We start from the raw sequence: 115,343 nt of genomic DNA on the forward strand, positions 1-115,343 counted from the left end.
AGAGGATATACGGGAACATGAACTGATTAAGCAGATTGGTCAGGGCCAGCTTACCAGCGCTGCCGGCAAAGCCATAGCCTATGAGCTTAACCAACCAGGGTGACACCAGAATGCCAAGGATGGTGACGCATGAAAGCACAAGCAGCAAGAGGGTCCAGCAGATACGAACCACCTGTCGTGCTTCTTTTGCCCCTTGATGTTGCAGTACGTCTGTAAAAGTCGGTACAAACGCTGCGGTCAGAGATCCTTCAGCGAAGAATCTACGCAGCAGGTTGGGTATCGTAAAGGCGACAAAAAACGCATCGGTAACCATACCGGCGCCGAACACCGCAGCAACGACCATATCGCGGATCAATCCGGCAACCCGACTGGTCAGTGTTGCAAGAGTAAGGATTCCGGTCGCGCGGCTGATCTGTTTCTTTTCATGCTTGGCTTCAGACACGTCTATTTAACCCGATCGAATGTATTATTTTCTATTAATCCCGTGATTATACTCATAACATACTTGAATTAAACGTTATTTTTTTCAATATTGGAATAATTTTATCTTGACTATGCCTTCTCCGAGTGGTATAAAACTGACGCTTAGACAATAATATATGCAACATACCGTTTCGGAGGAAATAAAAAGTGGCAAATCACAAATCAGCAGAAAAACGTCATCGCCAGAGTAAAATTCGTAACGCTCGTAACACTCATATCCGCTCAACCATGCGTAGCTATGTCAAGAAATTAAGACTTGCTATTGCCGACGGCGATGTGGAGACAGCGAAGAGTCTTCTGGAAAAAACCGTCCCCTACATTGACAAAGCCGCCACGAAAGGCGTTATTCACAAAGCGACTGCAAGCCGTAAGATCGGCCGTTTGACCAAGCTGGTCAGCCAGGCAGAAGCAGCAAAGTAACAAACGCAAACAGTTTTACAACAAAGGGGCAAGCCTGAATCAGGTTGTGCCCCTTTTGTTTGCTAAGACGTCTTTTTTCCCAGAGCCGCTATATCTAGAACCAACTTTTCCATGTGCATCCTCGGCTCACTACCACTTGATTTCAGCGCCAGGTCCGTTTCCAGGAATTGATTAAAAACCTGACGATACTGTTGGTTATCAAATCTGCTCGCCTGTTTCATCAAGCCCTTCAGGAAATAGGGGCTGACACCCACCCTCTTTGGAAATTCGCTCTGCGGTACCCTCTGGGCAACCAATTCGTTAACTTTCCACATCTGGCGGAAATGACGCGTCATCATGGCCAACACCATCAGAGGCGCCTGCCCTTCAGAAAGCAAACGGTCCAGCAAGTGAAACGCTGTGGAGACATCCCCCTCGCCCAGAGCATCAGTCAGGTCGAAAACACTTTCAATGCGTGTATCCGAAACGATCGCCGCAACATCTTTTTCATCTGCGATGTCACGATCACCCAGATACCCCAGTAGCTTCTCAAGCTCACCCTGCACTTCTACAAGGTTGGTTCCAACCCTTTTACAGAAGAGCTTCAAGCCCTCATTGGTCAGAGTGACATTAAAGGATTTTGCCAGGTCACGCACAAAAGCGGGGAGCTGGTTCTCATAGATCTTTTTAAACTCAAAAGCTTTTCCAGACTTCTTGAGAATTTGATAGAACTTGCGGCGGGCATCAATTTTATCCGCTGTGAGCAAAAGCACCGTCTCGGGGACAGGCTCATCAAGATAAGTAAGTAAGCCTTCCAGTTGATCAGCAGATGCATCATGAACATTCTTGATAATGACCAGGCGACGTTCTGAGAAGACCGGGAAAGTCCTTGCCTGCTCAACAACTTCACCCGGCTTGAAGTCCTTGCCATAATACTGGGTCAGGTTAAAATCGCGATTCTCAGGAGAAACAACAGTGTCTCGAATTAACTGCAAACCTTGCTCAACAAAGTAGGACTCAGGGCCGTAAAGCAAAATCAGGCCGGGAAGTGAGCCGGCCTGAATAATATTTTGCAGTTCTCGTATAGACATAATGTTAAGAGGTCAGAAGCTGTTCAGCATGCTGGCGTGGATGTCTTCGGCCAACCTTTGTGAAACCCGGATAGCGGCAAGCCGCTGGCCCTCCAACTGCAAGTTCTTGTTGATAGTCGCCAGATAATCTTCACTACGGGTCAAGTTTTTTTGCCAGACAATCTCGCTGCTATTTTTATGCAGAAGACGGACGGTAATCGCCATCGTTGCACTGTACTCAGTGATCTGATCAGAGTTTCCATAGGAACGCGCACTGTCGGTAAAAGTCTTCACCTCACCGACTAATCGAACATCCGCTTGACCAGGGTCCTCTGTCAGTTCTAACAATCGTGACAAAGAGAGTTCTGCTATCAAAGCGTCGGTCAGATAATTTTCAAGATAGGGCTCTACTGTTTGGTTCTCGAAAAGCTGCACGTAGAGAGTACGTGCTTCGCCACCGACCCAGGTATCGGAAGCCCCAGGTGTATGATAGCCGCATCCTGCAATGACAAGAATGAAGAAAATTGCAATGAAACGCATAAGCTTTATCCTGCGACGACGTTAACAAGGCGGCCAGGAACAACGATCACCTTGCGAAGGGTTTTACCCTCCAGGAAACGAGCAACATTTGGATCAGCCAAGGCAGCGACCTCGACAGCCTCTTTATCGGCGTCAACCGGAACAGTGACCTTACCTCGAACTTTTCCGTTGACCTGAACCACAATCAGGAGCGTTTCAGCAACCAGAGCCTTCTCATCCCAGACCGGCCAACCGAACGTCTCAAGGGGGTCCTCATAGCCAAGGTGCTTCCACAGCTCCTCACAAATATGTGGCACAAAGGGTGACAACAATCGAACAACCGTTTCGACCGCCTCACGCAGTGCCTCTGGTGAAGCCTCTTTGTCTGAATAGGCCGTAATGCCGTTCACCAGCTCCATGACTGAAGCTATCGCAGTATTAAAATGGAAACTGCCGTCAACATCCTCGGTTACTTTTTTAATCGTTCGATGAACCTGGCGTCGCAAATCTTTCGCCGCAGGTTGCAGATTTTCCGCATCCAACTTGCCGGCACAATCGATAATGGACAGGTTCTCACTGACCAGACGCCAGACCCGGTTGAGGAAGCGGAAACAACCTTCCACCCCCTGCTCGTTCCACTCAAGGTCTTTCTCCGGAGGAGACGCAAACAGGGTGAACAGTCTTGCCGTATCTGCCCCATAACGGTTAATCAAACCGTCGGGGTCGATAACATTCTTTTTCGATTTGCTCATCTTCTCATTGCGGCCGGGCACAACCTCAGCATTGCAACGCGAGCAACAACCGTTCTCTATCTCTTCGGGATAGAGCCAGCCATGTTCTGGGCAAGAGGTGGTTTCCTTACAGACCATCCCCTGGGTCAGCAGATTCTCGAAAGGCTCGTCAATGGACACCATACCGAGGTCACGCATGACCTTGGTCCAGAAACGTGCATAGAGAAGGTGCATGACCGCATGCTCAACGCCACCGATATACTGATCGGCAGGAAGCCAGTAATCAACAGCCGCCTTGTCGACGGGCGAGCTTTCACAATGAGGACTGGCATACCGCAGGAAATACCAGGAACTTTCAACAAAGGTGTCAAAAGTGTCCGTTTCCCGTTTTGCAGGATCTCCGCATTTCGGACAGGAGGTGTTGACGAAAGATTCAAGCTTTGCCAAGGGGCTGCCCCCCTCGCCGGAGAACTCAATATCAGTGGGTAAGGTGACCGGCAGGTCCTGTTCAGGGACCGGCACAGCGCCACAACTGTCACAGTAGATCACCGGGATCGGCGTGCCCCAATAGCGCTGCCTGGAAACCAGCCAATCGCGGATCCGGTAATTAACCGATTTCTGGCCCAGCTCTTGTGATTCAAGATATTCAGAAACTTTCTCTTTACCGGCTTGATTATCAAGTCCGTCAAACTGGCCCGAGTTGACCATCGTACCGGGCCCTTCCCAGGCGGCCTCCATCGAAGCAGGTTCGAGCACTTCACCTTCGGGTTGAATCACAACCTGCATCGGCAAGTCATATTTACGGGCAAAGTCGAAATCACGCTGATCGTGAGTCGGCACCGCCATAACAGCCCCCGTGCCATAGCCCATCAAAACAAAATTTGCCAAGAATATCGGCATCTTTGCGCCATTCACAGGGTTAACGCAGTAAGACCCGGTGAAGACACCTTCTTTTTCATAATCATCGCTGGTTCGTTGCGCCTGTTCGACACCCTGCACCTTCTTGATGAAAGCTTCTACATCCTGACGTCGGTCTTCAGCAGTCAGCTCTTGAGCGAGAGGATGCTCCGGGGCAAGGCTCATAAAAGTTGCACCAAAGAGCGTATCCGGACGTGTCGTAAAGACACGTACGGCATGGTCTTGCCCCTCAACGGCAAAGTCAATCTCACAACCTGTGCTCTTGCCGATCCAGTTGCGTTGCATCGTCAGGACGGAGTCGGGCCAGCCAGGCATGCTCTGGGTAGATTCAAGTAGCTCTTCAGCGTAGTTGGTGATGCGGAAGAACCACTGCTCCAGCTCTTTCTCTTCAACCTTATTCTCGCAGCGCCAGCAACAGTCTTCCTCAACCTGCTCATTGGCGAGCACCGTCTCGCATTCAGGGCACCAGTTGACAGCGGCACTTTTCTTGTACGCCAGCCCCTTCTCCATCATCTTCAGAAAGATCAGCTGCTCCCAGCGATAATAGTCAGGCTCGCAGGTCGCCAACTCCCGATCCCAGTCATAGGAAAAGCCCATGCGCTTGAGCTGGGTACGCATGTTGGCGATATTCTCCCGGGTCCATTTCGCAGGATGCGTTCCATGCTGGATGGCCGCGTTTTCAGCAGGCATACCAAAAGCATCCCAACCCATCGGGTGCAGTACGTTATAACCCTGCAACCGTTTGAAACGGGCGACAACATCACCGATCGAGTAATTGCGTACGTGACCCATATGAATACGACCGGAGGGATAAGGGAACATTTCCAGCAGATAGTATTTCGGTTTACTGTCATCCTCGGACACGGCCCAGGGCTTGGTCTCCGCCCACTGCTTCTGCCAGGCGATCTCTAAATCCAAGGGGTTGTAACGTTCCTGCATACTGCCTCCATAGGGGAGTTTTAGACGAGTGTCGTGTCAATGATGAAATGACCTAAAGACAACGCCGTATTTTTTTGTGCCAGCAAGGCATGTCTTGAGTCACATCGTTGCAACGACGTGACTTAAGGCATAACGAAGCAGGCGCGGAAAAGAACAAGCCGGAAGCGTCAGTTTGTCGTTGACGCAGCACTGGTCGTGAGCGGACATGTTGCTCGTCTTCACGACCTTAAACATGAAAACCGGCGTAAGCCGGCTGTTATCATGGGCAAAGGATCGGCCATCATCCAGAGCAACGGCTGCGGCCGTCATTCAGGGGGATTATTTGGCGCGATAGGTGATACGACCACGGCTGAGGTCGTAGGGCGAAAGTTCAACTGTTACACGATCACCGGGCAGGATACGGATGTAGTATTTACGCATTTTTCCGGAAATATGTGCCAGAACAACATGCCCGTTATCAAGCTCGACCTTGAACATTGCATTTGGCAACGGCTCAATAACACTACCTTCAACTTCAATTGCTTCTTCTTTTGACAAACCAGCCTCCGATTTTCCAGGTTAGATGAGGTTCAAACACTCATTAATTTTTTTACCGTTTCCAGGATTTTCATGGTCTGGATCGGCTTGGTGATATATTCATTAGCACCCAGGGCCAAAGCCCTTTCACGATCTTCTATCGCCCCTTCCGTGGTGATGACGATAATAGGGGTCTCTTTGTAGTTTGGATCGTTACGAACCATACTGACAAGCTTCAAGCCATCCATAATAGGCATGTTGATATCTGTCAGGATAAGGTCAAATTTTTCCGCGCTCAGTTTTTTAAGGCCATCCACACCGTCATTTGCTTCAACGATCTGAAAACCACGAATTCGTTTCAGTGCAAACACTATCAACTGCCGCATGGTGGGCGAGTCTTCAACAACAAGAACTTTATAGCCAGTCATAGAACCTCTCCCGTCTACTTGGTTAACAAATCAATAAAACCCTGAATCGTCGACAACTTTCTCTCTGAATCGGAATACATCCGAGACGAGAAAACTGCCGTGGCGGCATGTCCAGCCAACAGGGTGAAAAGTTCATAGTCCACATTGGTAAACTCATCCTTCTGCTCAAACAGCTTGTAGATGGAAATCACACCAATGACATGTTCCTTGATTTTAAGAGGAATACAAACAATAGGCTTGTGGAGATCGACCACATAACCATGCATCGACTCAATAAAATAGTTTTCGCCAGACTCGACAGCCTCACCAATAATGCCAGAGCCTACGGCTATGGAAGGCAGGTCCGAGGTTTCAAGCCCCTCGCTGGCCACAGGCTCAAGAAGGTTCGTCTTCTCATCAAGCAGAAGCACACCAAATTCTTCGGCGCCGATCAGGTTAATGACAATTTCTTGTATAATTTTCAGAACTTCTTTGAAATCGAGGGTTGAATGCAATTGATAGGAAGCAATGTAGAGATTGGCAAGCATATTGTTCTCTTCTTCAATCTCAACATAACGATTTGCGAAATTCTGGTTCTCCTCCTCGACAACCTTGATCTGGCCAAGAATCTCTTCCTTCTCCTGCTCAAGCTCTAAAATTTTCTTTTTCAGCTCCAGTGCTTCCGGACCATCAGCAACAACATCATGGCCCTTTTCCTTGAGGGTTTCCTCTAGTTTGACAACGCGAAAGCGAAGACGTTCGTTCTCCTTGAGAAGATCCTGAGTGAACTCGGCTCCTTTTTTAAAAACCTGCAGAAATTCATCTGCACGCCCTGCAGTGTCATTTTCTTCGTCATGATGACTCATGCACAAACTCCTCGTCTCTTATTCCCAGCCAAAATCATGGAATAATAACAATCCTGCGTAAAAATATCCAGCGTTAATAACGCTATCACAGCGCATAAACACTGTATTTTAGATCATCTGTCGTAACCACACTCTTTAAGGATTTCCCTGCATACCAGAGGCAGGGGAACAATTCGATCGACGAGCCCGGTTGCGATTGCCTCCTTCGGCATACCAAAAACAACACAACTTTCCTCGGCTTCAGCAATCACACGCCCACCATGACTGTTGATGGTGTGAACGCCCATACGGCCATCGTTGCCCATGCCGGTCAGGACCACTCCGAGCAAGCGCTTTTCGTAAATAGATGCGGCGCTCGAAAAAAGAGCATCGACCGAAGGCAGATATCGCTGATGGCCCTTGGGATCAGAAACTTTGGCAATAACATTGGATCCTTTTTGAAAAAGCTCAAGATTTTTGCCACCGGGCGCAATCAGAACCTGACCTGGCCGGACAATGTCACCATTCTCAGCTTCCTTTATGGACAATACACAGAAGCGGTTCAGTCGTTCAGCGAAAGCACGCGTAAAACCTGACGGCATATGTTGAGCGACGGCAAAGGCCACCGGGATTTCATCGGTGATTGCAGAGAAGATATTCTGCAGGGCCGGTGGTCCACCGGTCGACGAACCGATAACAACCATTCGGTAAGACTGTGCGACTTCATCAGAGACAACATCTTGTCGTGGTTGGCGGGTGGTCGTGGGTACGCGCTTCAGTTGACTGACAGCATTACCGTGAGCCATGACATTGCTGAGATTGGCAGAAGTCACTTCACGAACTTTTTCCAGGAGCTCCTCACGGATATCCATAAGGATGGGCGACACCTTCGAGGAAGGCTTGGGAACAAATTCAACAGCACCAAGTTCAAGGGCTTTAAAAACATTGCCATCATCAGAGCGCGAGGAGACAACGATAATCGGCGTGGGCTGTTTTTGCATAACAATACGCAGCAGTGTAAAGCCATCCATGCGAGGCATTTCAAGATCAAGAGTAATCAAATCCGGTTGCAGATCAATCACCTTGCGCAGGCCATCCTCGCCATCGCAGGCGTAGCCGATGACTTCAACATTGGGTAGCGATTCGATCATTTTCACAATGCTGCGACGATTAAATGCCGAGTCATCGATAACCAGCACTCTGACCTTAGCGGAGGTCATAACAATCCCCTGCCACTTTGAATAAAGGTCAGAGGCTTCTGATAAACCATGTCATGCTGAAAATGTCGCAGTTGAAAAGAGGTGCTGAGGTTGATCAGAGATTCTGAATGCCCCAACAGCAAGAAGCCATCAGGAACCAGACGTTGAAAAAAGTTTTCAATGACACTCTTCTTACCGGCCTGATCAAAGTAGATAATAACGTTCCGGCAGAAGATGAGATCCATCTTCCCCAAAAGGGCAATCCGTGACGAATCAAAGAGATTTAAATGACTGATTGAGACCAGACTCCGGACCTCGTCTTTAACACGCCACTTACCTTCATGCTCAGTAAAGAACCGAGCCTTCTGTTGAGGGTCCGTACTACGGAAAGAAGCCTCACCGTAAACTCCCTCCCGGGCCATATGCAGGACCCGTTGGCTTATGTCGGTACCGACCACTTCAACCTTCCATGACTGCAGCCAGGGTTGGCTGAGGAGAAGCATGGCGATCGTGTAGGGTTCCTCTCCTGATGAACAGCCGGCACTCCAGATTCGCAAGGTCTTCTTACCCTCTATCTCCTTGCGTTTACGAACCTCTGGGAGGATATCTTCAACAAAGGTCTTAAGTTGAAAATCTTCTCGAAAAAAATAGGTCTCGTTGGTGGTTAACTGATCAATAACCTCGGTCAGCTCCTGGTCCTTATTCGGATTGTAGCGCAGGAAATAATAATAATCCTTGAAAGTCTTCAGGTTGTGCGTCTGCAAACGCTTGCCGAGACGTTTTTCAAGAAGATACTTGGAATCTTCCGTAAAATTGAGCCCGCAATGCTGGTAAACAAAATCCCGCAAGAGGCGGAATTCATCAGGGTTCATCTTTATGTCAGGTGACAAAAAAAGCATCAGGCAATCAATTCACAGGGAGTTCGGCAAGCAGGTCGGATATCTGCTGACGAACAACTTCTTCCGTTTCAGTGGCAAGACGTGTTTGCAGGAGTGGTCGAGCTTTCGGACCAAGAACTTCAACCGCGCTTCTGGCAATCTGCGCCCGGACGACCCAGAAAGGATGATTGATCAACCTCTCAGCATGATCATTGATCCAGTCCTCGGAGCCGTAATGAGTCAACAGGTTCATAGCAGCCGTCACGACCTCTTCATCGCTGTGGTCCAATGCCGAAACCATATGATTAACGGCACCGGCACCAGCAAGAGTTGAAAGGGTTTCCAGAGCCGCAATACTGACCAGGCCAACCGGGTCTTTCAGGGCAGACTCAACCAGGGCACAACTTCGCGAACCGGCGACTCTGCCCAGGCCACGTACTGCTGAGGCGCGGACCCAGACATCCTCGTCCTGCAAGGCGAGCTGCAGGCCATCGAGAGCGTCTTCGTTGCTGCAGTTGCCAAGGATCTCAATAATCGTACGGCGCACTTCAGCGTCTTCATCGGTCAGAGACAGGAGCAGAGCGCCGATATGATCACTGACATCGAACCGTTCAAAGACTTTCACGGCAGCCCGACGTACTTCGACGGCTGAATCCTTGAGAGCCAGCCCGAGGGTGTCAAGAACCGCAGGATTATCCAACTCCCGCAAAACCATAACAGCAAACATGCGTTGCGTAGGGTCGTTGTCAGTAAGGAGCGGTGCAAGAGCGCTAAAGCTTTCCTCCGGGAAACTTTTTGCCAGAGTGATCAGCGCCTCATTTGCGGCCTCCTGGACTTCGAAAGATTCGCTGCGGAGGCAATCGATCAGGTTCGGCATCATCTGCACGGCGCCGATTTTACCGAGCGCATAAGCAGACATCCGGACAAGCTGGCTATCATCAGATCGGAGTCCGTCCTGAAGCACAGACAACCCTTCTGAGCAACCTGCCTCGCCCAGAATATAGGCAAGGTATGCGCGTTGATTTCCCTCAACCTTGTTCCATGTTGACAGGAGTGCCTGACAATGACCGCGTCCAATATCGACCAGTGCGGCCAGTGCTTCCTGTTGAAGCGATTCGTAGTCGAGCATCTTCAAGAGGGGTAAAACGGAATCCGAATCACCAAGCCAGCCCAGGATCCGCACCGTGGCGCGCTTGAGAGGCTCAGTGTATTCATCATCCAGGTACCCGGACACGGCTACCGCTGTAGGTCCCTTTTCAGATTGTGACAGTTGCTGGGCCACGACATCGGGATAACGACTATGGATTGCCACCAGGGCAAGAATCGCAGCCTCACGCACATTTCTCATGGGGTCCGTAAGCGCAACAACAAGTTCTGCAACGGCAGAGTGATCTCCAGCCTTACCAAGGCAATCAATCAGGGCCTTGCGCAGCAGCTTCTCGTCTTTGTAGGGGAGCAGGTCATTTAACGAAACGGGGGAAGCGATCCGACTCAATGCATCCAGAATGGTAAATTGCAGGAGCAGATCCTGGTGATGCATCGCCTTGAGAAGATTCGGGATGGCCTCAGAGCTCTTCAATTTACCAAGGTTCTCAGCAGCAGCAGCGCGGACGTTGCTGTCTTCATCGTCCAACCCTGCAGTCAGAATCGGAACGGCTTCAGGATCGCCAATATCTCCGAGGATATCGATAATAAACTTACGAACGTCATGATCTGGACAACGGGCCTGCGCCAACAGCATCGGCACAGAATCTCGGCCTAATCTTGTCAGTATCTCTACGGCTGCGTTTCTCAGCCCGGCGTTCTCCTCGGCATGCAACAGCTCAATGATTTCACCAATCAGCTCACGACTGACCGGCAACTTCAGGTAGAGCTCAATGGCTTCCTTGCGGACACGCCAGCTTTCATCACCAAAGGCCTTGAAAATCAGGTCGAGGCCCTCACTGGCATCACAGGATGCAAGATCACGCAAACCCTGCAAACGGACTTCTTCGTCAGGGGAGTTTAACGCTTCGGTAATTTGATCATGTATTGCCACGGTTTGTCCTGTTTGTAAAAGTTCAGGGGCTGGAAGCTGGGGACTGGGGGCTGGAAAACCTCCAGCCTCCTCTTTTAAGCCCCCAACTCCTGACTACGTTTCTCCAGTAGGTCGAGAAATGCGGCTTCAAGAATCTTGCAGTTTTGTATTTCAGGGCTGGGGAAGCGTTCACTGAATAAGCGCCTGGCTTCCCTGATCTGTGCAGCCAGCAAATCCGACCAGTTCCCCCCAAGAATCCCCTCATCGATACGATCCATATAATAAAGGGAGATATCAGAGACGATAATACGTGCCAGACGCTCGGCTCGATCTCGCTCAGGAACATCACTTGAAGAGACTTCATGATCTTCAGCTGATTGAATTTTTTCATTCACCGAGTTGATAAAATCAAGGGACTGGGAGGCGCCTTCCGCAACAGAAAGCTGCTCACCGGATTTCTCCATTTCACCCTTACTGACCGTCTCTGACGTAGGTGCTGCGCCGATCAGAAGACGATTGATCTTCATGATCAGGTCATCAGGGATATGGTGCTTTTCAATGTAATCATCAGCTTCGTAGAGAGAATTTGGTGCACGTTTGTAAGCAGCTTTGTTGTAGACGGAAGAGAGCAGGATAATTTTAACATTCTGCAGCCCCGGACGACGGCGGACCTTTTCGACGACTTCAAAGGCATACAGCCCTTCGAGAGCAACATCGACAATGGCGACCTGAGGGCGCATGGCGTCCATGGCGGCAAGAACTTCGACGCCATTATGCCCAAGTGCAGCCTCATAGCCGGCATCCTCAACGAGACTGCGGATTGTGCCACAAATTTCGCTGTCGCTATGAGCGATCATGACCCTGACCTGCTTTGCTGCTTTAGATCGTTGAGTGTGGGGCAACTCCACCTTGAAGGGGCTACGACAACGAGCACAACGCATAGTAACCCGCTTTCCGGCCAGTTTTTCACGATCAAGACGGAACCGGGCAGCACATGCTGGGCATTTAACAATCATCAAAAAACCTCTATAGGGAGACAGGGCATCTCAGAATCTGCTCTACCTGAGACGCGCCCTGTCAAATATTAATCGTGAGTCAACTTACGCAGTTCTATTTTTTCTTCCGAGGAAAGGACTTTTTCCAGATCAACCAACATTATCAGGTCATCATCACGACGTGCGACACCAAGGAAATAGTCAGCCTGCGCTCCTTGGATGAACTGTGGGGAAGGTGCAATTTCTTTACGGGTAAAGCGTTTCACCTCTTTCACTTCATCAACCAGCAACCCGATATTTCTTTTGGAAAGAGAGCAGATGACGATACGATTCTTGCGGGTATCTTCATCGATGGGCTGGTCGAATCGCTTGCGCATATCTGCGACAGGGATCACGGAACCACGCAGATTGATAACTCCTTCGATAAAGGAAGGCGCTTTTGGAACAGGCGTCAACTTCTGCGGCCGGATGATCTCCTTGATCCTCATGATATCCAGTGCATAGAGTTCGGACCCCACCCTGAAGCAGGCGAGCTGAACCTCTTGAAGCATCTCTTTGCCTTCGTTCTCCGTCAAGGCTTTTTTAGATGTATAGGTAGACATAATATCAGGCAATAAATCTCTGGATCGTCTCGATCACCATCGCCGATTTGAAAGGCTTGGTAATATACCAGTCAGCACCAACCTGCTCACCACGGGCCATATCCTCACGACTCTTTTTTGCCGTCAGCATAACCACCGGAATGTGCTTGGTTTCATCGTCATTCTTAATGCGACGACAAACTTCAAAACCATCAATCTCTGGCAACATGATGTCGAGAAGGATCAAATCAGGTTTGACCTGACCAACGGCGTCCAATGCCGCCTGGCCATCTCCCACACCGTGGACCTCATAGCCCTTGGAGGTCAGCAGGATGCTCTCAAGTTTGAGCAAGCTCTCTTCATCCTCAACAATCAGAATTTTTTTCTTTGTCACAAACAGCTCCTTTCGCCGCGTTAAAGAGACGCAACATCGAGTACACTTTCAATATTGAGCAAAATAATCATACGCCCCTGATATCGGCCAAGGCCGCTCACCATTTCGCGATCGAGGCCGGACAGAACGCCCGGAGGGGGCTCAACCTCGTCATCGATGAGGTTAACCACCTGGTTAATACTGTCGACCAGCAGGCCCACAGAGACATCCTCATGTTGACAAACCACGATACGCGTTGTTGGCATGAACTCCGAGACGCCAAGACTCAGACGACAAAGCAGGTCAAAAACCGGCACAACGACACCACGCAAAGAGATAATTCCGAGGATAAACCCGGGAGACCTTGGAATGTCTGTAAACTCTCTAACTTTGATTATCTCGCTTATTTGCTTGATGTCCAGTGCGTATTCTTCATCACCGAGGTTGAAAGCGAGATACTGACGACTGGCTTGCTCTCTGGCATCAGCGGGAGACTCAATAATATCATCAGAAGGCCCATCTATTGACAGTGCAAACTCTTCAGTCGCAGCGAAGAGCAAGTCCAGGCGGCTCGGCCCGTCAGAAGAGCTATCGGGGGCATCGCCAAACGACAACTCGGTACCGACAGCGTCGGCAACACCTTCACCAGGATCTGACAGATCAAACGCTTCAGCTTCCGGATGAGCCTCTTCCTGTGGAACAGGATCAGCAACGCGCTCATCAGCCTTCTTCTGCGCCTTGGCTTTTTTACGAATCTTTGCAATATCCATAACTTTATCCGCCGCACCTGTTGAGAAAAGTCGGCCATGAGCTCTCTATTCCCAATAATTAACGTTTCCCGGACTACCCTTTATTCCCAGTTGCCAGCGAGCTCCAACATAACCGCGTCGACAACGTTCTGTTCGATGCGCGCTTCTCCGCGGCCGAAGCATTCAAGCAAAGCCAAAGAAGCCGCGTGATTGATCATGCGCGGAGTTCCCTTTGAATAAGAGTAAACCGCAGCCACAGCTTCCTCGCTGAAGAGTCCGGGTCGGCCTCCGGCCTTAACCACTCTGAAATCAAGGTATTCAGAGGTCTCGGCCTGACTGAGGGGCGTCAGCTCAAACTGCATACCTATTCTCTGTCGCAACGGCTCGTAAGCACGATGCCTGAGGCGCTGTTTCAACTCTGGCTGGCCCATGAGAACGATACTGATCAAGTTACGATCATCAAGCTGGAAATTGGTCAGCAGCCTGATCTCGTCAAATGTTTCCTTATGCGGAACCAGCTGTGCCTCGTCAATGACCACGACCGGCGTCATGTCATTTTCATAATACTCAAAGAGGATCTTGCCGATCTGCTCAAGGAGATCGACCTTAAAACGAGCCGGCTCCGTCACTCCAAGGTGGCGGGCCAGGCTGCTCAGAAACTCGAGAGGGGTCAGCCTCGGATTGATCAGACAGACCACTTTGAAAGAATCATCAAGAGCATCCATCAAGGCACGTGACAAGGTCGTCTTGCCACAGCCGATTTCACCGGTCAGCAAGACCAGGTCACGCTCTTCTACCGCATACTGCATGCGGGCCAGAGCTTCGCGGTGGCCCTTACTCAGGAACAGGAAACGCGGATCCGGTGTCTTGCTGAAGGGCCTCTCCTGCAGGCCGAAATAAGCCTCATACATTTAAGGAAGACTCACCCCGCAAGGCTTCAGTCATGAGCCCGGCGACATCAAGAACCAGGATGGTTTTCTGGTTCCCTAGCTCAGCAGCCCCTGCAATACCCTGGACAAAACTCAGCGCTTTACCCAGAGACTTGATGACGACATCCTGTTGCCCCAGCAGCTCATCAACAACAAAGCCCATGCGCTTTTCTGCAAGGCCGACGACAGCCACAAAAAGCCGCTTTTCGTCTGGCCTCTCCTCTGAACCCAGGTCAAACACCTGGTCAAGTCGGAGCAGAGGAACCGTGCTTTTGCGCAACTCGATCACTTCCCGCTTCTCTACCGTCTGGATCACATCGGTGTCAATCATCAGCGTCTCGAGAACCGAGTTGATCGGAATCGCGTAGGTTTTATCGCCCACCTGAACTATCAGCGCCTTGATGATCGCCAGGGTGATCGGCAAGGTGATAATCATGCTGCTGCCCTGCCCCCGGGTGCTCTTGACTTCGATCATGCCGGAAAGCGCCGCAATATTGTTCTTGACGACATCCATACCGACGCCACGACCGGAGAGGTCACTGACCTCGTCACGGGTTGAGAAACCCGGCATGAAGAGAAGATCGTAAATTTCTTCTTCGTTTAAGTTGTGCCCTTCAGTGATCAAGCCTTTTTCAACGGCCTTGCGATGAACGCCCTCGGCATCAATGCCGCGGCCGTCATCATGAACCTCGATGACAACATGGTTACCTTTTTGGGAGGCCCAGAGTTGCACCTGACCTTTCTCAGGTTTGCCGACCTGACGACGCTCCTCAGGTGTTTCGAGGCCATGGTCAATCGCATTGCGAATGATGTGCATGAGCGGATCAGAGACGTCTTCAATAATCAGCTTGTCGAGCTCTGTGTCGGCGCCACGAATCTCCAGATCAACTTTCTTGCCCTGCTCGTTAGAAACGCGACGGACAATCCGGGTCATCTTGTCAAACAACTGTCCAACCGGCACCATGCGAACGTCCATGACACCCTTTTGCAGTTCGTGGAGGCGACGTTCCAGAATGCGTGTCGCTTTGGCAAGCTCCGTTGCAAGCTCCTTATCTGCCGAAACTTTAATACGATCACCGATATTGGAGATCGAGCTCTTGGAGAGGACCAGTTCACCGACGATATTCATCAGCAGGTCAAGCTTGTCGATGTCGACCCTGACAGTTCTGCTGATCGAACGCATGGAACTACCGCCATCAGCTTCTTCGACAGCCGCAGGCAAACGTTCCGCAGAAACAACGACTGCATCATGAGCAGCATCAGGCTCTTCAAGTACAAAGTTTTCCGATTCCATCGTGACTTCAACCTGGCCGTAGGTGCTTATATCAAGCCCTTCTCGACTCAACAGAAGTTCGATGTCAGCACGGTTCAGGTCGCTTCCGAAAAGAATCTGGAAGGCGATTTTCTCGCCGATCTCTCCGGCAGAGGGCAAAGTACTGACGACCTCACCCTGCTGCTTCAGCTGCTCGGTGATTTCGGCCAGCTCCTGATCAAAACTGGACAGATCGAAATCCATGCGCAGAAGATGGACAGCCCGGCCTTTGCGAATATTTTCAAGCAGACGATGCTCTTCGTATTCGGTCAGGACATTCAGTATGCCCGGGTCGATGTCCAGGCCAGCCAGTGGGTCCTCAGCAGAGGGCGCCTCACCTTCAGCAGCCTGGTCGATCTGCGCAAGGATCGGCCCCAGATCGAGAGTGAAGTTTTCATCGTTGCTTTTGCCGTCGATCAGTTGGATCAGGACATCGAGAGAGCTGAACAGAGTATCAACAAGGCGTTGCGTGAAAGGGACCTTGCCTAGACGCAGTCCATCGAGGAGGTTTTCCATCGCATGAGACAACGCCGAAAGGTCATCAAAACCGAACATGCCGGCGAGGCCCTTGATCGAATGAGCTCCGCGAAAGATGCCGTTGAGGACATCAGGGTCACAATCGCCGGTCTCAACCGCATCAGCCAGCTTAACCAGGTCGAAGTTGAGCGCCCCGATGATTTCCTCAGTTTCGCTGATAAAATCTTTAAGCGCCTGTGAAGAGCTTGTATCAGACAAGGCGTTCTCCTCAGGCCAGGTATTCACGGATCAGCTGCTGCAACTGATCCGGGGCGAAAGGTTTGACAAGATAAGCATTCGCACCGAGAGCCATGCCTTTTTCCCGATCACGCTCGCTGCTTTCGGTGCTGATGATAAAGAGAGGGGTTTCCTTGTAATTTTCATTGTTGCGGATGAAACTGACCAGTTCCAGACCGTTGATATCGGGCATATTGATGTCGGTAATGATCAGGTCGACCTTCTCACGAGGCAGAATCCGCAAGGCTTCAAAGCCGTTTGCAGCCTCCACGGTGTCGTAGTCGCCCATCGCCGCGATCGTCGAGACAATCAGCGAACGCATGGTCAGCGAGTCTTCAGCTATCAGAATTTTCTTACTCACCGCAAAAACTCCTTAAATTCAATCCCCAGCTCCCAGCTCTTTGCTTTCAGCCCCCATTCACCAGCCCCCAGCCTCCGCCTCTATCCCTTACTCATGCGTCTCTCAAGGAGAGCCTTCTCCATAGCCAACCCCGCTTGAGAAAGGAAAATCTCCAGGGACTCCGTATCACCGATCGGCTTTTCGTCGGGTAGATTATCACCATACAGCACTGCGACCACCCGACCTTCGCTGACCAGTGGTCCGACAAACACCTCACCAGGCCACTGCCCGCCGAGTTGTTCGAAGAAATAATTGTTCCACTCTGATTTTTTTGCTGCAGTCCGATAAGGAGCAAAGGATTGCAACGCATCTTCAAAAATGTGATCTTCCTCCTTGGGAAGCTTGACATTACGGACCCGGACGTCTGCAGAATTGCCGTTCAGTTCAATCCCAAACTGACCAAGACCGACAACCTCCTCATCCTTGACCAGCAGAATCACGGCTCGATTCATCAGCTCACTGGCAAAGCGCAAAATCAGCAGGATAATGCCGCCGCCGAGAGAAGGATTATTCAATTCCTGCAGCATACCACGCAGAAGATGCAGCCCCGGAGACTGTTGAGAGGTCTGTTCAGGAGCGCCGGTCGCCACCTCACCCATTTCTCTGAGCAGCTCAGCACCAATATTATAAAGACCGTCGGCTTTTTCAGGCTCTTCAGCCGAGGCTTCGCTAAGAGCAATGATCGCATCAACCAAAGCAATCAAGCCAGCGCGGCCACGCTCAGCCAGTACGTCATCTTTCTTCGGCTTGGGGAAAAGAGTCGGCACGCCAAAGTTACGTACGCTCTGTTCCGCCTCACGGTTTGGATGGTCTGACATGACCAGCACCTGAAAATCAGGATACTGGGCACGAACCTCTTCGAGCAACTCCAGGCCACCAAGCACCCCACTGCCGTCTCGACGTGGCATGATCAGATCAATCACCAGGGTTGTCGTTGCGGGATCCGCTTGCGAAACAGCCTCGAGAAAAGAGTTGTAATTGGTAAAGACGTGAACATGCGACTTACGTTCCTGCAGCAGGCTGGCAATCTTCTCAGCAGTTCCATGATCATCATCGACAACGATGAATTTGCGCGGTGGTTTAGTTGCTGTGGCCGCGGCGTCAGGGCCCTCAGCAGAGGCCTTAACTGGCACCTCACCCTTGACTTCTGCCAACAGTTGGTCAATATCGATCAGAGATTCGCCCCGCTCGTCGACATCTTCACCACGATGGCGCTTCTCATCGAGGATTCGGCTACCTTCCATAGCCAGCCATTGCGGGTTGAGCCCGCTGTCCAGCATGAACTGCAAAGGGTTCAGAGTCGTGGAGGCAAGTTCTCCGGGATCACCGAGTTCAAAAGAAAAAGCCCCTTCATCCCAACTGAAGAAGCTATAAACAATCTTTTCAACCTGCTCACGAACAACCGTATCAATCGCCTCGCGATCCACACCAAAATCACTGACAAGGATATCGCCGATACGGCGACCATCATCACGTTCGTGCTGGATGACCAGTGCCTTCTTGAGGGTCCCGATGTCGACCATGCCGGCACGTATGACCAGGTCTCCAATATTCTCAGGAAAGGTGGATGCACTGGCACGTATGACCTGGCCGTCGTGAAAGATAACCCGACCGTCGCGGTCAAGGCTGTTCAACTGCAGCACACCAGACTTACGGCTCAGGCTGACGATCTGGAGGATTTCCCCCAAGCCAAGATCTTCTAGGTTACCAACAAGACTCATAAGCTCTTCACATCAAGATGATTCAGACAGATAAGAACCATCCCGAAGTGAAGCGATAAGGCAACACGGCCACGAGGGAGAGTTCAAGTTTAATCATTCACGTAACAATCGGAAATTAAACAGAAATAAATATACTTCATGAGGGAGGACAAGTAAAGGAGGTTTTGTGCCTGAGGATAGAGACAAATCAAGTAATTATAGGGACATAATGGTTCCACATTGTGTCCCCGGGATTACGCCCATGTCTTCATGAAACCTAACACCAAAACCGGCGGTTCATGTACCGCCAGACGACCAATAATAAAAGGGGACACGCAGGGAAAACTATTATGTTCCCTTTCAATGACCACACTCCGGGCTCCGGGTTTTAGGTTTTGCGCCACACGCCACGAACCACGCGCCGCAAGCTACCGTTCCCGATCCGTAAACTTCAAGCGAATCGGACAGGCAACAAAACCAAACGCCTCGCGGATGCAGTTCATCAGGTAGCGTTCGTAAGAGAAGTGGACGCCTTCAGCCTTGTTAACAAAGACCAGAAAGGTCGGTGGGCGAACGGCGGTCTGGGTCATGTAGAAGAATTTCAGGCGCTGGCCGCGATACATAGGCGGCTGGTGGTTATACTCGGCGTCTTTGAGGACTTTATTCAGCGCCGAGGTGGTCACTTTACGGTTGAACTCGTCATTCACCATCTCAACGTCAGCCATAATCTTGTTGATGCGTTGACCGGTCAAAGCTGAAACGAAGTGAATCGGGCTGTCCGGCAGGAAACGAAAAGCAGCGCGCACATCCTTAATGTACTCGCTCATGGTTTTGTTGTCTTTTTTCAGCAAATCCCACTTATTGACCACGATGATAATGGCCCGACCACGCTCGTGCGCATAGCCGGCAATCGTCAGGTCCTGATCGGTAATACCCTCTTCCGCATCGACAACGATCAGAGCAATGTGGCAGCGGTCCAAGGCCTTGAGAGCCTGGATCACCGAGTACTTTTCAAGCTTTTGCGAGACTCTACCTTTGCGCCGGATGCCGGCGGTATCGATCAGCACATAGCGCCGTTCATTGTAGGCAAAAACCGTGTCAACACTATCGCGGGTCGTGCCTGCCGTCGGGTTGGCGACCACGCGTTCATAGCCGAGCAGACGATTAACAAGAGACGATTTGCCGACATTCGGGCGACCGACGATCGCCATACGGGTTTCAGTCCCTTCATCGTCCTTCTCAGACGGTTCCGGCATCAGGGCAAGAAGCTCCTGAACCAGGTCATTCGTACCGATGCGATGTTCTGCGGCTATCGGGTGAATCGCATCAACCCCCAGAGCATAGAACTCGCCCAGGTAAGCCTCCTGGGCAGGACCATCCATCTTGTTGACGACAAAGAGGACAGGTTTATCCACCTGGCGCAGCATATGCGCGACCTCTTCATCAGCGGGATTCAAACCCTCACGACCATCCATGAGAAAGATGATGATATCGGCCTCTTCGATAGCCAACTGAGACTGCTCGCGCATCTGCGCCAGCAGACGCTCGCTGCTGACCGGCTCAAAGCCACCGGTGTCGATCAAAGTAAAACGTTTCGCAAAGCGATCCACATCCGCATAGTTGCGGTCGCGGGTCACCCCCGGGAAATCCTCGACAATGGCCTGACGCCTGCCAATAATCCGGTTAAAAAGAGTCGACTTACCCACATTGGGACGTCCGACGATTGCAACAAGGGAACTCATGGTTTTATCTCCGCAGACAGGCTGCCGGAAGAAAGTTAACAGTGATTTGCGATATAAATCTATACAACAAAATAAACAATTCAGCCGCAGATAAAATCGGATAACGTCTGATGGTTGCAAACTTCAAACTTTGTACCTTTGAAGCTATCAGATTCTATCAGATTTTATCTGCGGCCAACAACCAGCCTTGGACTTTAACCAAATACGCTTCCTTCAGTTAACCCTGACCCTCCGGGGTAGAAGCTCTTGATTTAAGGATAATATCCTGTATACCACTCGACAAACCTCTCAACCCCCACCTCGATCGGCGTCGCCGGCCGGAAGCCGACATCATGACCCAAGGCGTCAACATCGGCCCAGGTTGCAGGCACATCGCCCGGCTGAATCGGCATAAAGTTCTTGATGGCTTCTTTGCCCAAAGCCTTCTCAAGGGTTTCGATCAGGTGCATCAACTCCACCGGGTTGTTATTGCCGATATTGTACACCCGGTAAGGCGCAGCGCTCGTGCCAGGATCAGGAGTCGCCCCCGACCATGCGGCGTTTGCTTGTGCGGGTTGATCTGTAACACGAATCACACCCTCAACGATATCATCAATGTAGGTAAAATCTCGTTTCATGCGACCATGATTAAAAACATCGATCGGTTCACCGGCAAGGATCGCCTTAGTGAAGAGGAAAAGGGCCATATCCGGTCGACCCCAGGGCCCATATACGGTGAAGAAACGCAAACCGGTACAGGGCAAACCGTAGAGATGCGCATAGGTATGCGCCATCAACTCGTTGGCCTTCTTGCTCGCCGCATAAAGCGATAGGGGATGATCCACATTATCATGCACCGAGAAGGGCATGGTCGTGTTGGCACCGTAAACCGAGGAGGACGAAGCGTAAACCAAGTGCCCGATCTTATGATGACGGCACCCCTCGAGGACATTCATGAAACCAACCAGGTTGGCATCGACATAGGCATGCGGATTCGTCAACGAATAACGCACCCCGGCCTGCGCTCCCAGGTTGACCACCGCATCAAACTCGTACTCAGAAAAAAGCTTTTCCATCGCGGCACGATCAGAGAGATCATACTTAACAAAGGAGAAGTTATCCTGCCCTTCCAGTTGCTTAAGCCGGTTTTCTTTAAGTAAAACCTCATAATAATCATTGAGGTTGTCCAGGCCGATGACCGTGTCGCCACGCTCCAGCAAACGCTGGCAGAGATGGAAGCCAATAAAGCCAGCGGCGCCGGTCACGAGAACAGATGAACTTGATTTTGTCTTTTTTGGCATAAGCTTAGCCTTTTAAAAATACCGTTTCACCACAGAGAACACAGAGTGCACGAAGGAAACCTTAGACTTTAGTTTATTCTCTGTGAACTCTGTGTACTTTAGTGAGCAAAGCGAACGAGTGGTAAACAGCTTTTGACTATCGCTCTTTAAGAAAGCTCAGAAGCTCAGCTGTTTTTTCTTCCATCAGAACATAATCCCCACGCGATTCAACATTTAATCTTACCACCGGCTCAGTATTCGACATACGCAGATTGAACCGCCACTCGGCGAATTCAACAGAAAGTCCGTCCGTATGATCAATATCAAGAGCACCGGCGGAGTATTTTGCCTCAACAGCCGCAATCGCCGCTGCGGGGTCTTTCAACGTCCGGTTGATCTCACCGCTGGCAGGGAACTTCTTCATCCGCTCACCCACCAACTCAGAAAGCAGTTTTTTCTGCCGGCACATCAGCTCGACAACCAGCAACCATGGAATCATACCACTGTCGCAGTAGGCGAAGTCGCGAAAATAGTGATGAGCGCTCATTTCGCCGCCATAAACGGCATCCTCAGCGCGCATCCGCTCCTTGATGAAGGCGTGGCCAGTCTTGCTCATCACCGCCTCGCCACCGGCCTTCTCAACGATATCAACGGTGTTCCAGGTCAGGCGAGGATCATGAATAATCTTTGCATTCGGTCGGGTTGACAGAAAAGCTTCAGCGAGTAGACCAACAATGTAATAACCCTCGATAAACTCACCATGCTCGTTAAAGAGGAAGCAGCGATCAAAGTCACCATCCCAGGCAATACCCAGACCGGCTCCATGTTCGAGCACCGCGTCCCGGGTGATGCCACGATTCTCCGGCAGCAAGGGGTTCGGAATACCGTTAGGGAAAGACCCGTCCGGCTCATGACAAATCTTGATGATCTCCAGCGGCAGCTGCTTCTCCAGAAGATCGAGAAGAGGCCCGGCGCAACCATTGCCAGCGTTTACAACAACCTTCAACGGCCGCAAAGCAGAGGCATCGATGTAACTCAGAAGATGACGGATATAAGCAACCCGGTGCTCATAGGGTGTCACCTGCCCTGTCCGCTCAGGTGTATCAAACTTGCCTGATTCGGCAAGCTGCCGGATCATATCAAGCCCCGTGTCGCCACTGATCGGCCGGCTCTCTTCACGCACCAGCTTCATACCGTTGTAATCAGCCGGGTTGTGGCTTGCCGTCACCATGATGCCGCCATCGGCCTTGGCGTAAGACGTGGCGAAATAGACCTCCTCCGTACCGCACAGGCCAATATCGAGGACATCCGCCCCACCCTCGGTCAAGCCTTTCACCAGGGCCGCCGTCAACGCCGGGCTAGACGGACGCACATCCTGCCCCACCACCACCTGCTTCGGTTTCAGGAACTGCGCAAAAGCACGACCGATGCGATAGGCAACATCTTCGTTGAGTTGGTCGGGTAGACGACCGCGAATATCGTACGCTTTGAAACAGGAGATTTTCATGTGGAAAAAACCCTTCCTCTTTTAAAAGTAAAATCACAAATAAAAAAGTTAATTTACAGGAATGAAGGAGATAGACCAATCTTTAAATCAATTGACTGCCCCCCTTTGATCACTGCTAATAAGACTGTAAGGTCTCAGGATCAGAATTGACTCGTTCTTGCTGAAGACTTTTCACAGTCTACAGAACCTAGAGTGGCTTGGGTTCTAAATCAACCACTAAAACGTTAGAGAACAGGGATATGCAGGATAATTAGGATAACATCCAGGACAAATCTCAGGTTCACTTCTTAACGCCCCCAATCCTATCTATCCTGCGCATCCCTGTTAATAAGTCTTTAAGATCTCATGATTAGAGTTGACACGATCCTTTGCAGAAGACTTTTCACAGCCTTACTAATCTGGAGAGGCTTGGATCCCAAATCTAAAACTAAGACTTTAGATAACAGGGATATGCAGGATAATTTGGATAACATCCAGGACAAACCTCAGATTCACTTCTTAACGCCCTCCCCCTATCCTATCCTATCCTATCCTATCCTATCCTATCCTATCCTATCCTATCCTATCCTATCTATCCTATCTATCCTGCTTACCCTTATAAATGAGCTGATCAGTTTTATTATGGAGTCTTCGATACTCCACTTTCCTGCTGCCAAAATTAACCAACAAAGCCGTTTCCAAACCAGTCGCTTTAAGATAATTGATAACCTGTGCTAAATGTTCGGGGACTAAGGCCTTAACGGCTTTCAACTCAACAATAACTTCATCTTCAACCAACAAATCAGCAAAAAAGCTGCCGACCTGTTGGCCACGGAAAGTTACGGTGACAGGTGCCTGAGTCACAACACTAATATTTTTCTTACGCAAGGCAATGAGAAGCGCTTTTTCGTAAACAGATTCAAGAAACCCCGATCCCAGTTCATTGGCCACCTCAAAACATGCACCGAGAACCTCCTCTGTTAACTTTTCTTGTTTCATTTAACCTCCTTTAATTCATGTTCAAGCCTTTGTTAACAGGGATAGACAGGATGAATAAGATAGTTTAAGGACAAAGGCAAATCATGGTTTCGGTTGTTGAATTTATCCTGCCTTATCCTGCATATCCCTGTTAATAAGCTCTTGATCTCTAAATCTCTCTTTTAAACTAACTTTTCTTGTTTCATTTACCCCCCTTCAAATCTTTGCTAACAGTGATAAGGTAGGATAACGAAGATAGTTTAAGAACAAAGGTAAATCATGGTTTCGGTTGTTGAACTTATCCTGCCGTATCCTGCGTATCCCTGTTAATAAGCTCTTGATCTCTAAATTCTACTTTTAAACTTCAGTTAAAAAATTGGCCCGCCGTTTCAGGCGGGCCATAACATATCTCATAAAAATGAGATCACACAAAATGGGGCAGAAAGATCTCACGTCCCCCCTTCTGACAATTGCATAACATCGCATTCCCCTCCTCGCCACGGGTTCCCCTCAAACCTGGACGTCGGGTGCCGCAAAGTGGCCATTGCATTGCAAATGTGGAGACCTTTCTTTATCGGTACAGCTGTGTATTACCCTACCTCCCCCTTCATAGCTGCCATGCATTTCCCTGGCAGCAAATCAAAAAACTTTGATCTTTACAACACGCTAGTGCCCGGCTCCTGCAACAGTGAATTCATACCCGTTTTCAGCATCACCAATAACTTCGATGCTGGCAACAGGTTCGGCGTTGCTATTTCCTGCGGAGCCTTCCGGGGCAAAGAGATTAATTGAGTAGTCTCTGATAATATCCCCGGCCTGAACCTGAACATGGGCTGTTTCCGGGCCATTACCAGAATAATAATTAACACCAACACCATATCGTCCTGTTGCCAGGTTTTCACAATCAACAATGTAGTAGTGCTCAGGGCCCCAGGAAGTGACATCATCGTAGTCCAGGTAACCGGAGCTGCCCCACATGTTGCCATAATAGACATGGCTGCCATCCGGCTCATTAACGTGCAGATCCACGTCTCTTTCCGCTCCCCAGGTCAGGGTGACGCTGATGGGGCCGCTACCAATTTGCGGGGTTGGCCAGGAGAGAGAGTTGGCTTGACTGAGTGCGCTGCTGACGATCATTGGGCCGGTTTGGTTGCCGTTGAGATAAGAGTCGACGAAGCTGTGGTTCGTCCAGTCGTTAAAATTGGGGATATTGGCAACGTTTGGATTCAGGGTTCCCGGAAAGACAAGGTCGACCGCGGCAATGACAATATCGTTTATCAAGGTGTAATATGGTCCCCCACCCGCTACTCTGCTGGCAGGAGTGGCGACCGAGACGATGCCGAAGGAATTCATCGGAAGCCCCATAGCAGACAAGTTGCTATAGGCCGCATTTGTATAGAGATTGCCTTGGGAGTGAGCCACAACGAGAACCCTGTTGCCTTCCATCATCAGACTCTGGTAACGCTGGACATGGTCCCTCAGATCGGCATCTATAAGCGACTCGGCAGCGTCAAAACTTGCGGCCACGGTCTGGACTGAGGATTGAAACCAGTCAGGTGCAATCTCCATGTTGCCGAGCCAACGCCAATAGGATGAGACTTGATCGCCCATTCTTTGACGAAAGACCTCATAAATTGAACGCGCTCCCTCATTTGTATTTAAGCAATGGCCGAAAACCCATTGTTCATCGATTTGGCCTGAGGCTTTCATCTTAACTTCGAGTGCTTTTACACTAGAGATGACATCACCTTTTGAATTAAACATACCATTGGCAAACAGAACTTGAGTTTTTTGTTCACAATAACTTGCCTCTGAGACATTTGGAGAAAAGCCTCCCACTAAAACACATAAAAGCAACAGAACATGACATAACAATTTCATTTTCACCTCCATCAGTTTTCAAGAATATCAGGATCAAAAGTGCAGCTTTGCTTCCACTCAGAAAATGGTGCAGACATAAAAGTACCACCACCTAAGATACGGCTAGAATCGAGATAGGCGTATACACGGTCTGAAGTATTCACGACTACACTTTCAATTTCTTTAATAAGTGTATGAGCATCAGTTGGATGGAGGTAGTAGAGGCACTCTGTCGCTCGATGGAAGGCGTCCATATCGTTATAAACCGAATCCCGATCACCCTCACGAGCATGGATCATAAAGTTCTGCAATGGATAGTAGTTCTGAATCAGCGCCTGACGGGTTTTCTCAGAATTCGGGTAGGTCAATGCAATCCAGCGCTCGATGTCATCGCGTATGCCATTATCATTGACATCAACACCTTCAATGGTGGCATCGCCCGCAGGTCCTGGATCGGGAGGAAGGTTCAGGGTAGGTTCAGCCAATATTTGAACATTCAGGAAACCGCCGGGGTTGCTGCGAAGTGAAACTGAGAGAGTGTTTTCGAGATCGTTGGGTGAGATGGCGCGATCAATGGCCTGAACCTTCTGGTTGAAATCTGAAGGACCGAGTATTTTTACGCCGTTGAGACTGATGATAGCACTTGAAACCTGGTTCGTGCCGCTCTCATCACCATTTTGAACCTTGAGAATAAAATCTTCGAAGCCTTGTCCGTAGAAACGAAACTCTTCTTTGACAGGTGATCCGGTCACCGAATCAATGCGTTCTTCTAAAACGATTTGCGCTGCGAGTGCTGCCGTGGCTGTCAGACAGACAGCGACCACCATCAGCACAAGCATCATGCTTGTTTTCTTCATAGCTTCCTCCTTTACTGACAACAATTAATAAGTCATTACAATGTGACGCATTCCAGGCTGGCCCTCTCCTTTCTTGCCTGGCGTATATTTATGGCGAACCTTGCTGCAAAGTTTTTTCGTCAACGTGTAAACGAAAAGACACTGCAGAGGTAAGCTGTTTTCAGGGAGGGGGATTGTTCGGAAGAAACCCGAAGACTATTTCTTGATTTTCTGATAGAACAAGTTTGCAGTCCGAAGACCCACCTTCCGTTCTATCTCCCCTCCATTTCAAAAAAAAACAGCCGGACTGCGAAGGTTATAAAATCCTTCAGCAGCCCGGCTGTCTTTAAATAGCAGATAAAGACCCGTGGCTTTCCGACCCATCCTCACGAATGGTTTGGCGTTTTTTAAGTGGCCGTTGATTAACAGTTTCAAACGCGAATTAAGTTAAATTGCCCCAAGCTTATTGTCAAGAAAAAATTTAAATTTGAATAATTTCCGCTCCATTGACTACTCCATAAATCAGTCAAACCAAGTTAAACCCAAGATTTTTAATGCTTTATTTTAATTACAACGAATCACTATAAATATCTATATAACAGTGTTATATTATTAATTCATACAAAGTACAGCAACATACCAGGAGGCAGACCATGCCGATCGCTCCACCGATTGAAACGCTGCTTGATCAACCTCCCATGGAGTTGATGGACCTGTTTGGGCGGATGCGATCTCTGACGAGTGAAGCCCGTTTTGAAGGAACTTTGCCGATCGTCTGGCAGTGTTCGGATGAGAGTCAGAGTATCAAGAAGAGTCTTTTCGGCTACGTGTATGATTGCCCGGCCTTTAACCTGGGACGGGTCGGTGCTCTGATCGACCCGAAGCGACTGATCCCGGCATCACATCACGGTCGCGACCTGGTTATCCTCGGCGGGAGCCACATCGGTGGCAGTGAAGAGACAGGGATCGGCTATGTAGAGCGCGTGCACGGCAAGGTCGCCCCCTGCTGCGGCATGCTGAATCGTCTGATGAACCCCTACATGACTCTTTACCAACGCGCATCAACCTTGATCACACTTTTCCGCGGCCCCGGTGGTTTGAAGGTCGAAATCCCCTACAAATACCTGCTGCGTAAAAGCACCGACACGCATGACCACCCTCACCTGCACCTGAACATCGATCAACTGGTGGATGGTGAACCTTTACGGGATGCCAGCCAGGGCAAGGTCTATCGCCTCAACAAGGACTTCACGAACCGCTACCAGCACCCGCTAAAAGAGATCGCCAACATACCGGTTCCGATTGGCAAGCTCCTTGACCCGACCACCTTCTATTTCACCATGAATCTCAACGAGAGACGACACGATCCCGACTCCATGCTGGAGAATTCGGTCTTCGACTTCATGCCCGACATCGTCACCTCGCCCTACCCGCACCGACGCATGGCCGACGTCAACACCTGGCGGCAATTCCACCGCCTGGCCTCGTACGTCACCGATTCCTTTGAGAGCGGAGACCGCAACATCCTGATCATCGCCGGCCTGACCATCGACCACACGATCAAGCGCAACACGTTTATTCCGCAATTCGGTTTCTGGATGCAGCAGGGCCGTGCGTTGCAGGCGCGTTATTTTAACGCACTGGAGTTAAATGAGTTACTTGGGGAGCAGAAGGTATTTGCGCCATGTAAGACATTTTTGGAGTATGCGGAGATTACTTTGGACAAAAGCACAGGCCTAACAGATTAATTTACAGGGATCTGCAGGATGAACAGGATGGGTCAATCCAATACAAAGTTCTAATAAGCACTAAGAATGAGTTTGGTTTTAAACAATCCTACATATCCTGCATATCCCTGTTAAAAGTTTTTGTTTCATATTCTACCTTTCAAACTATCCTGCACATCCCTGTTAAACATAGGTTTTGATAGGTTCAGCTTTCCACAAAGCCAACCGCTGCAGCAGTCAGCGCGTCCAACTCTTCCACACTCCCCGCCTCAGTATAAACCCGCACAACAGGCTCAGTGCCCGACTTGCGGAAAAGGGCCCAGGAGCCATCTTCGAGGATCATTTTAACACCGTCTGTTGTCACCAACTCCTTAACCGGTTTGCCCGCCAAAGTGTCTGGCGGTGAAGCGAGCTTATCACCAATCTTTTCTGCGAGCTCCGGGGAGAGGCGCAGGTTCTTACGGGACGTATGGAATTCACCAACGCGGCTGTAGAGGTCTTGTAACAGTTGGCCAACCGTCTTGCACTCGACAGCCACCATTTCCGCGACCAGTAGGCAGGCGAGTACACCATCTTTATCGGGGACGTGACCGCGCAGACTCAAACCGGCACTCTCTTCACCGCCGATGACGATCTCGTTATCACGGATAAATTCACCGATATATTTGAAGCCGACCGGTGTTTCGCGCACTTTATAACCGTGATGAGCGGCTACGGCATCGATAAAATGAGAGGTGGCAACAGAGCGCGCGGCGTCACCTGACTCCCCTTTGTGGCGGATCAGGTAGTCATAGAGGAGCGCCAGGATATAGTTAGGTTCGATAAAGGAGCCATCGGCGTCGATAATGCCGTAGCGATCGGCGTCGCCATCGGTCGCCAGGCCCAACATGACATGCTTATCGCCTTTGACACGGGTGATGAGATCATTGAGATGAGCCGGTGCAGGATCCGGGGGCATGCCGCCGAAGTAGGGATCTTTGGAGCTGTTGATCGTCTGCACCAGCAACCCGGCCTCAACCAGAATGCCGTCGACATAGTCACGCCCTGCCCCGTACATCGGGTCAAAGATCACGCTCATACCGGACTTGCCGATCGCCTCAATATCTACCTTTGCGCGGATCACATCAAGGTAATCAGGCATGGGGTCGATCTCCTCGACCAAACCGGCACGCACGGCCTTATCGAGCGGCATATCGCGGTAACAGACTTCGCCGAGCATGGCATTGGCCAGGCGCTCTATTTCTGCGGTGACTTCGGGCAAAGCAGGTCCACCCCAGGCGGTTGAGAACTTGATGCCGTTGTAATCGTAGGGGTTGTGACTTGCTGTGAAGTTGATGGCGCCAGCAGCACCGCGGCGCATGATTTCGTAGGCGATCACCGGTGTTGGCGTATCGTTCTTGCAGATAAAAGACGGCACCTTCGAGCCGGCCAGCACGCGTGCCGTCTCCCTGGCGAATTTTTCGCCCATGAACCGGCTGTCATGACCGACAACAACACCCTTATCAGCGCTTTTGTCGGCGTGCAGAAAATCTGCGATCGCCTGAGTGACAATACGGACATTTTCGAGGGTAAAATCCTCGGCGAGAAGGCCACGCCAACCGGATGTTCCGAACTTTATTTGAGTCATTTTTCTCTCCTGGGGAAAACTAAAAGCGCTATTAATGGCCGCAGATAGAATCTGATAAAACCGGATAATTCAAAAGCTTTATTCTCAATTTAGCCGCAATGAAAATCTATGAAGGTCTATAATGTTTAAACCTTAAAGACAAGAGCTACAGCTTTTATCTTGAATAGATTTTCATAGATTCTGATCGCGGCTAAATAATGACTTAATGTTATCGTTACTAGCTTTTGACCTACCACCTCAGATTTTATGAGATGTTTTCTGCGGCTAAAAAACACAAATAAAATGTATCAGGTTTCCTCGGGATCTCCATCGTCCAGCAGGGTCGGTGCAGGATAATTTTCAATCTCCGAGACATAAGGGCAATCCGCCGGCATGATGCCCTTGGAAAGGATTTCATCGGTCAAGCGTACGCAACCGGGACGTTTGACATCGCGCTCGCTATAGACGCGGCAGAGCTTGGTTTCCGTGTCGAGAAATTCACAGGGCAGTTCGGTGTAATAGATACGACCCTCGAAATCCACTTTTTCGTAGCAGCAGCGTCCGCACCTGCAGCAGATGGATTCCCATTTTTCTGAATCATTTTGGATGTCTTCACTCATCATGCAAAACTACCCCTTCGGGAAAATCCAGTCAATGGCAAGAGGTTGTGGCTTTTATGGTTGACACGCATCGGCAAAAGGGGTTAGAAATCCCGTTCGACTACTAGATCAAGCTTTGAATAAAGGAGTACCCCAATGAAGTGTCAAACAGTTCTTCCCGATACAGAGTGCGTGTTCTGGAGCAAAAAAGGTTGTGTTGCTGAAGGCGGCAGCTGCCAGAACGTTATCGAAATGTGTGAAGGTTGCGATCATATTGTAGACGGCTCCATCGGTCCGGTTTGCGTGAAGGCGCCCGCCCCGATCAAAAAATGGTCTGCCGGCCTCTGCAACTTCGCGACACACCGGAAAGTTGAAGTTAAAATCGAGGAGATCAAGGTTAACCCGATCAAAGCTTCGAAGCGTGCCGGTCGTTAAAGACTTAAGCACCAGATGTTACATTATTCAGGCCGACAACCTTATGGTTGCCGGCCTGTTTTTTTTGTATTCTCTGAAAATCAAAACAATATTTAACAGGGATAGACAGGATGAATAGGATATTTCAACAACAATAACCTTTTATTGGCCGCAGATAACATCTGATGAAATCTGATGGGGTAAGTCAAAAACAATAATCTCCGGGTTTTATTTTAAACAATAGCTTTTAATAGCTTTTGATCGCGGCTAAGAAAAAGGTTCAATGCTTTGGTTCATACCTTCGATTTATCCTGTTTATCCTGCGTATCCCTGTTATCTTTTTAAGCTTTTAACCATCCGATTTCATCAGATGTTATCTGCGGCTAAAGAATGCTTAAGCTTTGCTGTTATTCAGTTTAGCAGCATGTGACAGTTCCCTTAACATCGGGGACAGCCCCTGTTGTCAACGATCTATTCGTCACCAACCTCTTCAACCAACAAAGGCATGCTGGTCATAAACTCCCCACTCTCCTCTTCCGGAACCAGGTCGCTGAATTCACGCAAGGTCGGTAATGACGAAAGATCCGAGAGGCCGAACAGTTCGAGAAACTCCTTGGTCGTGCCGTAGATCATCGGCTTGCCGGGAACATCTTTCTTACCAAGGATTCTGATCAAACGTTTCTCGAGCAGGGTTTTCACCACGCTGCCTGAATCAACGCCGCGCAGGTACTCGATCTCCGAGCGGGTGACCGGCTGTCGGTAGGCAATAATCGAAAGCGACTCCAAGGCAGGACGGGAGAACTTGAAGGGACGACTCTGGCCGAGCTTGCGTAAGTAATCAGCGTATTCCGGACGAGTCCTGAGCTGGTAACCACCTGAAACTTCCTGCATGAAAAAACCACGCGGGTGCTCTTCGTAATCAGCCTCCAGGGCTTCGATAGCGGCACAGATTTCCGCCTGCTCCAAATCGAGGGCCTCGGCCATGCGCTCAACCTTAAGTGGCCCATCGGCGGCAAAGATCAAGGCTTCTACCAGAGGGGTGAGGTCATGAATATCCAAGGGAATCTTCTCCTAGGTCCAGCTCTTCGCTTTCTTCAATAGCCACTGCGGGAAAAACCCAGATACTGCCGTAACGAACATTCTGCATAAAACGAACCATACGCAACTTAACCAATTCCAGCAGTGCCAGGAAAGTTACGATCACTTCGCTACGCTTAAGGCCGCCAGTGAAAAGATCGGTAAAGGCGATACTCTCCTGCCCTTGAAGTTGCGAGAGAATGGCGTTGATTCGATCGGTGACAGAGAGATGCTCCATGTCGACCTGGTGAACGAGCGGTTCCGAACTTTCCTTCATGACCTCTTTCAGCGCTTCCACAAGATCGAAAAGTCCTACCGAAACGAAACCGGCTTCCGCATTTTCAAGAACTTCAGGCTCTGCCGAGACACGGGCAAATAGATCGCGTCCCAACTGGGGTTTGCTCTCAAGAGTCAGGGACACTTCCTTATATTTCTGGTACTCGAGAAGACGCCGCACAAGCTCCGCTCGCGGGTCATCCTCTTCTTCTTCCAGTTCATCCTCAACGATCTTGGGCAAGAGCATCTTCGATTTGATATGAAGAAGCGTTGCTGCCATCAGCAGGAACTCTCCGGCCATGTCAAGATTGAGTGACTTCATGGCATCGAGAATACTCAAATACTGTCTGGTTATTTCCGCCATGGGAATGTCATAGACATCCATCTCATTTTTTTTGATGAGATGAAGCAGCAGGTCGAGCGGCCCTTCGAAATTTTCCAGCTGAATTGCGTAATTGTCCATAGTGCCGCTCATTGGTAGAAAAGCAGGCGCATGGTCTGCTCAACCACGTCCATATGCGCCCCTGCCATCATCGCCACCACGCTATGCACGGCAGGACCAAAGGCCGAACTCCAGATCGACGTGCCGAAGATCAGAAATACAATCAACAGCATACCGAAGGGCTCAATGCGACGCAGTAATTGCGACTGGCTCTCGGGAAGAATCCCCATGAGGACGCGGCCCCCATCGAGAGGCGGGATTGGCAGCAGGTTGAAAAGGCAGAGGATAACATTGATATAGAGACCGAACGCAGCCATCAGACCGACCGGCTCAATCATAGGCAGGAGTTGACTGCCTTCCGGAACAGCGGCAGCAATATAAACAACGACACGGAGTAAAAGCGCGCAGAAAAGAGCCAGCATCAGGTTCGCACTCGGCCCCGCCAGAGAGACCCAGATCATATCTTTTTGGGCTCGACGCAGGTTGTTTGCATTAACCGGCACCGGTCGCGCCCAGCCAAAGCCAAAGACCAACAAAGCGATTGTCCCGATCGGGTCGAGGTGCTTGACCGGGTTCAATGTCAGACGCCCCAACAAACGGGCGGTCGGATCTCCGAGCTTATCAGCAATGAAACCGTGGGCGACCTCGTGCATGGTGACCGCCAACAATGCCGGCACCAGCATGATCGAAATTTTGAGCAGGATATGTTCCATAAAGAAGGGCTTTACCAGTCAATTAAAAATCAATGTTTACTTCTAGCAGATGCACCTGTGCAAGTCAACGCTTCAGAGACAAGCGGATATTTGTAAGTTGTTGATTTTAATAGATACGTTAGTACTGGGTGAATATTTTTTTAAAATTCTGTAATGCTTCGAAATCGGCTGAAAACTTTTAACAGGGATAGACAGGATGGAGAGGATAAGACATAAAGATTTGACTCAAGACATTGAGTCTTTTTATTGGCCGCAGATAAGGCCTGATTAGGTCTGATTTTATAAATCTAAACCGATAAATATGCCCTCCGCCAGGAGCAAAGGCGTTTTTGCTTACTTTTGTCGCCGCATGGGCAAAAGTAAGGCGTCTGGCGGGACGAGACCCGCCGGCTTTGGCTTTCCAGTTAGATGACTATAGAAGTATTACAGAGATAGACAGGATGAAGTGGATAAGACAAACGTGTTGAGTCAAAACAATAACCTTTTTTATTGGCCGCAGATAAGGTCTGATAAGGTCTGATTGTAGGAATCTAAACCTATAAATATGTCTACTTATCCGACTCTCAAGCGACTGACCCACCTAGTTGACGAGGTCCTTGGGAAACTCTACTGCACTGACAGGACGAAGACCGAGCACTCTTACGACAACCCCAGCTTAAAGCACGACCGTTAGGCCCCCTGAAACGGGCCGGAAGGACAAAGCTTCTGTAAATAGAAAGCACAGAAAACTGGCAAAGGAATATGCCCTCCGCCAGGAGCCAGTCTTTTTGCTTACTTTTTTGACGTTATAAAAAGTAAGGCGTCTGGCGGGACGCGACCCGCCGGTTCTAGGCTTATTGTTAGATGACTACAGAGGCGGGAGATGACCACTACTTGTATGGGACAGCCCCCTTAACACCGGGGACAGTCCCTATGGTTATCCGGAAGGGTATTTCTTCTGCACAAAAACCCTCTCATCCTCAACACTCACAACCCGCCCATCCAACCGCGCATAGAGCAAGGCATCAAGGATTTCGCGATACACAGGGCCCGGCTGAAAACCCAGAGCTTCGAGATCATGGCCTGTAAGCAGCGGTTGAGCATCACGCAGGTGAGTGATGTATTGAGAGATCCATTGCCGCACCAGATCCTGGGAAGTTCGGGCCATCATGAAGAGCAGAATCTCTGTCGACAGAGGTTTAAACCACCGGTACAGGCTGCTCGCCTTTGGCGGGCGCATCCCTTCAGGACGGGATTCCAGGCGCTTCAGTATGCCCAGGGCCGTGCTTCGTTGCTGGTTCAGCATGTCACGATAACGGGGAACCAGCTGCAGGCGTTCCGAAAGGCTGGTGATTTCCTCGCGATCAAGAACAGCGGTAAACACCAGGAAATAGCAGAACCAACGCTCGCAGGGCTGACCGGTATAGAGCAGGTCGTACCAGTCGGTGGTACGCCTGGCTTCATCGAAAGACTTGGAATAATCGATTTTGCTGGTTAACTTGGGGTGAATCTGCCTGAGCACATCCAGTCGAGCCAGTCGTGACACCGCTGGCAGCGGACGCGGCTCATTGAGGATCAGGAAGAGTTCGCTAAAGAGTCGATGCCCACTGACCTTTTCCATTAAACCAAGTCGCACGGCGCTGTTGAGCAGGTGTTCGGTTTGCTTGCCAATTTTGAAGCCAAGGCGTTGCTCGAAGCGTACGGCACGAAAAACCCGGGTCGGATCTTCGACAAAGCTTAAGTTATGAAGAACTCGCAGCACCTTGTCATCAATATCGCGCTGTCCGCCATAATAGTCGAACAATGAGCCGTAGGCGTTCTGGTTCAAACTGATCGCCAGGGTATTGATGGTAAAATCGCGGCGACTGAGATCCATCTTCACCGAAGCATGTTCAACATCAGGCAAAGCCCCTGGTCGCAGATAATACTCCATCCGTGCCGAGGCAACATCGATCTTGAAATCATCCGGGAAGATCAGAACCGCGGTGCCGAACTTGTGATGACAGCGCACCCGGCAATCGTTTTGCCGGGCAAAAGCCTCAGCAAAGCCAACGCCATCACCTTCAACCACAAGATCGAGATCCAGGTTGGTTTTATTCATCAGGAGGTCGCGAACAAACCCGCCGACAACAAAGACCTTGAGGTCGAGCCCGTCAGCCACCTGGCCGAGCTGGGTCAGCAAATCCTGAATGCGTTTCGGCAAGCGATTACGGATCAAGCGCTGAATCTGACCGGCCCGGTAACGTCTACCACCGCGATTGACCAGGTTGGTTTCGCCGGAGCGCGTCGGCGTGCCGACGCTGCTGGCAAGGTGGCGCAAGAGGTCCGTGCGGGTGATCGCCCCCACCAGCCGCCCCCCCTCGACGACAGGTGCGAAGCGTTGATTACTTTCGACGAAGAGCGTCTTCAAAACGGCAACGGAGGTCTGTGGTGTCACCTGTTGGAAATCGCTGGTCATGATTTCACTGACCGGTTGGTCCTGCAGGCCGTGATAAACGGCCTTGTCGACAAGTTGCCGTGAGATGATGCCGACGACCTCATCCTTGCTTAAAACCGGAATGGCATTGATGTTATAGCGCGAAAGAATCTGATGCGCTTCGGCCACCGAGTCTTCGGCAACAACTGATTTAACGGGTGTCGACATCAGGTGACGGGCTTGCCATTGCGGCTTGATGTGCTGTTGCAAAACCTTCGGCAACTGTTCCAGAATTTGCAGCAAAGTCTGGTCGCGTACTGAGCAGGAGGCCGCCGAAGCATGTCCTCCCCCGCCGAACTCGTGCAATATATTGCCGACGTGGACGTCTTCCAGACGGGAACGTGCAACGAGGAACACCCGACTCTCCATGCGCACCACCACAAAGAGGACGTCGAGGTTCTCCATGTCTTTAAGCTTGTGGGCCAGGGTAGCGATATCACCAACAAAGTAGTCGATCGAAGCGTGGGCAATGGCGACATTAATGCCGTGAATATTGAGGATGCTTTTACTTGCGAGCAGATCATTGAGCAGGTGGACCTGGTCGGGAGTCATCTCCTGCACGATCAGATCAGCAACCGTATTGAGATTAGCGCCCTGGGTGAGCAGGTAGGCGGCGGCCTCGTAATCCTTAACGGTTGTCGTGTGAAAGGTCAGGCTGCCGGTGTCCTCGTAGAGGCCGAGCATCATCATGGTCGCTTCGTCGGAGGTCAGTTCAAGCCCCTGGTTCATGAAGATATGACTGAACACCGTGACCGTGGAGCCAACCGCTTCGACGTGTTCGAGTGAACCCTTCAGGCTGCGGGCCTTGGCTTCATGATGATCATAAATGTGGATGTCGACCCCGGGGCGTTTAGCGATCGCTCCGAAAGGGCCGATGCGGGACGCCTGACGCACGTCCACCAGAATCAGGCGGCTGACCTCGTCAAGATCAATGTCACGGGCACGCTTGAAGCCGAAGACATATTGAACACTACTCAGGAAGAACTCACGCAGGCTGCGCTCCTGGCCACCGGGGAACACCATCACAGCATCGGGATAAAGACGCTTGGCCGCGATCATCGAACCAAGACAATCGAAATCCGCGTTGATGTGGGTGGTGATGACTTCCATAGGCCCCCGTGGCGCGTGGCTTGTGGCGCGTGGCGTGAAAAGCAACGAGCAACCAACCATATTGAAATTACTTATATTCTACCACTTGAATCTTCAGCAGTCAGCCAAAGAAAGCCTCTTCGCGCCGCACGCCACACGCCACGCGCTACTCAGAATTTAAGGCTTCCTATCAAATCATGAATATCGTCAATACCCTCTGCGACCAGGAACTCCTCGATACCTTCGATGATTGAGATCATGGCCGTCGGGTCGACAAAATTGGCAGTACCCACCTGAACCGCCTTGGCACCGACGATCAGGAACTCGAGGGCGTCCATGGCCTTGACAATGCCGCCGATGCCGATAACCGGAACCGAGACGGTCTGTACGACCTGGTGAACCATACGCACGGCAACGGGTCGGATCGCAGGGCCGGAGAGGCCACCGGTCATATTGGCGATACGGGGTTTGCGAGTATTCACATCCACCGACATGCCGGTGAGCGTGTTGATGCAGGCGATGGCATCGGCACCGGCCTCTTCAACCGCACGGGCAACCACGGTGATATCGGTCACGTTGGGGGTCAACTTGACGATCAGGGGCTTTTGCAGGTTCTTTCGGACCAGGGCAACAACCTCGCTGGCCGCCTTCGGATCGGTACCGAAGACAATGCCCCCCTGCTTGACGTTCGGGCAGGAGATATTCAGCTCCCCGGCTGCAATCTCCGGAATGTCGTTGAGACGCTTGGCGACCTCACCATACTCTTCGAGGGTGTTGCCGAAGAAGTTGGCGATCACCGGGGTGTTGACGGTGCGCAGGAAAGGCATCTTGTGCTGGATAAAAGCATCGATGCCAACATTCTGCAGGCCGATGGCGTTGAGCATGCCGCTGACGGTTTCTGCAATACGGGGGGTCGGGTTGCCGGCCTTCGGCTTAAGGGAAAGTCCCTTGGTGACGATGGCGCCGATCTTCTCCATGTCGATAAAGGGTGTATATTCTTCACCGTAGCCAAAGGTTCCCGATGCGGGCATAACCGGGTTGCGCAGCTTGATGCCGGCAATCTCCACGGACATGTCGGGCCGTCTAACAATATCTTTCTTTAACTCGCTCATCAGGCGCACCCCCCGCAGTCTTTATCAGTTTTGCCAATAGCACTCCAATCCAGGTACTGCGATTTAAAAACCGGCCCGACCTTGCAGGAGCAGAGATAACTCGGTTTTTCTTCGGTATGCCCTGCCCCTTTTACGACGCAGCCCAAGCAGGCACCGACACCGCAGGCCATGGACTCTTCCAGTGAGACCTGTAAAGGCGTCTTGTACTTGACACAGATGTCATGAACCGCAGCGAGCATCGGCATAGGGCCGCAAGTAAAGACCTCTGTCTCTGGATACTTCTGCAGCTTGCGCTCCAGAACCTGGGTTACCAGCCCTGCCTCACCGAGACTTCCGTCATCCGTTGAGATGTAGGTTTCTACGCCGAGACGTTCGAATTCAGTGACCGCCAGGATGTCATCACGGGTCCGGCCGCCCATCAACAGGCGCACCTTGCAGCCATTGTCAACCAGCTCTCCGGCCAGCATGTAAAGCGGGACCAGGCCGATACCGCCGCCCACCAGGATTTTCTCGCCTTTCCGTGAGGTGCAATCGAACCCATTGCCTAAGGGCCCCAACAGCTCAACCTTGTCGCCTTCGTGAAGCTCGGCCATGATACTGGTACCGCTACCGACAACCTTATAAACGATCTCGACGAATTCCTTCGGCGGCAGGCCATCACAATCGGCGGGTAGAAATCCGGTGCGGAAGATGCCGAAAGGTCGCCTCAACAGGGGCGGCAGAGAGCGCTGCACACGAAACATGATAAATTGCCCGGCGTGAGCATTCTCGCCAAAGCCGGGAGCCAGGATCTTCATCCGGAAATAACCGGGCGAAATCTCCTGGTTGGAAATAATCTTGGTCCTGTAATTTTTCATAAAGGCCTATTCTCCTGAAGTTTCAAAATCAACAACTTAAAAAATTATTTAACGCAGAGGCGCAAAGACGCAGAGGAAAACCTCTTAACTTCCTAACAAAGCGCTTCAAACCCATATCTTTACTCTGCTTCTCCGCGCCTTAGCGTTGAGAAAAGTAGACAAGGCATCATAGTCGGTAAGTCATAAGCAGTGCATCTTCACCATCGGGGTAATAAGAGGGGCGAGTCCCGTCAATGGTAAAACCGAAACGCTCGTAAAGCCTTATGGCCGGTTTATTGGTCAGGCGAACCTCAAGGCAGACAGAGGTTAGCCCCTCTTTCTGGCTTCGTTCGATGGCATGAGCTAGCAGCGCGGCCGCGATCCCCCGTCGACGCATCTGCGGCAAGGTCGCCAGATTCTGGATCTGCAATTCTCCGGCAATCAGCCAACTACACAAAAAACCCGCCAACTGCTCCCCGTGCCAGTAGAGATCGATGGTTGCAACCCTGGACTCAAGTTCATCGACAAAATGCCGCTCACTCCAGGGATCAGACTGACTGGCACACTCGAGCTGATGCACGGCAGCCAGATCCTTAAGCTGCATCGTCACGATTCTGTCGCCGATGGGTAAAGTGGTCATTTGATCGATTTGCATGAAGAACCCAAAAAGGCTTTAAGGTTTTAAGGCTATAATGCTTTAAAGATTTTCAACATTACAGCTCTATAGCCCTACAGCTTACAGCGGCCTATGATATGTCACCTCTGTCGGCCTGTAAAGAGGGAGATTACTGCCGTTTTTCAAGGTTTGCAATTGACAACCTGAGGGCAGTGTTTTATTTATTGTGGCTACCCTTCAATATGAGGAGAACAACCTTGTCTGATCGTTCCAGTATGACCTATAAAGGCGCCGGCGTAGATATCGAAGCCGGTAATCGTTTTGTCGACATCATCAAGCCCCTGGTCAAGTCGACCATCCGCCCCGAAGTTCTCACCGACATCGGTGGCTTCGGCGGTCTCTTTGCCTTGAACAAGGACAAATACAAGTCCCCTGTTCTGGTTTCCTCGACAGACGGAGTCGGCACCAAGTTGAAGCTGGCGTTCGAACTTGATCGTCACAACACGGTCGGCATTGACCTGGTCGCCATGTGCGTGAACGACATCATCGTACAGGGCGCTGAGCCGCTGTTCTTCCTCGACTACCTGGGAACAGGCATGTTGGCTCCGGAAAAAGCGGCCGAGGTCGTTGAAGGCATCGCAGAGGGCTGCCGGCAGGCCGGTTGTGCCCTGATCGGTGGCGAGACAGCCGAGATGCCCGGTTTCTACAGCGAAGGCGAATACGATCTGGCTGGCTTTACGGTTGGCGTGGTCGATCGCGACGCAATCATCGACGGTTCGACCATTCAGGATGGTGAAGCGATCATCGGCATTGCCTCAAACGGCTTGCATTCGAACGGCTTCTCACTGGCCCGGCGAATCGCCACGGAGCGTTTGCAAGGAGGTCTCGAGACCGTCCTGCCCGGGATGGACGAATCCCTCGGTGACGCCATGCTGCGCCCGACCAGAATTTACGTTAAATCAATCCTCAACCTGCTGCGTGACTTTGAGATCCACGGCATGGCCCACATCACGGGTGGCGGCTTGCTTGAGAATGTGCCTCGCATCCTGCCTCGCCACTGTAAAGCAGTTATCAAAAAGGACTCCTGGCCCAAGCTGCCCCTTTTCGAGCTGCTGCGTGAAGCCGGCAACATCGAAGAGCAAGAGATGTTCCGTACCTTCAACTACGGTATCGGCATGGTTCTCGTGGTGCCGAAAGATTCCGCTGACGACATTATCTCCCGTCTGAAAGGTCTCAACGAAGAAGCCTATATCATCGGCGAAATTGACACCTGTAAAGGCGAGTGCAATCAGGTGGATCTGGTTTAGGATCGGGGGCTGGGGACTGGGGATCAGGGGCTGGCCTCTGTAAACACATGGAATGCCCAGTGCCCGTAAAAAACAACGAGATCTTTATTTTTCTCAAGTCACTGGTCGCTAGTCACTAGTCACAGTCTTACCCTGGAGAAGCTCCATGTCTAAATTATTGCGTATCGGTGTTCTGGCCTCGGGTGGCGGCACAAACCTGCAAGCGATCATCGATCGTTGCATGGACGGCAGCCTTGCTGCCGAGATCGCTGTTGTCATCGCTAACAATCCCGGCGCCGGCGCCCTGGAACGTGCAAAAAATGCCGGGGTACCAACTCTCTGCATCAATCATCGAGATTTTTCCCGACGTGAGGACTTTGACAGTGCCGTCGTCAAGGCACTGCAGGACGCTGGAGTCGAACTTGTTGTTCTGGCAGGCTTTATGCGCATCATCACCCAGACCTTTATCGATGCCTTCCCGGAGCGTATTATCAACATTCATCCGGCCCTGCTACCGGCTTTTCCGGGCTTACATGTTCAGCAGCAGGCCCTCGATTACGGGGCACGCTTTTCCGGCTGCACAGTGCATCTCGTCGATGGCGGCGTTGATACAGGCCCCATCATCATGCAAGCCGTCGTACCGATTCTTGCCGATGATGATGCCGACACCCTTGCTGCGCGCATTCTTGAACAGGAGCACCGAATTTACCCTCGCGCCATCCAGCTGATCGCCGAAGGTCGTGTCCACATCAATGGCCGGCAGGTAAAGATCGACCTGGATGGCGTTGTTGAGACAACCGCCCTGGTCAACCCTGCCGTCGCAGACTGATTGTTCCAATGGATAAAAAAGAGAGTCCCAAAACAAACGGTGAAACTATCCTGGTCAGCGCCTGCCTGCTCGGATTGCCGACCCGCTATGACGGCAAGTCCAAACGTTCTCAGCAGGTTCTCGAGTACCTGCAAGGTGAAAACTTAACGCCAATTCCGGTCTGCCCGGAGCAACTCGCCGGCATGACAACCCCCAGAGACAAGACATTTTTCCTGTCAGGTGACGGCCGGGCCGTTCTCGCCGGCAAGGGTGAAGCTGTTTCGGAGAATGGCCTGTCTATGAATGCCGTTTTCTGCCATGGCGCAAAACTGACCCTGGAGATTGCCCGTCTAAGCAGCTGCCGCAGGGCGCTACTGAAAGAGGGCAGCCCTTCATGTGGTGTACACAGGGTTTACCTGGGAGAAGACAAGGTTGCCGGCGTGGGTGTCACCAGTGCACTGCTGATAAACTCCGGTTTGGACGTTATCTCGGAAGAAGACCTCAAATAACCGTAGACTGAACATCTATGGGGCCTGCCCCCATCTTAAGCGGTCATACATTAACGCAAAGACGCAAAGTTTAAAGAAAGACGCCAAGAGAACCATAGCTTTTATCACTGGCTTAACCCTTTGCGCCTTTCTTGGTTTTCTTTGCGCCTTTGCGTTACGCTTTTGAATAAAAAAATTGTCTCCACAATAACAATAACGAATCGAACCTTAACAACATCATGAGCAGCAAACACTACGACATAGTCATCATCGGCGGATCCGTTGCCGCCCGTATTGCAGCAGCGCTCCTCGCCAAGCAAGGCAACAGGGTGCTTTTTTTACGCAATCAGGAAGCCAAAGCACCGGCCTGGTTCCATTCCTCGCTCTTTCTGGAGAAACTGCTCGGAGTGCTGGGTGGACGCGCCTGCTTTGTCGCACAGCAGCCGATTCAGGTCATCTCTGAGAAAGCCAGAGTCACCTTGAGCAGCGACGTTCAACTCGAGGATGAATTATGCAGAGAGTTCGGCGCTGACGGGAAAGCCGTCAATCAATGGCTTGAAGAGCTCCGGCTTCAGGGCATTAAGCTGGAGGAGTTTTTCTGGGAGATTGGTGGCTTGCCATGGCCGTCCCTGAAAGCAAAGGGTCGTTTTAAACTCCTCAGCCTGAAACGTCGCATTAACTGGCAAGAGTTGGAAGTACCGGTATCTCAAAGCATGGAGAAGTTTAGCGGGGCGGCAAAATGCTTTTTGACCGACCTCCTTCAAGGTCTCTCCTCCACCAGGATCACGCAGCTTTCTTATTCCAGGGCGGCCATGCTCTGGGCTCAGACATTGCGCCCGGAGAATCTTAAGGAGCCTGATTTCAGCGAAATGCTGAACAAGCGGTTTGAGCAGTTTCATGGAGCAAAGGGTCAAATCGACGACCTGAAGTCGCTTGATTACAACGGTTCCAAATGGACAGGGGGTGTATTCAAGTCGGGCGGGGCCTTTACGGCAGACAACTTCCTGCTTGGCGACAAACGATGGATCGACAAGTTTGCGCCCCTGGAGAGGAGCAGACTTCCCCTGCCTGAGCCTCCTGCTGTGTACCGTACCAGCAACCTGGCTGGTCAGCTATCACCTCTCCTTGCCAGTCGCGTTATCTGCGGTGGAGAACTACCGATGCGCATGGCAATAGAGGAACACGAAGAGGAGTTACGTGGTCTGATTGTTAGTGATGCCAGGTCATCAGAATCCCTGGTTCGTCTTCAGATGGAGACAATTCTGCCTTTTGCAAAATACCGCCTTTCTGAAGGCTCTCTTCCTCTTGAAGCAGAAATAAACGACAAATCAGATTGTGCCGTAAAACCTTTAGCAAGGCTGCCGATCAGAATAGACAAGAATCTTTATTGTGCAGATCGTACCGTGCTTCTGCCGGAGATGGGCGCTGCAGGTGCAGCTTTACTGGGCTGGACGCTCGCCAAAAACCTTGGAGAAAGAAATGACAAGACCAAAGCTTGAGAAAACCCCTTGCAAAACCCCCTTAACCATGCTAGAAGATTCCGTTCAGAACAAATAGGAGGAACAAACAATGGCGAACGTATGTGATGTCTGTGGGAAGAAATCGATGACTGGCTGTAATGTCAGCCATGCGCATAATAAAACCAAGAAGGTCTTCAAGCCGAACCTGCAGAAGGTACGTGCCGTCCAGAATGGTTCCGTGCGCAGCATGAAAGTTTGTACGCGCTGCATTCGATCAGGGGCTATCCAGAAAGCCAGCTGATCTGATTATTGCGAAAAGACAAAGGGGCCTCCTGTTTCAGGGTGCCCCTTTTTTTCGTTTTCACCTTATGAAAAGAACAGCAACGCTCATGCCCTTTATGGATTGATCGGAAGAGTAAAAGTTACTGTCGTCCCCTCACCAAGACAACTTTTGACAACTATTTCACCGCCATGGTCTTCAATAATCTGCTTTACAATGCCCATCCCCAAACCCAGGCCATGGGTCTTGGCATCATCAGCCTCGCCACGATAGAAACGGTCAAAAACATTATCCACCAGCTCAGGTGACATCCCCTGTCCCTGATCAACGATCGCAAAGGAAACGGTTTCCGGAGCTGTCGTGGTCTGAATTTCTATCGCCCCTCCCTGGGGTGAATATTTTATGGCGTTACTCAACAAGTTGTACAAGACCTGGGTTATGCGACCCGGATCAAACCAGCACCTTTCGGGCAAAGGGTTCGTGTGAACAACAGTGATTCCATGCCGTTCGTTTTTCACCCTTAAAGAACCAACAACTTTTTCGATCACCTCATTCAGCTGCGCTTCCTTTAACACGACACCCAATGAACGCCCGATTTGAATACGGCCGACATCGAGCAAATCGTCCACCAATCGATTGAGAATCTCCGCGTTGCTTTGAATGATGGAGAGGTACTCTTGCTTCTGCTCTTCCTCTAGAGGGAGCCCGGCCTTGTTTTCTAGTAATTCAGAGTAACCGACGATGGCAATCAGAGGGGTGCGTAGTTCATGCGCAGCAGTGGAGATAAAAGCGGTCTTGGCCTGGTCAAGCTTGAGCAGCGCAGCTTCGGCTTTTCTCTGTTCTGTGACATCCTGGACGATACTCAGTATCCTCACCTCACCACCGAAAGCGACGGCCCGACTGGAAACCAGACAGGTCATTGGCCGACCGCCCTTACCGTAAAACTGGCTTTCCAGATTATCTATGAAACCAAACGTCTGAATGGCTGAAACCATGCGCTCACGATCCTTGGGTACTTGCCAGAAACCGAGCTCCTGCGCCGTACGGCCAACAACTTCTTCCATTGTGAAATCTGTATGTTCGGTAAATGCCGGGTTGACCATATGGACAACACCATCCGTTGAGGTGATGATCGTTGCAACCGGATTGGTTTGAAAAAAATCACGAAACAGTTTTTCACTTTGCTGAAGGGCCTCTTCCGTCTCTTTACGTTCGGTTATATCCAACCATGAGCCGATGACTTCCAGCGGTTGACCTGATGCATCACGAACCAGTCGAAGCTCATCGAGGACCCAGAGGTACTCACCATCGTCTTTGCGCAAACGGTACTCATGTTTATGAAAACCGTTCGCAGCAATCCTGGCGTAATCGTCAAAAACACATTCAACATCATCGGGGTGGATCAGGTCTCGCCAGAAGTCTGGATTGCGCAGGCAAATCTTTGTGTCGAAGCCAAAGTGTGAAGTGAGGTTTTCGCTGATAAAGGTCAGATAGAAGGGTTCACCAACGCGACCGGCATAGATAATCGCAGGCGAGAGCGAGAGGATATGGCTGATTCTTTGATTCAAAGGATCTTGCATCTAAGCCCCATTGAAAAATGAGCTAAAGGCTAACCAAAACAAGCAATCGTTTCTGACAAGTGCTTTTGTGATGGCAACATAATAACAGGACAAAGCCATTGTGCAGAGCAGCAACAAAAGTTCATGACTACTGAGCGACGATAAAACTGTTCGGATAACCGTTGGCTTCGATCTCAAGAAGCCCCTGGGAAGCCTTGGCCATGGCGTTAAACAGACCAACCCTGACCCGGTAAAACTTCTGCCCGTTCACCCACCCAGCGACAACCGAGGAGCTGCCATATTGGCCTTTGAGCTTTGCAGCCAAACGGTCTGCATTCTCCTTCACGGTGAAAGCTCCGACCTGGACCATAAACGGCCCGACATCATAGCTGTCCGGTTGCGTGTAGTGAGGCGCGCTCCCGGCGGGGCCTTTGTCCTGGTAGCCAAGGGCCTCAATACGTACATTTGCCGTTCCCGGCCCCACCACCCCCAACTCGCTAGCGGCAGAATACGAGAGATCAATAATGCGGCTTTTGACAAAAGGTCCACGATCATTGACCCGCACAACCGTGGAACGACCGTTATCGAGGTTGGTGACTTTCAGGTGCACGTTCATCGGCAAGGTCTTATGAGCGGCCGTCATGGCATACATGTCGTAAGTTTCACCGTTACTGGTTTTGCGACCATGAAACTTCTTGCCATACCAACTGGCAAGACCCTTCTCAACGAAACCATGCGCAGAAGGGATCGGCTGGTATCTCTGGCCATTAACCTCGTAAGCTCTTTGCGTTGGCTTAACCTTACCCGTTGGCGAAGGGGTCGATGAGGGCGTGTCCAGAACCCGGACATGATAAGTCGGTTCACCGCAAGCAGCAAGCATCAGGAGAATTATGAGAAGAGCATATTGATGAATAAATTTAGTCATATAGACATTGATAAAGGAAGCGGGCCGTCAAGTCAACCGATCGCTTCCGGGGTTGGGCGTTCAGCCTGACACGACAGAAAGCTCTCCACTTCCTGCAAGCTCGGGATGGCCGTTCTTCCGCCTAAAGCGCAAGCTTTCAGAGCCGCACAAGCCGCAGCAAAACGAACAGTCCTTTCGAGAGTCCAATCTTGCAATAAAGCGTAAATATAGCCACCATGAAAGACGTCACCACAGCCGGTCGTATCTATGGTCTTAACAGCAAAGGCCGGTTGATGAATGGGGGGCACGCCTTTGCCCATGCTAAGGCTGCCAGAGTGACCCATGGTAACAGTGACCGCGACCGCTCCATAGCTAAGCAGACCTCGGATAGCGGCCTCGGGATCGTCCTTACCAATAAACTGGCGGGCAAATTTTTCACTCACGACAAGGTGATCAATAAATGGTAGAAGGTCCTCGATACCGGGGCGCAGTGTGCCAGCGTCGAGAACTGTCGTAACGACCTGCCGCCGAGCCAGTTTCGCCACAGCAATCGCCGGGTCGAGATGCAATCCATCCAGATGCAGGATACGGACAGAATCAGCCAGCAGGCCCGGCAGCCCTTCCGGAATAACGGGGGAAGCCGTTCCGCGATGCCAGAAGATATTGCGATGACCCTGAGCATCGACAGTCACAAAAGCAACCTGGCTTGAACTTTGTGGTGATTGGAGCAGGTAGGTGCAATCGACGTTTTCCTGAAACAAGCCCTCGCGAATCTGCCCACCGAAGTCGTCATCACCCACAGCACCTACAATCGCAACCGGCACGCCCAGACGTGACAGCGTTACCAGTGCCGTTGCGACGGGGCCACCACCTTGAACCAGCAAAGAGTTCAACTCTGCTTTCTCATCAAGCGCTGGATAGTTGTCAACCTGACCGAGTATGTCGAGGGAACATTGTCCCAATCCGATGACCAATGGCTTCACGTTACTGTCCCAGCTTCCAGATAAAAACTTTCACCACAGAGTCACGTGGGCACAGAGAAAATCTAACCTTTTGTGAATCTCTCTGTGTTCTCTGTGACTCGAGTGAGAGTAACGAACGGGTGGCAAATAGCTTTTTGGTTTAAAAGTTTGCCTCTGCATTGAATGTTTTCAGCAAACAAAAAGGGACAGAAAATCAATTCTGTCCCTCTAAATTATTACTCAAGCACCTGATTCAACGATCTATTCTTCGATGACCGACATGGCACGGAATTTCTGATAACGCTGCTCGACCAATTCCTCCGGAGAAAGCTGCTTAAGTTCTTCCAGGTGTTTTTTCAAGTATTCCTTCACCGTTGCAGCGGCAGCGACATGATCGTTGTGTGCACCACCAAGAGGTTCGGGTATAACATCATCGATAATCACACCGAGGGAATCAATATCCATGGCCGTCAGCTTAAGCGCTTCAGCCGCCTCTGGGCCACGGGCACCGTCGCTCCAGAGTATCGCGGCGCAACCTTCCGGAGATATAACAGCATAAACCGAGTACTGCAACATCTGCACCTTGTTGCCAACAGCAATCGCCAGAGCTCCACCCGAGCCACCCTCACCGGTCACGGTCACGATCACAGGAACAGTCAGTGCGGCCATCTCGCGCAGGTTTCGGGCAATAGCCTCGGCCTGGCCACGCTCCTCGGCACCAATGCCTGGGAAAGCCCCCGGGGTGTCGACAAAAGTAAAGATCGGCAGGCCGAACTGCTCTGCCATCTTCATAACGCGCAAGGCTTTGCGATAACCTTCCGGATTCGGCATGCCGAAATTCCGGTAAACCTTCTCCTTGGTATCGCGACCTTTCTGGTGACCAATGATCGCGCAGGGCTCGCCATCAAGACGGGCAAAGCCACAAACCAGCGCCGGATCATCGCGGAAATTGCGATCACCATGAACTTCAAACCAGTCGGTAAAGATGTGTTGGACATAATCAAGCGTGTAAGGACGGACCTGATGACGGGCCAACTGGGTGCGCTGCCAGCGGGTCAAATTGGAAAAGATTTCATCACGTAACTTCGCGGACTTCTTCTCCAACTTCTTGATATCAGAGGAGAAGTCAACGTTATCGGTGGTGTAGTCACGCAGTTCGCGAATTTTCTGATCGAGTGCTACCAGGGGTTTTTCAAAGTCTAAAAAAAACTGCATTAGCAGGCTCCTGTGATTTTCAGAGACCAATTCAAAGGGTCGAACTTCATTGTAACTGTTCAACGGGGTAAATGCTCAAACCTATTCGAAGGTTACGACATTATAACCGAACAATTTCTCGACGTCATCCATCATTTCATCACTTGGCTGGATACGCAATTCTTCTGGCAATGATATCACTGTTTCGCTACGATTTGGCACAACCAGATGAATAATCGCATCACACTCTCCACGGTAGCGCGTTACGATCTCTTTCAATGAACGCAACTGACGATCATCCAGACCGGGGGTCGTCAAACGGAAGTGAACCCGTCGGGTCATTCGAGTCTGAACCTCCTTCAGGGGCACGACTTCGTTCACCAGAAGCTTACAGGCATCTTCTCCGATATCCAGAGAGCCCTTGACCAACAGTGCCTCTTCACTGTTAAGAAGCTCCGAGTACTGGGTGTAAGTCTCCGGGAAGACAACTAACTCCACAAAGCCACTCAGGTCTTCCAGAGTGACGAAAGCCATGCGATCTCCTTTACGGGTGTTCAACAACTTGATCCCGGTTACGATACCGCAAACACTCACTTCTTCCTTGTCGGTGCGGTCCATCAGGCCGGACGTATCACAAGTGCTGAAACGCTTGATCGCGTCGCTGTGACGCGCCAGCGGGTGACCGGTAATGTAGAAGCCTATCGCTTCCTTTTCATTACTCAGAAGCACATTCTCCGGCCATTCCTCCAACTCTGGGAGTTTGCCGTAGGCGTGGCCACTCTGGGTAACGATCTGATCTGTGCCAAATAGCGATTCCTGACCGGACTCTTTTTCGCGCTGCATTTTCTGCCCGGACTCCATGGCTTCCTCGACCGCCGCCATGAATTGAGAGCGGTGTTTCTCTAGCGAATCAAAGGCACCGCATTTGACCAGCGCTTCAACAACCCTCTTATTGACCCGACGCAGGTCGACGCGCTCGCAAAAATTATGCAGGGACTCGAAAGGGGGGCCTTCCTCACGAGCCTCGACGATCGCCTCAACAGCACCGCCACCAACTCCTTTGACTGCGCCCAGGCCGAAACGAATATCTTTATCGTGTACGGTGAAATCGCAACACGATGCATTGACATCCGGCGGCAGAATCGCAATCTCCATATTGCGAATCTCGTTGATGTTCTTAATGACTTTCTCGGTATTTTCCATATCCTCGGTGAGCAGCGCGGCCATGAACTCGACCGGGTAGTGAGCCTTGAGGTACGCGGTCTGGTAGGCAATGTAGGCGTAGGCCGCCGAGTGCGACTTGTTAAAGCCATATTCGGCGAACTTTTCCATCTGGTCAAAGACTTTTTCGGCCTTCTTGGTGTCCAGTTTGTTCTCTTTGGCGCCATCGAGGAAAAGCTTTTTCTGCTTGGCCATCTCCTCGGCCTTCTTCTTACCCATAGCTCGCCGCAACAGGTCTGCGCCACCAAGGCTGTAGTTACCAAGGACCTGGGCAATCTGCATGACCTGTTCCTGGTAGACGATAACCCCGTAGGTGTCCTTAAGGAGCGGCTCAAGCTGAGGGAAATCATAAGTAAAGGTTTCGACCCCATGCTTACGCTTGATGAACGAGTCGACCATCCCCGAACCGAGCGGGCCCGGACGGTACAGGGCGACCATTGCGATCAGGTCTTCAAAGCAGGAGGGCTTGAGCTTGATCAGGTACTCTTTCATACCCGATGACTCAAGCTGAAAAACACCGGTCGTTTCACCGCGACTGAGGAGTTGAAATGAGACCTCGTCATCATTTGGGATCAGGTTGAGATCAAAGTCCGGGTTCTTGCCTTCCCTGATCAAGCGCACCGCATTATCGATGACGGTGAGTGTTTTCAAACCGAGAAAGTCAAACTTAACCAGGCCGATCTTCTCGACAAAGCCCATATCAAACTGGGTGACCTGGCCATGCGACTTGGGATCGACATAGAGGGGCAAATATTCGGTCAATGGCTTGGGCGTAACCACGACACCGGCAGCGTGAGTGGATGCGTGGCGAGTTAAACCTTCTAGAGAGAGCGCAACCTCAAAGAGTTTTCTAACCCGGCCGTCTTTCTCGATCAGTTCCCGCAAACGTGGTTCCTGCTTCTGTGCATCCTTGAGCGTGACCTTCTTGCCGGTGGGGTTGGGAATCAACTTGGCAATCGTATCGACCTCACCGTATGGCATCCCCATGCCACGGCCAACATCGCGAATAACAGCGCGTGCCAGCATTGACCCGAAGGTGATGATCTGGGCAACGTTCTCCCGGCCATATTTATCCCGCACGTAGTTGATGACATCCTCGCGTCCGTTGATACAGAAATCGACGTCGATATCGGGCATGGAGATACGTTCAGGGTTCAGAAAACGCTCAAAGAGTAGATGGTACGGGATGGGGTCGATATCGGTAATTCTCAGGGCGAAGGCAACCAGACTGCCGGCCGCACTACCTCGGCCCGGACCAACCGGGATGTTATGATCTTTGGCCCAGTTGATAAAATCGGCGACAATCAGGAAGTAATCGGGGAAACCCATCTGGTTGATGATTCCCAGCTCTTCCTTGAGACGTTCCTTGTAGGCTTCGACTTCTTCTTCAGAAAAATCAGGGCGCAGTTTACGAATTTCGACAAACCGCTCTTCGAGACCAGCATACGAATCCTCTTCGAGTGCCAGGCTCGGGGTCTTGTCTGCTCCAAGCTCCAGCGCCGGGAAATGATAATTCTTGCCGCTTACGTCGAGTTCCAGGTTACAACGCTCGGCAATTTCAACAGTGTTACTGATTGCCTCTGGAACGTGCTTGAAAAGCTCCGCCATTTCATCGGGAGTCTTAACGTAAAATTCCTCGTTGGCAAAACGCATCCGGTTCGGATCGTCCATCGTCTTGCCGGTCTGGATGCAGAGGAGGACTTCGTGGGCAAAAGCATCCTCACGGGTCAGGTAATGGCAGTCATTGGTCGCGACCAGAGGCAAACCGAGATCCTTGCCAAGTTCAATCAGCCCCTTATTGGCGACCTCCTGCTCAGGAAGATAGTTCTCCTGTAATTCAAGATAGAGCCGGTTGTTGTCGAAGATCCTGGACATCTCTTCCGCTCGCTGACGAGCATGATCCATACGACCACGGGTGATCAGACTGGGAATTTCACCGCCAAGGCAGGCAGTAAGAGCAATCAAACCCTCGTTATTTTCCCTGAGCAGATTCCAGTCGATACGCGGCTTGTAATAGAAACCATCCTGATAAGCCGTTGAGACCATGTGGCACAGGTTGCGGTAACCTTTACGGTTTTTGCAGAGGAGAATAAAATGACCGGAAGCGTCACTTGAAGAGGCCGCACCGCTCTTCTCATGGCGCGATCCGGAGGCAACATAAACCTCACAGCCGATAATAGGCTTGACGCCGGCAGCTCGAGCCTTGGAGTAAAACTCCAGGGCTCCAAACATGTTGCCATGATCGGTAACAGCCATTGCAGGCATGCGATATTCACTGGCCCGGTTCACCAGATCGCCAACGCGAATGGCACCGTCGAGCAGGCTGTATTGGGTATGGCAATGCAAGTGGACAAAGTTGGCGTGCTGCATGAGTGGCATAACCTAGAGGTCAGGATTTAAAAAAAGAAACTGCGGGCTGACTGATTCAGAATTTAGTGCTAAAGCAGATGCTACAAGAAGATATTAGAATACAGAGTTCTGGTCTTTGATGGAATGTTAAAATGTCGATTTTGGTGACCTGGATTCGATTTCCCGCAGGTTAAAATCCGGAGGGTCTCGTCCGACCGGCACGACCTTTTCCGTTCAATCACTGATAAACGTGGCGCTTCTGAATTTCTCATAAAATTCTTAGGTTAAAGGACCTCTACATCAAACCGACTCAACATATTAACCAGCAAAATCAAAGGCAAACCAATCAAACTTGTATAGTCATTACCAGCCATCTGATCCATCAGAGCTATCCCCAGCCCTTCTATTTTGAAGGAACCCGCGCAATCAATCGGGTTCTCCTTGGTCACATAGTGCTTGATCTGTTCTTCAGTCAGCTTCCGCATTGAAACGGTAAATGTGTCGAACTCCATCAAGCTGTCGCCGCTGGCACTGTCATAGATCGCCAGGCCTGTATAAAACGTATGTTTTCGCCCCTGCATTTCCATCAACTGCTCAATCGCCTTTTCGGCCGTCCCGGGCTTACCAAGGACGCGATGCCGTGCATCCACAAAGACCTGGTCTGAGCCGATGATCAGGGCATTATCATAATTTGCGGCAATACTCTTCGCCTTCTGCAAGGCCTGATGTTTAACCAGCAACTCTGCTGAAACGCTTGCGTCCATCTTTTCCTTGTACAGAGGAGCAGCGACATGAAAGTTGAGTTCCAGTTGACGCATCAACTGCAGGCGATAGGGGCTGGTTGAAGCAAGGACTAAGGTGCGCATGAATACCTTCCGGGAAAAGTGTGTGCCCCTTTTTACCTCAACCGGTCATCGCAATGCAATCATCCGCTGCAGCTCTTCCATAGAGGTAAAGACTCAGCAACACCGTTACCCAGACAAGGGAAAGAGTGACTATGGGGCTGACTCGGTCGCGATTGAAATAATGGCATCTCACGAACCGAATCAAGCAGAGCCCTTTCCAGAACCTCAGCACTGCATCGATCCATAAATTCACTGAAGCCAGAGCCGCCAAGCCAGGCATCTGCGAAGGTCACACAATCGCTACTGCCGATCTCAACGAGGACTTCACCTTCGTACGAGCCATCTCCGAGTGTGCCACAGAAGCGCATTCCACGGCCTTGTCGTTCTGCTGCGTGGATATCAAAATAGATGGCGCTGCCGTTGTCTTGTGTCGTACCTATGTAGATCATATGATCCTCCCTTTGGGTTTGATTTTATCTTAACAGAGGGAACGACAGAATATGTCACAGAGCGTTTGCTGCAGGAATCTGTGGAGTTAATACAAAGAAAGGATTTAACGCATAGACGCAAAGAACGCAGAGAAAAAACTTAAAATTAAAAAATCCAATTCTGATATTTAAACTCAGCGTCTACGAGCCTTTGCGTCAGCAAACCGCTTGAGCTTTCCGATTCATTCTTACAAGCTTTCACTTTGCGTCTTGTCCTGATTCTCTTTGCTCCTTTGCGTTACGTCTTTGCGTTACGCTTTTGCAGCAGTGTCATCACCGAACCACCTGAAAACGCTTGTCCAAAGCAATAAAAATTCCACCCAGGATGACACAAGCAGCTGCCAGCATTAATGGCAAGGCAAAACCCTGCTGCAGATCTGCCAGGATACCGGCAAGGACAGGGCCAAGCACCTGGCCAACACCAAAGCTTGCAGTCAGAAACGCGGCAGCGCGGCCCCCTTCCCCCCGCATGCGCTGATTGCCTTCGGCCAGAGTCATTGCGACGATCCCCATGAAGGTTCCCCCAAAGGAGATGGCGGCAAACACGACTTCGAAGACAGTGTCGGCATGGATACTGACCAGGATACCGGCAGCCTGGAGAGCGTAGGCGGACAGCAGAGCACGCTGACTGCCAATATGGCGGGCAAGGTAAGGCCAGAAGAGTGTTGAAGGGACGGCAGCCAGACCAACCGCAACCCAGCTGTAGGGGGCAAAGCTTTCGAGCCCGGGGGTTACGGTAATAATGGCGACAATAAAGGTGGCCGTGACGATATAGCCAAGACCTTCAAAGAAATAGGCAACAGCGAGCAGACGCACCACACGCAAACTTCCGGAGCGTTCCGACTTATTGATCGTCAGCGACTGAACAAGGTCGCGTCTTCGACCGAGGAGAATACCGAAAACAGCCAAGACCGACGCTATCACGCCCATGCCTATCCAGGAGAAACTCCAACCTCCAATCAGATCAAGTTGCGGAACGATCAAGCCGCTGATCGCGATACCAAAACCGACACCAGCGTATAATGCGCCGACCCAGTGACCGTAGCCGCGCCGGGTCAAAGCTTCACCAACTTCTGCGGAAATAACGATAAAAAGAATCGCGCTGGCCCAACCACCGACCAGGCGCATCGTGCCCCACCAGAAAGCGGAGACGGTCAAGCCCATGAAGAGTGTCGTGACAAGACTCAGCAGCAAAGCACTGCCGGTCACGAATCGAGAGCGCAGGATTTGAGGAGAGATGGAACAAAGAACAGCCCCAGCAAGATAGCCAAGATAATTGAGTCCCGCGAGCCATCCCGCCACGGTGTTGCTCATGGCAAGGTCACGTTGCATCAGCGGCAGAATCGGAGTAAAGGCAAAACGCCCTATCCCCATGGCGACGACCAGGCCAAGCATTCCCCCGACAAGGATATAGAGAACGCTTCTTTCATTCTGCCTGGCTTCGTTATTATTGGGCCGGTCTGACATCCTTGATCCTCAGTTGTACTGATTCACGACCATTATAACGATTGATCTGCGGCGAAACCAACAGGTCAACCGCTCCCTGAAATTCTTCACGACGATCGAGCATGCCGAAAGCAATCGCCGGATGGCTGAAGGCTCCCTGACATGCAGTGAAACGCAAATGTGTATCCCCCACAGGCTTAACCTGCATGGCATGCACGGACTCTACAACCAGAACAGGTTCAGGGTTGCCCATCCCGAAGGGAGCCAGTCCTTCCAGTTGTCGCAGAACGTCCAGATCCATCTCCTCGAGCAGGACAACACCATCGTGATAAAGCTTAGGCTGCAAATCATCTTCAGAAAGAACGGATCGCGCGTGTGCTTCAAATTCGGCCGCGAAAGCCGGCAGCTGATCGGCAACAACACTCAGACCGGCAGCCATTTCGTGACCACCGAAAGCAAGCAGGTAGTCCGCGCAGCTCTGCAAGCCATGGTAGAGGTTGAACCCACGGATCGAACGACATGAGCCTTTGCCTGTTGCGTCATCCAATGCAATCAGAACCGTTGGCCGTGAGTAACGATCGACCAGCCGGCTGGCAACGATGCCAATAACCCCGGAATGCCAGCCCTCGCCACCGAGCACGATAGAGTGCGTGTGAGCAGCGCCAAGTTTTGCAACGGCTCTTTCAGCCTCTTGCAAGGTTTCTTTTTCTATAACCCTGCGTTCTCGATTACATTGATCGAGATACCGCGCGGTATGCAGGCCACGCACCATATCCTTTTCAAGAAGCAGTTCCACACCTAGCCCGGCGTCTTCCATACGCCCGGCAGCATTCAGGCGGGGTGCCATCTGAAAACCGACCACACCGCAGCTAACCTCTTTGACGCCAGCCACCTGTTTGAGAGCCCTGACACCGACGCGTTCACCTTTTTCCAACAAAGCCAAGCCATGCCTGGTTAAAGTCCGGTTGATCCCCTTAAGCGGAACCAGGTCGGCAATGGTTCCCAGCGCCACCAGGTCGAGGGAATTTCGCAGATCTGGCTCAGAGCGTTGCTTGAACCAGCCGGAGTCACGTAATTTTTTACGCAGTGCGACGAGAAGGAAAAATGCGACGCCAACCCCGGCTAAATACGGGAAGGGAAAGCTGGAGTCGCTACGTTGAGGATTAATAACAGAGAAAGCTTCTGGTAGCTCATCGGGAGGCTGGTGGTGATCGGTAATAATCAGATCAATACCGCACTCTTTGGCCAGTGAGGCCTCGGCATGGGCGGTAACGCCGCAATCAACCGAAACGACGACGGTCACGCCTTCATCCGCTGCTTTCTGCATGGCTTCTGCAGAAAGGCCATAACCATCACGCAGCCGCAAGGGGATGTGATATTCAACCTGCTCACAACCCATTGAAGCCAGGCCATCCAGCAGTAAAACGGTTCCGGTAATACCATCAACATCGTAATCACCGTGAATAGCGATTTTCTCACCCTGGGCCAGAGCCAACTGAAGGCGGTCGACCGCAGCAGCCATGTCCGGGAGAAGAAAAGGATCAGGCAAATCAGCGAGACGGGTGTTGAGGAAGTCACGAGCAACATTCAGAGAAGGCTCACGACTGGCAAGGATACGGGCAATCAGCTGTGAGAGCTTGAATTCGACTGCAAAATCGTTGAGCGCATTGAGGTCAGGTTGTTCGTTACGAGGCAGCCAGAGGCGTTCGATTACGGGATCCATGACAGACCCGCCTGGCTGGAAGGAGTTGTCCTTTGCGGCTCAAAGACCACCTTGCCGAGGTAAGGGCTTCGATGACCATCGTAGAAACTATCGACAAGCGTTGAGGGGGTCTCTCTGATCCAGTAGTTACGCAGCAAGCTCACGTCTTCAGGGACTTCTTCGCCGAACACCACATTGTACTCAAAAGGACTTCCAAAGGTGTTGTTCTCTATATGGTAATCACGGGGATGGGAGGTCACAAAAAGGTTGACAGCATTGTCGGCAAATTCGTTCTCACAAATAACCGGCGAGCCAAGATGAAAGCGGACAGCGGTATGATTGTTTCGCAACAGATTGTGCTCGATCAAAATTTCAGAGGCATTGAAACGAATACCGACCAGGTTGTCTTCAAAAATTGACTGCTCAATATAAACCTGAGAGTCCCAGCTATGCACAGCGCTATCGGCCTGCCTGAAAACACAGTATTCAAAGATAGCTTCAGGGCTGCCGACCAGATTGATGGCGCCCCAGAAACCTGCGGCCGCGGAAGAATCAACAGCTTCGAAAAAGATTGGGTTCTCAGCCGTACCCACAGCAAGCACCTGCCCTTTTATGATCAGCTCGTTGCCAGGAAAATGGGGGTGTTCAATCCAGCCGCCGCCATCGGCTTCAGCAGGCAGGAAACGTACCCGGGTGCCGGGAAGAATTGTCAGCCTAACATCCTCTTCAAGGACCACATCTTCGGCAACATAGACCTCTCCCTGCCAGACATGCTCACCGTGCAAAACGCCACGAATCGTCTGATCTTTTCCGGACAGACAACCCACCATAAGAAGGCATAGCCCACCAAGCAGAAGATAACATTTGAGTGTGAGAAAAGAGCAGGACATGAATGACATCCTTAACAAAAACCACGTAAAACGGATGGATCTTGTTGCCATGGGATCAAAACAAAACTTTAACGCAATGACGCCAGGAGAATCCAGACAGGACGCCAAGGAAATTCCAGCAAGAGAATATAGTGTGACCGGAAGTCTCTGCGCCTTTGCGGCTTTGCGTTAAAAAAGAGCTTAAAGCTTCTTGAAAGCCAAAAAGCAGGCTAACAACAGTATGCAAAAAAAATCGGGCCGGTAGCAAGCTCCGGCCCGATGATCATGTTTATTACTTCTCAACCTGTGGATGACTTCTCAAAAACTCAAGATCCTGTCGAACCCGATCTGAGCCAGGCCCGGTCGGACTGATTTCAAGGAACTTCGTCCACGCCTCCTCGGCTTTTGGAAAGTCCTGAAGATCATAGCGATAAACAATGCCAAGGTTATATACGCTCGTAGCGTGAGACGGGTCAACCTGATTGGCTTTGGTGAAGTTGCCAATAGCCCGATCAAACCAGCCCAAACGCTTGAACATAACACCCTGATCAGTGAGAACATTCGGTGAATCCGGTTTGATGGCAAGAGCCTTGTCATAGGCCTCAATCGCATCCATAAACTGGTTGCTATCAAAATATTCGTTGCCAAGTGCAACCCAGGCCTGAAAGTTGGTCGGGTCGTTAGCAACAATATTTTTCAATTCACCGAGTTTCTGTTGCAGATTAACCGTTGGCATAGGACCGGTCGGAGCCCCCGCAGGAGCCAAAGTCTTTGTCCCGGAATCGTTCTGCCCAAACATCAAACCGATAATGAAGCCGGCAACCAAGGTGACAACAACAATAAGCAGAGTTTCTTTTTTCATCGAGCACCCCCTTCTGCAGCAACCTTCTTCTGACCACCAGAACGATAATCATCCCAGAAGATCAAAACCGGGCTGGCAACAAAGATCGAGGAGTAAGTACCGACCAGAATACCGATAAGCAGGGCAAACGCAAAATTGTGAATAACGCCACCGCCGAACACAAAGAGCGCAAGAACAACCAGCATGGTCGTTCCTGAAGTCAGGATGGTTCTCGACAGGGTCTCATTAATGGAGCTGTTAACAACCGCAGTGAAACCCTTCTTCTGGTGCTTGCCATAATTTTCCCGAATCCGGTCATAAACAATGATCGTATCGTTCAGGGAATAACCGATAATCGCCAGGAATGCTGCAATAATAGGCAGGTCAATTTCCCGACCGCTGAGCGAGAAGGCACCCAGGGTAATCAGTACGTCGTGCAACAGAGCGATAATGGCACCGACCGCAAAACGCAGTTCAAAACGCCAGGAGATATAGATCAGAATCCCGATCATCGCATAGAGGATCGACAGCAAACCTTTCTGACGCAAGTCCTTCCCGACCTGGGGACCAACCATTTCAACCCGGCGGATATCGACTTTCCCGGCACCGTAGCTCGACTCCAGGCTTCCGGAGATCAGCTTGGAGAGTTCTTTGTTATTGGCGTTCTCCTGGACACGAACCAGGTACTCATTGGCATCATCGCCAAAATGTTGGACGACGACCGAGCCGAGGTCCAGGGTCGACAAGCTGTCCTTGATCTTGCCCGCATCAGTGTTTTCAGCGAATTTGACCTGAACCAGGGTTCCACCGACAAAATCGATGCCGTAATTCGGGCCACCATTAATGACCAGGGATGCCAGTCCGAGCAGGATAACAACGCCAGAGATGATCATGGCCAGTTTCCGCTTACCGACAAAATCGATATTTATATCATGCTTGATAATCTGCATTGAGAGCTCCTAGATACTCAGGCGATCAACTTTACAGCGCGACAGGTAAAGATCGAAAATCAGTCGCGAAACCACAACTGCGGTAAAGAGTGATGAAATGATGCCGACCGACAAAGTGACGGCAAAACCTTTAACCGGACCGGTGCCGAACTGGAACAGGACCAGTGCAGCAATCAGGGTTGTTACATTGGCATCGATAATCGTCAGCTTCGCTTTTTCGAAACCGGCTTCCAGAGCAGCACGGGGTGTTCTACCCAGACGCAGCTCTTCCCGGATCCGCTCGAAAATAAGGACATTGGCATCAACCGCCATACCGACGGTCAAAACGATACCGGCGATACCGGGCAGCGTCAGGGTTGCACCAAAGATCGACAACATGGCCATGATGAACACAAGATTCAACATCAGGACGGTATTGGCAACGAGACCGGAGAATTTGTAATAAATCAACATGGCGACGACGACCAGCACGAAGCCGATCAGAACCGAGCGCATGCCCTGATCGATTGAATCCTGACCCAAAGACGGTCCGACGGTGCGGTTTTCAAGGATGTCAACCGGCGCAGGCAAGGAGCCTGCGCGCAGAACGATTGCCAGATCCGTGGCTTCCTGCTCGGTGAAGCTGCCGCTGACCTGAGCACTGCCACCGGAAATCCGCTCGCGGATAACTGGCGCGGAATAAACCGTGTCGTCCAGGACGATCGCCATTCGTTTGCCGACATTGGCACCGGTAATCTGATCAAAGCGTTTCGCGCCAACCGAGTTAAAGTCGATAGCAACATAAGGATCGTTGAAGCGGGTGTCGATACGAACCTGGGCATTGGAGAGAAGGTCACCTGTTAGAACCGTTTTGTCCTCGACGACGAGAGGGCTCTCGGAAACCGCTCCAGAGCGGGGATCAACCCGACGCTCATAAAGGAGTTGGCCACCGGAAGGCAGGTTCCCTGCAATAGCGTCCTGCGGGTTGGCATCTTCCATAACCATCTTAAATTCAAGACGCGCCGTTTTACCGAGCAGATCGATGGCGCGTTGAGGGTCCTTGACGCCAGGCAACTGAATCAGGATGCGATTGCCTTCCTGGCGTTGCAGGGTAGGCTCACTCACACCAAACTGGTCAACACGATTGCGTAGCGTTTCAAGGGCCTGGCGAACAGCGTACTCGCGAACCGCCTCGATTTCATTGTCGCTCAAACGATAATTCTTCTGGATATAAGCACCTTCGGCCGTCAGCGTCATCGCTTCGAGATTCGGGAAATTTTCGGCCATGATCGTATCGGCCTGCTCTCCAGCTTCTTCATCGTAAACGGTGACAATGATGCGCTCTCCGGAAGATCGATCGATCCTCTTGAAGATCACGTCCTTTTCACGCAACAGGTCTTCCGACTGATCGACAATCGTATCGAGACGACTTTCAACCGCTTTATCGACATCAACACCGAGAACCAGGTGCATGCCACCTTGCAGGTCAAGACCGAGGTGAATCGGGTCAAAAGTCTTGCGCCACCAGTCCGGCAAATCACTACCGAAGAGCGTCGGTCCGAGCGAGACAAGGGCCAGGATGAGGCAGCCCAGAACCAGGCCGGTCCGAATCTTGAGGCTATTGGACATTCTGTTGCATCTCCTTTCAACCGGTCCGCGAAAAGCAGACCGCCATACGTCTAAATTAGAGTGCCTGGAGAAAGTCTGATCCGAAAATATCGGAATTCGATCCTTCAGACAGACGCTTTATGAATTGACAGCTATTCTTCCAGGCTATCTGTCTTGGTGCCAACGACAGAGCTGCGGTTGATTTTAATACGAACATTGCTGGCAACTTCGAGGGTCACTATATCTTCCTGAACAGCCACAACTTTACCGTGAATACCACCGGCGGAAACAATCTGATCGCCAGCTTTCAAACTTTGTACCAGTTCTTTGTGCTGTTTGGCGCGCTTCTGTTGCGGACGGATCAGCAACAAGTAAAAGATTGCAAACATGATGACCAGCATCACAATCCCTTCCATACCGGACCCTCCAGCTTGTTGTTCAGCGCCACCTGCCATTGCATATGCGTTTGTTGCGAACATGTTTTTCCTCCTGATATTAGTTAGTTATATTTTTTCAAGTAGTCATACTGAACCGGTGCAAGCCTTAAGCTTCACCGGTTGGTATACGTTTTCGATAGAAATCTTCACGAAATATTTTAAAGGTGCCTTCACTGATGGCATCTCTCATCCTCTTCATGAGGTGCAGATAGTAATACAGATTGTGGGTAGTATTCAATACCGATGAGAGGATTTCGTTACTTTGATACAAATGACGTAAATATGCACGACTATAGTTGCGACAGACATAGCAGGAGCATTCCGGATCGATCGGCATTTCATCTTCGATAAAACGGGCCTGTTTGATGCTGAGTTTACCGAAGCTGGTAAAGAGAACACCGTTGCGGGCATTACGTGTCGGCATGACACAATCGAACATGTCAGCGCCACGGGAAACGGCTTCAACAAGATTTTCCGGGGTACCGACACCCATCACGTAGCGGGGATGATCTTTGGGCAGCAAAGGCAATGACCAGTCCATGACCTGATACATGACTTCTGCAGGTTCACCAACGGAAAGCCCGCCAAGGGCATAGCCGTCAAAACCGATTTCAAGTAGCCCTTCAACACTCTTCTGCCGTAAGTCCTCTTCCATCCCACCCTGAACGATACCGAAGAGAGCAGCGCTCTCATCCGTACGAGCGTCTTTACAACGAGCCGCCCAACGCGTTGAGCGGGCTGTCGAAGTACATATATACTCTCGCGTCGACGGGTGCGGAATACATTCATCGAAGACCATCATGATATCTGAACCGAGGGCTTCCTGAATGGCAATCGAGAGCTCGGGAGTCAAGATGTGTTTGCTGCCATCAAGATGGGACTGGAAACGGACCCCGTCCTCATCGATTTTACGTAGATCTCCCAAACTGAAAACCTGAAAACCGCCGCTGTCGGTGAGAATCGGCCGATCCCAGTTCATGAATTTATGCAGGCCACCGAAGCGAGCCATCCGCTCATGACCAGGACGCAGGTAAAGGTGATAGGTGTTGCCCAGGATAATCTGCGAGCCGATCTCCTTAAGCTGCTCGGGCATCATCCCTTTGACTGTACCCTGCGTACCCACCGGCATGAAGGCCGGTGTTTCAACAGCGCCTCTACGCGTATGAATAGTACCGCGGCGAGCCCGGGTCTCCGAACACTCTTTTAAAAGGTCAAAGGTCATCGGCCCTTTATGTAAATTTTTATTTAAAGAACTCATCAATTTCTACTATACGATCCATTTTTAAACAGTATTACGCTTTCCCCGTACCCGCACCTCGTCCCACGCTTTAAACTATTCAATCAACATGCAATCGCCATAGCTGAAGAACCGGTACTCTTGTTCGACAGCTTCCTGATAAGCCTTGAGAATAAAATCCTTACCGGCAAAAGCAGACACCAGTACGAGCAGCGTCGACTTAGGTAGATGAAAGTTGGTTATCAGTGCATCGATCAGGCGGAACTGAAAACCTGGTCTGATAAAAAGAGCCGTTTCACCCTGCCCGGCCTGCAATAACCCGTTATCATCGATCGCGTGCTCCAGTGTTCTCGTCACAGTGGTGCCCAGGGCAATGATCCGTCGCCCGTCTGCGCGCGCCTTGTTTATTTGCTGCGCGGCCTCTTCTGTGACTTCGTAGGCTTCCGAATGCATGCGATGGTCATCCAGATTCTCTGCGCGAACCGGCAGAAAAGTTCCCGGGCCCACATGAAGCGTGATGCTGCAGACATCTATATTGCGCTTGGCAAGAGCAGTAAAAGTCTCTTCAGTAAAATGCAACCCTGCCGTCGGCGCGGCAATGGCTCCCGGTTTGTTTGCAAACACGGTCTGATAACGGTCTTTGTCCTGCTCATGATCCTCGCGGCGGATATAGGGAGGCAACGGCATATGACCGACACGCTCAAGCGTTTCAAAAAAATTGTTGGACGGGGCAAAACGTACTAGGCGGTGACCGTCTTCAACAGCTTCAACGACTTCACCGTAGACGCCCACAGAGAAATCAAGCCTGGCGCCAATCCGGACCGGCTTTGAGCTGCGCGTCATGCAGCGCCAGATGTTCTGCACAGGATCACACTGTTTCACCAGCAAGAGCTCGATCTGCCCTCCACTTTCTTTCTTACCCAGCAATCGCGCCGGTATGACCCGGGTTTCATTACGAACCAGGAGATCACCATCGCGTAAGAGTTCGGGAAGCTCGGTGAAACAACGGTGGCCAATTTGCTGAGAGGACCTGTCCAGGGACAAAAGTCGCGAAGCAGAACGATCGCCAAGAGGGTTTTGAGCTATTAGATGTTGCGGGAGCTCAAAATCGTATTCACTCAGCTGCATAGAAAATTTACGCTTGAACCAATATATTTATTCATATAAATTGATTAGCCTTTAACAAAGTAAACAAGTAACAAACCGGCCAGCATAAAAACCAGGCCGACAACACGCAGAGCTTTATCGTTCAGCTGTGAGAGTTCACTCAGCATACGCTTGGTTCCCTTTGGCGAGAGAAACCACGGCATACCTTCTACGATCAGAACTACACCGAGAACAACGATAAGAGCTTCAGGCAACATGAGAGAAAGATAACATCCTTACACAAGAGTTCTGGTCTGCTTATTGCAAAATAAAATTTCGTTATAAGGCTCGCGAGCCCAGTAACAGAACAGAAATGATGATTTTCAGAAGTGGCAAACCCTGCGATCGTATAGCGATGTGAGAATAGAGTCAAGTCAAGACGTTTTTGACTGTAATTTTAACAGTTGTCTCGCTCCGTACGGTTGCGTCAAATAACGGCCCATTGGCGTTATGACGTATTTTAATTTAGAGGTTAGTACGAAGACAGGCGGCAAATAATTCATTCATGAACTCTCTTAAGATAAAATTCCTCGGCTTGTGTTGTATCATTCTGATGGTCGCCATTGGTCTGACAACCTGGTACAACCTGAAAACGCAGAAAGCCATGCTCAGCAAACTGGCGTCAGAACATGGCCGCATGCTGACAGAAACAATCCGCAACAGTATCATTACGGACATGGCCAACGGTAAGAACGACCAGGTTGGCCACATTCTCGGTAAAATCAACAATGAGCCGGCCATAAATAGCGTACGGATCTTTGATGAATCCGGACGTATCCTGATGGCCGCCCTGCCGGAAGAGATAGGCGAACTGGTTTCAACCTCGGAACTGATGGCCTACCGAACAGGGAACTTCTCTTACGCAAGCACACTCTCCGGCCAGGACCACTTCAACTCCTTGGTCCCTATCTATAATGCGCAGGAGTGCTATGGGTGCCACGACGAGAACCTCAAGGTTCTTGGCATCCTCAACCTGCAACTCTCCCTGAACACTTTGGCAAACATGCAGAGCAGTGGACGAAACGCAACCATGGTCGCCTCCGGCGTCATGTTGGTCATACTGGTTCTGACCATTACTGCGTTTCTCCTGATCTACGTTGACGCCCCGATTCGCAAGCTGGTCACCGCCATGGACCTTGTTGAGCAGGGCGAATTCGAACAGGCACACACTGTCGTCAGCAGTTCCGACGAAATGACGCTACTCTCTTCCAAGTTCAACTACATGGTGCAGCGGCTGAGGGAGCTTGTAGAAAAAACAGTGAATAACGAGCGTGAGCTTGCAGTCAACCAAGAAAAACTGGCTCACAACGAAGAAATCCATGCAATGAACATGACCCTTGAGGATCGCCTCAAGGAGATTGAGTATCTCAACATCAACCTCGAGGAACGTATCGAGGAGATCGAGGAAGCCAACTACAAGATTGCCGACCTCGCCAGCGAACTCGAAGAGAAGAACATTGGACTAACCCAGGCGGTGGAACGTTTACAGGCGCTTTACAAAATGGGCTTGGCCGTTAACGCCACCATGGATCTCGACAAGCTCCTGAACCTTCTCAGCCAGAAGAGCTTGGAGACCATGAAAGCCCAGATCGGCTACATTCTCATGTTGAACGAGAAGAGTGGCAACCTGGTCGTTGGTGGCGGAGCAGGCCTCAGTGACGAGTTCGATCGTCAACTGGAGGTCCCCCTGAAACCTGGTGGTGTCTCCTATTGGGTCATGAACAACAATGAGCCCAAGCTAGTAAAAGATGTTGACAAAGCCCGTGAGTTCAGCAAGATGAGCCGGCTCGGCTTTATCCGAGAGTCCGTTCTTTGCGCGCCATTAAACGATAAAGAGAAAGTCATCGGCACGATCACCATCGCCAACCCGGTTGATGGCACAGAATTCAACAACTCTGACCTCGAACTTCTCTCGACCATTGCAGCCCAGGCCAGTATCGCCATCCGTAACGCCCGACTCTATGAAGAGCAGGAGACCACGTACCTCAATACAGTTCAGGCGCTCGTCTCGGCCATCGAGGCGAGTGACGCTTACACTCGTGGCCATTCCGAGCGCGTCACACGCTTCAGTGTCTCTCTGGCGAAGAAGATGGGGATGGAAGGCGACGCCCTCAAGCAACTCGAGCAAGCTGCGATCCTGCACGATATTGGCAAAATAGGCATCGATGTCAACCTCCTCCACAAGAAGGAGAAGTTGACCCCTGCGGACATCGACGTTCTCAAGTTGCACCCCTCCATCGGCGTGCGCATACTTGAGCCGATCAGCTTCCTTGGTACAGTTCGCGAGATTATTGAGCAGCACCACGAACGCTATGATGGTAACGGTTACCCGAATGGCCTGACTGGTGAGAACTGGCGCCTGGAAGGAAAGATCCTGGCTGTCTGTGACACCTATGACGCCATGACCTCTGACAGACCCTACCGTAAAGCTCTCTCTCACGAGATTGCCATACAGGAGATACGCGACCATTCCGGCACCCAATTTGACCCTGAAGTCGCTACATCCTTTGTTGAGCTATTCAACGACGGGCAACTTCCTCATTAATCAAAGAGTCCTATGAAAGCAGCCTCTCCTTCCACAGCTTCAGAGCAGTCAAGGCGCTTTCGTTCCCTGCGCAGAAAAGTCTTTTTACCGTTCCTGTTCCTTATTGTGGCCTTAACTGCTGCGGCAATCTATGGGTCCATTCATCTGGCAGAGCATTCATTTCAAAATAGCGCCGACGAACGTCTGGCGGCCACCAAGGAAGTGCTGTATCGGGAGTTCAAGAAGCATGAGAGCATCCTGCAGACCTATGCTGTTATCATGCAGCAGTTCCAGTCTCTTTCCGAAAGATTTCACAATGAAGCCGAATTTGGCATCTTGCAGGACCGCCTTTTCAACACACTTGAAAAATCCAACATCGTAACCACCTTTTACCCAGCCGACATCCGGGGGCTCATTCAACAAGAAAGCCTTGTCGCACTCTTCGACCAGGTCCGCCGTAGCGGACAGCCTCGCTTTCGCTACAGCAATGAATTCGGTACAGTCCCTGTTCTCATGGTTGCGGCACCCATCTACACGGGTAACGATCTGAGCAGGATTCTCCTGCTGCAGACGTCCATGGGTGAAACTTTCTTGAGGAGTGTAACGTCTGCTCTAAACGTCACTGCAGCGCTGATGACACCTGAGGGCAAAACCATTGTTAAAAGTAACCCTGCGTTTACCGACGTCGCCCTGAGCCCGGCCCAGATCAACCTGATTGGTAGCGGTCAACCACTTTTCCTCAATCACGACATTGGCACGGAGCCGGAGCGACATCTCTTCGCCATGATCCCTCTGGGCAGAAGTGACAGGATCATTCTTTCCCTCGAAGCCTCCCTGAAATCAACAACCGAGAGGCAGTCAGAAACCATCTTGCGTATGATCCTGGTCATGAGTGCTGTCATCATCCTCGGCACTATTTTTTACTTTAGAAGAATCAGCCAGGTCACAAAGCCGGCAATAGAGTTACTCAACGCGACCGAGGCAATTAGTTGCGGTAATCTGTCCTACCGGATTATGGATGTCGGTGATGATGAGTTAGGGCAGATCGCGACGTCCTTTAATAAGATGGCAGAAGACCTTGAAAGCTCCTACCAGGAACGCGCCAGCCAGGATATTGCCGCCGCCATTGCTCAGGAAGAACAGAAGATGCAGCTGGTTTTGGAAAAGAAACAACGTGAGCGCGACAAAATCAACGATGAGTTAAACATTCTGCAACGCGAAACGAACGCCCTCTACCAGCTGAACCAGGCGATGACAGCATCAATTGAACTGAGCGTTATGTTCGATCGCATTCTACAGGTTCTCAATGAAAAGCTCTCTTGTGACCATATCGTACTGCTGAACCACAACCCCGGTGAAAGTGTCCTTGAAGTTGTACGCACGTCAGGTCTTGAGACGGGCGTTCTAAGTAAGGTGCAGTTCACGTTTAGCCAAGGAATAACTGGAGAAGCAGCTCAAAGTCAACGGATGATTTATGTCAAGGACATCGATGAGGATGACCGGAACCTCAGTTACCATGGGCTGATTGCCACCCGTGGTTCGATGATTTCCGTGCCTCTGGTGATCAAGGGTCGGCTTGTTGGAGTCATCAACCTGCATAAAAAACTGAAGGATGGCTTCTCAGCATCAGAGCAAAGACTGGTACAGGCGATAGCCAACCAGACAGCGATGGCCGTTGACAATGCCCAACTCCAGGAGAAAAGCCGGGATCTGAGCAATACAGACGAGCTGACCGGTCTCTCCAATCGCAGGCATTTCCAGGAGATCCTCAAACGTGAAGTTGCCCAGGCGCGTCGCTTCAGCTCGAACTTCTCTGTCATCATGTGTGACATTGACGAATTCAAACAACATAAATCAACGCTCGGCAACATTCAGTCCGACGCCCTGCTCAGGCAGGTCGGCCAGGCGCTTTTGAAAAGCACCCGCAGTATTGACCTGGTCAGTCGTTTTGGTACCGACCAGTTCATTATCATGTTACCCAAGACCTCCAAGAAAGGCGCCTTTTGTGCAGCGGAAAAACTGCGCAAACACATCCTCGGAGAGGATTTCTCTGCCCACCTCCACTCAGATCTGGACTTCAAGGTGACGGTCTCTTTCGGTGTCACAGAATTTCCCGGTGACAGCAAAAACATATACGAGCTTCTGAATCTTGCAGATCGAGCGCTTTACGCCGCAAAGAAAGACGGCAGCAACTGTACGGTCGTCTGGGAGGGCACTGCTCCCGGACCTGAATAACAATTGACGCAGGACAAACTAAAGGCCACCTCATTGTAGTGAGGTGGCCTTTAGTTTGTTGTGAGCATTCAGTTCTCAGGCAGAGCAAAGACTTGCAAAAGACCTGTCACGATAAGTTCAATTCCGACACTCCTTACGGAAAGACGGGGGGAAGCAACAAGCCCCGCTCCTCAGGCAAAGAAAGCATAAGGTTCATATTTTGAATAGCCTGTCCTGCCGCACCTTTGACCAGGTTATCAATAGCGGCAAGAGCAATCACCCGCCCGGTCCGTTCATCGACAGACAAACCTATATCACAGTAGTTACTGCCACGTACCTGGGCAATATTGGGAAATTTTCCTTTTGGCAGCACCCTGACAAAACTCTCGGCAGCGTATTTTTCAAGATACACTTCATGTAATTCATCGAGCGACATCATGTCAGTCAAACTCGCGTAGCAGGTGCTCAGGATACCTCGATTCACAGGCAAGAGATGCGGGGTAAAACTGATCTTGACGCTCTCCCCTGCCAGCCGTGTCAGCGACTGTTCAATCTCGGGCGTATGGCGATGCCTTGGCAGGCTATAGGCTTTAAATCCCTCATTGACCTCACAGTAGAGAGTATCGACCTTGGCAGCACGACCGGCACCACTCGTACCGGATTTGCTATCCACGATAAGGGTTTTATGATCAATCAAACCCTTTTCGAGTAAAGGTGCCAATGCCAGAGCAACACTGGTCGGGTAACATCCAGGATTGGCAATCAGACGAGCCTCGGAAATCTTCGCACGAAACAGCTCAGGCAATCCATAAACTGCTTCATCAAGCAGTTCTCTGGCAGTATGCTCCTGGTACCATTCTTCGTAAACTTCGACATCAGCGATACGGAAGTCGGCCGAGAGATCAACAACCCTGCAACCGGCAGCCAACAATGCCGGGATCATCCCCATAGCTGTTTGGTGAGGGACCGCGGTAAAAACCAGAGCAGCACGGCCAGCAAGAGCAACCGGATCTACATCTTCGAAACACAGGTCAACAATCCCTTGTAAAGAAGGGAACACATCGCTGACCAACTGTCCGGCGTATTGTCTCGAGGTTACGCACACCAGTTCTGTATCGGGATGCAGAGAAAGCAACCTGAGCAGCTCGACGCCGGTGTAACCACTCGCACCAATAACAGCAACCCGATGCATATCAACTCCTTAAATTATTATCCACTCGCTGAATTATATATCACTCGAAACGGAAAAAGGGAAACCCGCAGGGTTTCCCTTTCAACCAAATACCCTATAGACCCTGAGGGCCGTAAAGCATTAACGCTTGGAGAACTGGAAGCTACGGCGTGCACCGCGTCGACCGTACTTCTTACGTTCCTTGATACGACTGTCGCGGGTAATGAAACCAGCCTTTTTCAGCGAATCACGCAGCTGCGGATCGATCTCGAGCAGAGCCTTGGTGATGCCATGTTTGATAGCTCCAGCCTGACCGGAAGGACCACCACCACAAACGTTAACGGAAATATCAAACTTACCGGTATTCTCGGTCAGTTCGAGAGGCTGACGCACAACCATTTTAGAGGTCGGGCGGCCGAAGTACTCGTCGATAGTCCGCTTGTTAATGATGATCTCACCTGTACCCGGCGTCATCCTGACACGGGCAATAGATGTTTTCCTTTTACCGGTGGCGTAAAATTTCTGTTCGGCCATCGTCTATTTCTCCTGAATTCCCTTAAACCTGAAGTTCTTTGGGTTGCTGTGCCTGATGCGGATGATCGGCACCGCAGTAGACTTTAAGTTTTTTAAACATCTGACGTCCGAGCTTGTTCTTTGGCAACATCCCTTTGACCGCTTTGCGGATCAGCTCTTCGGGTGTCTTCTCGAGCATTTTACCTGCAGAGATCGAAGTCAGGCCACCGGTGTAACCACTGTGGCGATGATACATCTTCTGGCTGAGTTTGTTACCGGTCAAACGCACCTTTTCTGCATTGAGAACAATGACAAAGTCACCTGTATCAACGCTCGGCGTATAAATGGCCTTGTGCTTGCCGCGCAGGACCTTGGCAATTTCTGTCGCCATACGGCCCAGAACTTTATCTTCCAGATCAACAACGTACCAGTCTTTCTGGAGATCTTCATTTTTTGCAACTGGAGTACTCATTACTATCCTCTCTAGATCAGTTCTGTAAGTTAACGGGGCTCACAGAAACTCGAAATTTAGTCAAAAGGCCTGATGATGTCAAGCTTTTTCTCCATTTAGATAACACTTAATTCAGGCCTGGCCACAGAGACCATCAATCGATTAATTCGGCACGAATGAATGGTCTTTGTTAATCCTGCTGCAAAGCGCTGACAACAGCTTGACTGCGCCCTCCAGGTCGACCCAATCAAGAACCTCGACCGGAGTGTGCATATAGCGCAGCGGGATGCTGATCAACGCCGTCGCGACACCACCATGCACCAACTGCATGACATTTGCGTCCGTTCCCGTAGCACGAGGGATGCCCATGATCTGGCAGGGGATATTTTCTTCCTCTGCCGTTTTTATGAGGAGATCGAAAAGCACCGGGTTGATATTAGGTCCACGCGCAATCACGGGGCCCTTACCGAGGCTCACCTCACCGAGGTCCTTATGGTCTGCACCGGGGTAATCGCTGGCAAAGCCGACTTCGACGGCAATACCAATATCAGGCTGTACGCCGTAAGCACTGGTTGCGCCGCCGCGCAAGCCAACCTCTTCCTGAACGGTTGAAACACCGTGCAGATCAACCGTCATACGATTCTGACGACGGACCTCCCTGAGCACCTGGGCAACAATGAAAGCGCCCATTTTGTCATCGAAGGCGCGTGATGTCAGTCGCGTGCCCTGCAAGCGCTCGACGCCGACACGAAAAGTGACTGGATCACCGATCGACACCAGCTTGACAGCCTCGTCTTTGCTGCTACAGCCGATATCGATAAACTGACTTTTAAAGGGGACGACCGTTTCCCGATCTTTGACCTCGATCTGGTGAATCGGTCTTTTACCAACAACACCGGCAATCGGACCGCCAGAGGTATGGACCGTAACCCGCTGTCCCGGAACCAGGTGCGCATCAACACCGCCGATCGGAGCAAAAAAAAGATAACCCTGTTCATCGACATATTTGACCATGAAGCCTATTTCATCACAGTGTCCCGCAAGCATCAAACGCGGGGCGCCTTGCGGGCCCTTAACATGCGCTACCACGTTACCCATCACATCGGTACGGACATCATCGGCAACATCAGCAAGAGCCTCACGAATGACCCGTTGAGCTGGTTGCTCAAAACCGGAAGGGCTCGGCGCTTCAATCAGCTCCTTGAAAAACTTAAAATCATTCTCATTCATTCCATGGCTCCTCTTCTCTTATTCGACCAGCTCCCCCAGCAGGGAGTTGCGAAATGCTTTCGTAATTTTCACCGAAACCAGCTTACCGGCAAGCTCAGCAGGCCCGGCAAAATTAACGATACGATTCCAGGTAGATCGGCCGAACATCTGTCCTGCCCCGACCTTGCTCTCACCCTCAACAAGGACTTCCTGAATTGTGCCAACATCAGCCTCCCAGGTCTGTCGACTGATTTCCTGCTGCAGTTCAAGCATGCGGTTGAACTGATCTTGTTTAACCTCTGCCGGCGTGTCATCTGCCATATCCGCGGCACTCGTGCCACGTCGCGGAGAATAAATAAAGGAATAAATCTCCGTGTAACGGACCTTTTCAAGCAAAGACATCGTCTCGGCGAAATCCGCCTCGGTTTCTCCGGGAAAGCCGACGATAATGTCAGAGGAGAGACGGATTTCCGGACAAACCTGCCGGAGACGCTCGACGACCCCCAGGTATCTCTCCCTGGTATAGCCACGGTTCATCGCTTTGAGGATGTTGTTGGAACCACATTGCACCGGCAAATGCAAATGTTTGCAGAGCTTGTCGAGGCGACCGAAGCACTCGATCAGGTCGTCGGAGAGATCTTTCGGATGCGATGTGGTAAAGCGAATACGGTCAATACCATCGACGGCATTGACCTGCTCAAGAAGTCCGGCAAAACTGAGCTCGCCATCGTCCTTAAGACCATAGGAATTAACATTCTGGCCGATCAAAGTGATCTCGCGAACGCCCTGAGCCGCCAACTCACGGATTTCTTCAAGGATCTCGGTGCTGGGGCGACTGATCTCTCGACCCCGAACATAAGGAACAACACAATAACTGCAGAAATTATCGCAGCCCTGCATGACCGTCACAAAGCGGGTGTAAGCTTCCTGGCCGGTTCGTGAGGGAAAAAGCTGCAACCGGGTTTCACGATCGAGGAACTCGGTCTCTTCGCAACGCACATGTTTCTCGGCAACCTGCTGCACCATCTCAGGGAGACGATGGACGTTATGGGTTCCGAAAACCAGGTCCAGGTAAGAGAACTCTTCCAGCAACTGCTTGCCCTCCTGCTGGGCGATGCAGCCGCCCATACCGAGGATCAGGTCAGGTTTGCGTTCCTTCATCGGTTTGAAACGACCCAGATGACCATAAGCTTTACGCACAGCTTTATCGCGTACAGCACAGGTGTTGAGCAGAATCAGGTCAGCCTGCTCCGGTTCTTCGACTTGGTAATAACCGATTTCATCGAGCAGGCCGACAATCCGCTCCGAGTCGACCACGTTCATCTGGCAACCAAAAGTTTCCAGGTAAAAAGCTTTATCGTTCATAGAAGGACATCCATAAGTTTTTTTGTTCTGACAAACTATTAAACGGCCAGAGGCTAACTAAAAACTTAACAAAAGCAAAATGTTAAGGAATCTTTCGGTTAACTCAGCTATGAGTTAATCCCTTCAGCCTCATTCTTTGTATCTGCTTCTGGAGAAGTTCCAACCGGAGTCATTACAGGCTTAATCACTTTCTCCAGGAGGTCCGTCGCTTTGCGAGGATGTTCCAGACAGTGAAGAACCAACCGTTTTTCCTTGCCCTGGTGAACACGCAAGGTGCCTAGCTCTGCGCCCTGCTGATGCAGGCTGAAATAGGTAACCTCCTCAAGCTTCATTTCTTCAGTATGCAGCCGCCATAGCCCACGCTGTAACAGCAAACGTCGATCTGTGATCGCATAATAGACTTGATTCCACTCCAGGCGAGCCTGAAGAAGGTGACCGACACTGAAGTAGACACCCAGGAGAACAAACGGCAGTGGCAGCCAGACCAACCAGGGGAGTGCATATTCATCAGCAAGGGCCAAGCCGAGGACCTGCCAATAGGAGCAAATCGCCAGAAAAACCAACCCGAAGATCGAGTGTTTCCAGTGCCTGAAGGTGTAACAACGCGGCGCAGGACGCCCCTCCCAACAGACCTCTTCTCCAACATCCAGAACCAGACCCCGTTTCATTGTCCACCTGTCGCTTGCGCCAGACGTCTGGCGGAAGAACGCCCGATTTTACTGTCTGGGTCAGCCTTAACGATCATCGTGTAAAGTGCCAGGGCCTCCTTGAGGTCACCACTCTTTTCCTTGACTTCGGCCAGCAGGAAGAGATTCTCGGTGACCGGCAGCTGCGCAACACTCTCCGCGAGTTCCTGACTGGCTTGGCGTAGATGCCCTTTTCCCAGGTAAAGGTAACCCAACCCCATCCGGCTACGGTAATAGTCCGGTTGCAACTTAACGGCCTTTTGCAAAGGCAGACGAGCCGACTGGAGTTGCCCGGCGCGGAGATATGCCATCCCCAGCGCTCTTAATATACGAGGCTCATCAGGGGTCGCTGTCGCCGATTGCAGATAAGTCGCGATCGACTGCGCTTCATTACCCTGTTTCTCAAAATCCCGCGCCTTGCGAAGAAGTTCGTAACCTGGCCGCAAGGTTGCCAGTCGCTTGACCGAATCAGGCAAACTTGTGTCCCCTGACTTGCCTATACTGGCAGCGCGGTTTAATGCCAGACAGTCTGCCTCGCAGGCAGCCTCCTTGAAAAGACGGGCCAGGCGAATATCTGCAGCATCAGGATCGTACTTGGAGTCTTGGACTGTAAGCTGTGCGGTCACCGCTTCATTCATCTCCCGCGTTGCGTGATCTTCATAGACATTCGCGGCAAGCGCTACACCCTTTTCGAGCAGAGAGGTCAGTTCGTCGCCGCTGGTGATCTCAGCCAGAAGACCTCGTGTTAGGACAAGGTATCCGCCAGGCAAGGGATAAAGAGCCGGAGAGCTCAGGTCTGCGACCGTGAGTTTGCAATGACCTTTTCCCTGGGAGTGTTCAAGGCAGGCACGCTTTAAATCTGTTATCAGGGAGAGATCGTAATAAGGGCCGCCAAGCATCTGCAGTAGTCTCGCTTCTATCGCCTCACCCAAGCGATCCTTCTCGGCAGAGGTCAAGGGCAAGGGTTCGACAGGGACTTGTGGGATGAAACCAGCGCAGCCAGCAATCAAGAGCAAGGAAGCGCCCAGACCAACAAGGCACAAAATATTTTTAAAACCAACGATCGTCATCACTTCAATCCAGCAGCGTTATTTAGGAAGTGCATCTTAGGCCATGCTCGCAAATCAGACAAGTCCAAGTCAAACGTCTCGCCACTTTCCGAGCAAAGTGTTTGATTTTCAAGGGCCTTTTGTCCGGTGCAAAAAAAGCTGCTTGCATTTCCCCGCCAAGAGACTATGATGTTCGGCTTCCCAATCAACTCCAGACGAATATGTATGTATAAAAGGTATCGATCATGACACGTCACTTACGCAACATCGCAATTATCGCTCACGTCGACCACGGTAAAACCACCCTGGTTGATGCGATGCTTAAACAATCGGGGGTTTTCCGCGAGAACCAGGTCATCACTGAACGGGTGATGGACAGCAATGACCTGGAAAAAGAACGCGGCATCACGATCCTCTCCAAAAACTTGTCAATTCATCATAACGGCATCAAAATCAACATCGTCGACACACCCGGCCACGCCGACTTCGGCGGTGAGGTCGAGCGTGTTCTGAAGATGGTTGACTCGGTCCTGCTTTTGGTTGACGCTTTCGACGGACCTATGCCTCAGACCCGCTTTGTGTTGAAAAAGTCCCTTGACCTCGGCCTCCGTCCCATCGTCGTTATCAACAAAATAGACCGGCCTGGATCGCGCCCTGAAAAGGTCGTCGACATGGTATTCGACCTCTTTTGCGAGCTCAATGCCGATGAGAACCAGCTGGATTTCCCTTTCATCTTCACCAGCGCCAAGCAGGGCATTGCCAAACGAGAGTTAGCAGATGACTCTGACAACCTCGAACCGCTGTTTGAAATGATCCGTGAGCGAGTGGCCCCTCCCGTTGCTGATGCAGAGGCCCCCTTTCAGATGTTGGTTACCTCCATTGACTACAATGACTACCTCGGCCGCATTGCCACCGGAAAGATTTTCAACGGCAAGATCAGCACGGGCGAAACGGTCGCATTAATCATGAAAGGTGGCGAGATCAAAAAAGGTCGCATCACCAAGCTTCTTGGCTACGAGGGTCTCAACCAGGTTGAGATAACAGAAGCAAGCGCTGGTGACATCATCACCGTTGCCGGATTCGAAAATGTCGGCATCAGTGAAACCCTGGCCTGTGCAGAGAACCCCAAATCTTTGCCTTACCTCGCCATTGACGAGCCGACACTGGCGATGAACTTCATTGTCAACTCCTCACCCTTTGCGGGGCGTGAAGGTAAGTACGTCACTTCGCGCAACTTACGCGACCGCCTCTTCAAGGAATTGCGCACTAATGTTTCCTTGCGCGTGGAAGAGACCGCCCATACCGACACCTTCAGAGTTTCGGGGCGTGGCGAGCTGCACCTGTCCATCCTGATCGAGAACATGCGCCGCGAGGGTTTTGAACTGGCAGTTTCCAAACCGGAAGTCATCTGCCGCGAGATCGATGGAGAGAAGTGCGAACCGATGGAGTACCTGGTTATTGATGTCCCTGAAGAATTCCAGGGCACTGTCATTGAAAAACTTGGAACCCGCAAAGCGGAAATGGCGGCCATGAATGCCCTCGACGGCTTCAACCGTCTGGAATTCATCATTCCGGCCCGCGGCCTGATTGGTCTCCGCAACGAGTTCCTCACAGATACCCGCGGCACCGGGGTCATGAACCATACCTTCCAAGGTTATGCCCCCTGGAAGGGTCCAATCGCAGGTCGTAAAAACGGTGTCTTGATCGCCATCGAGACAGCAGAGACCGTTGCTTACTCACTCTTTAACCTGCAGGACCGCGGAATCCTTTTCGTGCAACCCGGCGTTAAAGTTTACGAAGGGATGATTCTCGGCCAGCATGCTAAAGAAAACGACCTCGTGGTGAATGCTTGCAAAGGTAAGAAACTAACCAACGTGCGCGCATCCGGTACCGATGAGTCAATTCGAATTATACCGCCACGGGATTTGACCCTTGAGCAGGCACTGGAATTCATCGATAACGATGAGCTGGTTGAAGTGACCCCCCAATCGATTCGCTTGCGTAAGCGCTTGCTCGACGAAAACGATCGTAAAAAGGCTCACAAAAAAGCCAATTAAAAAAGATCTGGCGCAAGGCCCTCAAGGGGCAAGGAATAGTCCAGACAAAGAATGAAGAGCAAAGGCAGCTTCCGTATAAGGAGCTGCCTTTGCTTTTGCCTTTACGTTAAGGAAAAACCTTGAAAATTCGTGTCATTCCATCGTCCGAGTTGAGTGTTATGTGGCTTCATTTTGCATCGACTCTTCAGTACGGTTACCCTATCGAATAAATAAATCGAAAAAGGGAGTCAGATGTCTTGAAAAAATAAACAGATAGCACTATGATTGGCGCGTTCTTCATGAGAAGCATTCACCCCAGACAACATCGGAGGCAGCGTGTACCGAGAGTTAAACGCTCACGAAAAGCAAGTTCTGTTGGCTATTGCCCGCCAGGCAATCGTTCACGGCGTTCAAACGGGTCAGGAGTACATCGAACCTCGAGAAGAAAAAGCCCTGAACCAACGTAACGGCTGTTTTGTGACGATCAAGCAAAACCGGCAATTGCGCGGCTGCATAGGCAACTTTCAGTCCGAGCTGCCACTGTTCAAAGAAGTCGCCCAGATGGCACAGGCGTCAGCATCGAAAGACCCCCGTTTTTATCCACTCAAAGAAGAAGATCTCACAAACTTCAACCTTGAAATCTCAGTGCTTTCACCACTGCGTAAAATTGAGAATATTGAAGAGATCGAAGTCGGCACACACGGCATCTATATCGAAAAAAGTTTTTATCGGGGAGTGCTGCTTCCTCAAGTGGCAACCGAGCACAACTGGGATCGCCAGACCTTCCTCAAACAAACCTGTATCAAGGCAGGATTGCCCACAGATGCGTGGGAAGCTGAAGATGCCGAGATCTACGTTTTCAGCGCCCAGGTGTTTGGCGAAGACACTTCAGAATAAGCCTTCGAGACAATATTCATAAAAAAACGGGAAGGCAGAATCTGCCTTCCCGTTATCGTTTAATTTCCAGCCCCCAGTAATCAGTCCCCAGACCCCAGTCCCCAGCCTCCAACTCAACTCAAGAGTCACATCGCGTGGTCACACGTCTATCGATCAAGTAGTTGCTACCAGGCAAACTCTTCACATAGTCCTTGATCTCCGTAGCAACCTTAGCGATCTCAATAGGCGACGTAAAGGACCGCTTTACATCAGAGACAACCGCAATCGAAATAGACATGATCGGAAAACGCCGCTTCACACCGTACCTGTCCGTCCCTTCGATAAAACCCTTCTCAAGATCATCGGCATGGTAGTAATCAGTGATCAGGCTGTCGAACTCACTGATAATGGCCTTGCAAACCTGTTCGACGATCTCAGGTGAAGTGATCAAAACGAAATCATCGCCACCGATGTGACCAACAAAGTCCTGAGTTTCTGCGTATTCATCTTTAGCACGATAGAGAACCTCACCGGTCATCTTGATCAGATCACTGCCTTTGGCATAACCGTATCTGTCATTAAAAGCTTTGAAGTCATCAAGGTCGATATAACAAAGCGCAAACTTCTCACCGTGTTCCATCTTGCCCTGCAACACCTGTTCAATGGCCATGTTGCCCGGCAGTCTTGTCAGTGGGCTGGCATCAAGATAGCGTTGCTGGCTATCCTTGATCTTCAGCATCATCTCCTGTATTTCACGGTCGAGACCATCACTTGCACTGAGAAACTCACTGGGAGTCATTTCATCGAGGACAACGTCGCTAAGGTGTTTGGTGGCACGGCGCAAACGATCCATAATTTTAGAAGCCTGATGAACCGCAAACGCCATGGCAATCAGGCCACTCAAGAGACCAGCCAGGCAGAGAGCCATGACAATTCCCTGGCTGTTACGAAGCATTTCTTGCACGTGGAAAAAATTCGATGCCGTGAACTGATCGGCAACCTGCTCCAAAGAAGATAGTGCGACCAACCCGGCCACAATGAAAAAAGCAGCAGTCAGCAGGAAACTGATCAGAATGTAACGAATAAGGGTTAAATACATGTCAATCCAGACGTTACGCCGGCATAAGATGACTAAACTATGGGGTGTCCTGTTCGGAGACTTCTTCCTTGAACCAGCGCTCAAACCAGGTGCGATGATCTTTCTCAGAAAGCATTTTCAGATCATTGGGGCCGAGCCAGACGCCACCACAACTGACGCATTTATCCATCGGAACGCCCCTGAACTCCATCGCTTCAATAGGATCGCCACATTTCGGGCAGCGACCAAGGCAGTATTCATGAATCAGTTTCTCGCGAGTTTCGGTCTTGATTTTCTCAATCAGTTCCTTTTCCAGATCGTGAAAGTATTTATTCTCTAAGGCTTTTTTGCGCTCTTCCCATGCGTCTGTCATAGTGGCACCTCCTGGGATTGGCTGTTTCTTCAATTATAACAGGCATTTGAATGCTAGCAACAAACCTCAGTCACTAAGTTCAAATTGACCCGCACCGTAAGTTGCACCTTTACCAATCCCAAACAGAGAGGCCGCAGCAAAAACCCAGTAAAGCTCCTGCAAGGCGGCCCCACGAACAGACATCTCGCCAATGAAACCACCAACAGACAAGCCCACTCTGCCGGGTAACGCGCGCCAATCCGACCAAATCATTCTGGCAGCGACGGTTTCAAGTTGATCGACGATTTCAAGCAGCGCAGCAGGATCATCAAGGACTTCAAGTTGACAGTGAGTATGCAACATTGAGGTCGTCCGTCTTAACATAAATGGAAAGATTTTCCGCAGCGAAGGTTTCCTTAAAGGTTTGCCATGAGTCATGAGCCGGGCCGGCGTTACAAACCTTAATTGAACCTGTTTCTGAACTGGCCCCTGACGCAGCAGCCAGGACAAGTCTTGAACAGAACAGGCCAGGGGCTCAAGAGGTTCATCCCTCCGCCACACCAGACCCTCTGATTGATCGGGTTCTAAATTAAGGAGTTCAATAACCTCAAAGTGACCCTCACCGGCAACAAGACCAAGCTTACCAATATGAATCAGGCTGCGCAGGAATTCGTGTATTAGCGGTATGCCTGTGCCAACAAAAAGTACTTCCAGAACACATCGATCACCAATAGAGAAGAACTCCTTCTGCATGACCGGCATGCTGATGACGAAAGCCGGCGCCGGCTTTTGAAACTTGCGCAGCGCAACCGGATCAGCGCTTAAAGAAGGTTGAAACAGAGCACGCCATTGGCTTAGGGCCAACGAATCCTGAGGATCGAAAAGTTGTCTTCCCGCTGCTCGTAAAAGTCTCCCAACACCTAGGATATCGGATGGTTGCAAAACACAAGGGGACTTCATCTCAAGAACGAAACGTGCCTTGACGATGTCAACGTCCAGCAACTTGTCTGGCCATTCCGGTATAAAAAAATCGTTTTCAGGGGCCATTGCAGGTTATTGTAGTCCTTGTACAATTCTGTTAAAGTCCGCGCAAACGTTGATCTCACTCAATCGGCGTCGCTTGCAACATGAATAAACAACATTTTGCATCGTCTGCGCCAGAAAAGCCAAATATATCATGTTGAAATTTGAACTGCTCGCCAAAGACAAGGGAACCCGCGCCCGTCGCGGACGCGTTACAACTCCACACGGAGTGATCGAAACTCCGATCTTCATGCCTGTCGGCACTCATGGCGCTCTCAAGGCGATGACTCCTGCGCAGGTTGACGACGCCGGAGCCCAGATCATTCTCTCCAATACCTACCACCTGCATCTTAAACCCGGTGAAGCTCTGGTTGAGAAGGCCGGTGGCCTGCATAAGTTCATGAACTGGCCGAAACCAATCCTCACCGACAGCGGGGGATTCCAGGTCTTCTCCTTGCCTAAAAAAGAGATCACCGACACCGGGGTCTTTTTCAAGCATGAGGTTAATGGCGACCGTATCTTCCTTGGTCCCAAAGAAGCGACCGGCATCCAGAACCGGCTTGGCGCTGACATCATCATGGCTTTTGACGAATGCATCCCCTACCCGGCCACCCACGACTACGCCCGCAAATCCATTCGTAAAACCTTGAACTGGGCAGAGCAATGCCTTAAAGCCCACAATCGTGAAGACCAGGCTCTGTTCGGCATCGTCCAGGGCGGCATTTACGATGACCTGCGACGTGACTGTGCATTGGCCCTCAAGGAAATGGACTTCCCGGGTTATGCCGTAGGCGGTGTCAGCGTCGGTGAAGGACTTGAGTTACTGAAAAAGGTTGTCGACTATACAGAACCCTTCTTGCCCGAGGATAAACCCAGGTACCTGATGGGAGTCGGCTTGCCCGAAGATATTCTCGAAAGCATCGAGCGCGGCATGGATATGTTCGATTGCGTCATCCCGACCCGTTATGCGCGCAGCGCGACCCTTTTCACTCGTCGTGGCAAGATTCGCCTGACCAACCGCCGCTACCGCCGGGACTTCTTTCCGGTCGATGCCTCTTGCAGCTGCTACTGTTGCACCAATTTCACCAGAGCCTATCTGCACCACCTCTTCAACGCCAACGAAGTGCTTTCCGCCACCCTGGCCGCCATCCACAACGTACGTTTCTACCTCGACATGGTTGCAGGTGCTAGAGAGGCGATCGAAGCAAATAACTATGCGGACTTCAAGGCCGACTTCCTCGGTGAGTATCTACGTGATGACGGCAAACCTGGTCATTGACCCTGCCCCAGTCGGCCAAGATGAATGAATTACCTCGCTGCAAGCGACAGGGCTTCAGTAAACAAAAAAAGGTTAGGCTTGTACAAAAATACTTTCGCCACAGAGCCACAGAGGACACAGAGAGGACCAAAGTTCTCTACTTTTCTCTGTGCCCTCTGTGCCTCGAGTGAGAGAAGCGAACGGGTGGCAAAAAGCATTTGTCTCATCTAAGCAAGCACTGGGAAATACAATCCACCCTTCCGATTGAATTATGTCTAACGAATCCCGCATACCCCTCATTGACGTCGAACTTGCCAAGCGCCTGCACAAGGCCCTCACGGCTTCATCAGACGAGCTTTTCCAGCTTCTGACTGACCCGGACATGCAGGTTCTGCGTTCTACCTTCAAGAACCAGAACATCAATGAAGACCACCTCTTAACCCTGCTCAAGAGACGCGACCTCACTGAAGAGCTGCTCAAAGCGATCTATCAACTGGACGTATCGAAACGCAGTCACCGACTGCAGGTTGCCTTGGTCAAGAATCCAAACACCCCTGGACCGGTCGCTCTGGCACTACTACCCTATCTTCATCTCTTTGAGCTGGTTGACCTCTGCATGATCCCCGGGGTAACACCGGATCAGAAGTTTGGCGCCGAACGTGCCATCCTGCAACGCCTGCCAACCACAGAACTCGGCAACAAAATGACCCTGGCACGACGGGCCACCGCAACGGTTGTCGGCGCTATCCTCAAGGAAGGCAACGCCCGCCTCGTTGAAATCTGCCTTGGCAGCCCACGGCTGCGTGAAGTCGCCATTCTTCAGTTCATCAACAGCGCGGCAGCGTCCCCGGAGACCATCTCCATGGTGGCAAGGCATTCAAAGTGGAAATCACGTCCCAATCTGAAGCTGGCCATCCTCAAGAACAGTCGCACTCCAGCCGTCTGGTTTACCCTCTTCCTGCCGCAACTGCGCACACCCGATGTTCGCAACCTGCTCGCGTCTCGCCGGCTCAGTCCGTCACAGAAGAAGCTTGTCCAGAACGAACTTAAAAAGCGTGGTGCGGGTGGGTAACAGCCCGGTTAAAATCAAAAGCCTTATTCAACGCGGAGGCGCGGAGACACGGAGAAAACCAGGAAAGCTGTAAATAGGAAACAAAAGGGGCACTGATAAATCAATATCAGTGCCCTCAAAAAAACAAAAAACTCTGATTTTCTCTCTATTCTCTGTGACTCGAGTGAGCGAAGCGAACGGGTGGTAAATTTGGTTCAGGCTGTAGCTATCCACTCAATCTCTATCTCAGAGCCTTTCGGCAGAGCGGCCACCTGCACACAAGCTCTGGCTGGCGGAACATCACCAAAGAATTCACCGTAAATTTCGTTAACCGTTACAAAGTCGGCAAGATCAGTGAGGTAGATGGTGGTTTTGACAACATCATCAAAGCCTCGCCCCGAAGCCTTCAACATCGCTCCCATGTTCGCCATCACTTGCTGAGTCTGCTCGACGATGCCACCTTCGACAATCGTGCCACTTTGCGGATCCAGAGGAATTTGTCCGGAGTAGAAAGTGAAGTCTCCAACCTGAATGGCCTGGGAATAGGGGCCAATCGCGGCAGGTGCGTTATTGGTTTGTATCTGCTTTTTGTCCATGAGTACCTCCCAAGTTTAGAATCACTTACTTGTTGCGGCCGACCCTGACGCGCTCGACCTGCTGCACGCCTTTGACTTTCTGTACCGACTCCATAACCCGGGTCAGGTGTTGGACATCCTGCACGTCGATTTCAAAGCTATGGATGCCGCGACCGTCATTGGTAGAGTAGACACTGGCACGCAGGATATTGGCTGCATTCTTGGTGATGACCTTGGTAATCGTTGCCAGGATACCTTTCTGGTCCAGACTGTAGACCCTGATTTTAACAGAGCGGGTCGCCCCTTTTTGCCGATTCCAGGACACCTCTACACGACGGTCAGGGTCGGTCTCAAGAACACGGGGACAATCGGCGGCATGAACAGTGACACCAAGCCCTTGTGAAATAAATCCGATCACTTCATCGCCCGGCAAGGGGTTACAACACTTTGAGAATCTGACCAGGATGCCTTCCAGCCCCTGCACGTTAATCGCATCAACCGGCTTTCTGCGAATTTTTCCCAGCACCTGGCTGAGCTTGCTCGGCTTGGGTGCCTCTGCCTTGAACTGCTCCGGAATAATTCGGGAAAGAACCTGATTGCAGGTCACCTTACCATAGCCGACGGCCGCCTGAAGATCTTCGAAATTGCGGAAACCCAGCTCCGACAAGGCGCCTTTAACCGTATCCAGGTTCAGCGCACGGTTGTAGCTAAAGCCGAACTTACGTAGCTCCTTTTCCAGGAGATCACGTCCCAGTTCAAGGCTCTTTTGCCGTTCCTGATCCTTAACCCAATGACGAATCCTGTTCTTCGCCTTGGAGGTTTTGACGAACTTCAACCAGTCTTTACTGGGAGTCTGGTTGGTAGAGGTGATGATATCAACAATGTCGCCGTTTTTCAGTTCGGTCCTCAATGGGACCAGTCGGCCATTAACCTTGGCGCCGTTGCAGCGATGACCAACATCGGAGTGCACACTGTAGGCAAAGTCGATCGGTGTACTTTGCTTGGGCAGTTCCTTGACGTCCCCGTCCGGCGTGAACACATAAACCTCTTCCGGGAAAAGATCGACCTTGACCGAAGACATGAACTCGCTGGAGTCCTTAAGTTCCTTCTGCCATTCCAGCATTTGCCGTAACCAGCTGAAGCGCCCTTCATCGGCATGAGCCGCTGATTTGCCCTCTTTATACTTCCAGTGCGCCGCGATCCCCTCTTCAGCAACGCTATGCATCTCTGCAGTACGCATCTGAACCTCCATACGCTGTCCTGAAGGGCCGAAAACTGTTGTATGGAGGGATTGGTACATATTCGCCTTGGGCATGGCGATAAAGTCTTTAAAACGCCCGGGCACCGGTTTCCAGGAGGAATGAATCACTCCAAGCATGGCGTAGCAGTCACGCACGGTTGGCACGATAATACGGAAAGCAATCAAATCGTGAATTTGTTCGAACTCGATCTTTTGTTTAACGATCTTTTTATGGATCGAGCAGATGTGTTTCAGGCGCCCCTGAACCTGTCCATCAATGTCATGTTCCTTGAGGATGTCCTCAAGCTTTTTCTTCACCGTAGCAACGTACTTGTCGCGCTCACGACGGTGCTGAGATATCTTCTTCGACAGCGTTTTGTAGGTTTCAGGCTCCAGGTACCGCAGAGAGAGGTCTTCCAGTTCACTCTTCACCCAACTGATACCGAGACGATTGGCCAGAGGCGCATAAATATCAGCGGTTTCCTGGGCGATCTTTAGTCGGCGTTCTTCAGGTTGATGAGAAAGCGTTCGCATGTTGTGCAGGCGATCTGCCAGTTTCACCAGGATAACGCGAATATCTCTGGCCATAGCCAGAAGCATTTTGCGGAAATTCTCAGCCTGTCGCTCTTCACTGGTCTTGAAGGTGATCTTGCTGATTTTAGTGACGCCATCGACCATTTCAGCCACTTCATCACCAAAGACTTCACGCAGCTCTGCCTCTGTCGAGAGGGTGTCTTCGATGGTGTCATGGAGAAGGCCGGTCATGATGGTCGGCACATCCATGTGCAGGCGCGTCAGGATCGAGGCCACTTCCATCAGGTGGGTCATGTAAGAATCGCCGGAGAGACGCGTTTGACCCTGGTGGACTTTTGCAGAATACACGTAGGCCTTGCGCACAGCGTCAAGGTCAGCGTCGGCGTGATAGGAACGGATTGCTTCGAGGATGTCGTCGATACGGATCATAACCGACGTCCAGGTCGTTGGCCTCAGCCAACAAAAGGGATGCCGGCCATGACTGGCCGGCATCTTTAAATTTGCAGGGAACTCCGGTCTAAGACCATGAGCAAAAAATGATCAGGGTTATTTCGGGGTCGGGATTTCGAACTCAACCTTGCCCGCGGCAATTTCCCTGAGTGCCAGAACGATCTTACGGTTATTTGACTTGTTCTCGATCAACGGTTCTGCACCCTTGTAAAGCTGCTTGGTCCGCTTGGTTGCGACCATGGTCAAAAGAAAACGGTTAGGAATAGCCTTCAAACAATCTTCAACAGTAATACGTGCCATTTTTCCTCACTTTGTATCAGTCCCGATTGAATCGAGTGATATTATTTTTGTTAGATTGATCAAGATATACGTGTATGAAATTAATTTCAACCTGAATCAGTGAATTCTTGGTGGATAAGAGTAAGGAGCTTACTGCCTCAGGTTTAAGCCAAATTCTTCAGGCAAGGTCTTTAAAACACGATCAGAACGCAAAGTCTCAGCAAGCATAATCGCCCGGACCTTCTCTACAGCCTGCTCAAGGATATCATTCACCACAATATAATCAAACTTGACTGATTCGGCAATTTCACCAATGGCATTGGTCATGCGTCGTGCAATCGTCTCTTCGTCATCGGTGTTACGCGACTCCAGACGACTCAGCAATTCTTCCATGTTAGGAGGCAGAATAAAAAGGAAAACACCATCAAGACTGCTGTTGCGGAGTTGATCAGCTCCCTGGAAGTCGATATCGAGCAAAACGTCGGCCCCTGCTTCGCTGGCGTTTGTCAGCGTTTTGAGAGCAGTCCCGTAGCAGTTGCCATGAACCTCCGCCCATTCAGCAAACTCGCCAGCCGCAACCATCGCCTCAAACGTCTCTTTCGAGACAAAGTGGTAGTCCCTGCCCTCCTGCTCTCCTGACCGCATCGCCCTGGTCGTGTAGGAGATCGACTGGCGAAGATTCGGGAACAAGGTCAGGATAGCCCTGCAGATTGAGGTCTTGCCCGCACCTGAAGGTGCTGAAATCACGAAAAGGAGGCCTTTTCGTGATTTGGGGGCTGGGGATTGGGGGCTGGGGGCTGGTACAGTCATTAAGCTACCTTAGCTGTTAGCAGTTAGCAGGTGTCGAGTGCCAGTGCCCGAGTCACAAGTCACAAGTAACAGACCTACTCCATATTCTGAACCTGTTCGCGGATTTTTTCGAGTTCGGATTTCATGCCGACAACTGAATTGGTCAGCTCGGCATCATTCGACTTTGAACCCATGGTGTTGACTTCACGGTTCAATTCCTGAACCAGAAAATCCATACGCCGACCTACAGGCTCTTTGTCTTCGTAAAGGGCACGAAACTGAACCAGGTGGCTCTTAAAACGAGCAATCTCTTCGCTGATATCACAGCGGTCAGTAAACACCGCAATTTCCTGGGCAACACGCTGAGGATCCATTTCAAGGCCCTGTTGCAAACGTGCCAGGCGTTCCGTCAACTTCTCCTGCCATTCGAGCGGCACCAAAGGAGCTCTTTCCACCACCTTAACCAGTAAAACCTCGGCTGTTTGCAAGCGAGCTTCCAGATCCAGTCGTGTCTCTTCCCCTTCCGCTCGACGCATCGCAAGAAGTTGCTCCAAACCATTTTCGAGCGCGGCAAAGAGACACTTCTGCAAGGCCTTTTCATCAAGCTCAGCCTCTTTGACCTGAATCACATCCTTCTGATTGGCAATATATTCAGCTGTAGTTTCACCAGCAAGGCCAAGCTCCTGGCGCATATCATTGAGGATTTTCTGGTATGCAGTCGCCAGCTCAACATTCAGCTGCGGTGCTGCCAGGCTATCACCGGTCAACTCGTAATTAACATAAACATCAATCTTGCCTCGCTTCAGTGCCTGGGCAAGACGCTTGCGCAAGCTATTCTCCAACGCCAGCAAGCTGCGCGGCATCTTGACAGAGATATCCGCGTATCTATGATTCACCGACTTGAGCTCAACTGTGACCGTGAGACCGTCACACACCGACTCGCCTTTGCCGTAACCTGTCATGCTGTTTAGTGACATTTAATCTCCATATGGAATAACTAAGCTAAGAATTAATCAAGTGCGAACATTCGGGCAATACAACCAAGTTAAGTCCAATCGACCTGAAGACAATCATTTTCAGAGAGCAATGGTGCCTTTAAATCTTTCTCAGAAAGAGAAAGGTCGGTACTTGTCGGCCATTCTATCGCCAACGAGGCATCATTCCAAGCAATGCTTCTTTCTTGCTCTGGTGCATAATAATTGGTCGCTTTGTAATGAACTTCAGCAACAGGACTCAGCACCAAAAACCCGTGTGCAAAGCCTTCAGGCACCCACATTTGCATTTTGTTTTCAGAAGACAAACGGAGCCCTACCCAATGACCAAAGGTCGGCGAATCATGTCTAATATCGACAGCGACGTCGAATATCTCGCCGGCAAGCACACTGATAAGCTTTCCCTGAGCTGCCGGTGGCAACTGATAATGTAATCCGCGCAAGACGCCTTTGGTTGATTGAGAATGATTATCCTGGACAAACTCGCAGTCAACACCCGTTGCTTCAAGCCAATCACGTTTGTTAAAAGATTCAAAAAAGAATCCTCGTGGATCGCCAAAGACGCGAGGCTTGATTAATAGAACCTCGGCTAGGGTTGTCTGTATAACTTCAATAGGCATAGAAACTCTTTCTGGGCGAACTTAGTATTCGCGTAAGACTCTCTCTAAATATGAACGATAGCTTGAGGGTGGTGTCGTAGCAATCACAGACTCCATTTCCTGTGTGTTGATAAACCCTTGATGGAGAGCAATCTCCTCGAGACAGGCAATCTTGAGTCCTTGGCGAGCTTCGAGAGTCCCAATGAAATGGCTGGCTTCGAGAAGGCTTTCATGAGTGCCGGTGTCCAACCAGGCTATACCGCGCCCAAGCTTCTGGACTTTCAGCTTGCCCTCTTCCTGGTATGCCTTGTTGACATCAGTGATCTCAAGTTCTCCCCGGGCTGAAAGTTTTAACGATTTGGTAACACTGACTACGTTTTTGTCGTACAGATAAAGCCCTGGGATAGCGTAGTGAGATTTCGGTTGAGCGGGTTTCTCCTCAATGCTGAGGACTTTGCCCTCTTTGTCAAATTCAACAACGCCATAGCGCTCAGGGTCATGAACCGGATAACCAAAAACCGCAGCACCTCCATTGAAAGAATGCGCAATATCATCAAACCTGAAATGGCCGTAGAAGATATTGTCACCAAGGATCAAAGCAACATTTTCATTATCAATAAATTCTTCTCCGACAAGAAACGCTTGAGCGATTCCTTTCGGTTCTGGCTGCACCTTGTAGGACAGGTTAACACCCCAGCGGCTGCCATCGCCCAGCAAGGCTTCAAAACGTGGGGTATCCTCTGGCGTCGAAATAATCAGTATATCTTTAATCCCCGCCATCATAAGCGTGGACAAAGGGTAATAGATCATCGGCTTGTCATAGACCGGCTGCAGTTGTTTGCTGGCGACCAGTGTCAACGGGTAAAGACGGCTACCGGCGCCTCCAGCGAGGACAATACCTTTCTTAATGCCTTGCATTTTTTTACGCTCCTTAGGATCTGGCTTCACGTTGCAAAAAATAAGCGTTCAAGCTATATCGCCAACCAGGGATATCTACTCCGGTCGCTGCTTTATATTTCTGTTTCTCAAAAACCGAATTAGCCGGTCGTTTCGCTGGCAAAGGATAGTCTTCGGTCGCTATAGGATGAATCTTTTGCACCTTAAGGGCCAAATTACGTTTTTGTGCTTCCTCGACGATTGCACAAGCAAATTCATACCAACTGCAGCGCCCTTCATTTGCAAAATGGTAGAGACCATAGAGACTGGATGTTGGAGATTTGGGGCTGGCAGAGGCTGCAAGCAAGCAGAAAACTGCATCGGCTAAATCAGCTGTATAAGTCGGCGAACCAAGCTGGTCAGAAATAATCCGAAGCTCTTCTCTCTCTGCGGCCAGACGCAGGATCGTTTCGACGAAATTGTTGCCACCCGGGCCGTAAAGCCAACTGGTTCTGACAATAAAATATTTTTCAAGGTCACTGTTGATGATAGCCTGTTCACCCACCAGCTTTGTGTTGCCATACACTGATTGTGGATTAGGCGCGTCACTCTCAACATAAGGAGTCGTCGCCTGTCCATCAAATACATAATCGGTCGAGATGTGAACCAGGGTCGCCTCAACGGCTAGAGCAGCCTCTACCAGGAAGCCAACCGCCGTGCCGTTAACAGACATAGCCAAGTCACGCTCGGTCTCAGCACCATCAACATTCGTAAATGCCGCACAATTGATAATGACGTCAGGAGCCAAAGAGCTCAACACATCAACAACTTGATATCGATCATTCAAGTCAAAATCAGGCAGATCAAACAGATGAAAATTACAATCTTGCGGCGCACGCTCACGGATCATTCTTGCCAACATGCCATTCGCACCGATCAAAGCTATCTTACGGTGATCGGTTATCTGTGATTGGTGATCAGTCTGCATATTTCCTCTTCTTACCATTCACAGAACTTGATAGACCATGTAACATTTTCCTTATTTGTTCAATTTCTAGACTGACCGAAATATCAGGTGGCAGGTAATTAAGATTTTCAGCAATCAATAATTGAGTTTCCATTTCTGCCAAAGAACCAAGAGATATGGACAAGAACCGGGAAAACTCCTTTGAGGAGCGACGTGCAGCACCTTCGGCTATGTTGGACGGGACGGAAACGGCCGCTCGACGCATTTGACTTGTTAAACCGTACAACTCATCAGGTGGGAACTTCTTTGTAAGCACATAAATTTCACTAACCAGCCCAATACTTTTCTTCCAAACATCAAGGTCTCTGTGGCTTTTCATAATCCCTCCTCATAACTTTCATAAGTCAATCCATAGACACATTATATCAATCACCAATCACCAATCACCAATCACTGTTCACCTGTTTTCATACATCCCAGCATAATAATCCTGATAGGATCCGTCCAGAACCCCTGCCATCCACGCATCGTTACTAAGATACCACGCGATGGTCGTGCGAATGCCGTCTTCGAAGGTCACAGAAGGTTCCCAGCCAAGCTCTTGCTTGATCTTGGTCGCATCGATGGCATAACGACGGTCATGGCCGGCACGATCCTTAACAAACTTGACCAGGCTTCTGCGCACCTGGCCATCCGGCAACAAACCGACCTGCTCATCAAGAACATCGCAGATTGTCTGCACGACCTCTATATTTTGTTTTTCGCTGTTACCACCAATATTATATGTCTCACCGACCCGACCCTGTTCAAGAACCTTGAGGATGGCAGTACAATGATCAACGACATAGAGCCAATCACGAACATTTTTACCGTCACCATAGACAGGTAAAGCTTTGCCGTTCAGTGCGTTATTAATGATCAAAGGAATGAGCTTTTCTGGAAATTGGTAAGGCCCGTAATTGTTGGAACAGTTGGTGATAAGCACTGGCAGGCCATATGTATGGTGATAGGCACTGACCAGATGGTCAGATGAGGCCTTGCTTGCAGAATAGGGAGAACGTGGATCATAGGGGGTCGTTTCTTTGAATAAACCTGTATCACCCAGAGAACCGTAGACTTCATCAGTAGAAACGTGGAGGAAACGGGGGTTGGGGACTGGAGACTGGGGACTGGAGAGCCAATGCTTCTTCGCTGTTTCCAGAAGCGCAAAGGTCCCGACGATGTTAGTTTGAATGAATTCTGCAGGACCCTCAATACTGCGATCAACGTGGGACTCGGCAGCAAAGTGAACGACGGTATCAATGTGTTCTTCTGTAAACAATTTATCAAGCAGTTCACGATCGCAGATATCCCCACGCACGAAACTATAGCGTGGGTCATCATCGAAACCGGCCAGATTAGACAGATTACCGGCGTAGGTCAGGTTGTCTATATTGATGATACGGCAATCATTAAGGCTTTTCAGGATCAATTGAACGAAATTGGAGCCTATGAAACCGCAGCCGCCAGTAATTAGAATGTTTTTCAAGAACATGACCTTTCCATAGGGTTTGTAAGCCGGAGAAGCAACGAGAGAAGAAGATAGAGAGTTGGAAGTTTAGCACACTCGAAAAAAAAAGAATAATGGAAGAAACTTAAGCACCCATCACACAGGAACGAGCACTAACCTTTATCAGATTGTCGAACCAATGGAACAACTTTTCCTATTGAAGAACCATTTATCGGATCAAACTTGCGGTAATCTTGAACAGTTGGCTTAAATTCAGGAACTATCTGCTGCAGGAGTAAAACCACTTTCTTTAGCTCTATGGCCTTTGCAGCAACAAATAAATGCTCCAACTGTTCGAGCGGAACAACACTCTCTTGTACCTCTGCCCTAGCCACACAAATCTTTTCATGACTTGTCCCGACGACCCCTTCACCTGCTAAAAGAAGTTCCTCATACAACTTCTCGCCAGGACGTAAACCGCTAAAAACAATTTCGATGTCTTCATAAGGTTTCAGCCCGGAAAGACGGATCAATTCTTCCGCCAAACTGAGGATTTTGACAGGCGCCCCCATATTGAGCAAGAAGATCTCACCGCCTACCCCCATACTCCCAGCCTGAAGCACAAGTTGACCAGCTTCCGGAATGGTCATGAAATAGCGGGTCACATCACGATGTGTCACAGTGACAGGACCACCCTTGGCGATTTGCTCCTTGAAGGTAGGGATCACACTGCCATTGCTGCCCAGGACATTGCCAAATCGTACTGTTACAAAATGAGTTTTGCTCCGCTGGGACAATGACTGTACGTACATTTCAGCGGCACGTTTTGTAGCTCCCATGACATTCGTTGGATTCACAGCCTTATCGGTCGAAACCATCACAAAATGTTTCACACCGAAAGCATGTGCGGCATCAGCTACGCGTTTGGTACCACGGACATTATTATTTACAGCCTCAGCCGGATTAACTTCCATCAAGGGGACATGTTTGTACGCTGCAGCATGAAAGACCACGTCTGGCATAAACTCGTCAAAAATTGCGTTCACCCGGGACCGGTTGCGAACATCTCCAACAATTGGGAATATTGCAACTTCCGTCTCTAATTGTCGCAATTCATTATCAATGTGAAAGAGAGGTGTTTCAGAATTTTCAAATAGAATCAATTTGGCGGGTGAAAACTTGATGATCTGACGACAAAGTTCACTACCGATGCTCCCTGCGGCTCCTGTCACTAGAACCCTTTGACCTTTCAGGTAGCTCGCGATACGAGCGGTTTCAAGGCGCACAGGATCACGGCCAAGTAGGTCCTCAAGTTCAACGTCACGAATGTTATTAACCGAAGCCGTCCCATCTATCATGGCTTCAACTCCCGGCAGCGTCTTGAAAGTCGTAAGACACTCTTCACAGCTTTTGACAATAGAACGAAGCTGTGCACCGGTTGCAGATGGAATCGCAATAATCACCTGATCAACACTTCTCGCATGGCAGATTTCAGCGAGATTCTCCTGTCGGCCAAGAACTCTAATCCCTTGGAAATTCTGTCCTTTTTTCAGGGGATCATCATCCACAAAACCGACGAGGCTCATATTGAGGCGGGGATTCGATCGGACTTCCCTGGCTATCGACTGTCCCGCGCTACCGGCACCCACGATAAGAATCCGTTTACCAGAAACATGATCGCGGGTTTGTGGCCTAAAATAGTTTTCCCGAAAAGCACGCACCAGAAAACGGATACCGCCAGAGAAAGTAAAGCAGATGAGCCAGTCAAGCAGGACCACAGTCCTGGGGATATTCGTCGCTCTGTAAGTGATGAATGCGTAAAGAAGTAAGACTAGCGAAGCGAGGACATTGGCCTGAAAGATCTTGACCAGGTCCGGCATAGAAACATAACGCCACCATCCACGGAAGGCATCAAACTTCCAGAGCACAACCAGCTTGATAACAATCACAGCAGGAAGCAGGTGATAAAACCTCTGGTAGGCTTCTGGAGGAATATTAAAATCGAAACGGAGTTGAAAGGCAGAGAAGAAGGAGCCAGCGACAATCACAAGCTGGAAGAACAGGATGACCGGAAGACGTTTTTCAATAAACCACTTAGACATTTGCCTCCCTCCAGAGCATCGACATAACCCTGAAGCTTAAAATATCAGTAGCCATAACCTAGTTAAGGCCACAGAAACAAACAAGTAAACCAAACAGACAACAACTACTCATCAGCAAAATTTGTCGCGCATTATCTCATCCACACTGATTAAATTCAACCTTTAAGAACGTGTGAAACGGCGCGTCTAATAGCAAGGCTTTCTTGTTCTAGTAGCTATTAACATGACCTTCTCTATAGCGTGTAACATAACGCGCAAGTTTTCCTCGAGCAGGGTGGGATGAACCATAAACATCAGACTGGTCTCGCCTAATTCACGGGCTATGGGTAATGGTCGCCGTGGCCCGAGCCCTACGTCACGGAAAGCCTTCTCAAGGTAAACTTCGCTGCAACTTCCGGAGAAACAGGGGACTCCTTCAGCTATGATTGCGCTCATAATACGATCACGACTCCACCCTTTCTTCAGCTGATCAGGGCGAACAAAAACGTAGTACTTATAGTAGCTATGGAAAACCCCTTCCGGAGGTTGAGCCGTGCGCAAAGCGGGTTGCCTTTTGAGTGCTTCATTGAGAATTGTGGCATTGCTTCTGCGAACGGCGACCCAATCAGTTAAATGCCGCAATTGGATGCGGCCGATTGCGCTCTGCATCTCAGTAAGCCGCAGGTTGGAACCGAAAGATTCGTGCAACCAGCGAAAACCGGGAGGATGCTCTCGCTTATACACAGCATCGTAACTCTTGCCATGGTCCTTAAAAGCCCAAGCTTTCTCCCAGAGCTCCAAGTCTTCAGTAACCAGCATCCCTCCCTCCCCACCAGTGGTCATAATCTTATCCTGGCAGAAAGAAAAGGCGGCCACATGACCAAGAGAGCCTACGGGACGTCCCTTGTAACGCGCTCCGTGGCACTGGGCGCAGTCTTCGACAACCTTGAGATCATGTTCATTGGCCAGCGCCATGATTGAGTCCATGTCACAGGGCCAGCCTGCAAGATGCACGGCGATAATGGCGCGAGTCTTATCGGTGATCAACGGTCGAATTGTTTCAGCAGTAAGGTTCTGGCTATCAGGATCCACATCAGCAAACACCGGGGTCGCTCCGCACATGACAATGCTTGAGGCTGAAGCAATGAAGGTGCGACAGGGAGTGATCACCTCGTCGCCAGGACCAATGCCGAGAGCCCTCAAGGCCAACTCCAAGGCAACTGAGCCGTTGGCTAAGGCTATGGCATGTTGGACACTGGAATACGCAGCAAATTCCTCCTCGAACGCACGCCCTTCATGACCGGTCCAGTAATTGACCTTGTTGGAGAGCAGGACCTTCTGGATAGCTTCGGCTTCCTCTTGGGTGAAGGATGGCCATGGGGGAAAGGGAATCTTCAGCATGAATTGTTTTCCTTGAAAAGTCTCAAGAGCGCCTCACATCTTCTCATTGCATCCATTATGGGGCACGAAAAGGCTCGGAGAAAATAATTCTTACCTGTTGGTGCGTGACGCGGCCTAAGCCTTTTCTCTGGCCGGGTTGCCTACCACAGTCATGCAGTCCGGCACATCCCAGATCACCACCGCACCGGCACCAACAGTCACATCTTCACCTATAGTCAAATTGGGAATAACTGTTGCCCCCGCAGCGACAAAGGAACCATTGCCAATGGTAACAGTGCCGCAAATCGTTGCTCCAGGTGCTATATGAATGTCATCTCCAAGAGTACAATCGTGATCAACGCTGGCACAGGTATTTATAATAGTATTCTTGCCGAAGCTTGTCGCCGAATTTATCGTAACGTTAGCCATAACAACTGAACCTTGGCCGATAGAAACATTTCGCCCAATCTTCGCCGAGGGATGAATGGCCGAAGTCAGGCTGAAACCTTGTCTTTCCAACCAGGCAGCCACGTCCCCACGCGCTTGGTTGTTGCCGATAGCAACAATCGCATTGCTTGCTGCATCGGCCTGTGACAACAGGTCATCTTTACCACCGATGATCAAATAACCAAAAAACTCTTGCCCCTTGAGAGAAGGGTCATCATCAACCAGAAAGGCAATTTCGTAGTCTCCCTGTTTCTCGATGATGTCGATTACGACCTTGGCATGACCACTGGCACCAAAAACAAAAATCTTTTCTTTCTCTTCACACCTCACAGCTCACACCTCACTGTCCTTGCTTCCCTTAAACTTTTCCATCGTCACTTGCCCAGCCTGACAGATTCCTTCACGTTTAAAAACTTTTATAAACGTCAGATAGAGAATCTTGATGTCCAACCAGAAGGATTGATTATCCACATACCAGACATCCAGTTCAAATTTTTCTTCCCAACTGATTGCGTTACGGCCATTGACTTGGGCCCAACCTGTGATCCCCGGTCTGATATCGTGGCGTCTAGCCTGTTCAGTGGAATAGAGGGGCATATACTCCATCAAAAGCGGACGTGGTCCGACAAGACTCATCTCCCCTTTGAGTACATTGAACAGTTCGGGCAATTCATCCAAGCTGGAACTACGCAGGAAGTTACCGAAAGGTGTCAAGCGTTCAGCGTCAGGAAGAAGTTGTCCGTCCGCACTTTTTGTATCGGTCATAGTCCTGAACTTAAACATCCGGAAAGCATGGCCCTGAAATCCTGGGCGAACCTGGGTGAAGAAAGCGGGACAGCCCAAACGGCGCAGCACTAAGACATAGAGGACAGCCAGCACCGGAAACAGGCCGATCAATAGGACTGCGGCGACGAGAATATCGAAGATGCGTTTGGCAATAAGTCCAATCATCAGCTTCCAGTCACCTTTTCACAGACCCGTTCCAGAGTTAGTGCCAACTTTTTCACGTCATGGATTTCGGCAACAAAAGCCCTGCCTTTTCGGCCCATTTCATTACGCTCTTCAACTGAGAGCGCAGCCAGTTGCTTGAGCGCATCAGCCATAGCAGCGGAATCCTCGGCAGGCACGACGATACCTGCCCCGGTTTCTGCAACAGGATTATTCAACGACTTGCCGCCAAAAACCACCGGCCGGGCCATAGCCATATAGTCGTAGAGTTTATTGAGCGACATTCCATACTTGTACAGCGGGCTATCTTTCAACGTGACAATGAACAGATCAGCAACTTGAAGAACATTATAGACGTCCACTTTGGGGGTCGGAGCATGGAAAGCGATTGATGTCAGACTTAAGTCCGTCGCCATCTGCTGCAAACGTTCCTTTTCCGGTCCGTCGCCATAGAACAGAAAACGGAACCTGTCCCCCAGCTCTTCTTTTTCCAGTAGACTGATGGTCATAATAACTGAATCTAGTCCGTTGGCGACACCGTGGGAACCGGCGTAAATCACTTTCAGTTGTTTACTTTCTGTTGCCGCATCGCAGGGCACCTGATCGACAGCAACACCGTTCGGCAACCAGGTGACTTTCTCTTCATCAATGTTGCCAACCTGGTTGATATAGGATACGGCCCCCGGCATCAGGGCGAGAATATGATCCGCTTCCCGGTAAAGGATTCTCTCCTGGCGTGCCATGATTTTCACCAGCGGATGCCAACTGGAGATATTGCCCAGATCGAGCAGAGTCTGCGGCCAAAGATCACGGATTTCCGCTAGGAACGGGACCCTCAGCTTACGAGCAAGAACAAGAGCGGCCATGGCACCGAACAGGTGCGGACTGGAACCGATGATCACATCTGGCTTCTCAAGTGTTTCGCTACCGACTCCAGACTTCACCCGTCGGGAGAAGATTAACATATTGAACAATCGCCCAACACTTCCTCGGTAAGCCGGGGTCTTCAACCACAGAAACGAGACATCGCCGTGCTTGCTGAACCTAAAACTCTCCCCTTCACGACAATGCTCATCTCGCTTCGTCCAATGGTTGAAGCTTGAGGCTATAATCGTCACCTCGTGACCAAGTGCCGCCAATTGAACCGCTTGATCATAGTGGCGGGTGCCGCCTGCACTCTCGGGGGAAAGAGCATAATGATTGATGAACCAGATTCGCATCGACTTACCTACCCTAACTCAGTTTCCGATAAATATCTTCGAGAATGGTCGACTCATTCTCCCAGTTCAAAATCTTAGTTGCCGCGACGCTGTTCCGTTGCGCCTGGGACAGAACCTCGGGATGATCCAGATAACGATTGATGGCGACGGCCAGACTTTTCGGATCGTTGTTGCTAAAGGTACTGCCCAATTCATAGGTCTCTACCAACTGGGCCATTTCAGGCAAATCACTGACGATAGTCGCCAAACCTGCATGAATATATTCGAAAAGCTTGTTTGGCAGGCAGAGTTCATAGCTCTTACAGATCGGCTCAATCGGCGACACGCCAATATCAGCACTCGACGAGTAACCGAGTAGTACTGCAGGGGCCACAGCGGGGTGGAAAAACACACGGTCACAAAGTCCCATTTCTGTCACCTGAGCAATCACGTCCTGCTTGATATGCCCATCGCCCATGAAGACCAGTACGCCGTTGTCTTTGACAAAAGGCATTGCAGAAACCAGGGTTTCAACGCCGCGCCCGGCGGCCACTGCCCCCTGATAGAGGATGATAGTCTTGTCAGCATCAATGCAGAACTCCTTGCGGAAAAGGTCCTTCTTTTCGACCTTCGCTAGTTCGGGGATATTCCTGATCACATGCACCTTGTCGACGCCAAACTCCTCTTCCAAAACCTTGGCCACGTGGCCACCGACAGAAATATTGACATTCGCCCTGCGAGCGATAAAGCGCTGCATAAAAAGGGCGGGCTTTTTGATGCAATCGGGAAACTTGATGATGCTGGAAGACCCGGACCAAAGCTCGTGAGAATCGTAAATCAGCTTAGCACCGGTGAATTTTGCCACGACATAACCAATCATAATCGCATTTAGATCATGCACATGCACGATATCCGGTTTAGAGCACAAGCCGCTGACGATCATACGCAGGAAAGCTTCAAAGTATTTCACCATCAGAATTAAATAATTCCGCCCCCAGTTTTTACTGACTAACGGGAACCTTTGTAGAGAATAGTTCTGCAGATTCTCCAGCTTGGGCAAACCATCACCGTAAAGAGCAAACACCTGCACTTTAAAGCCAGCGTCACGACCGACCTTACAGGCGCGCAAGACTCTGGAGTCGTTTGTAAAATCATTTAATACGATGTGCAGAAGTTTCATTCGTAAACCCAAGGAATCTTAGAGAAGGAGGTCTTCATCATCTTCAAGAACAATCGCTGCTGCTGACTTATCACTTTTCAAGCCAGTAATAATATCATTGAACAGATCAACTCTATCTCTCAGAAATTGGTAGTCACCGATCCCAATAACATCCAGGTCACATCCGACAATGAATCTGCTGTCATCATTGTATATTTTGATTTTGTTTAACACGGGAAACGTATTTGCCGTAAAGATGATTTTATAGCCTGCAAGCAAGGTTAAGTATTTATGGATAAATGGCTGCTCAAACGATGAAAACAGAGCGTAATCAATGACAACAATTTCTTTTTTATATATAAAGACGTACGCACTTAACATCAGAAACAGTGCTTCTTTCCCGATCTTATCGACCAGTGAATCGTCTATGAACTCATTCAAGTTTTCTTTTATTCGTTCTAAATCCAGAACATCTCTAAACTCTTCCAACAATTGCCATAGTTCATCAACTGCATCCTTGCCCTGATTCAGGCCAATTGAGTTTTCAAGCAAAGTCAATGTACTGACGAAATCGGACGAACCGTGGAAGTAGATATTGGAACCGAGACCTGCCCCCCCCTGATTTATGTTCTCTATAAGAAAACGTTTAATTTCAGGAGAAACCGGAGTAATTCTTGCGCCCGTCAAATGGAGTAGATAAGCAGGTTGCCCCACCACAAGTTCCAGTTGAGGCATAGAACCATCTATAAATAGTGAAGATTTGTCATTGACTGACAGAAGTTTTGGTTTTTCCTCATGCAAAGAATCCATAACACTCTGTCGTTCCGTCTCACAGACAAACTCATGATAAACCCTGACCGTCGGATAGAAGCGGCTGACACCTACCGCAATCGTAACAACCTTCCTTAAGCTTGCTCCCGAATATCTTAAAGCAATCAAAAACACCAGAATTGAAGTCCAGGACTCCGGATTACTCTCTATCGTCGATCCAAAAAGGAGAAAGAGCCAAACCATACTAATGGTAATGAATATCTGACTGACATAATTACTTCTTTGAGCAACGAGCATCCTTTCATAAAAAAGGCTCAGTACACTATCAACATTACTCGCATCAATAATCTTACCAATTGTCGCCTTGTCGTAATTTGGGTTTCCATTGCCCATCAAGAGCTCATATGTTTTGGTGAGTTCTCTGTTCAAAGAGGAAAATCCCGTCACATACGCACCCTGAATCACAGTTGACTTCTTGCTGATCAAATAGACTAACGCCATATAAATTAAAGCAACAGGCACAATAGATAAGGTGGCCAGGAAATAGAGTTTGATGAGGAGGGCCAATGAGACTAAAAAAATTAAAATCGGCTGAATAGCCTCCATGAGAAGCTTTAGAGAGACGGCCAAATAATTTGTATAGACAGTTGCAACGTGTCGGTGATCATGCTGTGGAGCCAGAAATTTGATACGCGAACTCAAATCGGTTCGGCGTGTAGCAAAATCTACAACACTGACTGCGCGAACCATTGCCTCTTTGTGAAAAGCTGCAGAAAGTGTATAAACACCTTTTTGCGACCAAAAGACGCAGTAAGCGCTCAAAACACCAAGAACAAGTGCCGCCCCCCCATAAAATAGTAGACCCTCAAGTCCATCAGGAACAGGGACGGAGTACCCTCGAAAAGCAAATTCTTTGCCGGATATTTGATAACGGGCGTATCCGATAAGAACCGCAAATGATGCTGCGACAGTACCAACGCCTAAGAAATTAGCCGTAAAAACCCAAAAAAAAGCTCTCTTTCTACCTTCGAGACCTTCCTTAAGAATCCAAACCGCAGTGTTCAAGAAGTTTTGTACGCCACCAAATGTCTTCTTAGCTTTACTATGGAAACCATGCACCATTAAGTTCTACCTATTAGAAAACCACTGTAAGTCGTGGTATGGCTCATTGACTATAAAAGAAGATTAAGCCTCTTTCTTGCCTTCATAGAAATAGCATCAGAGATAATTTGACGCGCTTCAAAGTCTGACTTTGGTTCTTCCGCCCATAAATGAGATCTGAATAGTATTAAAAAGTTTCTGCCATTCGTACTGATTTTTTCTGGATACTCAAACGTCTCTGTTGCCTCATCAGTGAATCGCCCACCAGAAAATTCCAAAAATGATTTTCCACCTGGACCTTCTACCAATATACTGTCTGGCCTGTAGCTAAATATTTTCTCAAAAATATCAACTTTATTTTCGTATATTTTTGACGCCCATATTTCACTGTCAGAGTTTTCATCCAGCTTAACCCTAAGTCCAACGTTATGTTTCATAATGCGAATATTTTTTATAGAATTTATGTTGTCCTCGGTTGCCAAATTATAAAAAGAAGAATCAACATCAAAAAAGAAAGTGCAGGTTCTATTATTTTCCAAAAGCACAGATGCCAACTGGTGGGAAGATTCCACATCGTAATCAGCGATGCATGCAATAGACATATGTGCCCACCTTTGGGATGATTGAGCTAAGAACTCTTCTAAATAATCATATGCAAACATTGACCGGTCTTCAGGCTGTGGCAAAGCCTGAAACATTCCAGACGGATGCCAAGCGCCTTCAGAAGTAATACCCTCTAAAGTGGATAGAATTTCATTGCCGATCTTAATGGAAGCCTCTCCATCACCAAAAAGACCCACGGGTTTACCTAGCGGTATTTTGAAATTTTCCAATGCACTCAAAATATCGCTTTCCCCACCAGGAATAACTTTGCACCAACCACTTTCCACGATTTCATTCCAACCTGAGTTCGGAAGAGGGACAATCGCCGGTCGACCGCCAAAAAAGGCTTCACGTGCCAACCCCCCGGAATCAGTAAAGCAAAGGGAACAAGCATCAAGCATTGATAAAATGTCAAAATAACCAAGGGGCTCGATCAACTTCAAACTCCCAGATGGCTCCCAATTCTTCTCCTTTAATATATTCCTAACCCTTGGATGTAGAGGCAAAACCACATCAATATCTGCATTATCTAATGCTCTTAATATTTCATCTAGTCGCCTAAATTCAGCCGTATTTTCGTTTCTGTGAATTGTTGCTAATATATAATCTCCTGTAATTCCAAAGTCACTAGGCTTGGCATAACTTCCACTTTCAATTTGTTTTTTCCCCCAGCAAAACAAATCATACATAGGGTCACCGACCCATCGAACCCTTTCAGGATTATAGCCTTCCCTCATTAGATAGCGATAAGCCTTTTCAGTTGAGGTTAAACACTTCCAGGCCAACTCATCAGTAACTATTCGATTGACTTCCTCTGGAGCTAGATTTCTTCTGTAATTTCGTTCTCCAGCCTCAACATGAAATAATGGGATATGCAGATGAGATGCAACCAGCGCAGCCGCTATTGTTGAATTAGTATCACCATAAACCATGACCGCATCCGGTGCCTGCTCCTCCATAATATGTCTCAATTTAGGCAACATCGCACCAATCTGGTCTACAATCGCACCTGAGCCCATTTGCAAATTTACATCAGGGTCTGACAAGCCAAGTTGCTCGAAAAAAACATCACTCAACATTTTGTCATAATGCTGCCCGGTATGAACAAAATATGTATTAATCTTTTTATCAAGACCGCTCTTTTTCCAAAGTTTATTAACAATTGCGGCTTTGATAAATTGAGGTCTGTTTCCAACAACAACAATTATTTTTTTCATAAGTCACTCAATAAAAGTCAAATGAAGCTTTTATATAATTCCAACAATTTACCTTCTTGGGCATCCCAAGAGTAGAAATCTTCTAACTTCTTTCGAGTTTTATCGTTTAATAAATAGGTCTTCCTATCTTTAACAATTCTTGTAATTGTTTTCGCAATACTCTCTGGATCAGTCTGATCCATCTTTAATCCGAGACTAAGAGATTCTACAAAACAAGTCATCTCCGGAAGGTCAGATACACACATTGGCAAACCAGCAAAGGCCATTTCAAACAATTTATTTGGCAGCGCATATCGATGATTCAAAGACACATCCTGAAAAGGGCAGATACCAACATCGCAGGTCGCTACAAATTGGGGGACATCTTTAGCTGGGACAGGATCAAGAAGATGGACCCTATCGCCTACAGAAAATTTCTCAGCAACCTTCAAAAGCCAACTATCATGGTCTTCCCGGCGAGGACCAACAACTGCTAAATGAGTATTAGGGATATAAGTCAATGCCTCCACAACCTTATGAAGGCCACGTGACTCTGTCCCCATAGCGCCTACGTAACCAACCAGAGGAATGCCGTTTGGAAGAGAACAAGAACTTCTGATATCTCCACTATCCAAAGGTTTCTTCTGCCTATCGTCGACCGAACGACCACGCAAATCGGGAGAATTCATTATCGTTACAGGCTGTTTTTTCTTAAATAGATCAAAGTGATAGTCTGATGAAGAGTCGCATACAGCTATCATTTCATCGACTTCAGGAAATAATGACTTTTCTAAATCCAATATGAACTTTTTCTTTTTTCCCCCATCGTCAGTAGGAGCTCTTTCAGCTTCAATTTCATGCGCATCAAACACGACCTTAGCCCCACAGCGACGAGCCAGGCCTATTGCAGCAGGGAGAGTAAACAAGTCATGTGCATGTATAACATCAGGAGAAATTTCGAAATCAAGGGATAGAAAATCATATGCATACTGATAGTATCTAAAAAAGAATAAATTATTATTTCTCCGCTCTCTATATTCTTTTATACCATCAACATATTCTTTCTTATAATTATTTAAATCTCTTAATTCATTTGTAAGATCATATTTTTTATCGAAAAACCGCCTAAACAACCTGAATATTTTTTTATGCTTGTTCTTGTTTTGACGTGTGCTTAAAATTAACTCTCTAGTCAAATCCATATTTTCTCTTGCACTATAAGCATTTTTTCTCTTCGAATAGACTGATGTCAGCTCATTTGCTAAAAACGCCTGATCATCGCCAAACAAAGACAAAACCTCATCATTCAACTCATAGTCTTTATCTTCGAAAGTAGGAAATCTTTTATATACAACATCATCTAGAATATTTTCATCAGGGGCATCTCCAATCAATCTGGCATACACACGTACATTATGTCCCTGCCGGGCAAGAGTATTTGCTTCCTTTATCACCCTTACATCGTTCATACAATTATTGACTACCAAGCAGAAAATATTTAATTTTCTATTTTCATCATTTACAACGCTTCCGTTCAACAAAACCTCCCCAAAAAGTTCTATATTAGATGATATTTCAAATGATAATATGGCTAAAGTTGTCTTTTTAAGACACCACTAGCCCAAGACAAGCCAACCCCAAAACCACTAATAACGATATTTTTCACAGAAGCATCCGCGAACTCATCCTGCAAAAGAATAGGTATTGTCGATGCACAACTATTTCCATAATCACCAATGGAAAAAGGGACCTTGGACAGATGCACCCCTAATTTACTTGCTATTTTCTCAACGATGACTTTACTGCCTTGATGAAGTAGATATTTATCAATCTCCTCCAAACTCAAGCCATTTTTTTCCAACATCGTCAAGATATCCGGCGGTACAGTCTTAGCCGCAAAATTAAAAACCGCACGGCCATTCATGTACAAATACTTTTCTTTAACAATAAGATTGTTGTAATCCTCACCTCTTGTGCCAAAAGTAAAAAGACCTGGAACAAAAACCGGATCAGTGGTGATATAAGTCGCGGCAGCCGCATCGCCAAACAACAACGCCGTCCCCTTATCCTCCTGGTTGACAACCTTTGAATATGGGTCGGCTGTTATCAGTAAACCCTTCGTAAAACCATTTACCACCATAAAAGCCTGAATAACTGACAAGGCGTAAACGAACCCGGAGCAGCCTAACGAGATATCAAAACATGCACAGTTGGCAGGCAGTCCAAGTCGGCCATGCACCAATGCCGAGGTATGGGGTATCTGATAATCAGGATTTTGCGTCACGACTATCAACGCTTCGATCTCAGACGCGTTTACTGCACTGCGTTCCAACAGATTCTCATAGGCCTTAATACATATATCGGCAGTATTTTCGTCTGCCGCCATCTGCGCAACCTTCTTTATGCCTGTCTTCTGCTCAATAAAATTATCATCGATGGAAAATTGTTTTTTTCTCCCATAATTGTCTATCCGTGTTTCGGGTATATAGACGCCTACATCTTTAATTCCTAGCATAGATATCCCACCTCTGAGAGCTAAGACCTACTTCTTAGGTCGCATAATTGAACGGAAATTTTTCACAAACAGACTATGATCCACAGCAAAGTTTCCAGTAACGGTCGCTCCCTCCGGAACATCTCTGGCCACAACCGCCCCAATGGTCACCGAAGCACCTGCTCCGATCGACAGACCGTTCGAAACGGTTGAGTTCGGGCCAAGATAAGCTTTATCACCAAGGGTTACACGACCGCTTAGCATCGAACAGGCTGCCATTTTCACACCCTCACCGAGGATGCAATCATGGGCCACATGAACATTATTATCGAAGGAACAATAATCCCCGATTTCTGTAAAAACCGCAAAAGTGCTTCGAGCAATTGTGACCCCCCCCAAGAAGACCCCCCCTCTGCCGATCCTTACTCCCCCAGCCTGCTTTAAAAGTTGAGGCGTGCCATCAATTGTAGAAATTTCATAGGCGTCGGTTCCGATTACAGTATTGGGGCCAACAATGCTGTTCTCCCCTATCACCGAGCGGGGCATAATAGTGGCGTTTGGCCCTACAACAACGCCATCACCAATTACAACATCGTGATCAGCGACATAGGCTGTTGGATGAATCTCGGCAGAACCTGCTATTTTCGAAGGGAAAGATGCCCAGTAATAATCATCCTCAAGGCAAAGAGCGGCATGGATTTTATAGGCAACCTGAACAGGCTCATCGGCCACGGCACACCCCAGGCCCTCCGGAACTTTATCGACTAGTTCAGCTGTGCAGATAACCCCGGAGATACTATCGATATTATTGTTGAGCTCTCTGAGATACCTGCCATTGGTAAAGGGGACTAACTTTCGCGATATCATTGTAGGCATCTTGCCCACGCAGAAGAACTCGCAATCACGCTCAATGTTTGCAAAATAAGTCGCAAAACCACTTAACTTTTTTTCTGAATTAGCAGCAAACATCTTACCCTCCCATCGCAATATTCTTATACAAACCCAGCAACTTATCTGCCTGAATCGGCCAACTGTATTCGGATTGAAGCACATCCCTATTTTCCTGTGTTATGACAAACTTCTCGCGATCCTTCAAAACAGCACGAACCGTCTCCGCTATAGAGCTCGGGCTGGTCTGATCCATAATCATGCCGACACCAAGTTTCTCGACGAATTTGGACATCTCAGGAAGGTCGGACACACAGATCGGTATCTCAGCAAAAGCCATCTCAAACAACTTATTGGGCATGGCGAACCGATAACTGAGGGTCGCGTCCTGAATCGGACATATTCCGACATCACATGTCCTGATGGCAGCGACAACGTGTTCGGGCGGTACGGGCTTCAACATATGCACCCGATCCTGTACCTTTGACCTGATCGCTGCATTTTTCAACCACTTGTCATAGGTTATATGGCGTGGTCCGAGCACCACCATATGCATATCGGGGAGTTTGGCCAAAGCTTCAACAACCTTATCCAGGCCTCGTGCTTCGGTACCTATCCCGCCAGTATAGATGAGCACTTTGTCATCATCACTCAAACCGGCCATCTTCCGCACATCACAGTCCTCGCCATAATCGATAGTTTCTGAAAATTCAGGAGAATTCATAACGACGAGGGGTTTAGATTTTTTGAAAATTTCATAGTAGAAGTCTGCCGCGGAATCGCAGACAGTAACCATTCTATCGACTTCTGTAAGCAGTGAGGCCTCCATAGAGGCAATAAAATCTTTCTTCTCTTTCGTCAATGGCGGGACACGCTCGGTTTCAATCTCATGGGCATCATAAATAACCTTGACCTTAAACTTGCGCCCCAGCGCAATGGCTGCGGGCAATGTATAAAGGTCATGGGCATGAATTATGTCTGGAGCAGTATCGAAATCGAGCGACATGAGATTTTCAGCATAGTCGAAATACCTCAAGTAAAACCTCGACTCTATGGCTTTTAGCTTGGCTTTATCGGTGATCTTGTTCGTTGTGGTTGAGGGCTTTTTATTCCTGCCCAACAGATTGACAAGGCGAGAATAGAAATGTTTTTTTATTCGTACATAGATTTTATACTTAAGATCGTAAACCACATTTTTGTATGCGCTCATCTCTTGCAAAAGAGATTCTATTTTGTTTTTTTCAGGACCAAAAACGTCCAGCACCTCAGCCCTGAGTGGTGTGTTAACATTTCTGAACGCTTTAAAGCAGTCGAAACGGACAAACTCGATACCATCGACCACTTCCCTGTCGGGAACCTTATCGGCCGCTCGTGCATAGATACGCACCCTGTAGCCGGCCGAAGCTAGCGCCCCAGCCTGCTTCAGCACTCTGGAATCAGCAGTGCAAGGGTTTGAGACGAGAGAAAAAATTGTCAGATCAGAATTGTTAGACATTTACAGGCTCTACCTCTTGAATAAAATGACTACTCATAAAATGGTCATTAAGTTCGAAATCTCTCACTTCTTATTTCTTTAATTTTCGCTGCGACTATCTGGACATCAGAATCAGGTATATATGGATACATGGGCAGACTTACAATCTGTTGTGAAACTTTCTCTGAAACAGGAAAATCACCTTCGGAATAACCCAGAACCTTATACGCCGTCTGTAAATGTAACGGTTTCGGATAGTAGACTGCCGTCGGTATCCCTCGCTCATCCAATTTTTTCTGTAGATCATCCCGATTTTCAATAACAATTGAATACTGAGCCCAGGCACTTCCATACCCTTCGGGAACGTGAGGCGTCACGACTCCCGGAACCTCTGATAAAAGCTCCGTGTATTTATCCGCCACCCGCTGTCGTGCTTCAATCTCATCGGGAAATATTTCCAGCTTCGGTAACAAAACAGCCGCCTGAATCGTATCCAGACGACCATTGATACCGATACACACGTTGTCGTACTTGTCCTTACCCTTACCATGTACCCGGATCGAGCACATGGTTTCAGCCAATTCGTCATCGTCAGTAAAAATAGCTCCGCCATCGCCATAACAACCCAACGGTTTAGCTGGAAAAAAGCTTGTTGTAGCAACATCGGCAAGGCTTCCAGCCCTACGTCCCTTATAAACACCACCAAACCCCTGCGCTGCATCTTCCAAAACGAACAGGTCGTGTTTACGGGCAATAGCATTGATCGCATCGTAATCGGCTGGTAGCCCGAACAGGTCGACGGGAATGATGCCTCTAGGAACTAGAGGTTGTTCGATGTTCATTTTTCGTTGTTCGAGGTTGGTTATTGCTTCATCAAGTTTCTGCGGATCGATATTGAAAGTTCTGGGATCGATATCGACGAATACCGGAGTCGCACCAAGTAACGAAATCACTTCGCCGGTAGCAACAAAGGTGAATGGCGTCGTAAAGATCGCATCCCCTGGCCCGACACCATAGGCCATCAAAGCCATCAGCAGCGCATCGGTTCCATTGGCGACACCGATGCAATGCTTAACACCAGTGAACTCGGCAAGTAGTGATTCAAGCTCACCAACTTCCGGGCCCATGATGTACTGACCATGATCCAACACCTTCTGAATCGCTGCATCAATTTGTGGTCTGATCAGTTTCTGTTGAGCTTTAAGATCTATAAAATTTATTTTTTCCATAAGAATCATTCCTAGTAATTTCAATGTCACATATTTAGTTTTGGTCTATACAAACACTGAACTTCTTTTCGTAATGGGCTTATAACTTCGCCAATATAAATGTAGTCTTCAGAAAAATGGATATTAAAATCATTAAGTATTGATTCTGACACATGTCTACGTCCTTGAGGTGAAGTTAAAACCCACGCCCTTTCTAACACCTCATTCGCAACGAAACTAAGTAAACTTCCAACATAAGCATTTGACCCGGGATAACCACCTATTAACCACGGCGCACCAGGAGTCATCGCCCCGAGGATATAGGCCGCTCCGGGACTGCCGCCGGTTAAATCAATCAGGGGGGTATCAATGACCCATCCAGAACTTTGTGCCACCTCTTTTAGTGTATTCACATAATTGCTTGTACTGGAATCAACATAAATTACTGAAGCAGCTCTTCCAACGGTCACCATTTCAGTTTGTTCTACAATAGGTGCGCATCTATATGGGTTCGAAAATGCGCCTTGAAAAATCAAGAGGACACTCACAGCGACAACACAGCAATAAACCTGAGATACGACAGACCGAGAATTCATCTTTCCAACAATAAGGGTAAGGCATAGGGCTGCTGATACAAAAAAAACAAACCCTCCAGAAGCATGACGTAGCAGGCCGGTATTGGACCCAAATGCATAAGCAAATGGGCCCAACATTATACAAGTAATTACCCATATCAGATTTATTGAATATGATTTGCAGATTTGAATGTTTGGGTAACCCCGAATACTGTAAAGCGCTACCGATACGACTGTTGTAAGAACTAAAAGAATACCAGCTATACCGAGATACCGACCATAGTCAACTCCACCTGACCAGAAATCAGCTTGCAATCCACCCCACCAAACGAACACAAATATACAAACAATAGAAAAGTCTTTTACAGAGTTTCTAAACCTTTCTGGGATCAAGCAAATGACCAAGACAATCAGAGCTAAGATTCCCCACCACATACCGTGAATCTTGTAAATACGAAAAGGAATCGACATGATATCAGCAAAGGAACGAGATACTAAAGAGCCAAAGTCATTTCCACCGCCGATAATATGAATTAGATCAAGCCCATTTTGAATTTTAATAATAAAGGTACTGAGTCCCTGTTCGAAAAAAAGAATATGAAGACAAAAAAAAGAGATTAGAGAAATACCAGAGATCACAACAAACCTAAATATTCTTTTGCGATTACTTGAAGACAAGACCCAAACAAAACCAACGACAGACAGCATAGCGGATGTTGTAGGCTTAGCCATAAATGCCAACCCCACACTTAAACCAAAGACAATACTTCCACAGAAAAATAACTGTCCCCGTTGAGTGGTACGATCAGTAACAGAGGTGTTAAGTAAAGTCGTTAGCAGAAGGCCCGAATAGGCTAATAGACATGAAACAAGAGCCAGCCAGTTATACCCTGGAGTTGGTAACCACCAAGCGTAGAAGCATAATGCGGCCAGAAGGGTTGTACAGATTCGAGAAAATTTGATTAACAAACCATCCCGAGTGACTAAATCTTCAAAAAAGACAAATTCAAGGATTATCGAGTATAGCGTTGTAATTATTATCAATAAGAGTAGACCAAGCAACCTAAAGGAGTCGAGGTCACCATCAACTAAAGAGTAAAGGATACCGGTGTAAAAACCAAACTGGGAAACAGAAGCAACCAGAGTCGAGGGTGATCCTGCCGAAAGCAGGTAAAGAGATTCATCAGTAATATCTAACCCACGGTCCAGATTAATGATTAACTTTGAAACCAAATAAAGAAAGGTAAGGATGGGAATAATCGCAAGGAAATTGCCAAGGCTGCTCGGGCCAGCTAAAGAAAACTTATTCCAGTGTGAAATTTTCATAAAAAAATCATATGAACTCTAAAAAATATCGTTATGACAATATCTGGAAACCTTCGAACAAGAGAGGGACTCCACAATAACTAGCCTAATCCGTCAGAAGTTACTTATTTTAGATCTTCATAAAAAATACTTCCTTTTGACATTTCTTCAGGTAAAGATGCTTCCTCATCAAGATCGAGGCAACGAAGAGATTCTGTTGATTGCTTATCGTTTGTTGTTACGAATTGATATCGAAGTCCGCTCTCGGGGCAAAGCATAACTCCATCGGCATCGGATTTTTTGAGCATATGCCCATGTCTGCTCATCCATCCCTTTTGACGTGCCGGGACACCAATCATCAGGGCATAATCAGGCACATCCTTTAACACTACGGCACCGGCCGCGATAAAAGAATAACGGCCAATTACAATACCACTTGTAAGAGTTGCATTTGCTCCAATAGAGCATCCACGACGTAACAGAGTCTTTTCGTACAGTGACCGCCTGAGAACCTGAGATCGGGGGTTGGTGACATTGGTAAGCACACAGGAAGGCCCAAGAAAAACATCGTCCTCTATCGTGATACCTTCGTAAATAGAGACATTATTCTGAACTTTTACGTTATTACCGATAACAACGTCATTGGCGATAAAAGTATTTTGCCCAAAGCTACACCTTTCGCCAATTTTTGCACCTGGCATCACGTGGGAAAAATGCCAGATCTTGGTTCCGGAACCAATCTCGGCACCCTCATCAACATAGGATGATTCGTGAACAAAAAAGTCAGACATATAACTACCTCTTCATAGGCACTTTAGCGTTTAGCAACCAAAGGATGACAGTGCTCACTATCAATTGGAGTAGCAATGGAATTCCTCAACTCATAGACTAAGTTGATGGAGGGTCTAGCATCTTCCAAGCCAAAGCCTCTGCCAGCCAGGATCTCCTGGTAAACAATGGTATGTAAATCGGTGAACCCTTCAGAGAATTCAAACTCTTCACCATCAACAGTAATCGAACGGTACGTGGCCTTACCGGCAGCCACAGCCTCTGCTGGCAAATCGTTACGGTCTACCGAAAGGAACCAACGTACATTGGCTTTCTCAAGTTCAAGAAAACCAGCTGTTCTGCCATCTTCAGCCAAATGAACTTCGTGGTGTTTGGCTTCGCCGAAAATCCACATCAACATATCAAAGAAGTGAACCCCTATATTACTGGCAACTCCACCTGATTTTGAATGGTCACCCTTCCATGACGTAAAGTACCAACGACCGCGCGACGTCATGTAGGTCAGGTCGATTTCGTACTTCTCTTTTTTCTTTGCCTTGGCAACTTTCTCTTTTAACTCAATGATAGAAGGGTGTGTTCTCAACTGCAGAATATTGTAGATTTTACCGCCAGTTTCTCTCTCAATTTCTGTAAGCGCATCAACATTCCAAGGGTTGAGAACAATAGGTTTTTCGCAGATAGCATCAGCGCCTGAACGGAGGGCAAAACGAATATGAGAATCATGGAGATAGTTCGGCGAGCAGATACTCACGTAGTGAACTCTCTGCGCCTCCCCCTGACGATGCAATTTGTCCACATGTCTGTCAAAACGTTCAAATTCGGTAAAAAACGCAATGTCCTGAGAGAAGCTATCAAGGATACCAACCGAATCCGAAGGGTCCATTGCGGCAACAAGCTTATTCCCTGTATCTCTAATCGCTTTCATATGTCGAGGCGCAATGTAGCCCCCGGCCCCCACCAATGCAAAGTTCTTAGGCGCCGTGTTTTCAAGCTCTTTTAAATTCTCATCATTCATATTACGTTTTCCTCTTTATTATTTGAACTCAAGATCATTTTTGGTGCGCGTTTACGACGTTTCTATTTTATTAGCACTCTGCCAAACCTCTACGGCTGTAGTTTACGAGTCTTTAAAACGATAGAAGCACAGATGTTAATTTATGAATCATACCCCTTCAGCGTTCATCAATATTCCATAAATTCTCTAAGCCTCTGAGCTACAAACTCCAGTAGCCCAAGCCTGCTTTCACAACGTCCTCGCGCTGCAACACACCCTTCACATCCATCACCACTCCGGGTCCATTACCGTTACGACAAAGTCGCTTCAGATCTTCGGGAATAATTTTCGCAAAGGCAGTATGGGCAACGGCCCAGATAATCCCATCAACAGGGGCAAGCCCTTCCAAATCCACCAGACCGAAACCATATTCATGCTGCACCTCAGCAGAATCGGCCATAGGATCGTGCACTAAAACCTCAACGCCATACTCCTTGAGTTCAGTTACGATATCAACCACCTTGGTATTGCGGATGTCGGGGCAGTTTTCTTTAAAGGTCAAACCAAGCACCAAGATCCGAGCGCCCTTAACCGCCTTGTCGGCAACAATCAATTGCTTGACAGTTTGTTCAGCAACGAATTTGCCCATGCCATCGTTGATGCGCCGGCCAGCGAGGATGACTTGAGGATGGTAGCCAACCTGTTCTGCTTTGTGCGTAAGATAGTAGGGATCGACACCGATGCAGTGACCACCGACCAAACCAGGGGTAAAGGGGAGAAAATTCCACTTGGTACCGGCCGCAGCAAGGACATCGCGTGTAGAGATATCCATACGGCCAAAGATCAGCGCCAACTCGTTCATCAAGGCAATATTCAGGTCACGCTGGGTGTTCTCGATCACCTTAGCTGCCTCGGCAACCTTGATGCTGGCAGCGCGATGCACACCGACAGTCACCACAAGTTCGTAAACCTGGGCGACAGTTTCCAGAGTTTCAGCATCCTGCCCTGAAACCACCTTGATGATCTTGTCAACGGTATGGACTTTATCACCCGGATTGATTCGCTCAGGTGAGTAACCGACCTTGAAATCAACACCACACTTCAACCCAGACATTTCTTCAAGAATCGGTACGGCGACCTCCTCAGTCACCCCAGGGTAAACAGTCGACTCGTAGACAATAATACTGCCTTGCGCCAGGTTCGACCCAATCATGCGACTGGCCGATTCGATCGGTCGCAGGTCGGGATTATTGTTGCCATCGATCGGAGTTGGTACTGTGACGATAAGGAACTGTGCGTCTTTAAGCCGCGCCGGTTCAGTGGTGTAATCAATCTGTGTTGCAGCCAGCTGCTCCAAGGTCAGCTCGCCGGTGGCATCCATACCATCACTCAATTGTGCCATTTTACGTTCGTCGATATCGAAACCGATCACATCAACCTTGTGGCCGAAAGCAGCGGCCAAAGGAAGACCGACATAACCAAGACCGATGACGGCAATTTTTGCTTTACGATTCACGATTGAGTCGATTGAAATCACAGTTGGCACCTTCAAATCTTCATTCATCTAAAGTTATCCCCCAAAAAGAATAATTTTTCTTTATATGTTTCGTGAAGGCTAAGAGTCAAGAGAATGTTTCAATACCAGTCGATTTAATCTGAAAGAATGACAGTCAATCGGATTTAACGTTGCAACACTTTGGTTACGAGAGGCAGATTCTCCATATTAACCAAACAACAGAGCCTTTCAGAATCAAAACTTCCACAACCAGGGGCTACAAGTTTTTGCATATAAAAACTAAAAACACTCAATCGGTTGTTTGCAACTGTAGGAGTGGCTACGGCAGCAATACAGAGAACGGACTTCAAGTACAAGATTTCAAAGTGTCAATCAGCCTCTGGTGTTATTTGGGGATTCCGAAGAGTATGTGCTCGTAGAAGGACTAAACTAAATTTTTTTGAAGCTATCAGCACCCGTTCAAGTCTTCCATTATCAACGACGCCGCACAACCAAGATCTAAACATCTCTTCACGGCCTCGGTTACCAACTTGGACGATGTCGCTGCTCCATAGCCGGTCAATACCAGCAGAGTCTTGCAACCAGCTCTTTGACCGGCCTCAATATCTGCTAATTTGTCACCGACCATATAAGATTTGGACAAATCGATATCATGTTCACGGGAAGCTTGCAACAACATGCCAGGGTTGCCTTTCCGACAGTTGCAGGCGGCCTTGTAAACACCAAGACCTTTATCGGGGTGATGTGGGCAGAAATAAAAATCGTCAATTGACGTACCGTAACCAGCTAGTTCGGTTTGAATGTGCTGATGGAGTTGATTGACAGAGTCTTCGTCAAAATAGCCCCGTGCAACACCGGACTGGTTACTGACGACAATCACTAGAAAACCAGCATCTTTCAGTTTTTTTATCGCTTCGGGGGCACCAGGAATGAACTCGAAATCTTCGATTTTATGAAGATAGTCCTTCTCGATGTTGATGGTACCGTCACGGTCGAGAAAAACGGCTCGACGGGTGTGGTCATTTTTAATGATTGAGACAGGAGGATGGCTCAAAGTTACCTCAACCTTCCCGACACTATGAAATAAGGATTGAGCAGGTTTTGTTTATTGTATACAAGTGCTTGGCCATTTGACTGAAGGACAGTTCCCCCGGCAGCTTCGACAACTGCATGCCCTGCCGCCGTATCCCACTCCATAGTCGGCCCCAGGCGTGGATAGAGGTCGGCCAGGCCTTCAGCAACGACACACAGCTTGAGAGAACTACCCACCGGCATTGCCTCAGCGACCTTGATGTCCTTCAGATAAGCCTCAAGATCAGGTGAAGGATGCGAACGACTCATGACCACCGTCAACCCAGCTTCTGGATCCGCCTCACGCACCATTATTTGTTCCGGCTTACCCCCAGCCTCCAGCCTCCAGCCTCCAGCCCCCAAAGTCCCATAATACATCTTGTCTTGAACCGGGACATAAACAACACCGGCAAACGGTCGGCCATCTTCAATCAAAGCTATATTGACCGTAAATTCCCCATTGCGTTTGATGAATTCCTTGGTGCCGTCCAACGGATCGACACACCAGAATCGTGACCAACCCTTACGCTCTTCATAAGGGATATCAGCGCCCTCTTCTGACAGGATGGGGATTTCCGGAAAATGTTGCCTCAAGCCAGCAAC

105 protein-coding genes and 1 riboswitch (2 of these 106 cut by a window edge) are annotated in these 115,343 nt (G+C 49.6%); of the genes, 15 read left to right on the forward strand and 90 right to left on the reverse strand.

All coding sequences use genetic code 11. The features are described from left to right. On the reverse strand, nt 1-442 hold the 5' portion of the coding sequence (gene murJ, locus P9J64_04565) for a murein biosynthesis integral membrane protein MurJ (protein MDG5467591.1). The gene continues 1,151 nt to the left of window position 1, outside the view; 442 of the gene's 1,593 nt are visible here — the first part of the coding sequence; the start codon lies at nt 440-442; its stop codon lies beyond the left edge, outside the window. Between the two features lie 188 nt (nt 443-630). Between murJ and rpsT the strand changes: the two genes are divergently transcribed. Continuing rightward, complete coding sequence (gene rpsT, locus P9J64_04570) at nt 631-903, forward strand: 30S ribosomal protein S20 (protein MDG5467592.1); 273 nt, start codon at nt 631-633, stop codon at nt 901-903. 62 nt (nt 904-965) lie between these two features. Here the strand turns inward: rpsT and holA are convergent, their stop codons facing one another. From holA to P9J64_04690, 24 genes are all read right to left on the reverse strand, one after another. Then, the gene (gene holA / locus P9J64_04575) at nt 966-1,973 is read right to left on the reverse strand and encodes a DNA polymerase III subunit delta (GenBank protein MDG5467593.1); all 1,008 of its coding nucleotides are present in this window, start codon (nt 1,971-1,973) and stop codon (nt 966-968) included. Between the two features lie 12 nt (nt 1,974-1,985). Beyond that, nucleotides 1,986-2,492: an LPS assembly lipoprotein LptE gene (gene lptE / locus P9J64_04580; protein MDG5467594.1), complete on the reverse strand. Its 507-nt coding sequence runs from the start codon at nt 2,490-2,492 to the stop codon at nt 1,986-1,988. Nucleotides 2,493-2,497: 5 nt separating this feature from the next. After that, nucleotides 2,498-5,059: a leucine--tRNA ligase gene (gene leuS / locus P9J64_04585; GenBank protein ID MDG5467595.1), complete on the reverse strand. Its 2,562-nt coding sequence runs from the start codon at nt 5,057-5,059 to the stop codon at nt 2,498-2,500. A gap of 99 nt (nt 5,060-5,158) precedes the next feature. Next, the gene (locus P9J64_04590) at nt 5,159-5,368 is read right to left on the reverse strand and encodes a hypothetical protein (protein MDG5467596.1); all 210 of its coding nucleotides are present in this window, start codon (nt 5,366-5,368) and stop codon (nt 5,159-5,161) included. A 9-nt stretch (nt 5,369-5,377) separates the two neighbouring features. Next, a complete protein-coding gene (gene infA / locus P9J64_04595; GenBank protein ID MDG5467597.1) occupies nt 5,378-5,596 on the reverse strand; it encodes a translation initiation factor IF-1 in 219 nt (72 codons plus the stop codon). A 32-nt stretch (nt 5,597-5,628) separates the two neighbouring features. Beyond that, a complete protein-coding gene (locus tag P9J64_04600; GenBank protein MDG5467598.1) occupies nt 5,629-6,003 on the reverse strand; it encodes a response regulator in 375 nt (124 codons plus the stop codon). Between the two features lie 14 nt (nt 6,004-6,017). Beyond that, nucleotides 6,018-6,848, reverse strand: a complete 831-nt coding sequence (locus tag P9J64_04605; protein MDG5467599.1) for a GAF domain-containing protein — start codon at nt 6,846-6,848, stop codon at nt 6,018-6,020. A gap of 113 nt (nt 6,849-6,961) precedes the next feature. Continuing rightward, the gene (locus tag P9J64_04610) at nt 6,962-8,047 is read right to left on the reverse strand and encodes a chemotaxis response regulator protein-glutamate methylesterase (protein ID MDG5467600.1); all 1,086 of its coding nucleotides are present in this window, start codon (nt 8,045-8,047) and stop codon (nt 6,962-6,964) included. Then, on the reverse strand, nt 8,044-8,925 hold the full coding sequence (locus P9J64_04615) for a CheR family methyltransferase (protein ID MDG5467601.1): 882 nt from the start codon (nt 8,923-8,925) through the stop codon (nt 8,044-8,046). The genes P9J64_04610 and P9J64_04615 overlap by 4 nt, the downstream gene beginning before the upstream one ends. 7 nt (nt 8,926-8,932) lie before the next feature. After that, a complete protein-coding gene (locus tag P9J64_04620; protein ID MDG5467602.1) occupies nt 8,933-10,942 on the reverse strand; it encodes a HEAT repeat domain-containing protein in 2,010 nt (669 codons plus the stop codon). Nucleotides 10,943-11,016: 74 nt separating this feature from the next. Continuing rightward, nucleotides 11,017-11,937, reverse strand: coding sequence for a response regulator (locus tag P9J64_04625; GenBank protein ID MDG5467603.1), 921 nt, complete (start codon nt 11,935-11,937; stop codon nt 11,017-11,019). A 68-nt stretch (nt 11,938-12,005) separates the two neighbouring features. After that, nucleotides 12,006-12,518 (reverse strand): chemotaxis protein CheW, encoded by a 513-nt coding sequence (locus P9J64_04630; GenBank protein MDG5467604.1) that lies wholly within the window; start codon nt 12,516-12,518, stop codon nt 12,006-12,008. A gap of 4 nt (nt 12,519-12,522) precedes the next feature. Next, the gene (locus tag P9J64_04635) at nt 12,523-12,891 is read right to left on the reverse strand and encodes a response regulator (GenBank protein ID MDG5467605.1); all 369 of its coding nucleotides are present in this window, start codon (nt 12,889-12,891) and stop codon (nt 12,523-12,525) included. 20 nt (nt 12,892-12,911) lie between these two features. After that, nucleotides 12,912-13,640: a chemotaxis protein CheW gene (locus P9J64_04640; protein ID MDG5467606.1), complete on the reverse strand. Its 729-nt coding sequence runs from the start codon at nt 13,638-13,640 to the stop codon at nt 12,912-12,914. Nucleotides 13,641-13,720: 80 nt separating this feature from the next. Next, nucleotides 13,721-14,530, reverse strand: a complete 810-nt coding sequence (locus tag P9J64_04645; protein ID MDG5467607.1) for an AAA family ATPase — start codon at nt 14,528-14,530, stop codon at nt 13,721-13,723. After that, nucleotides 14,523-16,595 carry a chemotaxis protein CheA gene (locus tag P9J64_04650; GenBank protein ID MDG5467608.1) on the reverse strand — a complete coding sequence of 691 codons (2,073 nt, stop codon included), beginning with the start codon at nt 16,593-16,595 and terminating at the stop codon, nt 14,523-14,525. The genes P9J64_04645 and P9J64_04650 overlap by 8 nt, the downstream gene beginning before the upstream one ends. 10 nt (nt 16,596-16,605) lie before the next feature. Further along, entirely contained in the window at nt 16,606-16,974 is a 369-nt protein-coding gene (locus P9J64_04655) for a response regulator (protein MDG5467609.1), read from the reverse strand. Between the two features lie 80 nt (nt 16,975-17,054). Further along, entirely contained in the window at nt 17,055-18,734 is a 1,680-nt protein-coding gene (locus P9J64_04660) for a response regulator (GenBank protein ID MDG5467610.1), read from the reverse strand. A 407-nt stretch (nt 18,735-19,141) separates the two neighbouring features. After that, entirely contained in the window at nt 19,142-20,455 is a 1,314-nt protein-coding gene (gene der, locus P9J64_04665) for a ribosome biogenesis GTPase Der (GenBank protein MDG5467611.1), read from the reverse strand. A gap of 251 nt (nt 20,456-20,706) precedes the next feature. Further along, nucleotides 20,707-21,735, reverse strand: coding sequence for an NAD-dependent epimerase (locus tag P9J64_04670; GenBank protein ID MDG5467612.1), 1,029 nt, complete (start codon nt 21,733-21,735; stop codon nt 20,707-20,709). Between the two features lie 136 nt (nt 21,736-21,871). After that, entirely contained in the window at nt 21,872-23,221 is a 1,350-nt protein-coding gene (locus tag P9J64_04675; protein ID MDG5467613.1) for a phosphomannomutase, read from the reverse strand. A gap of 576 nt (nt 23,222-23,797) precedes the next feature. Further along, nucleotides 23,798-24,199 (reverse strand): GxxExxY protein, encoded by a 402-nt coding sequence (locus tag P9J64_04680; GenBank protein ID MDG5467614.1) that lies wholly within the window; start codon nt 24,197-24,199, stop codon nt 23,798-23,800. Nucleotides 24,200-24,844: 645 nt separating this feature from the next. Continuing rightward, a complete protein-coding gene (locus tag P9J64_04685) occupies nt 24,845-25,789 on the reverse strand; it encodes a hypothetical protein (protein MDG5467615.1) in 945 nt (314 codons plus the stop codon). 281 nt (nt 25,790-26,070) lie between these two features. Next, nucleotides 26,071-26,895, reverse strand: a complete 825-nt coding sequence (locus P9J64_04690) for a hypothetical protein (protein ID MDG5467616.1) — start codon at nt 26,893-26,895, stop codon at nt 26,071-26,073. A 306-nt stretch (nt 26,896-27,201) separates the two neighbouring features. Next, a riboswitch (cyclic di-GMP riboswitch) is annotated at nt 27,202-27,286 on the reverse strand. Nucleotides 27,287-27,527: 241 nt separating this feature from the next. Between P9J64_04690 and P9J64_04695 the strand changes: the two genes are divergently transcribed. After that, nucleotides 27,528-28,622: a hypothetical protein gene (locus P9J64_04695; protein ID MDG5467617.1), complete on the forward strand. Its 1,095-nt coding sequence runs from the start codon at nt 27,528-27,530 to the stop codon at nt 28,620-28,622. Nucleotides 28,623-28,806: 184 nt separating this feature from the next. On the opposite strand, the gene P9J64_04700 is transcribed toward P9J64_04695, so the two are convergent. Further along, complete coding sequence (locus P9J64_04700) at nt 28,807-30,228, reverse strand: phosphoglucomutase/phosphomannomutase family protein (GenBank protein ID MDG5467618.1); 1,422 nt, start codon at nt 30,226-30,228, stop codon at nt 28,807-28,809. Between the two features lie 287 nt (nt 30,229-30,515). Further along, on the reverse strand, nt 30,516-30,830 hold the full coding sequence (locus P9J64_04705) for a hypothetical protein (GenBank protein MDG5467619.1): 315 nt from the start codon (nt 30,828-30,830) through the stop codon (nt 30,516-30,518). A 132-nt stretch (nt 30,831-30,962) separates the two neighbouring features. Here P9J64_04705 and P9J64_04710 point away from each other — a divergent pair, with 132 nt between their 5' ends. After that, entirely contained in the window at nt 30,963-31,241 is a 279-nt protein-coding gene (locus P9J64_04710) for a PxxKW family cysteine-rich protein (GenBank protein ID MDG5467620.1), read from the forward strand. Between the two features lie 450 nt (nt 31,242-31,691). Here the strand turns inward: P9J64_04710 and scpB are convergent, their stop codons facing one another. The 7 genes from scpB to rimI all read right to left on the reverse strand — a co-directional run bounded on the left by scpB (nt 31,692) and on the right by rimI (nt 39,860). Next, a complete protein-coding gene (gene scpB / locus P9J64_04715) occupies nt 31,692-32,279 on the reverse strand; it encodes an SMC-Scp complex subunit ScpB (protein ID MDG5467621.1) in 588 nt (195 codons plus the stop codon). Then, the gene (locus tag P9J64_04720; protein MDG5467622.1) at nt 32,266-33,036 is read right to left on the reverse strand and encodes a segregation/condensation protein A; all 771 of its coding nucleotides are present in this window, start codon (nt 33,034-33,036) and stop codon (nt 32,266-32,268) included. Before P9J64_04720 ends, scpB begins: the two co-directional genes overlap by 14 nt. A gap of 8 nt (nt 33,037-33,044) precedes the next feature. Next, a complete protein-coding gene (locus P9J64_04725) occupies nt 33,045-33,728 on the reverse strand; it encodes a site-2 protease family protein (GenBank protein ID MDG5467623.1) in 684 nt (227 codons plus the stop codon). Between the two features lie 916 nt (nt 33,729-34,644). Then, nucleotides 34,645-37,293, reverse strand: coding sequence for a CBS domain-containing protein (locus P9J64_04730; protein ID MDG5467624.1), 2,649 nt, complete (start codon nt 37,291-37,293; stop codon nt 34,645-34,647). A gap of 149 nt (nt 37,294-37,442) precedes the next feature. Next, the gene (locus P9J64_04735) at nt 37,443-38,384 is read right to left on the reverse strand and encodes a dihydroorotate dehydrogenase (protein ID MDG5467625.1); all 942 of its coding nucleotides are present in this window, start codon (nt 38,382-38,384) and stop codon (nt 37,443-37,445) included. Next, nucleotides 38,384-39,241, reverse strand: a complete 858-nt coding sequence (locus P9J64_04740; protein ID MDG5467626.1) for a dihydroorotate dehydrogenase electron transfer subunit — start codon at nt 39,239-39,241, stop codon at nt 38,384-38,386. Before P9J64_04740 ends, P9J64_04735 begins: the two co-directional genes overlap by 1 nt. 166 nt (nt 39,242-39,407) lie before the next feature. Continuing rightward, entirely contained in the window at nt 39,408-39,860 is a 453-nt protein-coding gene (gene rimI, locus P9J64_04745; GenBank protein MDG5467627.1) for a ribosomal protein S18-alanine N-acetyltransferase, read from the reverse strand. A gap of 251 nt (nt 39,861-40,111) precedes the next feature. Here rimI and purM point away from each other — a divergent pair, with 251 nt between their 5' ends. The 5 genes from purM (at nt 40,112) to rpmB (ending at nt 44,179) form a co-directional block, all read left to right on the forward strand. Then, the gene (gene purM / locus P9J64_04750; GenBank protein ID MDG5467628.1) at nt 40,112-41,143 is read left to right on the forward strand and encodes a phosphoribosylformylglycinamidine cyclo-ligase; all 1,032 of its coding nucleotides are present in this window, start codon (nt 40,112-40,114) and stop codon (nt 41,141-41,143) included. A 145-nt stretch (nt 41,144-41,288) separates the two neighbouring features. Continuing rightward, nucleotides 41,289-41,951 (forward strand): phosphoribosylglycinamide formyltransferase, encoded by a 663-nt coding sequence (gene purN, locus P9J64_04755; GenBank protein MDG5467629.1) that lies wholly within the window; start codon nt 41,289-41,291, stop codon nt 41,949-41,951. An 8-nt stretch (nt 41,952-41,959) separates the two neighbouring features. Beyond that, entirely contained in the window at nt 41,960-42,439 is a 480-nt protein-coding gene (locus P9J64_04760) for a DUF523 domain-containing protein (GenBank protein MDG5467630.1), read from the forward strand. A gap of 218 nt (nt 42,440-42,657) precedes the next feature. After that, complete coding sequence (locus tag P9J64_04765) at nt 42,658-43,917, forward strand: hypothetical protein (protein ID MDG5467631.1); 1,260 nt, start codon at nt 42,658-42,660, stop codon at nt 43,915-43,917. 70 nt (nt 43,918-43,987) lie between these two features. Then, entirely contained in the window at nt 43,988-44,179 is a 192-nt protein-coding gene (gene rpmB / locus P9J64_04770) for a 50S ribosomal protein L28 (GenBank protein MDG5467632.1), read from the forward strand. Between the two features lie 95 nt (nt 44,180-44,274). Here rpmB and P9J64_04775 read toward each other — a convergent pair whose 3' ends face one another. From P9J64_04775 to P9J64_04820, 10 genes are all read right to left on the reverse strand, one after another. Next, nucleotides 44,275-45,738, reverse strand: coding sequence for a PAS domain-containing sensor histidine kinase (locus tag P9J64_04775; protein MDG5467633.1), 1,464 nt, complete (start codon nt 45,736-45,738; stop codon nt 44,275-44,277). Nucleotides 45,739-45,865: 127 nt separating this feature from the next. Next, nucleotides 45,866-46,642 carry a septal ring lytic transglycosylase RlpA family protein gene (locus P9J64_04780; protein ID MDG5467634.1) on the reverse strand — a complete coding sequence of 259 codons (777 nt, stop codon included), beginning with the start codon at nt 46,640-46,642 and terminating at the stop codon, nt 45,866-45,868. Nucleotides 46,643-46,674: 32 nt separating this feature from the next. Further along, on the reverse strand, nt 46,675-47,604 hold the full coding sequence (locus P9J64_04785; protein MDG5467635.1) for a PfkB family carbohydrate kinase: 930 nt from the start codon (nt 47,602-47,604) through the stop codon (nt 46,675-46,677). A gap of 240 nt (nt 47,605-47,844) precedes the next feature. Next, complete coding sequence (gene accA / locus P9J64_04790; protein ID MDG5467636.1) at nt 47,845-48,804, reverse strand: acetyl-CoA carboxylase carboxyl transferase subunit alpha; 960 nt, start codon at nt 48,802-48,804, stop codon at nt 47,845-47,847. A 75-nt stretch (nt 48,805-48,879) separates the two neighbouring features. Then, nucleotides 48,880-52,368, reverse strand: coding sequence for a DNA polymerase III subunit alpha (gene dnaE / locus P9J64_04795; GenBank protein MDG5467637.1), 3,489 nt, complete (start codon nt 52,366-52,368; stop codon nt 48,880-48,882). Between the two features lie 263 nt (nt 52,369-52,631). After that, complete coding sequence (locus tag P9J64_04800) at nt 52,632-53,213, reverse strand: Maf family protein (GenBank protein MDG5467638.1); 582 nt, start codon at nt 53,211-53,213, stop codon at nt 52,632-52,634. Between the two features lie 59 nt (nt 53,214-53,272). After that, nucleotides 53,273-53,641 (reverse strand): hypothetical protein, encoded by a 369-nt coding sequence (locus tag P9J64_04805; GenBank protein MDG5467639.1) that lies wholly within the window; start codon nt 53,639-53,641, stop codon nt 53,273-53,275. 312 nt (nt 53,642-53,953) lie between these two features. After that, nucleotides 53,954-55,147, reverse strand: coding sequence for a YbfB/YjiJ family MFS transporter (locus tag P9J64_04810; GenBank protein ID MDG5467640.1), 1,194 nt, complete (start codon nt 55,145-55,147; stop codon nt 53,954-53,956). Continuing rightward, complete coding sequence (gene recJ, locus P9J64_04815; protein ID MDG5467641.1) at nt 55,128-56,849, reverse strand: single-stranded-DNA-specific exonuclease RecJ; 1,722 nt, start codon at nt 56,847-56,849, stop codon at nt 55,128-55,130. The genes P9J64_04810 and recJ overlap by 20 nt, the downstream gene beginning before the upstream one ends. After that, complete coding sequence (locus tag P9J64_04820) at nt 56,837-57,718, reverse strand: NosD domain-containing protein (protein MDG5467642.1); 882 nt, start codon at nt 57,716-57,718, stop codon at nt 56,837-56,839. The genes recJ and P9J64_04820 overlap by 13 nt, the downstream gene beginning before the upstream one ends. On the opposite strand from P9J64_04820, the gene P9J64_04825 reads away from it, so the two are divergent. Continuing rightward, complete coding sequence (locus P9J64_04825; protein MDG5467643.1) at nt 57,717-57,890, forward strand: hypothetical protein; 174 nt, start codon at nt 57,717-57,719, stop codon at nt 57,888-57,890. The genes P9J64_04820 and P9J64_04825 overlap by 2 nt on opposite strands. Nucleotides 57,891-57,989: 99 nt before the next feature. Here P9J64_04825 and P9J64_04830 read toward each other — a convergent pair whose 3' ends face one another. The 7 genes from P9J64_04830 to P9J64_04860 all read right to left on the reverse strand — a co-directional run bounded on the left by P9J64_04830 (nt 57,990) and on the right by P9J64_04860 (nt 64,113). Continuing rightward, on the reverse strand, nt 57,990-58,559 hold the full coding sequence (locus P9J64_04830) for a tetratricopeptide repeat protein (protein MDG5467644.1): 570 nt from the start codon (nt 58,557-58,559) through the stop codon (nt 57,990-57,992). After that, nucleotides 58,556-59,488, reverse strand: a complete 933-nt coding sequence (gene secF, locus P9J64_04835; protein MDG5467645.1) for a protein translocase subunit SecF — start codon at nt 59,486-59,488, stop codon at nt 58,556-58,558. Before secF ends, P9J64_04830 begins: the two co-directional genes overlap by 4 nt. Before the next feature lie 9 nt (nt 59,489-59,497). Continuing rightward, nucleotides 59,498-61,096 carry a protein translocase subunit SecD gene (secD, locus tag P9J64_04840; protein MDG5467646.1) on the reverse strand — a complete coding sequence of 533 codons (1,599 nt, stop codon included), beginning with the start codon at nt 61,094-61,096 and terminating at the stop codon, nt 59,498-59,500. 131 nt (nt 61,097-61,227) lie between these two features. After that, nucleotides 61,228-61,554 (reverse strand): preprotein translocase subunit YajC, encoded by a 327-nt coding sequence (gene yajC / locus P9J64_04845; GenBank protein ID MDG5467647.1) that lies wholly within the window; start codon nt 61,552-61,554, stop codon nt 61,228-61,230. Between the two features lie 64 nt (nt 61,555-61,618). Beyond that, complete coding sequence (gene tgt / locus P9J64_04850; GenBank protein MDG5467648.1) at nt 61,619-62,770, reverse strand: tRNA guanosine(34) transglycosylase Tgt; 1,152 nt, start codon at nt 62,768-62,770, stop codon at nt 61,619-61,621. Nucleotides 62,771-62,845: 75 nt separating this feature from the next. Next, nucleotides 62,846-63,877: a tRNA preQ1(34) S-adenosylmethionine ribosyltransferase-isomerase QueA gene (gene queA, locus P9J64_04855; GenBank protein MDG5467649.1), complete on the reverse strand. Its 1,032-nt coding sequence runs from the start codon at nt 63,875-63,877 to the stop codon at nt 62,846-62,848. Nucleotides 63,878-63,921: 44 nt separating this feature from the next. Beyond that, nucleotides 63,922-64,113 (reverse strand): DUF2065 domain-containing protein, encoded by a 192-nt coding sequence (locus P9J64_04860; GenBank protein MDG5467650.1) that lies wholly within the window; start codon nt 64,111-64,113, stop codon nt 63,922-63,924. Between the two features lie 287 nt (nt 64,114-64,400). Here P9J64_04860 and P9J64_04865 point away from each other — a divergent pair, with 287 nt between their 5' ends. Both P9J64_04865 and P9J64_04870 read left to right on the forward strand, forming a co-directional pair. Then, the gene (locus tag P9J64_04865; protein ID MDG5467651.1) at nt 64,401-66,440 is read left to right on the forward strand and encodes an HD domain-containing phosphohydrolase; all 2,040 of its coding nucleotides are present in this window, start codon (nt 64,401-64,403) and stop codon (nt 66,438-66,440) included. Nucleotides 66,441-66,452: 12 nt separating this feature from the next. Then, a complete protein-coding gene (locus P9J64_04870; GenBank protein ID MDG5467652.1) occupies nt 66,453-68,654 on the forward strand; it encodes a diguanylate cyclase in 2,202 nt (733 codons plus the stop codon). A gap of 133 nt (nt 68,655-68,787) precedes the next feature. On the opposite strand, the gene argC is transcribed toward P9J64_04870, so the two are convergent. From argC to P9J64_04905, 7 genes are all read right to left on the reverse strand, one after another. Beyond that, complete coding sequence (gene argC, locus P9J64_04875; protein ID MDG5467653.1) at nt 68,788-69,825, reverse strand: N-acetyl-gamma-glutamyl-phosphate reductase; 1,038 nt, start codon at nt 69,823-69,825, stop codon at nt 68,788-68,790. A 120-nt stretch (nt 69,826-69,945) separates the two neighbouring features. After that, nucleotides 69,946-70,338, reverse strand: coding sequence for a 30S ribosomal protein S9 (rpsI, locus tag P9J64_04880; protein MDG5467654.1), 393 nt, complete (start codon nt 70,336-70,338; stop codon nt 69,946-69,948). Nucleotides 70,339-70,360: 22 nt separating this feature from the next. Continuing rightward, complete coding sequence (gene rplM, locus P9J64_04885) at nt 70,361-70,789, reverse strand: 50S ribosomal protein L13 (protein ID MDG5467655.1); 429 nt, start codon at nt 70,787-70,789, stop codon at nt 70,361-70,363. Nucleotides 70,790-70,930: 141 nt separating this feature from the next. Then, a complete protein-coding gene (locus P9J64_04890; GenBank protein MDG5467656.1) occupies nt 70,931-71,998 on the reverse strand; it encodes a M42 family metallopeptidase in 1,068 nt (355 codons plus the stop codon). 18 nt (nt 71,999-72,016) lie between these two features. Next, nucleotides 72,017-73,342, reverse strand: a complete 1,326-nt coding sequence (gene miaB, locus P9J64_04895) for a tRNA (N6-isopentenyl adenosine(37)-C2)-methylthiotransferase MiaB (GenBank protein MDG5467657.1) — start codon at nt 73,340-73,342, stop codon at nt 72,017-72,019. 107 nt (nt 73,343-73,449) lie between these two features. Then, nucleotides 73,450-74,010, reverse strand: coding sequence for a PH domain-containing protein (locus P9J64_04900; protein MDG5467658.1), 561 nt, complete (start codon nt 74,008-74,010; stop codon nt 73,450-73,452). After that, a complete protein-coding gene (locus tag P9J64_04905) occupies nt 74,007-75,098 on the reverse strand; it encodes a tetratricopeptide repeat protein (protein MDG5467659.1) in 1,092 nt (363 codons plus the stop codon). Before P9J64_04905 ends, P9J64_04900 begins: the two co-directional genes overlap by 4 nt. Before the next feature lie 224 nt (nt 75,099-75,322). On the opposite strand from P9J64_04905, the gene typA reads away from it, so the two are divergent. Together typA and amrA are read left to right on the forward strand one after the other, a co-directional pair. After that, nucleotides 75,323-77,134: a translational GTPase TypA gene (gene typA, locus P9J64_04910; protein ID MDG5467660.1), complete on the forward strand. Its 1,812-nt coding sequence runs from the start codon at nt 75,323-75,325 to the stop codon at nt 77,132-77,134. Nucleotides 77,135-77,449: 315 nt separating this feature from the next. Then, entirely contained in the window at nt 77,450-78,010 is a 561-nt protein-coding gene (gene amrA / locus P9J64_04915) for an AmmeMemoRadiSam system protein A (GenBank protein MDG5467661.1), read from the forward strand. Nucleotides 78,011-78,128: 118 nt separating this feature from the next. On the opposite strand, the gene P9J64_04920 is transcribed toward amrA, so the two are convergent. The 3 genes from P9J64_04920 to cas6 all read right to left on the reverse strand — a co-directional run bounded on the left by P9J64_04920 (nt 78,129) and on the right by cas6 (nt 80,466). Beyond that, nucleotides 78,129-79,088 carry a GGDEF domain-containing protein gene (locus P9J64_04920; protein ID MDG5467662.1) on the reverse strand — a complete coding sequence of 320 codons (960 nt, stop codon included), beginning with the start codon at nt 79,086-79,088 and terminating at the stop codon, nt 78,129-78,131. A 37-nt stretch (nt 79,089-79,125) separates the two neighbouring features. Continuing rightward, nucleotides 79,126-79,440, reverse strand: coding sequence for a zf-TFIIB domain-containing protein (locus tag P9J64_04925; protein ID MDG5467663.1), 315 nt, complete (start codon nt 79,438-79,440; stop codon nt 79,126-79,128). Nucleotides 79,441-79,506: 66 nt separating this feature from the next. Then, a complete protein-coding gene (cas6, locus tag P9J64_04930) occupies nt 79,507-80,466 on the reverse strand; it encodes a CRISPR system precrRNA processing endoribonuclease RAMP protein Cas6 (protein MDG5467664.1) in 960 nt (319 codons plus the stop codon). A gap of 133 nt (nt 80,467-80,599) precedes the next feature. Here cas6 and tgt (P9J64_04935) point away from each other — a divergent pair, with 133 nt between their 5' ends. After that, entirely contained in the window at nt 80,600-81,721 is a 1,122-nt protein-coding gene (tgt, locus tag P9J64_04935; GenBank protein MDG5467665.1) for a tRNA guanosine(34) transglycosylase Tgt, read from the forward strand. A gap of 250 nt (nt 81,722-81,971) precedes the next feature. Next, a complete protein-coding gene (locus tag P9J64_04940; GenBank protein ID MDG5467666.1) occupies nt 81,972-82,772 on the forward strand; it encodes a hypothetical protein in 801 nt (266 codons plus the stop codon). Nucleotides 82,773-82,966: 194 nt separating this feature from the next. Here the strand turns inward: P9J64_04940 and P9J64_04945 are convergent, their stop codons facing one another. The 29 genes from P9J64_04945 to cysQ form a co-directional block, all read right to left on the reverse strand. Beyond that, the gene (locus P9J64_04945; GenBank protein ID MDG5467667.1) at nt 82,967-83,347 is read right to left on the reverse strand and encodes a RidA family protein; all 381 of its coding nucleotides are present in this window, start codon (nt 83,345-83,347) and stop codon (nt 82,967-82,969) included. Between the two features lie 25 nt (nt 83,348-83,372). After that, entirely contained in the window at nt 83,373-85,529 is a 2,157-nt protein-coding gene (locus P9J64_04950; GenBank protein ID MDG5467668.1) for a bifunctional (p)ppGpp synthetase/guanosine-3',5'-bis(diphosphate) 3'-pyrophosphohydrolase, read from the reverse strand. 117 nt (nt 85,530-85,646) lie between these two features. Further along, nucleotides 85,647-85,850: a DNA-directed RNA polymerase subunit omega gene (gene rpoZ, locus P9J64_04955; protein MDG5467669.1), complete on the reverse strand. Its 204-nt coding sequence runs from the start codon at nt 85,848-85,850 to the stop codon at nt 85,647-85,649. A 129-nt stretch (nt 85,851-85,979) separates the two neighbouring features. Further along, nucleotides 85,980-86,639: a guanylate kinase gene (gene gmk / locus P9J64_04960; protein ID MDG5467670.1), complete on the reverse strand. Its 660-nt coding sequence runs from the start codon at nt 86,637-86,639 to the stop codon at nt 85,980-85,982. A gap of 74 nt (nt 86,640-86,713) precedes the next feature. Next, nucleotides 86,714-87,595 (reverse strand): YicC family protein, encoded by an 882-nt coding sequence (locus tag P9J64_04965; GenBank protein MDG5467671.1) that lies wholly within the window; start codon nt 87,593-87,595, stop codon nt 86,714-86,716. Between the two features lie 68 nt (nt 87,596-87,663). Next, nucleotides 87,664-88,224: a dTDP-4-dehydrorhamnose 3,5-epimerase gene (gene rfbC / locus P9J64_04970; protein MDG5467672.1), complete on the reverse strand. Its 561-nt coding sequence runs from the start codon at nt 88,222-88,224 to the stop codon at nt 87,664-87,666. Between the two features lie 27 nt (nt 88,225-88,251). Then, nucleotides 88,252-89,127, reverse strand: a complete 876-nt coding sequence (rfbA, locus tag P9J64_04975) for a glucose-1-phosphate thymidylyltransferase RfbA (GenBank protein ID MDG5467673.1) — start codon at nt 89,125-89,127, stop codon at nt 88,252-88,254. Between the two features lie 13 nt (nt 89,128-89,140). Further along, nucleotides 89,141-90,073 carry a dTDP-4-dehydrorhamnose reductase gene (gene rfbD / locus P9J64_04980; protein ID MDG5467674.1) on the reverse strand — a complete coding sequence of 311 codons (933 nt, stop codon included), beginning with the start codon at nt 90,071-90,073 and terminating at the stop codon, nt 89,141-89,143. Beyond that, complete coding sequence (locus tag P9J64_04985) at nt 90,063-90,431, reverse strand: four helix bundle protein (GenBank protein MDG5467675.1); 369 nt, start codon at nt 90,429-90,431, stop codon at nt 90,063-90,065. The genes rfbD and P9J64_04985 overlap by 11 nt, the downstream gene beginning before the upstream one ends. A gap of 78 nt (nt 90,432-90,509) precedes the next feature. Next, nucleotides 90,510-91,580 carry a dTDP-glucose 4,6-dehydratase gene (gene rfbB, locus P9J64_04990; protein MDG5467676.1) on the reverse strand — a complete coding sequence of 357 codons (1,071 nt, stop codon included), beginning with the start codon at nt 91,578-91,580 and terminating at the stop codon, nt 90,510-90,512. Nucleotides 91,581-91,714: 134 nt separating this feature from the next. Further along, entirely contained in the window at nt 91,715-93,643 is a 1,929-nt protein-coding gene (locus P9J64_04995; GenBank protein ID MDG5467677.1) for a nucleoside-diphosphate sugar epimerase/dehydratase, read from the reverse strand. 186 nt (nt 93,644-93,829) lie between these two features. Continuing rightward, nucleotides 93,830-95,023, reverse strand: coding sequence for a DegT/DnrJ/EryC1/StrS aminotransferase family protein (locus tag P9J64_05000; protein MDG5467678.1), 1,194 nt, complete (start codon nt 95,021-95,023; stop codon nt 93,830-93,832). A gap of 114 nt (nt 95,024-95,137) precedes the next feature. Continuing rightward, nucleotides 95,138-95,779 (reverse strand): acetyltransferase, encoded by a 642-nt coding sequence (locus P9J64_05005; GenBank protein ID MDG5467679.1) that lies wholly within the window; start codon nt 95,777-95,779, stop codon nt 95,138-95,140. 3 nt (nt 95,780-95,782) lie between these two features. After that, on the reverse strand, nt 95,783-96,388 hold the full coding sequence (locus P9J64_05010; GenBank protein ID MDG5467680.1) for a sugar transferase: 606 nt from the start codon (nt 96,386-96,388) through the stop codon (nt 95,783-95,785). An 11-nt stretch (nt 96,389-96,399) separates the two neighbouring features. Continuing rightward, nucleotides 96,400-97,617, reverse strand: a complete 1,218-nt coding sequence (locus P9J64_05015) for a glycosyltransferase family 4 protein (protein MDG5467681.1) — start codon at nt 97,615-97,617, stop codon at nt 96,400-96,402. Between the two features lie 13 nt (nt 97,618-97,630). Continuing rightward, complete coding sequence (locus P9J64_05020; protein MDG5467682.1) at nt 97,631-98,776, reverse strand: glycosyltransferase family 4 protein; 1,146 nt, start codon at nt 98,774-98,776, stop codon at nt 97,631-97,633. 18 nt (nt 98,777-98,794) lie between these two features. Further along, nucleotides 98,795-100,648, reverse strand: coding sequence for a hypothetical protein (locus P9J64_05025; GenBank protein MDG5467683.1), 1,854 nt, complete (start codon nt 100,646-100,648; stop codon nt 98,795-98,797). A gap of 50 nt (nt 100,649-100,698) precedes the next feature. Beyond that, on the reverse strand, nt 100,699-102,447 hold the full coding sequence (locus tag P9J64_05030; protein MDG5467684.1) for a UDP-N-acetyl glucosamine 2-epimerase: 1,749 nt from the start codon (nt 102,445-102,447) through the stop codon (nt 100,699-100,701). Nucleotides 102,448-102,464: 17 nt separating this feature from the next. Further along, complete coding sequence (locus tag P9J64_05035) at nt 102,465-103,964, reverse strand: glycosyltransferase family 4 protein (protein MDG5467685.1); 1,500 nt, start codon at nt 103,962-103,964, stop codon at nt 102,465-102,467. Between the two features lie 53 nt (nt 103,965-104,017). Next, on the reverse strand, nt 104,018-104,941 hold the full coding sequence (locus P9J64_05040) for a ketoacyl-ACP synthase III (protein ID MDG5467686.1): 924 nt from the start codon (nt 104,939-104,941) through the stop codon (nt 104,018-104,020). Nucleotides 104,942-104,968: 27 nt separating this feature from the next. Next, a complete protein-coding gene (locus P9J64_05045) occupies nt 104,969-105,889 on the reverse strand; it encodes a hypothetical protein (GenBank protein MDG5467687.1) in 921 nt (306 codons plus the stop codon). A 1-nt stretch (nt 105,890) separates the two neighbouring features. After that, nucleotides 105,891-107,303, reverse strand: a complete 1,413-nt coding sequence (locus P9J64_05050; GenBank protein MDG5467688.1) for a glycosyltransferase family 4 protein — start codon at nt 107,301-107,303, stop codon at nt 105,891-105,893. A 47-nt stretch (nt 107,304-107,350) separates the two neighbouring features. Beyond that, nucleotides 107,351-108,502, reverse strand: coding sequence for a DegT/DnrJ/EryC1/StrS family aminotransferase (locus tag P9J64_05055; protein ID MDG5467689.1), 1,152 nt, complete (start codon nt 108,500-108,502; stop codon nt 107,351-107,353). A 35-nt stretch (nt 108,503-108,537) separates the two neighbouring features. Next, nucleotides 108,538-110,391, reverse strand: a complete 1,854-nt coding sequence (locus P9J64_05060; protein MDG5467690.1) for a hypothetical protein — start codon at nt 110,389-110,391, stop codon at nt 108,538-108,540. Between the two features lie 104 nt (nt 110,392-110,495). After that, nucleotides 110,496-111,161, reverse strand: a complete 666-nt coding sequence (locus P9J64_05065; protein MDG5467691.1) for an acyltransferase — start codon at nt 111,159-111,161, stop codon at nt 110,496-110,498. 23 nt (nt 111,162-111,184) lie between these two features. Further along, complete coding sequence (locus P9J64_05070; protein ID MDG5467692.1) at nt 111,185-112,174, reverse strand: Gfo/Idh/MocA family oxidoreductase; 990 nt, start codon at nt 112,172-112,174, stop codon at nt 111,185-111,187. Between the two features lie 199 nt (nt 112,175-112,373). Beyond that, entirely contained in the window at nt 112,374-113,690 is a 1,317-nt protein-coding gene (locus tag P9J64_05075) for a nucleotide sugar dehydrogenase (GenBank protein MDG5467693.1), read from the reverse strand. A gap of 427 nt (nt 113,691-114,117) precedes the next feature. Next, the gene (gmhB, locus tag P9J64_05080) at nt 114,118-114,723 is read right to left on the reverse strand and encodes a D-glycero-beta-D-manno-heptose 1,7-bisphosphate 7-phosphatase (GenBank protein ID MDG5467694.1); all 606 of its coding nucleotides are present in this window, start codon (nt 114,721-114,723) and stop codon (nt 114,118-114,120) included. A gap of 2 nt (nt 114,724-114,725) precedes the next feature. Further along, nucleotides 114,726-115,343: the 3' portion of a 3'(2'),5'-bisphosphate nucleotidase CysQ gene (gene cysQ / locus P9J64_05085; protein ID MDG5467695.1), read on the reverse strand. Its footprint extends 147 nt past the window's final position; the window shows 618 of its 765 coding nt (coding positions 148-765); its start codon lies off the right edge, out of view; its stop codon occupies nt 114,726-114,728.

This window comes from Deltaproteobacteria bacterium IMCC39524, assembly GCA_029667085.1.
GTDB lineage: Bacteria > Desulfobacterota > Desulfuromonadia > Desulfuromonadales > BM103 > M0040.

Coding starts and splice junctions, on each gene's coding strand:
- holA (MDG5467593.1), bottom strand. CDS start 1,973: ATGTCTATACGAGAACTGCAAAATATTATTCAGGCCGGCTCACTTCCC.
- lptE (MDG5467594.1), bottom strand. CDS start 2,492: ATGCGTTTCATTGCAATTTTCTTCATTCTTGTCATTGCAGGATGCGGC.
- leuS (MDG5467595.1), bottom strand. CDS start 5,059: ATGCAGGAACGTTACAACCCCTTGGATTTAGAGATCGCCTGGCAGAAG.
- P9J64_04590 (MDG5467596.1), bottom strand. CDS start 5,368: ATGACGGCCGCAGCCGTTGCTCTGGATGATGGCCGATCCTTTGCCCAT.
- P9J64_04600 (MDG5467598.1), bottom strand. CDS start 6,003: ATGACTGGCTATAAAGTTCTTGTTGTTGAAGACTCGCCCACCATGCGG.
- P9J64_04605 (MDG5467599.1), bottom strand. CDS start 6,848: ATGAGTCATCATGACGAAGAAAATGACACTGCAGGGCGTGCAGATGAA.
- P9J64_04610 (MDG5467600.1), bottom strand. CDS start 8,047: ATGACCTCCGCTAAGGTCAGAGTGCTGGTTATCGATGACTCGGCATTT.
- P9J64_04615 (MDG5467601.1), bottom strand. CDS start 8,925: ATGCTTTTTTTGTCACCTGACATAAAGATGAACCCTGATGAATTCCGC.
- P9J64_04625 (MDG5467603.1), bottom strand. CDS start 11,937: ATGATTGTTAAATGCCCAGCATGTGCTGCCCGGTTCCGTCTTGATCGT.
- P9J64_04630 (MDG5467604.1), bottom strand. CDS start 12,518: ATGTCTACCTATACATCTAAAAAAGCCTTGACGGAGAACGAAGGCAAA.
- P9J64_04640 (MDG5467606.1), bottom strand. CDS start 13,640: ATGGATATTGCAAAGATTCGTAAAAAAGCCAAGGCGCAGAAGAAGGCT.
- P9J64_04645 (MDG5467607.1), bottom strand. CDS start 14,530: ATGTATGAGGCTTATTTCGGCCTGCAGGAGAGGCCCTTCAGCAAGACA.
- P9J64_04660 (MDG5467610.1), bottom strand. CDS start 18,734: ATGAGTCTTGTTGGTAACCTAGAAGATCTTGGCTTGGGGGAAATCCTC.
- der (MDG5467611.1), bottom strand. CDS start 20,455: ATGAGTTCCCTTGTTGCAATCGTCGGACGTCCCAATGTGGGTAAGTCG.
- P9J64_04670 (MDG5467612.1), bottom strand. CDS start 21,735: ATGCCAAAAAAGACAAAATCAAGTTCATCTGTTCTCGTGACCGGCGCC.
- P9J64_04675 (MDG5467613.1), bottom strand. CDS start 23,221: ATGAAAATCTCCTGTTTCAAAGCGTACGATATTCGCGGTCGTCTACCC.
- P9J64_04680 (MDG5467614.1), bottom strand. CDS start 24,199: ATGAAACAAGAAAAGTTAACAGAGGAGGTTCTCGGTGCATGTTTTGAG.
- P9J64_04685 (MDG5467615.1), bottom strand. CDS start 25,789: ATGGGCGATCAAGTCTCATCCTATTGGCGTTGGCTCGGCAACATGGAG.
- P9J64_04690 (MDG5467616.1), bottom strand. CDS start 26,895: ATGAAGAAAACAAGCATGATGCTTGTGCTGATGGTGGTCGCTGTCTGT.
- P9J64_04695 (MDG5467617.1), top strand. CDS start 27,528: ATGCCGATCGCTCCACCGATTGAAACGCTGCTTGATCAACCTCCCATG.
- P9J64_04700 (MDG5467618.1), bottom strand. CDS start 30,228: ATGACTCAAATAAAGTTCGGAACATCCGGTTGGCGTGGCCTTCTCGCC.
- P9J64_04705 (MDG5467619.1), bottom strand. CDS start 30,830: ATGATGAGTGAAGACATCCAAAATGATTCAGAAAAATGGGAATCCATC.
- P9J64_04710 (MDG5467620.1), top strand. CDS start 30,963: ATGAAGTGTCAAACAGTTCTTCCCGATACAGAGTGCGTGTTCTGGAGC.
- P9J64_04720 (MDG5467622.1), bottom strand. CDS start 33,036: ATGGACAATTACGCAATTCAGCTGGAAAATTTCGAAGGGCCGCTCGAC.
- P9J64_04725 (MDG5467623.1), bottom strand. CDS start 33,728: ATGGAACATATCCTGCTCAAAATTTCGATCATGCTGGTGCCGGCATTG.
- P9J64_04730 (MDG5467624.1), bottom strand. CDS start 37,293: ATGGAAGTCATCACCACCCACATCAACGCGGATTTCGATTGTCTTGGT.
- P9J64_04735 (MDG5467625.1), bottom strand. CDS start 38,384: ATGAGCGAGTTAAAGAAAGATATTGTTAGACGGCCCGACATGTCCGTG.
- P9J64_04740 (MDG5467626.1), bottom strand. CDS start 39,241: ATGAAAAATTACAGGACCAAGATTATTTCCAACCAGGAGATTTCGCCC.
- rimI (MDG5467627.1), bottom strand. CDS start 39,860: ATGACCACTTTACCCATCGGCGACAGAATCGTGACGATGCAGCTTAAG.
- purM (MDG5467628.1), top strand. CDS start 40,112: ATGACCTATAAAGGCGCCGGCGTAGATATCGAAGCCGGTAATCGTTTT.
- purN (MDG5467629.1), top strand. CDS start 41,289: ATGTCTAAATTATTGCGTATCGGTGTTCTGGCCTCGGGTGGCGGCACA.
- P9J64_04760 (MDG5467630.1), top strand. CDS start 41,960: ATGGATAAAAAAGAGAGTCCCAAAACAAACGGTGAAACTATCCTGGTC.
- P9J64_04765 (MDG5467631.1), top strand. CDS start 42,658: ATGAGCAGCAAACACTACGACATAGTCATCATCGGCGGATCCGTTGCC.
- rpmB (MDG5467632.1), top strand. CDS start 43,988: ATGGCGAACGTATGTGATGTCTGTGGGAAGAAATCGATGACTGGCTGT.
- P9J64_04775 (MDG5467633.1), bottom strand. CDS start 45,738: ATGCAAGATCCTTTGAATCAAAGAATCAGCCATATCCTCTCGCTCTCG.
- P9J64_04780 (MDG5467634.1), bottom strand. CDS start 46,642: ATGACTAAATTTATTCATCAATATGCTCTTCTCATAATTCTCCTGATG.
- dnaE (MDG5467637.1), bottom strand. CDS start 52,368: ATGCAGCACGCCAACTTTGTCCACTTGCATTGCCATACCCAATACAGC.
- P9J64_04800 (MDG5467638.1), bottom strand. CDS start 53,213: ATGCGCACCTTAGTCCTTGCTTCAACCAGCCCCTATCGCCTGCAGTTG.
- P9J64_04805 (MDG5467639.1), bottom strand. CDS start 53,641: ATGATCTACATAGGTACGACACAAGACAACGGCAGCGCCATCTATTTT.
- P9J64_04810 (MDG5467640.1), bottom strand. CDS start 55,147: ATGTCAGACCGGCCCAATAATAACGAAGCCAGGCAGAATGAAAGAAGC.
- recJ (MDG5467641.1), bottom strand. CDS start 56,849: ATGGATCCCGTAATCGAACGCCTCTGGCTGCCTCGTAACGAACAACCT.
- P9J64_04825 (MDG5467643.1), top strand. CDS start 57,717: ATGAATGACATCCTTAACAAAAACCACGTAAAACGGATGGATCTTGTT.
- P9J64_04820 (MDG5467642.1), bottom strand. CDS start 57,718: ATGTCCTGCTCTTTTCTCACACTCAAATGTTATCTTCTGCTTGGTGGG.
- P9J64_04830 (MDG5467644.1), bottom strand. CDS start 58,559: ATGAAAAAAGAAACTCTGCTTATTGTTGTTGTCACCTTGGTTGCCGGC.
- secF (MDG5467645.1), bottom strand. CDS start 59,488: ATGCAGATTATCAAGCATGATATAAATATCGATTTTGTCGGTAAGCGG.
- secD (MDG5467646.1), bottom strand. CDS start 61,096: ATGTCCAATAGCCTCAAGATTCGGACCGGCCTGGTTCTGGGCTGCCTC.
- yajC (MDG5467647.1), bottom strand. CDS start 61,554: ATGTTCGCAACAAACGCATATGCAATGGCAGGTGGCGCTGAACAACAA.
- tgt (MDG5467648.1), bottom strand. CDS start 62,770: ATGAGTTCTTTAAATAAAAATTTACATAAAGGGCCGATGACCTTTGAC.
- queA (MDG5467649.1), bottom strand. CDS start 63,877: ATGCAGCTGAGTGAATACGATTTTGAGCTCCCGCAACATCTAATAGCT.
- P9J64_04860 (MDG5467650.1), bottom strand. CDS start 64,113: ATGTTGCCTGAAGCTCTTATCGTTGTTCTCGGTGTAGTTCTGATCGTA.
- P9J64_04865 (MDG5467651.1), top strand. CDS start 64,401: ATGAACTCTCTTAAGATAAAATTCCTCGGCTTGTGTTGTATCATTCTG.
- P9J64_04870 (MDG5467652.1), top strand. CDS start 66,453: ATGAAAGCAGCCTCTCCTTCCACAGCTTCAGAGCAGTCAAGGCGCTTT.
- argC (MDG5467653.1), bottom strand. CDS start 69,825: ATGCATCGGGTTGCTGTTATTGGTGCGAGTGGTTACACCGGCGTCGAG.
- rpsI (MDG5467654.1), bottom strand. CDS start 70,338: ATGGCCGAACAGAAATTTTACGCCACCGGTAAAAGGAAAACATCTATT.
- rplM (MDG5467655.1), bottom strand. CDS start 70,789: ATGAGTACTCCAGTTGCAAAAAATGAAGATCTCCAGAAAGACTGGTAC.
- P9J64_04890 (MDG5467656.1), bottom strand. CDS start 71,998: ATGAATGAGAATGATTTTAAGTTTTTCAAGGAGCTGATTGAAGCGCCG.
- miaB (MDG5467657.1), bottom strand. CDS start 73,342: ATGAACGATAAAGCTTTTTACCTGGAAACTTTTGGTTGCCAGATGAAC.
- P9J64_04900 (MDG5467658.1), bottom strand. CDS start 74,010: ATGAAACGGGGTCTGGTTCTGGATGTTGGAGAAGAGGTCTGTTGGGAG.
- P9J64_04905 (MDG5467659.1), bottom strand. CDS start 75,098: ATGACGATCGTTGGTTTTAAAAATATTTTGTGCCTTGTTGGTCTGGGC.
- typA (MDG5467660.1), top strand. CDS start 75,323: ATGACACGTCACTTACGCAACATCGCAATTATCGCTCACGTCGACCAC.
- P9J64_04920 (MDG5467662.1), bottom strand. CDS start 79,088: ATGTATTTAACCCTTATTCGTTACATTCTGATCAGTTTCCTGCTGACT.
- P9J64_04925 (MDG5467663.1), bottom strand. CDS start 79,440: ATGACAGACGCATGGGAAGAGCGCAAAAAAGCCTTAGAGAATAAATAC.
- cas6 (MDG5467664.1), bottom strand. CDS start 80,466: ATGGCCCCTGAAAACGATTTTTTTATACCGGAATGGCCAGACAAGTTG.
- P9J64_04940 (MDG5467666.1), top strand. CDS start 81,972: ATGTCTAACGAATCCCGCATACCCCTCATTGACGTCGAACTTGCCAAG.
- P9J64_04945 (MDG5467667.1), bottom strand. CDS start 83,347: ATGGACAAAAAGCAGATACAAACCAATAACGCACCTGCCGCGATTGGC.
- P9J64_04950 (MDG5467668.1), bottom strand. CDS start 85,529: ATGATCCGTATCGACGACATCCTCGAAGCAATCCGTTCCTATCACGCC.
- rpoZ (MDG5467669.1), bottom strand. CDS start 85,850: ATGGCACGTATTACTGTTGAAGATTGTTTGAAGGCTATTCCTAACCGT.
- gmk (MDG5467670.1), bottom strand. CDS start 86,639: ATGACTGTACCAGCCCCCAGCCCCCAATCCCCAGCCCCCAAATCACGA.
- P9J64_04965 (MDG5467671.1), bottom strand. CDS start 87,595: ATGTCACTAAACAGCATGACAGGTTACGGCAAAGGCGAGTCGGTGTGT.
- rfbA (MDG5467673.1), bottom strand. CDS start 89,127: ATGCAAGGCATTAAGAAAGGTATTGTCCTCGCTGGAGGCGCCGGTAGC.
- rfbD (MDG5467674.1), bottom strand. CDS start 90,073: ATGCAGACTGATCACCAATCACAGATAACCGATCACCGTAAGATAGCT.
- P9J64_04985 (MDG5467675.1), bottom strand. CDS start 90,431: ATGAAAAGCCACAGAGACCTTGATGTTTGGAAGAAAAGTATTGGGCTG.
- P9J64_04995 (MDG5467677.1), bottom strand. CDS start 93,643: ATGTCTAAGTGGTTTATTGAAAAACGTCTTCCGGTCATCCTGTTCTTC.
- P9J64_05000 (MDG5467678.1), bottom strand. CDS start 95,023: ATGCTGAAGATTCCCTTTCCCCCATGGCCATCCTTCACCCAAGAGGAA.
- P9J64_05015 (MDG5467681.1), bottom strand. CDS start 97,617: ATGCGAATCTGGTTCATCAATCATTATGCTCTTTCCCCCGAGAGTGCA.
- P9J64_05020 (MDG5467682.1), bottom strand. CDS start 98,776: ATGAAACTTCTGCACATCGTATTAAATGATTTTACAAACGACTCCAGA.
- P9J64_05025 (MDG5467683.1), bottom strand. CDS start 100,648: ATGGTGCATGGTTTCCATAGTAAAGCTAAGAAGACATTTGGTGGCGTA.
- P9J64_05030 (MDG5467684.1), bottom strand. CDS start 102,447: ATGAAAAAAATAATTGTTGTTGTTGGAAACAGACCTCAATTTATCAAA.
- P9J64_05040 (MDG5467686.1), bottom strand. CDS start 104,941: ATGCTAGGAATTAAAGATGTAGGCGTCTATATACCCGAAACACGGATA.
- P9J64_05045 (MDG5467687.1), bottom strand. CDS start 105,889: ATGTTTGCTGCTAATTCAGAAAAAAAGTTAAGTGGTTTTGCGACTTAT.
- P9J64_05050 (MDG5467688.1), bottom strand. CDS start 107,303: ATGTCTAACAATTCTGATCTGACAATTTTTTCTCTCGTCTCAAACCCT.
- P9J64_05060 (MDG5467690.1), bottom strand. CDS start 110,391: ATGAAAATTTCACACTGGAATAAGTTTTCTTTAGCTGGCCCGAGCAGC.
- P9J64_05065 (MDG5467691.1), bottom strand. CDS start 111,161: ATGTCTGACTTTTTTGTTCACGAATCATCCTATGTTGATGAGGGTGCC.
- P9J64_05070 (MDG5467692.1), bottom strand. CDS start 112,174: ATGAATGATGAGAATTTAAAAGAGCTTGAAAACACGGCGCCTAAGAAC.